The sequence below is a fragment of the Puia sp. genome (assembly GCF_035546395.1).
Taxonomy (GTDB): Bacteria; Bacteroidota; Bacteroidia; order Chitinophagales; family Chitinophagaceae; genus Puia.
Genome location: NZ_DASZXR010000006.1, coordinates 228507 through 343849, shown reverse-complemented (window position 1 = coordinate 343849; position 115343 = coordinate 228507). Strand labels below are relative to the sequence as shown.

Genomic DNA, 115343 nt, shown 5'->3' with positions numbered 1-115343 from the left:
GATGACCATGCGGGGGTAGGTTCTTCTAAGCAGGCCGATATGTTTTTCGGACAGTTTTTCGCCGCCGGCCAGGACGGTCCCGAGGCCCTGGAGTATCGTGATATCGAGGTTGATCCATTGATTGAGCAAGCTGGACGTGATCCACATCATGGAGATATTGCGGGATCTGATGGTCTGCTTGAGCAGGTTGGTATCGAGGAGGGTCTGTTCCGAGGGGAGGACGAGGATACCTCCGTTGAGGAGTGTGCCCCAGTATTCGAAGGTGGTGGCGTCGAAGGAGGGTGAGCCTGTGGAGAGGATGACTTCGGTGCCGTCGAAGGTGACGTAATCGGAGCCTCTCACCAGGCTGGTGATATTCCTGTGAATGATCATTGCTCCTTTGGGCCGGCCGGTGGATCCGGAAGTATAGATCACATATGCCAGGGAAGACGGGTTGGTGCCCGGGTTTGGGGACTGGGTGGGGTTGCCCTGGCAGCGGTTCAGGAGGTCTTCGTAGAGGAGGAGTTCGCAGCCGGTGCCTTCGGGGAGTTTTGCAGCGGAGGTGCGGTCGGCGAGGAGGAATTCCGCATTGATATCTTCCAGCATGAAGCGGATGCGTTCAAGGGGGTATTCCGGGTCGATCGGCACGTAGGCGCCGCCGGCTTTAAGAATGGCGAGGATGGAGACGATGAGTCCCGGGGAGCGCCGGATGCAGAGTGGTACCATGGTTTCCGGTCCGACGCCCCTGGTGCGCAGAAAATGAGCCAGGCGGGAGGAGAGGTCGTCCAGTTGCCGATAGGTGTATTGCTGGTCCTCGAAGATGAGGGCGGTGGACGAGGGTGTTTTCCGGGCCTGGGCGGCAAAGAGGTCGGTTACGGTGCTTTCTTTATCATAGTCGGTCTCCGGTCCGGCGAGCAGGACGGTCGGTTGTGGAAGGATGGGGAAGTCCATGATCCGGCAGGCTGGGTTTTCCACGAGGGTTTTCAGCACTGTCGTATAGGCCTCCATGAGGGCGGCGATGGTTTCCGGTTTGAAGAGTTGGGTGTTGTAAGACCATTCCAGAACGAAGGACGATTCCGAGCCGCTGGCGTTTAGGAATATTTCAAAATTTTCGAAGGCCCTGGGGTTGTAAATGAGTTGGTGTTGCAATCCTTCGAAGCGGACGCCGTTGTCCATTCCCATGTCGATATTGAAGGCGACCGGGACGAAGGGGATGCGTGAGGGGTCGCGCGGGATGTTTAGTTTTTTCAGGAGGCTTCCGAAGGTGACCAGTTGGTGATCGAGATCGTCGAGGACGGCTGGTTTTCTGGTCCGGAGGTAGTTTGTGAATGTTTGGTCTCCGGTTGGGCGGCTTCTGAGAGGCAGCAGGTTGACACAATGGCCGATGAGGGAATGGTTTCCGGTGGCGGATTGGCCGGCGGCGGGCAGGCCGAGGACGATATCTTCCTGGCCGGTGAACCGGTGGATGACGATCTCGAAGGCGGCCAGCAGGGTGATAACGAGGCTGCAGCCGGCCGAGGCGCCGGTTTTTTTAACGGCGGCGATGAGGGCGGTGTCAAGGGGGTAGTCGTCGCGCCGGCTTTTATAGGTTCTGTTGGCGGGTCTTGGGAAGTCGGTGGGCAGGTCGAGAATGGGGACCTGTTGGTTGTATTGGCGGAGCCAGTAATCTTCTATTTCGCGATATTCTTCGGTTTGTGAGAATTCCCATTGTTGAACGGCGAACTGGCTCAGTTGTACCGGGGCCGGCAGGTTGGGGCTGGCACCGGTGGCAAAGGCCGAGTAAAGTTTGCCGAGGTCCTGCATGAGGATGCCGAGGGACCAGCCGTCGCAGACGAGGTGATGGCCGGTGAGGGTGAGGTAGTGTTCGTTGGCGGCGATCTTGAAGAGGGCGGTGCGGAACAAGGGGCCGTTGAGGATATCGAAGGCCGTGTTGGCGTCCTGGCGGGCGAAGTCCCTGATGAAGGTTTCCCGGTCGGTGGCTGTTTTACCGGAGATATCTTCGAAGTAGAATTGTGGTTTCCAGTCTTTGAAGACACAGATCCTGGCGCCGTCGGCGCTGAAAACCGAGCGGAGGCCTTCGTGCCGGGTGATGAGGGCTGTCAGGGCTTTTTGGAAGGCATCGGGCAGGAATGTACCGGACAGGCGGAGCGAGACCGATTCATTATAGGCGCGGTTGGCATCTTCGCCGCCGAGGGCGCAAGCGACCCAGAGTTCGAGTTGCGGCTCGATTGCCGGGGCCAGCCTGACTATTTCGGGACCCTGAAACGGGTCAAAGTCAACGGCGATCGTATCGGGGGTCTTGTTCATGGTCGTTAAACAGTTATCGGTTAGGAGTAGGTGGGATTGTCAGTTTAGTTGAAGATATTTTCCGGGGCGGTCCGGGTCGGCAATGAACCATGCGGGGTTGCCTTGGGGGTCTCTGCCTATGCGGGCTCCTTTTCGGGGTGGTATTTCTTCGATGGTTTTGCCGACGATGCCTTTTGACCGGGTGGCCGAGGGGAGGAATCCTGCCGCTACCAGTTCGGTTACGCTTTCCGTGAATTTTTCGACTATTGTATCAATTTCCTGATCGGTGTGTGCTTCGGTGATGAAGCAGGGGAATCCGTCCCAGATATGAATGCCTTTTTCACGCATCAAGGTAAAGATAAGTTCCGAATATGGGATCTCTTCTTTCCATTTCAGTTTCCAAAGTGAGCCGAATTGGGCGGCGTAGCAGGCCAGGCCCAGGTGTTGGCAGACCGCGTTGATGCCGTCGGCGAGGCGGGCCGCTTTTTGGGTAAGGTTTTCCTGGAGGGCGGGGCCTTTTGCCTTCATGTATTCGAGGGAGGCTTTTGAGGCGGCGAGGGCGAGGGGGTGTCGGACGAAGGTGCCGGCGAAGTAGGTCACGCCGGCTTCAGGGGTGGAATTGTCTCCGTAGTTCCAGGCGCCGCCGTCGAGTGCATCCATGAAGGTGCGTTTGCCGGCGATGACGCCGATGGGCATGCCTCCGGCGACCACTTTTCCGTATGTCCCGAGATCGGCCTGGATGCCGAAGAGGGCTTGAGCGCCGCCGGGGTGCATGCGGAAGCCGGTGATCACTTCGTCGAAGATCAGGGCGGCGCCGGAGGCGGCGGTGATCTCGCGTACTTTCTTAAGGAATTCTATCGGTTGGTATTCGGGTCTGCGGCTTTGGACGGGTTCGACGAGTACGGCTGCCAGTTCGTGGGCCCTTTCGGTGATGATGCGAAGGCTTTCATCGGTGCCATAATCGAGGATAAGCATATTTTGTACCGCTTCGGGCATGATGCCGGGTGCGGCGGGGAAGGATTTCAATTTCTTGGTGCCGCGGACGATGACTTCGTCGACGATTCCGTGGTAGGAGCCGGAGAAGGCGACGATCGTGGAGCGGCCGGTGACGGTGCGGGCGATGCGCATTGCGCCGAGGACGGCTTCCGATCCGGTGTTGCAGAGGGCTGCCCGGTCGAAGTTGGTGAATTCGCAGATGAGTTGGCAGACCGGTCCTGCGAGTTCGTGTTGGGGCCCCAGTTCATAACCGTTCTCCATTTGTTCCCAGACCGCCTTTTTAATGATATCGGGTTGGTATCCAAGCATATTGGAGCCGAAGCCATTGAGTGCATCGATGTATTCATTGCCGTCGATATCCCAGAGGCGGGAGCCTTTTGACCGGTTGACGACGAGGGAGTAGACGATCTCTTTGGTAAGGGGGCGGAAGCCAGACACGACGCGTGGGTCGGCCATGTGGGGTCGATGTTCGGCGGTGTAGGCTTTGCTGCCGGCGGTCTTTTTGTTGTACCGGGCAATGAGGTCGCTGAGGAAGGTTTGTTGGGTGGTTGACAGCGTGGTTGCGTGTTTTTCGATGCGGGCGGAGGCGCCGAAGGGTTTCTTGAGTTCGACGATCTCTTCTTTTGTGAGGCCGTTGTCCTGTGCAGGCGTCGCTGCGGGGCGGGGTGCTGGGGCTGCGGCGGCATGTACTGCGGTTGTCTGTGCCGGTATGGCCGGAGGGGGCATGGCGCCGGGATCGCCCTGGAGGAGGGAAAGCTGCTGACCGAGCAGTTGGATCTGGCGGGCGATGAGGCCCAGCAGGTTGTCATTGCCGGAGGGAGGGGCCGTATAGAGGGGGTAGTTGACGGCGAGCGCCGGTTGGGCCGGGTAATGTGGTTGTGGGCCGGCCGTTTGGGGGGCCAGGGGTGTGGTTTGGGCCGCTTGTGGTGCCGGAGCGTATTTGTCCGCGGGCAGATTGGCGTCGAGGAAGGCGGCCAGTTGTTCGAGAGTGCCATATTCCTCATTTAGCTGGCGGAAGGTGATCGGCAGGCCGAATTCTTTTTTCAGGTGGAGGGATACCTGTGTCAGGAGCAGGGAGTCCATACCCATTTCGATGAAGCTCATGCCTGGGGTGGCTGTCGTCAGGTCGATCCCGGAGGCATCTTCGAGTATGTTGCGAATTTTGTCGGCGAGAAGTTGTTTACGCATAGGTGTTGTAAGGGTTTGAGTAACTGTCAATTGGTTTTCCGGCGATGCGGAGGCTGCCGGTGTTTGTATGGGGTTTGTCGCCACTGGGGCCGAAATCGGGTCGACCCAGTAGCGGGTTGGTTCGAAAGCGTAGGTTGGGATGGCCATTTTCCGGCGTTCTTCGTTGGCGAAAAAGGCTTTCCAGTCCGGTTGGAAGCCGTTGAGCCAGAGTTGGCCGAGGGCGTTGAGCATGGAGCGGTAGTCGGAGCCATATTCCTGTGGGTGCAGGCTTGCGATCGAGAGGACCGGTGGGGCTGCGAGTTGGCGCCGGGCGAAGCTGGTCGTTACTGCTCTTGGGCCGACTTCCAGCATGAGGCGATAACCGTTATCGATGAGGAATCGGAGGCCGTCGGAGAATTTTACCGTGGCGCGGATATGGTTGATCCAGTACGCGGGGTCGGTTGCCTGGGTGTCGGACAGCCAGCCGGAGCCGACGGTAGAGGCGATCGGGATGCGTGGGATGTTCAGTTTTATCGAGTGGACGATGGTCCCGAAGGGTTCTATGATGGGGTCCATCATGGGGGAGTGGAAGGCGTGGCTTGTGTAGAGCGGGCGTACGGATATCTCGCGGTTTTCGAGCAGTCTTGTGAGTTCCAGGATGTGTGGTGCCGGTCCCGATACGACGCAGGAACCGGGGCTGTTGACTGCGGCGATGGCGACATCGGGCGGGAGGAGCGGGATGATGGTTTCGTGGGTTGCCTGAACGGCGATCATGTCGCCGGTGGGAAGGTCTGCCATGAGGCGTCCCCGGCTGGCGACCAGGAGAAGGGCGTCGCGGAGGTCGAAGACCCCTGCCAGGTGTGCGGCGACGAATTCGCCGATGCTGTGGCCGATGAAGGCCGACGGTGTGATTCCCCAGCTGATCCAAAGTTTGGCCAGCGCCAGTTCCACGGCGAAGAGGGCGGGCTGGGTATAGAAGGTATTGTTAATGATGGCGTCGGAGCCTGTGGAGGGGTTGGCCGGGTAGAGGATGGTGCGAATATCCGCCTCCAGCATAGGTTCGAGCAGTTCAGCGCATTCGTCTATGGTTTCCCGGAATACCGGCTCGTGTTGATAGAGTTCGGCGCCCATCGCGGTGTATTGGGAGCCCTGGCCGGGAAACATGAAGACCAGGTCGGTCGGTGTTTCCAGCAGGTGATGGGGGGAATATCCGGTGGATCGTAGTTTTTCTTTTAGTTCCGCGGTATCGGCTGCTATGATGAATCCCCGGTGTTTTGCGGCTGCCCTTGTGGTGTCGAGGGTATAGGCGAGGTCGGCGAGGTCGATGGATGGGTTGGCATCCAGCCAATGGGACAGGTCGTGTCCGTACGCGTCGAGCGATTTGGCGGTTTGGGCTGACCAGGCGATGAGTTGCGCGGGCCGGCTTTTGGAGCCGGGATTCGGTTGTTGGTCCCATTCTTCGAGGATGAGATGGACGTTTGTTCCGCCGACGCCGAAGGAGCTGACCCCTGCTATCCGTTGGCCGGCGGGGGTCCAATCCCGGAGGTGGCTATTTACGAAGAAGGGACTGTTGTTAAAGTCGATATTGGGGTTTGGGTGTTCGAAGTTGATGGAGGGGGGGATCTGTTTATGGCGGAGAGAAAGGATGGTCTTTATCATTCCGGCAATTCCGGCTGCGGCGGTGAGGTGACCGAAGTTGCTTTTGACCGAGCCGATGGCGCAGTATTGATTTATCGGGGTCGGGCCGAAGGCCATGGTAAGGCCTTCGATCTCGATAGGATCGCCGAGGGGGGTTGCGGTGCCGTGGGCTTCGATGTAGGATATGTCGGTGGGGGCGATGGCGGCGTCATCGATCGCTTTGCGGATCGCGTCGGCCTGGCCTTCTGCGCTGGGGGCGGTGAAGCTTCCTTTGGTCCCGCCGTCATTATTTACCCCGATGCCTTTGATGATCGCATAGATGGTATCGCCGTCCCTGATGGCAGCCTCTTTTGTTTTAAGGAGGACCGCCCCTGCTCCGTCGGAGAAGACGGTACCCTGGGCTTGCGAATCGAAGGGACGGCAGTGGCCGTCTTTGCTGAGCATGGCGCCTTCGTGGTAGATGTGGCCGCTTTTGATAGGTGCGGTAACTGCGACGCCGCCGGCCAGCGCCATGTCGCATTGTCCGTCCCGGAGGCTTTGTACGGCCTGGGCTACGGCGAGGAGCGAGGTGGAGCATCCGGAGTGAACGCTAACGGCCGGGCCGGTGAGGTTCAGGACAAAGGAGGTACGGGAGGCGACGTAATCTTTTTCGTTATAGGTCATCACGTGGAACGAGCCGGCTTTATCCACGAGGTCTTTTCGTTGGAGGACGTTGTTGAGGTAATAGCTGTTATTGCCGCTGCCTGCGAAGACGCCGATGGAGCCGTTGTAGGTTCCCGGGCCATACCCGCCGTTCTCGAGGGCGGCCACGGCGGTCTCCAGGAAAATGCGTTGTTGGGGGTCCATCAGTTCGGCCAGGCGCGGGGATATTCCGAAGTATGCTGCGTCGAAGGCGGCGGCGTCGTCGAGGATGCCGCGGGCGCAGACATAGGAGGGGTCGTTTTTTTCTTCGGGGGGTATGGAGGGGTGCAGTTCGTCGGGGCTGAAGAAAGCGGTTGTTTCCCTGCCTTCTTTCAGTACGGTCCAGAGTTCGGTGATGTCGGCGGCGCCCGGGAAGCGGCCTGCGAGGCCGATGACGGCTATGTCGTTGTCGGTGTTTGAGGTTTTGCGTGGTTTGGTTGTGGTGTTTTGCCCGTGTGTCGATCTTCCTCCTTCCAGCCATTGGCAAATGCCGGCGATGGTCGGGAATTGATAGATCCGGGTAATTGGCAGGTTCCAGGAGAAGCGGGTTTGGACGTTTGCCACGGTTTTGAGGGCGAGCAGCGAGTTGCCGCCGAGTTCAAAGAAGTTGTCGTTACGGCCAACGCGGTCGATCTGCAGTAGGGAGGCCCAGAGTCCCGCCAGTTGTTGTTCGGCGGGGGATGTGGGCTTAGCGTATGGGATCGCCAGGTCGGGTCTTTTGTTTTCCGGTTTTGGCAGGGCTTTCTTATCGACTTTTCCGCTGGTGGTCTTCGGGAAGGAGCCCATCCATACGAATGCGGAGGGCATCATATAGTCGGGCAGGTGGTCGCTGACGGCTTTACGGATCGACCGGAGGTCTTTATTTCCGTCGGCGGACACCAGATAGGCCACCAGTTTTTTCTGACCGGGGACGTCTTCGCGGGCGACGACCACGGCCTGGAGGATCCCTGGTTGTTCGTTGAGGAGGACTTCGATCTCGCCGAGTTCGATGCGGTAGCCGCGGATCTTGACCTGGTCGTCCCTGCGGCCGAGGTAGTCGATGTTTCCGTCAGGGAGGAAGCGGGCGAGGTCGCCGGTCTTATAGATTCGGATGGGTCCGTTTGTGGGATGGGCCCAGGTGGCGAATTTCTCCGCGGTGAGTTCGGGGCGGCGGAGGTATCCTTCGGCGAGGCAGCTACCGGTTATGCATAGTTCCCCTGTTTCTCCGCCGGGCAGGAGCTTACCCTGTTCGTCGATGATGAGGATCGAGGTGTTGTCGATAGGTATTCCGATGGAGGGGAGGGCGGGCCAGGCGGCTGGGTCGCCTTCCAGTCGGAGTTCGGTTACGACGTGGCATTCCGTTGGTCCGTACTGGTTGAGCAGGACGCAACCGGGCAGTGCGCTGAAAAAGCGTCTGACCTGTGGGGTTACCTTCAGTTGTTCTCCGGCGGTCATCACTTCGGTGAGGCTGGAGGGGAAGAAGTTTTCGGCATCGGCGGATTCTGTGAGGAATTGCAGTGCCACGAAGGGCAGGAAGATGCGGTTGACCCGGTTGTCCTGGATAAAGTGAAGGAGGCGTTTCGGGTCGAGTCTCAGTTCATCCTGTATCAGTATGAGGGTGCCGCCGGTGGCGAGTGTCGCGAATATTTCCTGGAAGGAAACGTCGAAGCTCAGGGGGGCGAACTGGAGGGTGCGGGTGCCTGCGGTTGCCGTGGAGTTCTTTTGCTGCCACAGGAGGAGGTTGACGAGCGGACCGTGGCCCATGCAAACGCCTTTCGGGGTGCCGGTTGAGCCCGATGTATAGAGAACATAGGCGAGGGAGGGCGGGGTGGGCGGTTGAATCCCGGAGGGGGTGGGATAGTTTTCCGCGGTATCGAGCGTTTTGAGGCCAAATTGGGTGAAGAGCGGGAATTCTTCGCGGCTGCAGAGGGCGAGGGTGATCTGCGAATCGGTGCAGATCTGCTGTAGCCTTTCCTGGGGGTAAGCCGGGTCGAGTGGGAGGTAGGCTTTTCCGGAGCGAAGGATGGCGAGCACTCCTATGACCATTCCGATGTTGCGGGTGGTGCTGATGGCGACTATGGGGTCGTTGGGGGCCTGAGCGAGGATCGCCTCCGCCAGGGCGCGGGATAAGTTATCCAGTTGGGTGTAGGTAATACTGCCATCGCCGAATTGGACGGCCGTTGCTTCCGGAACTTTGCGACAGCCTTGTTCGAAAAGCGAATGTACGGTTGGAATCGAAATGTTGTTTGGAGTCAATCGATCGTAGCTGCTCATATTCATGGGATTCCGGTTAGGGGAATGGCGACAAAATACAATTTTATCCCTTATTGATCTATGATTTAGATCAACTGGGATGGAAAAATACCAAATTGCCCTTCTTGGGTGAAAATTTTTATATAATATTGATAATCAAGCATTTTTTAACTTTGGTCGGGAATTTATCCTGCACAACTGACCTGCCATCCATGCGTAACTGTACTGGCCGATCGCTTTCAGTTTGCCTTCGCGCATCTTGAATTGCCAGACGTCTTTCAGGAAGGCGCTGAAGTTCTTGGCGTTCAGTTGGTCGAATGCGACGGAGATGGTGGGTTCGAGCGAATAGGCGGAGTGCCAGGTTCCGGCGGGGATGAAAAGTGTCTCTCCGGCTTCCACGGTGAAGTGGATAGGTGTCGCTTTGCGATAGAGGGGGAATTTCTCGTAGTCCGGTTCGAATATATTCAGGGCCGAGCGCCAGGGGTCATCGGGGCGGGGGTAGAGGTATTCGTCCTGTCCCTTGGGGAAGACGGTGAATTGTTTGCGGCCATAGAGTTGGTTGATCCAGGCGTTAAGGTGGTAGAAGTCGATGTGGAGGTACGGGAATTTGCCGCCGGGTCCGCCGATGAAGACTTCGAGGGCGCTGCCCCAGTACCCCTGGGAGAACCATTTGCTCTGTAGCCAGTTCGGTTTGGCATAACCGAGGTCGGTGGGTTGGATATAGGGTATGAGTTCGTGGAGGTTGGTCGGGATGTCGAAGATGAACGGGTATGGGGCCGGGTTAGCTTCGGTGCTTGTTTCGACGAGGTCGAGAACTTCGCGCATGGTATAGGTGCGGCCGTTCTTTTCGATGGTCTTTTCGCCGAGGTTCTTGCGGAACCAATCGGGGGTGAACACGGTGCTTGCCTGCCAGGCCTTTGTTGCTTCTTTGAATACGACGGGTATGCCAGGCTTATAGAAGTTCTCCATGAAGTCCCGGTAACTGATCTTGTCTACTTTTTGAATATCCATATGCGTTGGTTTTTTGGGGTTTTATGAGTGTTGTTATGAACGGCCCGCAGGTCGGATCAGGGCTTTGACATAGGTATGATAGAGTTCCGGATATATCCTGGCTCCATATATGAAGGAATGGAGGAAATTGACCTGGAATTGGCTTTTGAGGATGGATTGCATGACGATAAAGAAGATGATATCCGAAACCAGGATGGCGTAAGCTGCGCCCATGATGCTGTATTGTCGTACGAATATGTAGGTGAGGGTAAGGCTTGTGAGCATGAAGAGGGTAGTGATGGTGAAATTGATCCTGGGTTTTCCCACCGAGTCGAGGATTATCCCGAACATGCGGTTGAAGGGGTTGAGAAGGCAGGTGATGATGGTCACCTGGATAAGGGGGACGGTGTCTTCGTAGGTGCGGCCGGCGATGATGTCGACGACGAAGTAGGCGCTGATGTAGAGTGCCAGGAGGGAAGGTACAAGCATTGCGAGGATAACGCCGACGGACTTTTCGTAAAGGTATTTTGCGGCTTCGCCTCCTTGTTGTTCGAAGCGGCGGGCGCTTTGCGGAAAGACGATGGTGCTGATCGCATTAGCGGGGATGTCGGCGAGATTAGTGATCCGGAGGGCTACGTTGAAGGAGCCTGCGGCATCGGGGGAGAGGAATGTGCCGACGAGTATCTGGTTAAGGGTGCCGGTGAGCATGGAGCTGAAGTTGGTGCCGAAGGCGTATTTGCCGTAGCCGAAGAGGCGTTTGCACCAGTCCCAGTGGATGCGGCGGGCGAATGTGAGTTGGTGGTTGACGAAGAAGTATTGAACGATGGCGGCCAGCAGCGCGCTGACGCCCTGGGCGTAGATCAGGGAAACGAGCGTGGTATGGATGTGGAGCAGGAAGCAGGCTAGGACGTAGATGAAGAAGCCTGCCTGGCGGATAGAGGTGGTTATGAGGACGCCTTTGAAGCCGAGGTAAGCCTGTTCGATCCATTGGAATTGTAGCATGAGGCCGGCCAGCAGATAGACGATGCTGTAGATGTAGAACATGGAGGTCAGACCTTCGTAGTGCCAGAGGTGGGCAAGGAAGCCGGCGAGGCAGATGTTCAGCGCCAGGCAGATGACCAGCAGGGCGGCGCTGATCAGAAAGGAGGAGGAGAGGATATCGGGGTGTTCTTCGGCCGGTGAGGCGGCCAGGAATTTTATGAGTGCGTTTTGGATGAGGCCGCTGCGGGCGGTTTCGAGGACCGTTGTTGTTGCGACGAACAGGCTCCAGATGCCGAATTCGTGTTTGGTGAGCATGCGTACGAGCAGATAGAATCCGCCGAATCCGAATACCAGGTTCTGGATATTTAGGACGAGGTTGAAGGAGCCTGCTTTAAGCCAGTAGTGTTTGTTCTGAACGTTCATAGTTTTGTTTTGTCTTTGCTCCGCGGGGGTGCAATCCTGTCTGCGGAGTAGGTGGTATCGATATTCAGGCTGTATAGCGTATAGGTGTCGTTGCTGTGAAGTTTTCTGGCGGGGACCCTGAGTGGGGCGTCGCCGGTCAGGTTGTTCGGGACGAGGGCGTAGTGTACCTTGTACTGTTGAAAGGTTGCGCGTGCCGAGGCCGGTTCGCCGGTGCAGAGGTAATGGACCATATTTAGGCGGTCGGATTCCCTGCGGATGAAGTCTACATACGGGTTTGAGAACGTGAATGCCGTGGAGACCATTTTTCTGCCTGTGGCCATTACCGGGAAGAGTGAGGATGAGTCTGCGGGGCAGAGGATGACACCTTCGGCGGGGACGTGGCTGACGATGTAGTTGTAGGCGTCGACCTTATCTTTTTGCTGTTCTTTGTACAGGGCGGCTTTGCGGAGGGCGGTGAAGTCATCGCGGTCGCGGTAGAAGGGGTAGTAGGCGATGCAGCACGCGATGACGATTGAGCCCAGGGTGATGGCCGATGTTGCCGGGGAGGCGGAGGGTGCCAGGCGGCGCATGGCGAGGCGGAACAGGTAGATGAACCCGAATCCGAAGAAGACGGATTGGGCTGCTTTCAGATAGAAGAAGTAGTGGAAGGAGGGGACTGTTCCGGGCAGGTGAATATGGTATTTCCAGTCGAGTTGGGCGACGAGGGTGGAATAGCAGTAAAGGAAGAGTGCCAGTCCTATCCAGCCGAGAAGGATCTTTCGGAGAAGGGTATCGACGGTGTTTTTCCAGAACCAGGCGAATCCGATGATTGAGATGAGGAGGGCGACGGAGAGGTTGGCCCTGATCATGGCGGGGAGGTTCTTTGGGATAAAGATGCCTTCGGTGTATTCGAAGGTTTCGCGATTAATGGAATGGAGATGGTATTTTCCCACCACGTACCAGGTGAGGGGGAGGCTGGTGATAAGGAAAGTTGCGGCGGTGATCAGGCTGTGGGTGATGTGGCGGGTGGCGAGGCGGCCTTCTTTTTTCCGAAGGGCGTCGAGGATATTGCCGGCCTGGAGGATGGCGATGAGCAGGACCAGGATGACGGTGGGGGCGGCGTGTCCGAGGAACAGGGTTCCGGTGATGGCGCCCAGTGCGGCGAACCAGGAAAGTTTCCCGGTTGAAAATGCTTTGTAGCAAAGGAGGATACCGATGTAGAACATCCATTGCGCGAAGCAGACGGGGTAGAGCCAGGGAGAATAGGTTGCGGCGCCCCAGCCGGGGATGTTGCCGGATGACAGGAAGAGGAAGGCCAGCGTGGATGCGAGCGCGATCTCGAAGCCGAGGAGCAGGGCGGCCATGGTGAAGAAGGCTGCCGGTCCCAGGAGGTTGAGGTAGGCTCCGGCGCGGGTTACGACGTCGTTTATGGGCAGGCCGGTGGCCTTTACGAGAAGGGTTTCCACGGAGAAGAGCAGTGGGTTGTACCAGAGGTATTCGCCGGCATAGCTTGGATCGTCTCCGAAGTGGCCGTCGAGGGTTCCCTGTACGTAGGAGATATCGCGGTCAAAGTCGGCATCAGCGGCCCAGTGAAGGTCACGTGTGGTCGTGACTCCCCGGGAGAAGGCCAGCAGGAGCATCAAAAGGAAGACCAGGACGAAGCCTGTCCGGGAATATGATTGCCGAGGTTTGATTCTATCCATTTTACCAATTTGGATGCAATGGGGCGGCTGATCACCGGAGATTGGTTATTGTGGGTCTTACACAAAATGGTGTTGGTTTCCGGTAGAATTGTTCAGGCGGGCTGAAAAGAGTCAATTACTGTTGCGCATACCGGCGCTGGAATCCAAAGGATTTGACTGGATTCTAAGATGGCTCTAAGGTAGGCAAAAAACGGCAAAGCCGGAAATTTTCGAGCGTTGTTTTTCCCTTGTCAGTCAGATTTTTGAGTTTCAGGAGATTGTCCATGAGCTCTTGCCGGGATTGGGGAAAATCGGTATCTTGGTGGAATGAATGATGCAAAATCCTCGTTGCACGAGCGATTGGCTATTGCCGTCGCGGGAGTTATCTGTTTATATTTTTTTCTAAAAATCCTTTTCTTTTAGCAAGATATGTGGTTGCGGAAGGTATTTCAGCAAAGGGCGATGTGGGGTTTCTTCGTCCTTTTTGCGCTTTGGTTCGGCTATGTTACGGCCCATTATCTCGTGGTCGGGCTTGGGATCGTCGGTGCGGTGATCTCGTTGCTGCTGGCTTTTCTCTGTTTTGCGAAGGTAGAGACCGGGGTCTATATCCTTACTGCCTATGCGCTGTTTAACAGTGGTTTGGCGGTATTGCTTACGGGGGGGCATTTTCAGGCCGGTATCCCGTTGGATATCGTGTTGCTGATCACTTTTGCCGGGTTGTTGGTTCAGAAGACGAGGGTTCAGGAGGCGGGCCGGGAGTTCTTTGGTACGCCGATCGTGGTGATGTGGATGGTCCTGTTCGGGTATTTGATACTGCAGGGGGCCAATCCGCTGCCGATCTCCCGGGCCGGCTGGTTGCAGCAACTGCGGAAATCATTGGAAGAGATCGGGTTGTTGTTCATCTGTTATTGTGCGTTCGATACGCCGCAACGGATAAGGCAATTCCTTAAAGTCCTGTTTGTGTTATGCGTGCTGGTTGGCTTCTATGGTTGCATCCAGCAATGGCATGGGCTGTTTCCCTTCGAGTTGAACTGGGTCAATGCCGATAAGACCCGATTCGGGCTGTTGTTCGTCATGGGCGATTTCCGGAAGTTCTCGACGCTGGCCGATCCGACCACGTTTGGGATCGTGATGGCGGCGATGGTGGCTTTGTATATCATTGTGGCCATGCACCAGCGGGCGAAGTGGAAGAGGTGGCTGTTGATCGTGGGGTGTGTGGTCATGATGCTGGGGATGTTCTATTCGGGCACCCGGACGGCGAATGTCATTTTGCTTGTGGGGCTGTTCATGTATATGTTATTGAATGCGGATAAGCGGGTGACCTGGATTTTTGGGCTGACGATGGCGGGTTTGTTGTTGGTGGCGTTGAATCTGCCGATCTATTCCAGTTCGACCCTGAACCGGTTCCGTACGTCTTTCCAGGGCGCCAAGGATGCTTCGTACAATGTGCGGGAATTGAGCAGGCATTTTATTCAGCCGTATATCCACAGTCATCCGTTCGGCGGGGGGATCGGGACGACGAATGACTATGGGAAATTGACGAATCCCGGCCATTATCTGGCGGGATTTCAAACGGACGACGGGTATTTGAAATTCGCGTTGGAGATCGGTTGGATCGGGTTGTTGATGATCTGCGTGTGGAATTTCATCATTTTGCGGACGGGTATTCATGGTTTTTTCCGGGCGCGGAGTCAGGAGGCGCGGTGGTTGTACATTGCGACATTGGCGGGGCTGGTGCCGTTCATGGTTGCATTGCTGGCACAGGATGTGATCGGTCAGATGTCGAACGATGCCATTATCTTTCCATTGATGGCGTTGATGATGCGGCTCCCGGTGTTCGACCGGCAGGAGGCGTCATAGATTTCCTTTTTTAAGTTCGGAGACGGCGTAGTTGCAGGCTCTTGCCGTCAGGGCCATATAGGTCAGGGATGGGTTCTGGCTGCCGGAGGAGGTCATGCAGCTACCGTCTGTGACGAAGACGTTGTGGGCGTCGTGAAGTTGGTTCCAGGAGTTCAGGACGGAGGTTTTGGGGTCGCGTCCCATTCGGGCGGTGCCCATTTCGTGGACGGCTGCGCCGGGAGGGCGGAGGCCTTCGTAGGTGCGGATATTGGAGAAACCGGCAGTTTGCAGCATTTCCTGGGTCGTGACCAGGACGTCCTTTGCCATTTGCTTTTCGTTATCGTGATAGTTGAAGCTGATGCGGACGATGGGTTGTCCCCAGGCATCGACCTTGTGTTTGTCAAGGGTGATCTTGTTCTCGTAGTAGGGCAGGGTTTCTGCCCAGGCGCCGAGCCAGATCGACCAGGGGCCGGGCTGGAGCAGTTTTTCTTTGAATCCGGTGCCTGACCCTGGGGTGGTCATCATCAGGTCGGTCCAGCGGATGCGCATGCCCATTCCCTGCAGGCCGTATCCGCGGAGGAAGTCTTTGCGGGGTTTGGCCGGATCGAGGTTTCGGAATCTTGGGATGTAGATGCCGGCCGGCCGTCTGCCGGAGAAGTATTGGTCTTTCATTCCTTCGTAGTCGCCCTGGGCGCTTGGGCCGATGAAGTGGTCCATGAGGTTGTGGCCGAGCTGCCCGCTGGAGTTTCCGAGTCCGTCGGGAAAGTCTGCGGGTTTTGAGTTAAGGAGGATGGCTGCGGTGGCGACCGTCGAGGCGTTGAGGAAGATGATGCGGGCGAAATATTCCGTCATCTTTCCGGTGATGCGGTTAACGACGCGGACACCGGTAGCTCTGCGTTTTGCCGGGTCGTAGAGGACTTCGGTTACGATGGAGTCGGGGAGAAGGGTCATGTTGCCGGTGAGTGCCGCCGCCGGGAGGGTTGCGGCGTTGCTGCTGAAGTATCCGCTGAACGGACAGCCGCGGCTGCACAGATTGCGGTATTGGCAGGGGCCTCTTCCTTTCCAGCCTTGTGAGAGGTTGGCCACGCGTGCGATGGTGACTACGCGGCCGGGGTAGTGTTGGTGGACGTTTTGAGCGAAGAAGTTCTCGATGCAATTCATTTCCATTGGGGGGAGGAATTGGCCATCGGGGAGTTGGGGGAGTCCTTCGGCGCGTCCGCTGACGCCGATAAAGTCTTCGACGTAGTCATACCAGGGGGCTATGTCGGCATAGCGGATGGGCCAGTCGACGGCGATGCCTTCTTTTGCGTTGGCTTCGAAATCCAGGTCGCTGAGCCGATAGCATTGTCTTCCCCAGGTAAGGGAGCGGCCGCCGACCTGGTAGCCGCGAATCCAGAGAAATGGATTGTCCTGGATATAGGGGTGCTCCTTGTCGGAGACGAAGAATTGTTTGTTGCCTTCATCGTAGCTGGTGCCCTGGACCGGGTCGTCCTCCAATTGTTTTCGGGTGGGTTGCAGGTGGTTGGGAAAGTCCCAGGGCCGCATGAAGGCGGTTGTATAGTCTTTTATGTGTTCTACCTGCCGGCCTCTTTCCAGGACGAGGGTCCTGAGTCCTTTTTCACAGAGTTCCTTTGCGGCCCAGCCGCCGCTTATACCGGTGCCTACCACGATCGCATCGAAGGTGTTTGAGTTTGCCTGCTTGTTATTATCTTCTTGTTTGGGATCGCCCATGGTTGATCTTAAAAAGTTGCCCAGGCCTTCTGGCCGGGTGAAAAGGGTATACAGCCGTGGTAGGAGCCGGGGACCAGGACATAGGCCAGGCCTTTTGTTGCTCCTGTTTCGGAGGTGCAATAGGCGATTGCCGTGCATCTCTTTATGGATAGGAAGAAGGGGTCGCCGAGCAATTTTCGCTGGATCTTGCCGCCGATGCCTTTCAGGAGCCGGTCTTTTTCTTCGAAATGGGCCAGGGCGGCGGATTTCTCATTGTCACGGCAATGTTGGAATGGGTTATTGTACTTTTGGATGCACCAGTCGTCGATATCCTTCAGGCCTCTGATGAAGTTATTGGCTGTCGGTCTTGTCATGCATTCCCTGACCATTTTCAGGATAAAGGGGGTGACTCCCGCTTCCAGGGCTCCGGGGGAGTCGGCGGTATGGGGGATGATGGCGTCGGCCAGGGCTGTGATCAGGTCGTCGTGCCGGTCGGCGAAAGCATAGTCCGGCGGGCCTTCGTAGCGGTACCATTCATAACCTGAGAAGGCAAGGCCACCGCCGAGGGTAGCAAGGATGATGCGGCCGATCGCTCTTCTTCTGTTCATTTGCACTAGATTGAAGGTTGGTGTTTGCCCGTGACTGCCGGTCAGTGGGGAACGGATTCCAGTTTTACACCGATGAGCCTTTCCAGATCGAGTTTGGTTATTTCGGCCTGGAGCTGGAGGGAGAGGATCTTTGCTTTTTCTTCGTTGTAACTGTGGGATGCGGAGCTGAAGGCTTCGATGGTGATAATACCGTCCCTGAATTTCTTTTCTATTTGGGTAAAGCCTGCGGAGAGGTCGTCCATTATCTGGTTCTCGATAACGGCGAGTTCCCTGTAATTCTTATAGGTGGCGTATTTGCTGAGAACGTCGGCCCGTATCTGGCGGGCGAGGAGAGCCTGGTTGTCCTGGGCTATCCTCACGTCTTCCCTTGCGGACTTTATTTCGGAGCCTTTTGAGATGATGGTGCCGATCGGGATGACGAGTCCGAAGAAATACTTCGGATAGATATAGGTATTCTGGGAGTTGACGACGTTGTTGTTCTTTGAAAATTCCAGGTCGTTGTAGTTGAGGGAGAGGGTGAGGAGATTGAACCAGGATTGTTTTGCCGCTCTCACTTTATATTCGGCGATGCGCACCTGGTGGGACGAGGCGTCGTACTGAGGGCCGCCGATGGCCAGTTGGACGAGCCGTTCCTGGAAAGCTGAATCGTTGAGTGGTGGTGAGGGACGAACGGCGGCGGAGCGTGGTTGGTTTTGCGCCCCGGCTGCGAGAGAGAACATCATCAGAAAGAGGTAGGGAAGGCCGCGTTTCACGAAAAGATCCATATGTCTGGTCATTTGAACTGGAGTTTAATATAAGCAAAAGCGATTTAACAATGCTGATGGCGGCTGGTCAGGTGAGTGAAACCATTTTTACGTCAACTTTATTCAGGACTGCGCCGCAGAATTTCCCATTGAGGTCCCGGAAGTATTGCAGGGATTCCTTGTCGATTTGGTTCAGGACGTGATCGGCGGAGAAAACGGCGATCACGCCGTCGACATACTGGGTCAATTCGCGCGTATCGGAGAAGTCATTGAGGGGCGGGCCTTCCAGGAAGATGTAATCGTATTCTCCTGTCAGGGTATGGAGGTAGTGGAGCAGGTTTTTCCGGGGCAGGATCTCGGAGGGAGTATAGTCGCCGCCCTGGGAACCAATGATGAATATGCTGGTATTGCCGACCTCTTTGGAGAGGCTGCGTACCTGTTCGGCGAGCGATTCGGTGTTACGGTCGCTGGGAATGATCTTTTCGAGGATGGGGGCGGCGTCCAGTTTGAGCGTAAGGTCGTTATTGCAGAAGTTGGTATCGATGATGAGGATGCGTTTTTTGCTCAGGCTCATGCTGTAGGACAGGGCCTGGATGAGGGTGGATTTTCCTTCTCCTTTAGTGGTGCTGGTGAAGAGGAATATTTTTTTCCCCGTGATCTCTATTTCGTACCGCAGTTTGCGGAGTGATTCCCGGAAGACGTTATGGAACCGTTGTTTGTCCTCGGGATCGTAGGTTTGGTCAACGGCCATGACCAGGTCGTTGAGGTTCTTTTGTTTGAGATCCATGAGGTTGACGATGCTGATCAGTTTCAGGTCTACGTTCCGCGAGAAGATGTACGGGGTACGGATAGAAGAGTCGAGGAATGCGAGCAGGACGATGATTACGATGCCGATGACGAATACGCCGACGGTGGCAGCTCCGACGATGAGCAGTTTTTTGGAGGCTTCGGGTTCGATGGCGGGCTGGCCGATGAGTACCTGGCGGAAATTGCTTGGCGCCGAGGTGGTGAGGTCGAGGGCGTCGGTGTAGCGTTGTTTGGCGGCCAGGTATTCTTTGTTGGCCTGGTCGGCTTCTTTCATCAACGTGCCCATGGCCGCGTCTTTTGAGGCTTCCGCGACGGCATTTCCTCTCAGTTGGTCGAGGCGTTGTTGGAGGTCGGCGATATTGGCTTCCGTGGCCTGGATATCGAGGTTCAGGTCATTGCGTTTTTCGATGAGCGTCTGCTTGCGCAATTGGGGATTATCGGAGCCTTTATCGTCGGGGGAGGCGTTTTGGGGGGCTATGGAGAGCAGTTTGGTCTGGTATTGCTGTTTGAGGCTATTGTATCTGTTCAACAGGGCCTGGTCGGTGGATCCGCCGTTGACGTATTTCGCGTAGGCCTCGTTCATAGACGTCCTGAGTGCGAGTAGTTCGCTGTTGGCGTTGGAATTATCCGTTACGACGGCTTTTTCCTGGGTGCCGACGCCCATGTCGGCAAGCCGTTGGTTGATCTTGCGCAGGTCGTAGTTAAGGTTGGTTTGTCTTGTCTTTTGGTCGACGATGGTTTTTTCCAGATTGGCGATCTGGTCGTATTTATGCGCGTCGAGTGTCGGGCTCGCGGGTTGTTCGCCCCGGAGAAGGGCGTTCTTGGCTTCGAATTCCTGTCTTTTTCTTTCCATCAGGCTGCGCAGGGTGTCTATGGATTCCCGCGAGGTTGCCGATCGTGTCGTATTGTAGTACCGGAGGAATTGCTGGTAAACGTTGTTGACTACGAATGCGGAGAGTTCGGGATTGGACGAGGCGTATTCGATTTGAATATAGTCGGTGCGCTGCAGCCGGAACGCGGTGAGCATTTTGGAGATGGACTTATAGTCGTATCTATAGAGCGCGATAAATTCCAGAAGTTGTTTTTCATTGGGGTTAAAGGAGTTTAGCAGGGTCATGCTTTGGAGATTCTCCTTGAACTGCATCAGAGCCTTCGGTATATCGACCGCGGTATACGTCTTCGATCGCTTTTGTTCGGGTTTGAGGGTGCGAAAGGGATGGGAGGTTTCCAGGTCGTGGATGATGAGTTGATAGGAAACGAGGTCAACGACGCTTGGGGAGGTCATAGTGACCAGTACGTTGCTGAATTTGGTGTCGACGGCGACGAAGTCCTGGTTTTGGTCCAGGCCTATCCGAATCCCGTCGGTGATGGTGTAACCTGTGGAAATCTGGGTGAAGGAGCGGTACGTCTTTTCTTCGTGGCGGGTAAAATACCAGGCAACAAAGCCTGCCAGGATGGCCGACCCAATAATGACCCACTTTCGGTTCAATAAGAGTCGGTATAGGTACTTGAAATCCATTAACGATAGCTTAAATGATACTTTCAATAATTACTGAGAACATACGATCGGCCGACCATAGGAGTGGATTGGGCGCGTGCAAGGGGCAATTTATTTAGGTGCGTAAATATAACACCATATTTCAATTAATGCAAGTTATCGGGTCACTGGGGCGGGAGGCTGCCGGTGGCCCTGCGTGCCTTTTCCCAGGTAGCGGACTGGCGGCCGCCCAGATACCTGATGAATCCTTTGATCACCGAAACGTTCATAAACAGAAAATAATATGAGAATCTGGCGAGTTTATTTTTTTTCCGGATGGCGGGAGAGGCTGCTGCGGACAGACCGGGGAGGTAGAATGCGATCTGGCAGGCGAAAAGCACTTTGAACAGCAGGATATCCGTACCGAAGCAGAGGGCGGCGTTGGACAGGGCAGCCAGGATAAGGCAGAAGGGGCTGAGGGCCCAGCGAAGCACGCGATGGGAGATAAAGAGGAAGGACAGGCGCGGATGTTTCCAGAAGGCGAGCAGGGGGGTGAGGAGGGAGATAGCCTGGAAGCCTCCGGCTGCGATGCGGACCTTTCGTTTTCCCTCGTCTTTCAGGGAGAAGGAAGGCAGTTCCATGGCATAAGCATCGGGCTCATAGCGGATCGGATATCCTTTGCCGGCAACTTTCAGGGACAGTACGAAGTCGTCGAGGATGATATCCTGTGGCAGGGCTTCGTACAGGTTTCGGCGGACGGAGAAAAGTTCTCCGGCGGCGCCTACCACGGAATAGAAGTCGGAATCCAGTTTCTTGAGGAAGGATTCGTATTTCCAGTACAGGCCTTCCCCTGCTCCCACTTCATCGGGGCTGCCGTGGGCGGTCAGTACTTTCTTTTCGCCGGCGACCCCGCCAGTGGACGGCAGGAGGTAATGCCGGGCGATATTGAGGACTGCGTCGGGGTTGAGAGCTGTGTTCGCGTCGCTGAATATAAGGATATCGTTGGTTGCGTGGGTTACGGCCCTGTTGAGGGCTGCGGATTTTCCCCGCCGTGGGGCTTCATGGAGGCCGATTATCCGGGGATGGCTGGAAACGATGGCTGCGGAGCTGTCGGTGGATCCGTCAGTGATGAAAATAAACTCTATTCGACCGGGTGGGTAATTTTGTTGTAAAGAGTTGGCTATCTTTTCTTTAAGGCAATCTTCCTCATTGTAGGCTGCGACGATGAAGGAGACGGTGGGGAGTTCATCGGGCCGGGCGGGAGTGGTCGGGGGCGTCTTTTTCAGGCTGTTCAGCAGGAATACGATGGCGGCGTACCCGACGTAATTATAGAAAACGATAAAGGCACTGAGCAGGAATATCCACGATAAAACTGACGTATAATTATTTGGAAACATGTATAAATATGAATCTGCTAACGCTGTAACGAAAGTCTGCACAAAATAAGGCGAATACGTATCTTCGGCAAATTAATAAATCGTGCTATGTCTGTCACCGGTATACTTTTTATCCTTGTTTTTGTGATTGCCGGTTTATCCGTGCTTTATTTATTTCTTCTTTCTTTTTTTGGGCGTTTCTTTTACCGCGAGAGGTGGGGGGCCGTTGAGGGGGGGATGAGGAGGATTGCGGTGTTGGTGCCGGCGTATAAGGAGGATGGGATCATTGTTTCGACGGCGAGGGGTTTGTTGGCACTGGATTATCCGGAAGATCTGTATGATGTTTATATAGTGGCTGATTCGTTCCAGCGGTCCACGGTGGAGGAGTTGCGGCGGCACCGGGTGAAGGTGGTGGAGGTGAGTTTTGTGAAGAGTACGAAGGCGAACTCCCTGAATGAGGCGTTCTCCCGGATCGGGGAGCGGTATGACATTGCTTTGATCTGTGATGCGGACAATGTGTTGGCGGTTGATTTCCTGCGGCGGGTGAATGCGGCTTTTGGCGGTGGGGCGCGGGTGGTGCAGGGCAGGCGGGTTGCGAAGAACCTGGACAGTGCTTTCGCTGTGCTTGATGCTTGTAGTGAATCTATTGGTAATCATATATTTAGAAAAGGTTCGAATGCGTTGGGATTATCGGCGTCCCTGATCGGGTCCGGGATGGCGTTTGAATACGGGTTGCTTCGGGATATCTTGAAGGGGATCGATTCGGTGGTGGAGGATAAGGTGATCCAGTTGAGGATTGCGGAGCGGGGTGTGATGATCCATTATTTGGAGAGTGCTGTGGTCTTCGATGAGAAGGTCAGTTCTTCCAAGGCTTTCCAGAATCAGCGGAGGCGGTGGGTGTCCGGTCAGTATGCGTTTTTGTGGGATTCGTTCCCGTCTGCCTGCCGGCAGTTATTAAAGGGGGATCTCAATTATTTCAATTTAGGGTTTTTGCACAGTGCGGTTCCGCCGCGATCTTTTTTGTTGGTCTTGTTGCCGTTGTTGGTTGTGGCCGGATTCTTCATGGGGACGGTTTGGGGCTGGGTCTGTGCGGGGCTGTTGGTTTTGTTCTTTTTCTCATTGAGGATGGGTATTCCCAATTCTATGATAAACAAGGATTTCTGGCGGGCGGTAGCCAAGCTGCCGGGCGCGGTGATGATCATGTTTGGAACTTTGTTTCATTTGCGTCGCGGGCATAAATCGTTTATCCATACGGTTCATACGAAGACCGATGTGAGCAATGAATTTTTTCGGGACACGGGCAAGTAGGATTTACAATGTGGTTGTAACCAGCTGTCGTTTTGGGGTGGCGATCTCTTTTTCGAGGAGGTTGACCAATTCGCTGTCGTAGTCGAGATCGAGTTTCCTTGCGAAGAATTTGCCGGAGGAGATGATTTTCTGGAAGTCGGCTTTGTCGAGGATGCGGGGGTGTCCGTCGGATCGGCCTGTCCAGTCGACATAGGTGAGATTGTCTTCGATGCGTTGGCGGAATGGGGAGTTGTAGAGGATGGTTGAGAATATCAGTTCGTCTGCGCCCCAGCAATATTTGAAATATCGTACGACGGACGGGTTATTTTCGACGAAGTCCAGTATATATTTTACGGCATCTGCAGAGATGGTGAACCAGTTAGATCTTCCGACGAGGCTGTAGTTGAGGGGGAATCTCCGTTTTGGGAGGATGCGGTTGATCAATTTTTCCAGTTTGAATTTACCCGGGATCCTCCAGTTGATGAGGTGATAGGACATGACCCGGGGGGCTGCGGCTTTCCATTTGTCCTCTATGGATTCGCAGGTGATGAATTCGGCGGAGTTCTTTTTTCTAAGGAAGGTGAGGAATTGTTCCTGGCTTTGGATGGGGAAGTCCTGACCGGAGATGACGTTTACGTAGTCGTAGCGATCTTTTTTTAGGATCTCGACAAAGCCGTTGAGGGTGGCCTGGACGGTGCCATAGCCGGCCCAGTAGACGGGGATGCGGCGTTTGATGAAGACGATATTGGGTTTTTGGGCAAGGTGGAGGAAGCCATCGATGGGTGTTTTCCTGTCCAGATGGATGAAGATGTCGCATGAGGGGTGCCTGAGGGCGTCGATCAGGCGTTCGAGCTGTGCCGGGTCTTTCTTATGAGTTAAGATCAGGTGGGCGATTCTCATACTAAGAAGCTTTTTTTTGTGAGATAAGGCCAAGCACGTTAGTAAAGATAGTTTTGTATTGAACTATCATATATGTTCCTATTGTAGATAATTTCATGCCAATCTCCCTGTTCATCACTTTGTACCACACAAAAGCCCCTAAAATGAAGGTGGCGAGGGTACCCAGGGCTGCTCCGTAGAACCCAATATATGAAAAAAAAATGTAATTGAGAAGTAAATTGACCAGTAGTGAGCCGGTATTGAGGTAAAAGCAAAGGCCGGATTTGCCGATGGAGTTCAGGAGGTTGGCCGCCTGGTGTTGCATTGGGCGGAGGATCCCGGTGACCATATAAAGCCGGAGGATAGGGGCTGCTGCGGCGTATTTGGATCCGGCGATGATCTGGATCACCAGGTTTGGGAAGAGAATGATCAGGAGTGCGGTTGGGGCTGTGAAGCAGAGGAGGACGGCTACCATGCGTTCGAAGAGGTATCTTACTTTTTCGGGGCCTTCGGCTGTGGAGGCCATTGATACTTTTGGGAAGATGACTTCTGCTGCGGCGAAGGAAGGGATGTCGATCAATTGGTTGATCCTCGATGCGGCGTTATAATAGGCGACCGAACTGGCGTCGGGCATGAACCGGGCGGTCATTACCTGATCGAGGTTGGTGACGAGGTTGGAGATGATACCGGAGCTGAAGATATAGCCGCCGTAGTTGAAGATTTGTTTTGTCCAGCGTTTGCTGGGGTTGAAGCGGTGGAGGATATAGGGGCGGCTGTACAGGTAGATGATGATGGTGCCGATGATGATTGCGATGGACTGATAGAGCGCCAGCAGGCGGACTGAATAGGGTTTGTGGAGCACCATGTGGCCGGCGATCATGAGAAAGAAGAGCACTTGGCGGACGAATCCGCCGGCGAATACTCCCTTAAAATCCAGGTGGGATTGTTGAATCGCTTCCAGGTGGGAGTAGAATACCATGGCGATGAGTCCGGGGATGAACCATTTCAGCATGGTGGCCAGTTCCTGGCCGGTGTGCAGCCAGACGCTTACGTGATCGGAGAAGACGAGGATGAGAGTGATGAAGATGGCGGAAATGGAGGCGTTGATGAGCAGCGATGAGGAGGCGATGGCGGCCTTATCTTCTTTGTCGGTGCTGCTGCTTACGTAGCGGATATGCGCATTTTTCAGCAGGCCGCTTTTTGTTATTTCGAAGATGGAAGTGACGACGAGGAAGAGCGCCCAGGAGCCCATTTGGGCCTTGCTCAGGCTTCGGATGAGGACGATGAAGTTGATGAGGCCGAACAGGGTAATGGAGAAACGCTGCAGGACTGTATAAAATGCCGAGCGGATCCAGTAGGACGAGAGGTACTTCTTCACCATGTCTGATTGGGATTAATCCTTTGGCTCTGTCGAAGGATATGCGGGAAAGGCCCGCAAATATATATATAAAAAATTCAAAAATTCATATTTATCTCCACTTAGCGACGGGAATTGTTCCCGGGGCGGGATTTCTTTGAGGAATTTATCATCCTTTTTAGCGTTTGAGCATAGATGGCGGAAGATCAGGGGATTGTCCGGATGTTAAAAAAAATAGGTAATTTATTCATGGATCGTTCGCCAATTTGGTATGAAAGTTGTTTTCTGAGTAACGTTTTTCGCAAGTGTTTGAAAATTTCCACGGCCTTGTCCGCACCAGTATCTAAGAATATTATTAAAAGCAAAGGCTCTTACGGGCTTTATCTTTAACTGCTAAAATCCAATAGGACTATGAAAGCCAGAAGTTTACTCCTGCTAGTAACAGTTGTATCGTTTTTTGTGTGCCCGGTTGTAGGACAAACACCGAAGTACCAAGTGGGTCCTGGAGAGTACAACTGTCTTATCTTGAACACGGCGACGCATCAAGCGTATTCCACCACCTCGGGCGTACCCACGTTAGTGCCGGGGATTCCTTCCAACATTCAGTCTGTTGTTTGTGGTGCTCACCATTGGATGGTTATCGATGGTGGGGGTAATGTTTGGAGTTGGGGAACGAATCCCAACGGGGAATGTGGTGTAGGAACTATTTCTGCGACTGTGGACAATCCCACGCAGATCAAGGTTGACAGCAAAGGGAATGTCTTCAACAACGTCATTCAGTTGTGTGGCGGGGGGCCTGCCGCTACTTCCGGTTGGGCGACCGCGGCGTTGAAATCGGATGGAACGGTTTGGGTGTGGGGGAACACCACCACGGGCATGCGTGGGGACGGGACGTATGGGGGTAATGATGCGAGCCCGGTGCAGGTGCCTTTTCCGGCCGGTGTGGTGATCAAGAAGATCCAGTTCGATTATATCGGGATTGCCCTTGACCAGAGTGGGAATGTGTGGACCTGGGGTGGTTCGGGTATTTATCAGAGTCCGTACAATCTGGGTCAGGGCACGTCTAACCCGGATTATAATACTCCTCATAAGATTGCGTTACCGGCCGCGGCGAAGGATATCGCCGGCGGTTATTTGTGGCATTATGCCCTGTTGACGACCGGTCAGTTGTACGGATGGGGTTTTTTCAATCCGTATCTGGGGATCGGCACGGGTGGTATCGCGGGTAACAGCAACCAGTCTTATTCCCCTCAGTTGCTTGACGGTCAGTTGAATCTGCCTCACCAGGTGAGCAAGATCTATACGAATAACAGTGCGACCTATGCGATCCTCACGGACAGTACGCTTTGGGCCTGGGGGGATAATGCGACCGGTGCGATCGGCAATGGGCAGGAGATCAACTATGCGACATACAACCCTGCATATGCCTGGGATTGGGGGATGGGAGAGTTGATGGTCCAGAAGCCGGTACAGATCGCAGCAGGGCTGCATAGTTTTACGGATGTTTGGGTGAGCAGTGCACTTTGTTTCTATGCCTATGCCGAGGATGCCAAAGGGCAGTTGTATGCCTGGGGCCGGAACAAGGGTGGGGTTATTGCGAATGGGGTTGTGGAGGCGGATGGGATTGCGGGGATCCTTGGAGGTAATTATCCGAACAGTTGGGATGTACCTTATATTACGGCCATCAATCCTTTTTCAAATAAAGCGATACCTTCTCCTTCGCCGTTTTGTCTTGGGAATCCCGGTGTTGCGGGTTGTAGCCTGGTCAAGATGTTAGTTGGGGCTGTGCCGAATGTATCGGCGGGGCCTGACCAGAATATCAACACTTCTACGACGACATTGCAAGGTACGGCTTCCGGCAATGCGGGGGCGGTGCCTGTGTATACGATCTGGAGCCAGGTTTCGGGGCCCAGCAATGCCCTGATCACGATCCCTTCGGGATTGTCTGCGCAGTTATCGGGATTGGTCGCAGGGACGTATGTTTTCAAGCTTACTGTTACTGACAATTATTGGAAAGTGAATTCGTCCACGGTGACGATCACGGTAGGCGGTGTGTCTACGGCGCCGACGGTGAATGCGGGATCGGCGCAGACGATTACGTTGCCGGTCAGTTCAGTGAACCTTACGGGAACGGTGACGGCGAGCAGCGGCAATTCGGTTGCGTCGACGAAATGGACGCAGGTGAGCGGGCCGAATACGGCTACGATCGCTGCGGCCGGCAGCCTTACTACTGCGGCCAGTGGCTTGGTGGCGGGTACGTATGTATTCCAGTTGACGGCCACGGATAACAAGGGGCTTACGGGGTCGGCTACGGTTACGATAACGGTGAATGCCGCTGCTGTTCCGCCGACGGCGAGTGCGGGTGGGGCGCAGACGATCACGTTGCCGACCAATTCGGCGACGCTGACGGGTTCGGCCACGGCCAATGGGGGTGCGACGATTGCATCGACCACGTGGACGCAGACCAGCGGGCCCGGTACGGCCACGATCTCGTCTCCTTCGAGTCTGAGTACGGCGGTTGGATCGCTGGTAGCGGGCACTTATGTGTTCCAGTTGACGGTGAAGGATAATAATGGTTTGACGTCGACGGCCTCGGTCAGCGTGACGGTGAAAGCCGCGGTGGCGCCGCCGACGGTTGATGCCGGGAGTGCGCAGACGATCACATTGCCGGTAAGTACGGCGACGCTGACTGGGACTGCGACCGGAAATGGGGGTGCGACGATCGCTTCCACTACGTGGACCCAAACGGGGGGCCCGGGGACGGCTACGATTGCCTCGCCTGCGGCTCTGAGTACGACCGTTTCGTCACTTGTGGCGGGGGTATATACTTTTAAATTGACTGCGAAGGATAACAATGGTCAGACGGCCAGTGCGAATGTGACGGTGACGGTGAAGGCTGCGTCCGTTGCTCCGACGGTGAGTGCGGGCAGTGCTCAGACGATCACTTTGCCGACGAGTTCGGTGATTCTGACCGGTACGGCGTCGGCTGGCAGCGGGTGGAGTATTGCCACTACGGCCTGGACGCAGGTTAGCGGTCCGAATACGGCTACCATTCAGTCCGCGGTCAATCTGAAGACGGTGGTTTCGGGGCTGGTCCAGGGTAGTTATGTCTTCCAGCTTTCGGCCACCGACAATAATAATATGACGGGGACGGCGACGGTCACGGTGACTGTCAACGCCGGGGCTGTCACCAATGTTCCGCCGACGGCAAGCGCGGGTAATGATGTGACGATCCAGTTGCCGACGAGTTCGGTGGCGTTGAGCGGTTCGGCTATCGGCAATGGGGGCGCTACGATCAGTTCGACGGTGTGGACGCAGGTGAGCGGGCCCGGCACTGCGGTGATCACCGGTGGTACGGGGCTTGCTCCCACTGTTTCGGGTTTGGTGGCCGGGGCCTACGTGTTCCAACTTACGGCCAAGGATAACAATGGACTTGCTGCCAGCGACAATGTGAATGTGGTTGTGAATGCGGCCAATATTGCGCCGACCGCGAATGCGGGTTCGGGCCAGAATATCCAGTTGCCGGTCAGTTCGGTTGATCTGAGCGGTACTGCGACGGGAAATGGCGGTGGGACGATTGTGTCCACTGTTTGGACGCAGGTAAGCGGGCCTGTTCAGGCGACTATTTCCGGGGCGCAGGGGCTCAATCCCCAGGCGTCGGGGTTGACGGTAGCGGGGTCGTATGTGTTCAAGCTGACTGTCAAGGACAATCACGGGTTGACGGCTACGGCCACGGTAACCGTGGTGGTGAGTGCCGCGGATGTTGCTCCGACGGTGAGTGCAGGCACGGCGCAGAGTATTACGTTGCCTGTCAATTCGGTAACGCTGAGTGGCAGTGCCGCTGGGAATGGCGGTGCGACGATTGCTTCTTCTATCTGGACGCAGGTTAGCGGGCCGAATGCGGCTGTGTTTGCAGCGGCAGGTCATCTTTCAACGCTGGTGAGCGGGCTTACAGCGGGCACTTATGTGTTCCAGCTTGGCGCTTCGGATAATCATGGTCTGGCTTCCTACAGTACGGTGACGGTGACGGTTCATCCTGCCGCTGTTGTTCCGCCGACTGTGAGTGCGGGTAGCGATGTGTCGGTGCAATTGCCGACCAGTTCGGTGAAGTTGACTGGGACCGCGCAGGCGAACGGGGGTGCGACGATCGTGTCCACTGTCTGGAAGCAGGTGGGTGGGCCGGCGGTGGCGACACTTACCGGGGCGAATACGCTCCAGCTTTCGGTCTCGAATCTTACTGTGGCGGGGACCTATACTTTCCAATTGATAGCTACCGATAACAATGGGAGCGCCAATTCGGCAACGGTGAAGGTGACTGTTCTTCCTTTGCCGCCGAACCAGCCGCCGGTAGCCAATGCGGGTTCGGACCAAACGATCACGCAGCCTACAGCAACGGCTAAGCTGGATGGAACCAAGTCATATGATGCTGATGGAAATATTGCCGCTTACAACTGGTACCAGGGATCCGGCAAGGGTGGCGTTACGATCGCCAATTCGAATACGGCGACTCCGACGGTAAGCGGCCTTGTGCCCGGCCAATACAGCTTCGTGCTGGTGGTAACGGATAACAGCGGGGCGACTGCCCAGGATGAGATGTCGATAACGGTGAATGCCTCCGGTTCGGTCACACCTACGACGCTGGTGGCCGATGCGGGTAAGGATACGACGTTGGTGCTGCCTGCGAGCTCGACGGTATTGGACGGCAGTGCTTCTTCGGCTTCGGGGTCAAGCATAACCGCTTACAATTGGACGCTGGTGAGCGGGCCGGTTGGGTCAGACATTGCCAATCCGGACCAGGTCGCCACTTCTGTGACCGGGCTGCAGGGTGGGTTGTATATGTTCCGCCTGACGGTTCAGGATGATAAGGGGGATACGGCGAGTGCCACTGTCAAAGTGCGGGTTATGAGCGTTACGCGGCATGGCGGGGACCAGGGTATCTTCATATTCCCGAACCCGGCGCATGATGTTACGAATGTGCAGATCAACACCAGTGTCGAAGGGGTTGCGACGATGACCATCTTCAGTCTTGGCGGGGGATTGGCGGACAGGCAGACGATGTCTTTGCAGGAGGGTACAACGACGATCCCGGTGAATGTTTCGAAGCTGAGTGGCGGGGTCTACTTCATACACGTGATCCTGAAGGATGGATCGGTGATCAGGACCAAGCTGGTAAAGCAGTAAATAGTAGTTTTGTTGTCGATCATAGCAAGGCCGTCTGCAGAGCAGGCGGCCTTTTTTATCTTTTTCCGAGAAAGATGCGTTTTGCTTTTTTCCCGAGGGCTTTCCAGAGTCCTCCGTCGATCTGGTTGCGGCGATCGGTCGTCCAGACGAGGGCCCGGATGTTCGTTACGTAGTGCAGTTTGCCGAATCCTTTGTTGCGGAGTTTGAGGGCGAGCCAGCCGTCCTCGCTGGCCTGAGGCGGGTGGTCGAAGCCGTCGACCTCGAGGCCCTGGTCGCGGCGGAAAGAGGAGTTGAATCCGTAGACGTTGACCGCTTCTTCCCGGAAGAATTTATTGAAATAGCGAAGCATGTCGGCGGCGTATTCATAAAAGAAGTATACGAAACGGTTGGTATTGCCGACGGGGATGAAGGAGAATCGGCCATAGCAAACGGCGGTGGCGGATCTTTCCAGTGGCCGTACCATTTCGTCGATCCAGGCGGGTGGGTAGATGGTATCGGCGTCGGCGTTGATGATGAGTTTGCCGCGGGCGGCACGCAATCCTGTGTTCCTGGCGGCTGCGATGCCCTGGCGGGGTTCGTGGATGCAGGTTATCCCGACGGCTTTTACGAGCGAGGCGGTTGCGTCCCGGGAGTTATTATCGACGACAATGAATTCGAGGGACCGTTGGGAGGTTGTGCAGCTTAGGGACGAAAGGGTCCGCAGGATGTTCTCCTCTTCGTTGTATGCGGGTATGACCACGCTGATTTCCGGGGTTCCCTGTTGCAGGCGCTTGAAGCGTTCCCGGATGTTTTGGACGTTGCCGAGTAGAACGCTGTTGGATTGCAGGTGTTGCCGGATGGAGGCTGGAATGGAGATCGGGCGCATATTCGATTACGGGCAGTTTTGGGGTCAAATCTAGGTAAAATAATGTTCATGCTTTTTCCCATTCCCCTGTTTGCGGATTAAAGCGGCGAAGCGGTCTTGCGGGATTGCCGCCGACCACGGTGAAAGGGGGGACGTCTTTTGTCACTACGCTTCCTCCTGCCACTACGGCGTGCTTGCCGATGGTGACGCCGGCGGTGATCACGACGTTTGCGCCGATCCAGCAGTCGTCTTCCACGATGATGGGAGCCGTATCGCATTTCTGGAGGTGAACGGGTAGGTTGATATCTGCATACCCGTGGTTAAGACCGGACAGGACGACATGTTGCGCGAGGATGACATCGTTGCCGATGGAAACGGGGCCGATGAGGGTATTGCTCAGTCCGATCGTGCAGTTGTTGCCGATGGTGACATCGCCCATGCCGTTGTTGATGCAGGAAAAGTCTTCGACGATGGTCAGGTTGCCTACCGAGAATTTGCGGAAGGGAAGGATATCGAGGCGGACCGAGCGCCGGATCACGGAATTCCTGCCGCGGTGGTGAAGGAAGGGGTTAAGGAAGTTCCGGACCCACCATCTCGGTCTCGCCTGACCGCGTGGTATGAGCAAGCGGAGTGCAAGCGCTTTGCGGCGGGGGTTGGACTGGATTTTCTGAATTATACTCATATGGGTCGTTTATTTTCGATGGCTGCATAAATGTTCCTTACGCTGGCTTCCCATGTGTGAGTGTTGGCGAGCCGGATGCGTTGTGAGCGGCGATCGGGTGCGTTGCCGGAGAGGGCTGTTTCAATAAGGGGTGGATAGTCTTCGGCTGTATCGGCAAGGTAGACGGTGTCGCCGAAGGTCGACATTGTTTCGGTCCGGGTGGCCACCACGGGTTTGCCCATAGCGAGATATTCATCCACTTTCAGGGGATAGTTACCGATGGTAACCTCGTTGATCCGTTGGGGGTTGATGCATACGTCGAAATGGCTGATATAAGCCGGCAGGGCCGGGATATCTTTTTTTCCGAGGAAGCGGACGTTGGGCAGATGATGGAGCGGGCCTTCGGCGAATGTAGTGTCTTCGGGGCCGACCATGATGATATTCCAGTCGGGTCTTGTCCTTGCGATGTGTCCGATGATGTTCCCGTCGATCCGGAGGTCGACGATGGCTCCTACATAGCCGATGATCGGGCCGCTGATGTCCTTGATATCGTCGGGCCGGGGATAGTTTTTGTCCGGATCGAAGAGTTTCAGATTGCAGCCCTGCCCGATGTAATGGCTGTTGGGGTTGTATTTGCGGAGCATATTGGCAAGGTAGACGGAGTTTGCGACGCCGATGTCGGCCTTTGCGATATGAAGGGGTTCGAGTGTGGAACCGTGTTTTTTCCAATAGGGTACTCCGAGCAGGTTGTCCCGGCTATAGTAGATATAGAGTTTTGGATGGAGCAGGTCCTTTAGATAGAAGGAGCGGAAGATATCGTTATCGTTAAAGAGTATATAGTCTTTGAATCCGAGGGTGTGGGTGGCAGCTCGGATATCTGCTGCGAAACGGTGACCATTGATGAGGCAGGCGAGTTTGAACAGTTTTGTGCTTGGCAACCAATTGGCCGATTCGAGGATATGTTTGGGGTAATAGTTCCAGAGGTTGGGAGCGATCGGGATGATGCGTTCGCGGCGGTTGCGGATCAGGTCGAGGTGGTGGAGGATCTTGGGATCCGGGGATCTGCCGGCCGCTGTCTTTCTGTCGATCGGCATATTGATGTAGAGAACCCGGTGTTCTTTCGCGAATTCGAGAGCGATGCTTTTGCAATTGCTGCCGATTTCTACGTACCAGGGTTGAAGGCCGACTATGACGATGTCCATAGATGAAATGCGGGTTGGTTGAGCTTAATCTTTCGTTTAATGGAAAGGTTTATAGAAACGGACGGTGCCCATGCTGAGGAGGGGCAGGTCGGCACGAGAGTCGCCATAGGCGTAGATCTCATTTGCGCCGGAAAGGTCGTATTGCCGACGGATGCGTCTTGGTTTTTCTTTGCCATGGCAGTTTGCGCCGGATATCTTCCCGGTGAGGCGGATGATACCTTTATTGTCAACCGTTGTTTCCAACTGCGTGCCGATGCAATCTGCGCCGGTTTCCGTGGCCCAGGGTATGATCCAATTCTCCGGAGAAGCGGAAACGATGACCACTTTAAAGCCAGCGTTTTGGAGGCGAAGCAATTCGTTTGCGGCTTTTGGGCGGACCAGGCCGGGAAGAACATCGCGATTGAATTCCCTGCATTGGCTGTCGAAAGATTCCAACGATCGTTTTGCATAGAAAAAGGTGAGGATGCGCTGTTTGGCCTGATGATTGGAGACGAGGTGCAATCGCATGGCCAGCAGCCAGGGTGCGTTGAGTATAAAACCCAGTGCGAGCCTGAAGGGGCCGTGGGTGAACCGGATGAAGGACAGCAATGTGTCTTTGCTGGTGATCGTCCCGTCAAAATCGAAAAAAGCGATCCGTGTCACAAATTTAGCTTTTTAAATATGTTTTCGGGAATACATTTGATTACCAGCATGATCCATCGCCAGACCCATCTCACATAGATGACGTTCTTTTTTTTGTTGACAGCTTTGACGATGGCATTGGCGACCTCTTCGGGGGTGGCCGTTACCGGTGCGGGCAGGCGCATTCCTTCGGTCATGCGGGTGTAGACGAAGCCAGGTTTGACGGTGAGTACGTGGACCCGGAGATGGGAGAGGCGGTTGCGGAGACCCGATAAGTAGGCGGTAAAGCCCGCCTTGGCGCTGCCGTAAAAATAGTTCCCGGCTCTTCCCCGTTCGCCCGCGACGGAACTGATGCCAGTTATGCAGCCGTATTGGCCGTTGGCGTAATGCGCCGCGGCCAAATTCAAGATGGAAACGGCGGCAACATAGTTGGTGATCAGTATCTTTTCGCATTCTTCCCAGTTCTCCTCGGCTATTTTTTGGTCGCCCAGGTAGCCAAAGATGCAGCAGGTAATGTCCGGTTTGGGGTCCAGGGAGGTCCAGAATGCCTGGTGGGTGTCGGTCCGGGTTGCGTCGAAGGGGTGGAGGGATGCCCTGGCGCCGTAGCGGATCTGCAAGTCGGAGGCCAGTCGCCGGAGGTTATCGGGGTTGCGGGCGGCCAGTTGCAGACCATAACCCAACGATGCATATTTGCGTGCCAGGGCGGTGGCGATATCGGAGCCGGCACCCAGGAGAAGGACGGTTGTTAACTTTGTCATTTACTTGAAGAATGGGGCGTCTTTGAAATAGAGGATGCTTGCGAAACTGACGATCCACAGCAACAAGGTTATCTGGAGGAAGCGGTCTTTGTAGAGGATATTGGTGGGGGATCCCGCATCTGCGGTGACATAGATAATCTGCAGGTAGCGCATGAGCCCGGCGATGACAAAGATAGTCGTATAGTAGAGCCTGTATGTTTGCAACCGGGTTATTACCTCGGGGGAGAGGGTGTACATGAGATAGGCGACGATGATGACGGCGGCGACAATCGCCAGCATCGTGTTCAGAAATTCGAGATTGTAAGATTTGACGGATTTACGCATATCGGACCCGGATCTGATCTTGAGAATGAGGTCATCCCTACGTTTACCGATCGCCATGAAGATCGAAAGCAGGAGGACCATGATAATGATCCATTCGGAAAGGGGCACCTGGGAAATGATCGATCCTGACTTGATGCGGAGGACGAAACCAAGAGCGAGGATGAATATATCGAGAATCGAGATGTTCTTAAGGCCGAAAGAATATCCGAGATTCAGAAGGAAATAGGCTGCCAGGACGATGGCAAAGTCGCGGTTCAGCGCCCAGGCGATGGAGCTTCCTGCCAGCAGCAGCATGGTGCAGATCGTCAGTGCTTTTTTGGGAGATACTTCGCCGGACGCCAACGGGCGTTTGCATTTCACGGGGTGTTTCTTATCCTCTTCGCGATCGCGGTAGTCGTTGATGATATAGATGCTGCTGGCTACGAATGAGAAGGCAAAAAATCCCAGCGACAGGAGGGTCAGTTTGACCGCATCGAGGAGATCACCAGCGAAAAAGAGAGGAATGAATAAGAAAAGGTTTTTTGCCCAATCTTTCGGTCTCAACAAAGTCAGATAAGCCAAAACGATATATTGTCGTGTAAAATACAAACAAAACGACAAAAGTTATAACTTATTTTTGTGTAAATCTTTAGTTTCATTTCAACTTTGGCATCCATACTTTCCAACCCGATAGAATACCTGAAAGGAGTAGGGCCGTTGCGGGCCGAGCTGCTGCAAAAGGAACTGGGTATTTTTAGCTTTCGGGATCTGTTGGAGCACTTTCCCTACCGGCATGTGGACCGGACGAAGATCAACCTTATCCGCGAGATAGAACCGGCTACAGAATATATACAGGTGGCGGGCAAGATCATCAGTATCGGGGTGATGGGCGACAGGCGAAGCCGGAGGCTGGTGGCCGAGTTACGGGATGCATCCGGGAAGCTCGAGCTGGTATGGTTCCAAGGTATCCATGGTGTCCAGAAGTTGGTGCAGGTTGGTGGAGAGTTCCTTGTGTATGGCCGGGTAAGTTTTTTCCAGGGGAGTCCGCAGCTGACGCACCCGGAGATCGAGGTGTTACAGGGTCAGGGTGCGGGCAGGCCCGACTGGTTGGAGCCGGTGTACCCGACGACGGAGAAATTAAAGGTTCGGGGGCTTGGGGGCCGGCAATTGGGCAAACTGACCCAAACCCTTCTTAACATGTTGAAAGAGAGTGATTTGCCAGAAAATTTACCAGATTGGGCGATGGAATATCCGGACGAGGAGACCGGGGAGCGGCGGAAGTGGCTATCGAGGTACGAAGCCTACCGGCAGGCCCATTTCCCGACCCAGCCGGCGCTGTTCCGACGGGCTGTTGAGCGCCTCAAGTTCGAGGAGTTGTTTTTGGCACAGGTGCGGCTGGGGTTGATCAAGTCCAGAAGACACCGGTTTTCGAAAGGGGTTGTTTTCTCGCAGGTGGGGGAGATGTTCAACCGGTTCTATACCCAATACCTGCCTTTCGAGCTCACGGGGGCGCAGAAGAGGGTGTTGAAGGAGATCCGGCGGGATACGGGGACGGGGCGGCAGATGAATCGTTTGTTACAAGGGGATGTCGGCAGCGGTAAGACGATGGTGGCGTTGCTGGCGATGCTGCTGGCGATCGATAATGGGTTTCAGGCCTGTCTGATGGCGCCGACGGAGATCCTGGCGCGTCAGCATTTTGCCGGCATCTCGGAGTTGTTGAAGGAGCTGCCGCTGGAGGTGCGGTTGTTGACCGGGTCGAGCAAATCGAAAAGCCGGAAGGAGGTGTTGGGCATGGCGGCGGAGGGCAGGCTGCATATCCTAATCGGGACGCATGCGGTGCTGGAGGAGGCGGTGAAGTTCCAAAGGCTGGGACTGGCGATAGTGGATGAACAACACCGGTTTGGGGTGGCGCAGCGGGCCCGGCTCTGGAATAAGGCGGAGGTCCCGCCGCATGTGCTGGTCATGACCGCCACGCCTATTCCGCGTACGCTGGCGATGACCGCATACGGCGATCTGGATTATAGCGTAATGGACGAATTGCCTCCCGGAAGGCAACCAATTCAGACTGTTCATCGTTTCGAAGACAGGAGGCCGCAGGTGATGGATTTCATCCGTCATGAAGTGGCGAAGGGCAGGCAGGCCTATGTGATCTTTCCGTTGATCGAGGAGTCGGAGAAGCTGGACTATGAGAACCTGGAAAAGGGGTATGAGAATATAAAAGCCTGGTTCCCCGAACCGAAATATTGGATCAGCCGGGTCGATGGGAGACAGAAGCAGGAGATACGGGATACGAATATGCAGCGTTTCCTCAGCGGCGATACGCAGATCATGGTGGCCACGACGGTAATCGAGGTGGGCGTGAATGTGCCGAATGCGACCGTCATGGTCATCGAAAGTGCGGAGAAGTTCGGGTTATCGCAGCTGCACCAATTGCGGGGCAGGGTCGGCCGGGGGTCGGAGAAGAGCTTTTGTATCCTGATGACGAGTCCCCGATTGGGAAAGGAGGCCAGGGAGCGGATGAGTATCCTTACCGAGACCAACAATGGCTTCAAAATTGCGGAAAAGGACCTCGAGATCCGGGGACCAGGCGATATCGAGGGGACCAGGCAGAGTGGGTTACTGAACTTTAAGCTGGCAAATATTGTTCAGGATAGGTATTGGCTCGAGCTGGCCCGAGAACGGGCGACAGAGCTGCTGGACAAGGACCCCGATCTGGCTACGGAAGAGAGTAGAGCGCTGAAGGCTTTCCTGCAATCGCAGCACGGCAAAACGGCCTGGAGCAAGATATCGTAACTATGCTAAGAATAAGCCTTTTTTTTACGCTGCTCTTCCTGTCGGTTCTGGAGCTTACTGCGCAATCCGGGGGCTATTCCAATCTTGAGTTTATCGAGAACAAGGGGCAATGGGACCCCACGATACGATTCAATGCCGGGATCAGCACGGGTAATGTATTCATGCAGCAAAAGGGATTTACCGTTCTGCTGCATGATACCAATGATATGAAGCGGATCGGGTTATTGCTGCATGGGGACTATGCGGAGGCGGGGGTTGTTCCTTCGGGAATGGCGGGGGGTGGGAGCAAAAAAACGGCCACCTCCACGCCAGGGATGAATTATCCCTCCAAGCCGGGCGCCGGTGGTGCCGGATCGGCGGGCGATCCTTTTGTGCTGCACAGTCATTCCTACCGGGTGAGCTTCGAGAATGCCAACGACAAAGTGGAGATCGCGGGCGATAAGGCGGTGGATTCCTACAACAATTATTTCATCGGTGATCAAAAGAACTGGGCAACGCAATGCCGGCTTTACCAGGGCATCTGGTACCGGAATATGTATGACGGCATCGATATCCATTACTATACGAACCTGGGAACGATCAAATACGATATTGTGGTCCATCCCGGAGCCGATCCCGGTAAGATCGTCCTGAAATACGAGGGTCAGGATAAGCTGACTATTCGAAAGAACCGGGTCTATGTGCAGACATCGGTGGGGACTGTAACGGAGCTCGAGCCGCGAAGCTACCAGCTGACCGACAGCGGAAGGACGGATCTGCCGTGCAGCTATTCCCTGCTGCCGGGGAACCGCATCCAGTTCAAGATAAAGAATCATACGCCGGGGGCAATGGTTGTGATCGATCCAACGGAGGTGTTCTGCTCGTTCACGGGCAGCAAGTCGGACAACTGGGGATATACGGCAACGTATGATGGCGGCGGGAATTTTTATATGGGGGGGATCGTGCTCGACGAGACAGACCAGGGGCGGGGAAATCTGAATGGTTCGGGTTACCTGGCGAGCCCGGGTGCGTTCCAGACGACCTTCCAGGGTGGGGATGGCAGCGAGGGAGATGGATACAATTATGATGTCGCCATCATGAAGTTGAACCCGAGCGGCACCAAGCGGGTCTATGCCACGTACCTGGGCGGCGCCGGTGACGAGCAGCCGCATAGTATGATCGTCGATAACAGCGGCAACCTGATAGTGACGGGGAGGACCAGTTCCGGCAATTTCCCACCCAATCTGCCTTCTACGGTGTATGGGCAAAATGCAGCCTCGTTCGATCTTTTCGTGGTGAAGTTCAATTCCACCGGAACCGGGTTGTTGGGCAGTAAGCGGATCGGGGGCTCGGCCTGGGATGGGGTGAACTTTGCGCCGAAATATCTTATTCAACCGCCGACGTATCCTGAAGGTGCGTCGGGCTTGCGGCTGAACTATGGAGACGATGGCAGAAGCGAGGTCGTCCTCGATCCTGGGGGAAACGTCTATATCGCGGCGTGTACGCAGTCCACCGATTTTCCCACTACTGCGAATGCCTTTCAAAAAACTTCGGGTGGCGGGCAGGATGGCGTGGTGCTGAAGCTGAGCCCCGATCTTAGTAATGTGCTGTTCAGCAGTTATCTTGGCGGAAAGGGAACCGACGCCGCTTTTGTTCTGGCGCTGAACCCGACGGACAACACGATCTGGGTCGGCGGGGGAACGAGCAGCGCGGACTTCAATGGCACCGGCAATGCGACGGTGCTGCACTCCGGTGCGATTGGCGGTATCGATGGATTTATAGCGGTGGTCAGCAATGACGGGAGTACGCTCATCAAATCCTCTTATTTCGGTACTACGGCCAATGATATGATCTATGGGATGGATTTCGACAAGTACGGTTTCCCTTACATCGTGGGGACGACCGACGGGGTTGTTCCGGTGATCAATTCGCCCTTTAACCAAAGTAATCCCAATCAGTCCAATGGGAAGCAGTTCATTACCAAACTGCAGCCGGATCTCAATGGAATCGTATACAGCGCCAATTTCGGTCCCGGGAATACGGGCCACCCCAGCATTTCGCCGACAGCCTTTCTTGTCGACCGTTGTCAAAACGTATATGTATCCGGGTGGGGTGGTGGGCCGGACAGCACGGAACACTACGCCAACAGCGGTACGTGGAATCTTCCTGTGACCGCAGGCGCCCTCAAGAGCAATACCGATGGGAAGGATTTTTATTTCTTCGTACTACAGAAGAATGCCGCCAGCCAGCTTTACGGCAGCTATTTCGGGCAGCAGTTCGGAAATTATGGGGACCATGTGGATGGGGGAACGAGCCGGTTCGACCAGCAGGGAGTGATCTACGAGGCGGTTTGCGCCAACTGTTATCTTGGTGCTACCTTTCCCACAACGCCGGGTGCGTGGGCGTCCACTAATGGAGCCGGTTCGCTTGGCTGTAACGAAGCGGCTGTGAAGATCGCCTTTAATTTCGCGGGGGTGGCTGCGGGGTTGAAGGTGGTGACGCATGGCCGGGGCGACAGTGTCGGGTGTGTGCCGCTGACGGCGACCTTTTCGGATACGATCCGGAATGCCAAATCGTATATCTGGGATTTCGGCGACGGGACCGTGATCAATAACACGACGCAATACAGTTTTGATCATCTTTATTCCAATGTCGGCGTGTACAAGGTGACGATGATCGCCATTGACAGCAACAGCTGTAATGTTGCCGACACGGCGGTTCGTTACGTTGTTGTGAAGAACTTTCCGGCGGCTGTGGATTTTCGATATGACAAGGTGGGCCCCTGTGAGTCCTTCCAATACGTCTTTACGAATCTTTCGACCTTCACGGCGGGTTCGCCGGTGGGATTCAGCGACACTGCCTTTACCTGGTCGTTCGGGGTTGGGGCGCCGCTGACGGGGCAGAATCTGGCGAGCAAGCCGACCGTTACTTATCCTGCGCCGGGTCCTTATAAGGTGACGTTGTCGCTGGTGGACACGTCCTTCTGTAATTCGCCGATGGATACGACCAAGCTGTTGTATGTTACGATGAACGATACGGCGCGGTTCACGACGCCTCAGTTCGGCTGTGCGCCGTACAATGCCCTGTTTACCAACACCTCTATTGGCGGACAGAAATTCTATTGGGATTTCGGGGACGGTAGCGGGATCGACAGCGTGGATTATTCGCCTACGCATCTGTATCCGAATATCGGGACCTATACGGTCAAGCTGACGGCGATAGATTCCGCCACCTGTAATATCATCAGCATGTATTCCTTTACGATAACGGTGCAGGGGAAGCCGAAGGTGGACTTTTCGTATACACCGGAGCCACCGCAGCCGGCGAATACCCCGACAGTGTTTACGGATGCGTCGTCAGCTGGGGTCAAATATGAGTGGTTCTTCGGTGACGGCACTTCGGAGACGAAGACCACGCCGGATACGGTGGTGCACGTTTATATCCGCACGGATACCTTCCAGGTGTGTGAGGTGGTGACCAATGAGTCGGGCTGTACGGATACGGCTTGTCACCCGGTGCCGGCCGTGATCAATCCGTTGCTGGACGTTCCCAATGCGTTCACGCCGGGCCGGTTTGGGGTCAATGCGGTGGTCAAGGTGGTCGGGTTCGGCATTACGCATATGACGTGGCGGATCTATAACCGATGGGGGCAGCTGGTGTTTGAGAGCGTGAATCCTTATGTTGGCTGGGACGGGACGTATCATGGAACGCCGCAGCCTATGGATGTGTATGCCTATACGCTGGAAGCGGAGTTTTCCGATGGGTCACATGCGACGAAGAAAGGGGATATTACGTTGATTCGGTAAACCGGACAATTTTTGTAATTTGTAAAAATGCGCTATTTGCAAAGGCGAGTATTATATATTGTTATCCTACTGATTGGGACCGCTTTAAAGGGATATTCCCAACCGGGCTCGTCCAACATAGAGTTCGTAGAGAACAAGGGGCAATGGGATCCGCGGGTGCGATTCAAGGGCGAGCTGTCGAATGGCGCACTTTTCCTCGAGAAGACGGGTTTTTCGGCGTTGTTGTACAATTCCGACGACCTGATCCGGATCAACCACGAGCATCATGGTATGGTGTCCGGTGACGGAGCGTTCCATGGGGCGGGGCCCAAGGTGATGAGTGCGGGGGCCGCCGGGGCTGTGGGCGCTGGTGCGGAAGCCGGTCACAGCAATTCCATGATGAATGTGCGCGCACATGCTTACCGGGTGAGCTTTGTGGAAGCCAGCGATGCCGTTACGATCGTTCCGGATAAGATACTGCCGGGCTACAACAACTATTTTATCGGAAATGATCCTTCGAAGTGGGCGGGAGACTGCCGGGTCTTCCAGGGTGTGACCTACAAGAACCTCTATCCGAATATCGATGTCCGGTATTATACCAATGAGGGGCAGCTAAAATATGACATTATCGTTCATCCGGGCGGTGATTACCGGCGGATACGCATGAAATACGAAGGGGCAGACCGGCTGAGCATCAAGAAGAGCCAGCTGGTGGTGGGTACGTCGGTCGGGGCTGTGACCCAGCTTGCCCCTTATTCTTATCTCTACAATGAGGCGGGGCGAACGGATATCCGTTGCCGGTATGTCATCCGGGATGGCAATACGGTGAGCTTCGATCTGCCGGATCACGATCCGAATGCGACGCTGATCATCGACCCGACAGTGGTCTTTTGTTCGTTCTCGGGCAGCAAGGTGAGCAATTGGGGTTTTACAGCGACACCGGGGCAGGACGGCAGCTTCTTCCTTGGGGGGATCGTTTTCGGTTCGGCTTTTCCTTTTACGACGGGGGCGCTGCAGCCGGGGTGGGGCGGCGGGAGTTTTGACGTGGGTATCCTGAAGCTCAATACGAGCGGCACCAGCAAGGTCTATGCAACTTACCTTGGCGGCGGGGCGAATGAAACGCCGCATAGTCTTTTTTGTGATGGGCAGGGTAATCTTGTCGTGTTGGGGAGAACTTATTCCGTGGATTTTCCCTTTAAGTCGGCGGCGGGTCCCGGGGGAGGGGCGGATATGTTCGTCACGAGGATCAACCCGAGGGGGAATGGGCTTACCGGGAGTATTCGGATCGGTGGCACCAAGAGTGATTGTGTGAATATGGAGGACCAGGCGGCGCAATCGCCGCCCAATGAGCGGGCTGATTCGTTGATCCGCAACTATGGGGATGATTCCCGGAGCGAGGTTATCGTGGACGGGCAGGGCAACATCCTTGTCGCCGGGTCGTCGCAGAGTCCCGACTTCCCGATCGTGGGATCTGTTTTTCAGCCGACCTTCAGCGGCGCGCAGGATGGTGTCGTGATCAAGCTCGATCCAACCTGTAACCGGATCATCTGGTCGAGCTTTTTGGGGGGATCGCGGCGCGATGCGGCGTTCGTGCTCAAAGCCAACCCCTTAACAGGTGACATCTTTGTGGCCGGAGCTACGACGAGCCAGGATCTTCCGGGCGTGGGTGGCGGGGTGATCCAACCCGCATATGCCGGCGGCAGTTCGGACGGATTCATCTCGCAGATAACGGCGGATGGATCCCGGCTGATCAGGAGCACCTATCTTGGAACGACCTATGGGGATGCCATTTACGGGTTGCAATTCGACAAGAAGGGGTTCCCGTATGTTATGGGAACTACAAACGGCACCTGGACTGTGGTGAACGTTCTGTATTCTGTCGGCGGTGGGCGGCAATTTGTTTCGAAGCTGAAGCCCGATCTTTCCGGTTATGTCTATTCCACCACGTTTGGCACTCCTTCGGGGGCTGCCCGGGGATTGCCGAATATCTCACCGGTGGCGTTTTTGATCGACCGGTGCGAAAATATTTATGTCAGCGGCTGGGGCGGGTGGATCCTTGGCTCCGGGACCGATCCCTATGGGTTGGCCGGTACGGCGGGATTGCCGACTACCCCGGATGCGTATAAGCGACTTAGCGATAACCGGGATTTTTATTTCATTGTCCTGAAGAAGAATGCCGACAGTCTTTTGTACGGAACCTTTTTTGGCGAGAACGACAACTCCACCAGTATCAGTGAGCATGTGGATGGGGGAACGAGCCGGTATGACCAGAACGGGGTGATCTACCAGGGTATCTGTGCGAACTGCAGCGGTCCGGGTGCAACCGGGCGTTATCCGACGACGCCAGGCGTCTGGTCGCCGGTGAACGGAGCGAGTGTCGGTTGTAATATGGCAGCCATAAAGATCGCGTTCAACTTTGCGGGGGTGGCGGCGGGGCTGCAGGTGTCGGTCAATGGGCGGAGGAACGATACGGCGGGTTGTATCCCGATGGATACCTATCTGCAGGATACGATCCGCAATGCGAAGCAGTACATCTTCAATTTTGGGGATGGGAGTCCGGATACGGCGACCATCAGCTATGCGGTGGAGCATACCTATACCATTCCGGGAATCTACCGGGTGATGATGGTCGCGATCGATTCCAACAGTTGTAACGTCGCCGATACCGTGTACCGGCATGTCATTGCGCGGACCGACAGGGCAGCTGTGGATTTCGATATTGCGAAAGCGTTGGGAGTAGATTGTAACCTTTTGGAATATACTTTCACCAATCAAAGCCAGGCGCCTGCGAATAAGCCTTTCGGGCTGCAATCCTTTGTTTGGGATTTTGGGGACGGGTCGCCGCCGCTGACTACGGGATTCGGCACTGTGAACTACAGCTATAAGAGTCCCGGGACGTATTTCGTGAGTCTGATCCTGGGTGATACGAATTATTGTAACTACCCGGATACGTTGACGAAAATGCTGCGTGTTTCACCCGTCGCCAAGGCCCAGTTCGTGACCCCATCGACGGGTTGTGCGCCGTATACGGCTTCGTTCGACAATACCTCTCTGGGGGGAACCTTGTTTACGTGGACTTTCGGTGATCCGGCAAGTGGGGCGGCGAATACCTCGAGCGAGGTTAATCCGACGCACCTGTACCAGAGCCCGGGGACCTATCTCATCACGCTTCATGAGGAGGACCCCAACACCTGTAACCGGGTGTCGGATACGAGCTTTACGATCAATGTGTATTCGAAGCCGAAATCGGCCTTTACGTTCGCCCCTGTGCCGCCGGTGGCGAATGTGCCGATCGTCTTTACGAACGCCTCGCAGGGTGGCGTAAGTTTCCTCTGGAATTTCGGGGATGGGGACACGGTGGTCAAGAATACGCCGGATACGGTCCAGCATTTGTATATTGCTACCGATAGTTTCCCGGTTTGCCTGGTCACCACCAACGAGTATGGGTGTACAGATACGGTTTGCCATACGGTGGCGTCGTTGATCAACCCGTTGCTGGATGTCCCGAATGCTTTTACGCCGGGCCGGTTCGGGCAGAATGCGATCCTGAAGGTGATGGGTTTTGGGATATTACATATGGATTTTAGAATATATAACCGATGGGGGAAAATGGTCTTCGAATCCGACAACCCGAATGTGGGGTGGGACGGGACCTACCTGGGCGTCTTACAACCGATGGATGTGTACGCCTATACCCTTGAGGCTCAATTCTCAGACGGAAAGCATGTAAGTAAGAAAGGAGACATAACTTTGGTTCGATGACAACCAAAATCGCGTAACCTACGTTAATAGAAAAAATGAGGGGATCGAAAATAATACTGGCGCTATGCTGCGGTATGATTCTGGGAGTGCTGAGTGCTGCCGGCCAGGATTTGCATTTCTCCCAATGGTTCAATGCTCCCCTGATCACCAATCCTGCCAATACCGGGTTCATTCCCGATGCCGACTACCGGCTGGGGGCCAATTACCGGGATCAATGGTCGGCGATCATGTCGGCGCCATACCGGACGATGAGTATCTGGGGGGATGCGCAAGTGTTCCGGAACAGGATCGAGAACGGCTGGATGGGGCTTGGCGGGGTTGTCCTGCGGGATGACGCCGGGGCGAGCACGCTGACCTCCACTTCGGTGTATGGGTCGGTGGCCTACCACCAGATGCTGGGTTTTGCCAGTCTGCTTACGTTTGGGGCCAATGCAGGGTGGGTGAACAAACGGATCAACACTTCCAATTTGAAATTCCCCGATCAGTTTGACGGAAAATTCTTCGACAATACCTTACCGACCAGTGTCATCATCGATCACCCGGCGGACAATTATTTGGATCTGCAGCTGGGGATGAATTATGCGTATTTTCCCACGAACAAGATGTATCTGAACGGGGGTTTCTCGGTGCAGCATATCAACCGGCCGAGGGAGTCTTTTTTCAATACGGACCCTGCGGGTTTTGACAGCAAGATCAAGCCGCGGTACACGGGTTTTGTCAACGCCAGCGTAAAGGTGAATGACCAGGTGATCGTGAACCCGATGGGATATTATACGCAGATGGCGGGTGCGATGGAGATGGTTGTCGGGTTGAATGCGCAGTTCAATCTGCAGGATGAGGGGGATCAGCAGTTGATCGGCGGGGTGTATATGCGGCCGGGGGATGCGATCATCCCGATGATCGGTTTTGTGTACAAGAATATCAGGCTAATGTTCACATATGATGTGACCACATCGTCCCTAAGCCACTATGATGGCGGGCATGGCGCGTTTGAGTTTGCGCTGCTAAATCAGGGCTTTTACAGTCAATATAACGGAGATAAGCGGCAGTCTCTTTGTCCGACATTCAAACCCTAAGTACTATATTTACACAATGACAAGAAAGGTTGTATTCGCATTTTCATTTTTGCTGGTATGCCTGGCTGGAATGGCGCAGGATCATATGCCCAACCGTACGTATACGTATTCCGATGAAGCCCCTGCGTCCGGATTTTCGAAGGAGACGCTTTTTCTTGGGGGGAGCCTTGGGCTCGGCTTTGGTTCTTATAATTTCGATATCGGGGTTAACCCGGAGGTCGGGTTCTCGTTAAACCGCTGGCTGGATGTGGGTGCGGTTGTGAACTTCAACTATAGTTCGATCCGGGCCGATCCGAATTTTATCTACAACCCGGATGTCAGCAGCAAGCAATTTACCTATGGCGGCGGAGTATTCGGCCGGGCTTATGTTCTGCCTTTTCTTTTCCTGACCGCGCAACCGGAGTTCAACTGGACCACCATCCGGGAAAAGGATGAGACCAGTGGAGCAACGGCCAACTTCAATGCGAATGCGCCGAGCTTGTTGCTTGGGGTTGGCTATGGCCGGCGGGTGGTTGGTGAGAGCGGGTTCTATATTGCGCTGATGTTCGATGCCATCTCGAATAAGAATTCTCCTTATAATGATATCTACGGTCATCCGCTGCCCGTGATCCGGGCTGGTTTTGACGTCTTCGTGCACCGGAGGTAGAAATTTTGTTACATTTGGCGAATGTCGTCCTTTTTGCTTTTTGCCTTTGTCATCGGGTACTTCCTGTTGTTGTTGGTGGTGGCCTGGCGCACTTCGCGTCATTCCAACAATGAATCGTTCTTTATCGGCAACCGCAATTCCAACTGGATGCTGGTGGCTTTTGGGATGATCGGGACCAGCCTTTCGGGAGTAACGTTTGTCAGTGTCCCGGGTACGGTGGGGGACTGGTCGGGGGATGTGCACAAGGCATTCGGCTATTTCCAGGTGATCATCGGGTATTGGTTTGGGTACCTGGTGATTGCGTTTGTTTTGTTGCCGCTGTATTACCGGCTGCATTTGACCTCCATTTACAATTATCTGCATACCCGGTTTGGTTCTATTGCGTACCGGACGGGGGCCTTATTCTTCATTATTTCCCGTACGGTGGGAGCCACAGCGAGGCTTTACCTTGTCATCAACGTCCTGCATATCTTTATCCTGAAGGATCTTGGCGTGCCGTTTGGGCTGACCAGTCTGGTCATCCTGCTGATGATCCTGCTTTATACTTTCGAGGGCGGGGTAAAGACCATCGTCTATACGGATACTCTACAGACCACTTTTATGCTGCTCGGGCTTTGTGTCTGTACGGTGTATATCCTCCAGCATCTTCATCTTTCGCTGGGCGGGGCCATGCAGGAGCTGGGGGCTCAGGGGTTCACGCATGTCTTTAACGGCGATGTCAACAGCAGGGGGTTCTGGGGCAAGCAGGTGCTTGGCGGGATGTTCATTGCGATCGCGATGACGGGGCTGGACCAGGAGATGATGCAGAAGAACATCAGCGTCAAGAATGTCCGGGATTCGAAGAAGAATGTCATGACCTTCAGCTTCATCATGGTGCTGGTGAGCTTCCTTTTCCTGTTGCTGGGCGGACTGCTGTACCTGTACTCGTTGAAGCAGGGGGCTGTTTACCGGGGGCATGCCTTCCTCTTGGACGGGCGGAATGTCATCGGGGATGATCTGTTTCCCACGCTGGCGCTGCACTATCTTCCTTCCGCCGTGTCGATCATATTTATCATCGGGCTTATCTCGGCGTTGTTCCCCAGTGCGGATGGTGCGCTTACGGCGCTGACCTCGTCCTTTTGCATCGATCTGCTGGGGTTGAAAGATCGGGCCGATATGAGCGAGGAGCGGAAAAAGCGGGTCCGGATGACCGTGCATATCAGCTTTGCCTTGCTTTTCCTGCTTTGTATCCTTGTATTCAAATGGGTGGATAATAAATCCATCGTCAACACCGTCCTCGAGCTGGCGGGGTACACGTATGGACCGCTGCTGGGACTTTTTGCCTTTGGCATCTTTACGAAGCGTGTCCTGCCGAATACGGGGATAGTTACGGCATTGTGCCTGCTGGCGCCGGTGTGCTGCTATTTCATCAGCCAGTATTCCGGAAAGTGGTTCGGGGGATTCCAGATTGGCCTGGAATTACTGGTCATCAACGGTATTATCACTTTTTTAGGGTTGTGGGCATTGTCGGATAAGGGGTAGAATCCGAGAAGCCGGAAGCCGTATCTTTGTCACTATGGAACTTGTCAACCAATTGGCGCAGACCTATGCGGAGCGTTATTCTTCGCGGCTTGATCCTTTGCTGGAGGAGATCGCGGCATATACGGCGGTAAATCACCCTGAGGCGCATATGCTCAGCGGACCCCTGCAGGGCAAGCTGCTGGAGATGATCAGCCGGATGCTTTGTCCGCGGCGGGTATTGGAGGTAGGTACCTTTATGGGTTATAGTGCCCTTTGCCTTGCCGCGGGGCTTTCCGGGGACGGGCGGCTACATACGATCGAGCTTCGGGATGCCGATGCGGACCGGGCGGCGGGCTATTTCCGGCGATCGGAGGGGGGCGACCGGATAATATTGCACCGTGGAAATGCGTTAGCCATCATCCCAACCCTTCAAGAGGATTGGGATCTCGTTTTTATAGATGCCGATAAGCCGGGGTATATCGATTATTATGAAATGATCCTGCCTCGGGTGAAAAGCGGGGGGATGATCATCGCCGATAACGTGCTTTTTCATGGACAGGTGCTGGAGGAGTCGGTCACGGGGAAGAGCGCGATCGCCATCCAGGCTTTTAATGACCGGGTGGCGGCCGATGACCGGGTGGAAAAGGTGATGCTTACGGTGAGGGATGGGTTGTTTTTAATCCGGAAGAAATAGTTTTTGATGCCAATAAAGAGAATTGTAACGGTGGGATTTTTGTTGATCGCGGTAAAGTGGGCGCCGGCCCAGATGAGTGTCGCCGGGGTTGTCTATGTCAACACCTATAAGTCGCTGGCAATTGCCGAGGAGCAGCGGTCGGGAATCCCGGCTTCGATCACCCTGGCGCAGGGGCTGCATGAGACTATGGCCGGGACGAGCGACCTGGTTAAGGCGTCGAACAATCATTTCGGAATCAAGTGCAAGGACGATTGGAAGGGCCAGGTGGTGTATCATGATGATGACGCCCGGCAGGAATGTTTTCGGAGCTATGCGACGGCGGCTGATTCTTACCGGGACCATTCCGATTTTCTGCGCCGAAGCACGCGGTACGCTTTTCTTTTTCAGCTGCCGCCGACCGATTATGAGGGGTGGGCGTACGGATTGAGGAAGGCGGGCTATGCGACGAATATCAAGTACTCGCAGATATTGATCAAGCTGATCAAAGATTATAACCTGCAGCAATATACGCTGATCGCGATGGGTAAGATGAGGCCTTCGGATGAAGTCGTGCTGACGATGCCGGGGGGAACCGAGGTCACGAAGGTTCCGAACGAGGACGGGCGAGGGACGACGCCCGGCCGAAGTTCTGTGGTGACGCCGGTGACGTCGGATGTGGCTGGGAGTGGGGCGGCTAACGGTGTGGGGGTTGGTTCCGACTCCGGGGCGGGCCTGACCAAACGTGATCCGGCGGCAGGCGCCGGTGGGGTGAGCGGTGCGCCGGATGTGGCTTACCCCGAGGGGGAATTCTCGATCAACCGGACAAGGGTCATCTATGCGCAGGCGGGCACGTCCCTGCTGGCGATCGCCAATCAATACGATATTTCGTTGCCGAAGCTGATGGAGTTCAATGAACTGAAGGAGCAGGACGTATTGGTGAAGGGTCAGCTGATCTTTTTGCAGCGGAAGCGGAAGACCGGGTCGCTCGAGTTCCATGTGGTGCGTGAGGGCGAAACCGTGTATGATATCAGCCAGGCGGAGGGGATCCGGATGGAGGAGTTGATGGAGTTCAACCAGTTGGGGCCCGATTCGAAACTGTCGCCCGGGCAACGGGTTCTTTTGAGCAAACGATAAAATTATTTTCACCTATATGTCCATTATACGGGTTCATGACAAGGAGTTTGGTCCTTACTTGGAAAAGGAGTTGATCGATGAGAAGATCCAGGCGATTGCCGATGGGATGAACAGGGATTATGCGGATAAGCGGCCGTTGTTCATCGCCATACTGAATGGGGCGTTCATGTTTGCTTCCGATCTGTTCAAGAAGATCACGATCGAGGCGGAGATCAGCTTTATCAAGCTGGCGTCGTACAAGGGGACCAAGTCGTCAGGGCAGGTGATCACGGCGATCGGTCTCGACACGGATTTGCATGGTCGGCATGTGGTGATCCTGGAGGACATTGTAGATACGGGGAAGACCCTCAGCGAGTTCCTGCCGCAGCTGGAACACCAGCAGCCGGCGTCCCTGAAGATCGCGGCGCTGTTGCACAAGCCGGAAGCCACTGTATACCCCATCACCGTGGATTATCTCGGCTTTTCGGTGCCGAATAAGTTCCTGCTTGGCTATGGTCTTGATTATGATGGTCTCGGACGCAATATTCCGTCGATTTATCAGTTGGTAGAGTAGGAGGAATGCATTTTTTTGAATATCCCATTGAAACCGGCCATCCTAGCGCTTTTGAGTTCTCTTTTGCTTGGTTCCGTGAATGCCCAGTACTACTTGCGGGGCGAGGTAAAGGATGAGAACAACGGCCCCTTGCCAGATGTCAATATCCGACTGCACTCTAGCGGATATCTTTATCATTCTGGGAGTACGGGGGCGTTTGGGATACCTATCCCGGGGGTAGTCGATACACTGACCCTGACGGCGGAGGGATTTCAGACACTTGTGGTGGCTGTCGATGCCACCAAATATCAAAATCTACATTTGCGGCAGGCTGGGAGGGCGTTGCCATCGGCAGCCCCGAAGAAGAGCCTGCTGTCGTTGACCAAGGATCTGAGGTCCTGGGACCGGAAGAGTTGGACCGTTGCTGCAGAGACCTATAGTAGTTTGATAGAGAACGACTTCATCCCGGCCCGGAAATACCCTGAGACAGGTTTTGCCGTGACAATCGACAAGGCCTCGTACAGCAATGTGCGGCGGTTCCTCAACATGAACAGCACGATCCCGCCGGATGCGGTCCGGATCGAGGAGATGCTCAATTACTTCAATTTCGGGTACACCGATCCGCCGAAGGATAGTTGTTTTGCTTTCCGGTCGAGACTTTCGGATTGTCCCTGGAATCCGGCGAACCGGCTTCTTTTCCTGCAGGTAAGCGCCAGGAAGATCGATCCCACCCGCATTCCCCCGGCCAATCTTGTGTTGCTGATCGATATTTCGGGGTCGATGGACCTGCCGAACAAACTCCCGCTTTTAAAGTCTGCTTTTCGTTTGTTAGTCAATAATTTACGAGACATCGACACCCTGTCGATCGTGACCTATGGCGGGTCGGTGGCCGTTTCGATGGGCCCTACTTCAGGAGCTGAAAAAAAGAAGATCCTGGAGGCTATCGAGGACCTGGCGCCGGGTGGCGCGACCCCCGGCGAGGCGGGTATCCGAGCGGCTTACCGGGTGGCAAAGAGCCAGCTGATCAAGGGGGGAAATAACCGGGTGATCCTGGCTACGGACGGAGATTTCAATGAGGGGGAGACGTCGGAGGAGGAGCTGGAGAAGCTCGTCTCGCAGTATCGGGATTGGGGCGTTTACCTTACCTGTCTGGGGGTTGGGATGGGGAATTACAAGGATTCCAAGCTCGAGGCGCTGGCAAAGAAGGGGAATGGGAATTTTGCTTACCTGGACGACGAACGGGAGGCGGAGAAGGTGTTGGTGCGGGAGTTTACACAGACCGTTTATGCGGTGGCAGACGATGCTCATTTGAACATCGAGTTCAATCCTACGCTGGTGCGGGACTACCGGCTTATCGGGTTCGACAATAAGGAAAAGGTGTTATCGGATACCCTCAGCGAGCTACAAGGTGGAGAGGTGGGGAGCGGACATTCCCTGTTGGCGCTGTTCGAGCTTATCCCTGCCAATCCGGACAGTGCTGTTGTGAGAGACGCCGGCTTCCTGGCTCAGGTGCAGCTGAATTACCGGCTGCCGAGGGACCCGTTGCCGCGGGCCAGCACGTTCGTTTGTGCAAATCAGTCTGTTCCGTTCAAGGATCTGCAGCCCTGCTACCGGTTTGCCTCTTCGATCGCCTTGTTTGGCGGGTTGCTCAAGCGGTCCCGTTTCATCCGCCAGGCCGACTGGAAGGATGCTATCGAGATGGCCGAGCAGTCGAGCGATCCGGGGGACGGCATGCAGCAGGAGTTCATCACCTTAATGGAAAAAGCCCGTAAGATATACGGGCATTATAAGCATCACAAGAAAGATGAAGATTGATCTTCGTGGCGATCTTTTTCGGCGGCTGTCGGGCTAGCTGAACATTTCTCTCACTTTATCGAAGAAGCTTCGTTCGTTCTTATCCGGTTTCGGCTGGAAATTCGGACTATCGCCGAGCTTTTCGAGGATGGCCTTTTCTTCCGGCGTCAGGTGTTGGGGGGTCCAGACGTTGACGTGGATGAGCTGGTCTCCTCGTTCATATGAGTTGACGCCCGGAAATCCTTTGCCTTTGAGGCGGAATATTTTACCGCTTTGGGTGCCGGGTGGGATCTTGATCTTTGCTTTTCCGTCGATGGTTGGGACTTCCGCCTGGATGCCAAATGTGGCATCGGGGAAGGAGAGGTGCAGCTCGTAGGCCACGTTAAGGCCATCGCGGTGCAGTTCCGGGTGTTGTTCTTCTTCGATGAGGATGATCAGGTCGCCGGGGGGGCCGCCTCTTTCGCCGGCATTGCCCCTGCCGCTGACGCTGAGCTGCATGCCTTCCTGTACGCCTGCGGGGATATCGATGCTGACCGTCTCTTCACCGTAAACGCGGCCTTCGCCTTTACAGGCGGGGCATTTTGCGGTGACGATGGAGCCTTCGCCGTTGCAGGTGGGACAGGTGGTGACGGTTTGCATCTGGCCGAGGAAGGTGTTGCTGACCCTGCGTACCTGGCCGCTGCCTCCGCAGGTGGAGCAGGTCTGGACGCTGTTCTTGTCTTTGGCGCCGGAACCGCTGCAGGTTGTGCAGCCGACGTATTTCTTCACCTTTATATTCTTGGAGACGCCTTTGGCAATCTCTTCGTAGTTGAGCTTGATCTTTACGCGCAGGTTGCTGCCTCTTACGCCGCGGGCGCGGCCGCCGCCCCCGCCTCTGCGACCACCGCCGAAGAAGCTGCCGAAGAGGTCATCCCCGAAGATATCCCCGAACTGGCTGAAGATATCATCCATGTTCATGCTGCCTCCGCCGCCAAATCCGCGGCCGTTGCCGGAAAGGCCGGCGTGGCCGTAACGATCGTACTGGCCTCGCTTGTCGGCGTCGCTCAATACTTCGTAGGCTTCGGCGGCTTCCTTGAATTTCTCCTCGGCGGCCTTATCACCAGGGTTGCGATCGGGATGGTACTGCATGGCCACCTTACGGTAGGCTTTTTTGATCTCGTCGGCAGATGCTCCTTTCGCTACCCCCAATACTTCATAGTAATCTCTTTTTGACATATTCTTTGCAGGGATGTTGGGGTTTTATTTACCTACGACGACTTTGGCGAAGCGGATGATCTTGTCGTTGAGGTAGTATCCTTTTTGTACTTCGTCGATGACCTTCCCCCTGAGAGCGGGGTTTTGTACCGGGATCTCGGTGATGGCCTCATGTTTTTCCACGTCGAAGTCCGTATTGATACTTTGCATGGGTTTGAGTCCTTTGCTTTGCAGGACGGAACGCAGTTTGGAAAAGACGAGCTGTACGCCTTCCTTGAGGGGAAGGTCTTCAGTGGACTGCAATTGTTTTTCGGCGCGGTCGCAGTCATCGAGCACATCGAGGAGGGAGATGATGACCTCCTTGCCGGCGGTTTGCCGCAATTCGATATTTTCACGGGCGCTGCGTTTGCGGAAGTTGTCGAACTCCGCAAAGAGACGAAGATACTTGTCCTTTTGTTCCTGTACTTCTTCTTTGAGCCGGTCAATCTCTTCTTCCCGGGCGCCCAGCTCTCCGAGATGGGTCGACCCAGCAATGTTCTCATCGGTATTCAGGTCTTCCAGGTCTTCGCGGCCCTGGTCATCGATATTGATATCCTTCATAGTCATAATTATGCAAATGTACGGTTGTCAATATTCCTGCCAAGCCTGATTTCTAGACAAAATGTCACTAATTCTTTTTGCGTACCTTCGCGCGCATGACAAAGGTATTCCTGAAGAAAAAGATCAGCAGGCGGGTGGAGAATGGTCATCCATGGATATTTGGAAATGAGGTTGCTACGCTGGAGGGGGACAGTGCGGGCGGGACTACGGTAGACGTTTTTACGCATGATAAAAAGTTCATTGGCAGGGGATATATCAATCTCCAGTCCCAGATCGCGGTCCGGCTGCTGACCCGGGACAAGGCAGAGACCATCGACGATGGCTTTTTTTATTCCCGGCTGCAGGAGGCCTGGGAATACCGGCAGCGGCTGGGGTATACGGACAATTGCCGGCTTGTATTTGGGGAGGCCGACTATTTGCCGGCGCTGATCATCGACAAATTTAATGATTATTTTGTCCTTCAGACGCTTGCGTTGGGTATGGACCGGTGGAAGCCGGCGATAGTCGATGGCCTGCAGCGCATCTTCCGGCCAAAGGGTATCTACGAACGGAATGATGTGCCAGTCCGGGAGTTGGAAGGGCTGGCCCAGCAGAAGGGTTTTCTGTCTGCACCGTTCGATACGCAGATCATCATCCAGGAGAATGGGCTGCGACTGCATGTCGATATCGAGAACGGGCAGAAAACGGGCTATTTTCTCGATCAGCATGATAATCGCCGGGAAATCCGGCACATTGTGAAGGGTGCCGATGTTTTTGGGGCTTTTTGCTATACGGGCAGCTTCGAAACGCATGCCGGCTTTTACGGGGCGAAGTCGGTGCTGGGGCTGGACATTTCCGAGAACGCCGTGGCGCAGGCCCGGCGGAACGCCGAGCTGAACGGGCTTGGGGAGGTTTGCCGTTACGAGGCGGTGAATGCCTTTGATGCTTTGAAGCAATGGAGCAAGGAAGGGCGGCAGTACGATGTCGTGATGCTGGACCCGCCTGCCTTTACCAAGAGCAGGGAGACGATCCAGAAAGCGATAACCGGGTACAAGGAGATCAACCTTCGCGGAATAAAGATGGTGAAGAAGGGCGGGTTCCTCGTGACTTCTTCGTGTACCAATCTCGTGCAGCCCGAGCTTTTCCTGGAGACGATCCAACTTGCGGCAAAGGACGCCAGACGGAGGTTGCGGCAAGTGACCTTCCGGGCGCAAGCCGGCGATCACCCCATCATCCACGGATGGGAGAACACGAACTATCTGAAATTTCTGATCGTGCAGGTGTTATGATATCACTGCCTTTAGCGGCCGGTGATGGTTGAATAGAATCGGGTGAAACGGCGGTTCAGGAATGCTGCGATCATGAATGCGATCAGCAACACCGCGGCCAGCGACACCATCAAAAAGAGGAACAGGAACAGGCCGTTGTGCAGATAGTTCCGTGCGCCGAGGCTCAACAGCGGTCGTTGGACGATGGAAAAAAGGAATACGTTGATCGCAAAGAGGAAGAATGAATACCCTTTATATTTGTTAAGGTAGCGGAAGAAATAACTATTCTGATTGGAGTCGAAGATGTTGTAGAGAGTGACGATATAGAGGGTGTAAACGAAAATCTTGATCGGCAGTACGAAGAGTCCGTCGTCTTTGAAAGCGGAAGATTTGAGGCCGACCAGGAGCAGTATGGGAATCAGCAACCAGGTTGCGGTCTTGCTGATGGAGATCTTCGGGAAGGTCATTTCGTGGTAGCCAAAGTATGCGCCGACCAGGTAATATGGCAGAAATCGGGCGGAGAAATAAAGTGAAGTCCAGTCGAACATATAACAGCAGACGACCAAAGCGACGAAGCCGATATAGATGTATTTGTTCTTGAGAAGGTAGTATATGATGATGCTGAGGGGTGCTATGAGCATGAGATTTTGGAGGTACCAGAAATTTTTCAGGGGGGGGTGAATGACGCAGTCGAGAATATTCCGGAAAGAGATTGTTTCTTCGGCGGCATACCAAAAGGTCTGGTTGAAGATGCGCGAGTATAGCTCTTTGATCAGAATGTAGACAAGGAAGAATGAAAAGGCCCAGAAAAGATAGGGGACGACGAGACTAAAGAATCGGGATTTAAGCTTTTGGCCATAGCGAAGGGAGTCGCGTGTCCTGTAAAAGAACAGGTACCCCGATATCATGGCCAGGATGGGTGAAGTAAGATCGATGAAGATGTCAGAGATCCTGTGGTCGTAGGAGACATTGAGGAGAAACAGGTTAAGGCTCCAGTGGTTGATAAGTATGAGATGGATGATGAGGAAGCGAAGTTCATCAATGTGTTGCAAGTTGCGTTTCATTTTCTACGATTTGGGGTGGGTTTAGCAATTTAGCGGCTAACCAAAGGGATTGGATTCCGGCTGGTCAGGAGATGGATTCAAAAAAGGCTATTTTATAACCTGGAAAATGCCTGAGTCGGTAATACGGCCTCCTTCATCTTTCAGTTGAAACGTGTAGATGCCACGGTTAAGGTCAGAAAGATTAACGGTGGTTTTGTCCTGGATATCGGCAACATTTTTCACCATGCGTCCCAGGAAACTATAGATTTGCAGCGTGCAAGGCTTTTCGGCCTTGACCAGTTCGAAGGTGATATAGGAGATTGCGGGATTTGGATAGAATTTTATGACTTTATGGTCAGGCTCGGACAATGGGCCGCGGGCCTGGCTTTTAGCCTGGGTGGAGATCAGTAGAATAATGGATAACATGATGTAAAAAATCCTCATACACAGGTATATTTTACATATGGTGCCAAAATAGTCATATCTTCTCAAAGATACAAATTAGCCCCTGAAAATAATGCAAGAAAATAATCGGCCGAATCAGACCGGTATCGTTCGTAATTCATTGAATTGCAATCAATTGAGATTTTTCAATATCGTCTGGATCGCGGTAAAATCCGGCAGATCCGAGGCGGTTTCGAGCACTTCGGCATAGCGGACGATTCCTTTGGCGTCGATAATGAATGCCGATCTTTTGGAGACTCCTTTCATATCGAGTACGAAAGTATCGTAGAGGGTGCCATACCCGGCGGAGACCTCCTTATTGAAATCGCTGAGGAGCGGGAAATTGAGCTGCTGATCTTCCTTGTACCTGGCGAGGGTGAAAACGGAATCCACGCTTATGCCGAACACCTGGGCGTTGGCCCGATCATAGAGCGCGATGTTGTCGCGCGTGCTGCAGAGTTCTTTGGTGCAGGTGCCGGTGAAGGCCTGCGGGAAGAAGAGAAGCAGGACGGTCTTTCCACGGTAATTGCTGAGGGTCACTTTTTGCTTTTCGGTGTTATAGAGGGTAAAATCGGGCGCTTCCTGGCCCAGTTGGATGGAGGGAAAATTCATGATCGATCTTTTAGGGGGTAAATGTACTGAAAATGCCCTTTCGGCTAAAATCGCGGATCGTGAAATCCGGCAGGAGTCTTTTCGCGGTTGCGATCCAGTAGGCCGATATACGAGAGCGATAGTTCGAACCCACCGCGGCTATTGCTGACAGTGTTGAGCCGGGATACGTTAACGTCGTAGCTGAGGCCGAGATTAAAGGAGTACATCTCGAGTTTGATCACGGGGATGAGGGCGTCATTCCACCTAAGCAGCGTACCGAGGGTAAAGGTATAGGGATAGTTGTCGGGGTCGGGGCCAAGCTTGTACGAATAGAGAACGCCGCCGATGGTCTCCGTCGAGGGGCCCTGACGGGAATAGTCGGCATAGAGCGTAAAATAGGAATAGTCGTTGACACCGATCTTTACGCCGCCGGAGAGCACGATCTTGGGATCCAGTTCGACGGTGGGATTCTTATAGAAAGAGTTCTTTGGCCGGTTGAGATGATGATAGGCAAACCCCACGTACATCGAATTGGCGTTCTCGGCGCCGAAGGCCGTATTGAAGCTGATGCCCAGGCTGCCGTCGAGATAGTGGACGTTCGGGGTAAGTATCGTTTCACCATTTGGCAGGGCCGGGTCATAGGCCGTACCGTTGAACTGGCTGTTGGTGGTCACTTTGGAGAGGTCGAGGGTTTTCTCGACCAGGCCACCCATAAAGCCCAGGGAGAGGAACATGGGTTTGTTGTCGCTTAGGGATTTATGGTAATTGAAGGCCGGCAGGAGTTCCGTCGTGGTCAGGGCGGCGGTGCCGGCTTTATCATAGAGTACCTGGAGGGCAGTGGTGAAGTAATCGTTCCCGTTGCCGACCGGCCATTTCAATTCCGCGTTAAGTGAACCGGTACGGTAGGCATCGGTGAAGCTGTTCCATTGATCGCGAAAGACCGTCTGGACGCGGTAGTCGCCGGTGAAGAGGCCGGCAAGAGCGGGATTGCGGAGAAGCGGCGTTTCATAGAACTGTGAAAAATGGATATCCTGGGCCCGGGCGGCTGTGCCCAGGATCAGGAGGAATATGATGATTATTCTTTGTTGTCTCACGAATTAGTTTTTGTAGTCTGCTATCGCACCAGGGTGACGGAGCCGTGTATCGCCACGACCTGTGCGTTCTCACATATAACTTCCACCATATAGACATAGGCGTCTGCCGGTGCGGGATGACCGTTGAAATTGCCGTCCCAGCCCATGTTCTGGGCGTTAGCCGGGAAATCGCGCCGTTGGAAGACCATCTGTCCCCAGCGATTGAAGATGGTCAGAGATTGAACGTTGTACAGGCTTTTACCGCGGGGATAAAAAACGTCGTTGACTCCGTCTCCGTTCGGTGAGAAGGTGTTCGGCATGAAGATATTGTCGGTGGTGCAGACCGTCTTGATAAAGACACTGTCCATTGCCCGGCAATTGTTGGTATCTGTCACCATGACGATATACTGTGTGCTCAGGATCACGGTTGCCACGGGGTTGGGACAATCAGCGCAGTCGAGATTTGTCGCCGGTGACCAGGTATAGTTGGTCACGTCGCTGCTGTAGGTGAAGGGGATGGTTACCGGGAAGCCCAGGGGTGTGGTGATCTGTTTGGGACCCTTGATCACGGGGACCGGGTTGATCGTGATCTGTTTGCTGGTGGTGTCCGCGCAACCGAAGCTGGTGGAGGCGATGAGGATGACGGCATAATTGCCCGCGTCCATGTGGATGGCCGGATCCTCGGCTTTGGCGGTCTGGCCATTGCCAAAGTTCCAGGTCCAGTTGATGGTGTCCACCTGGGGGGCATCGATGGAGCCGTCGAATTGGACGATCCCTGCGCAGGCCAGGCTACCGAGGGCAATCGAGGGATGGGGCGTCTGGTAGACGTGGATCGTGTCGAGATAGGTTTCCGAGCAGCCGCTGTCCGTCGTCACTTTCAAGGCAACCTGCCAGGGACCGGGCTTATTGAAGTATTTGGAGACGTTGAAGGCGCCGGTGCCGGGTGACTGTGAGGTATCCGGCGAGCCGTCGGCGAAGGAATAGGTTTCGGTGGCCAAGCCGTTATTGGAGATAGTATAGTCGGCGAAGGCGACGATGCTGCTATCGCAGAATTTATGTTTGCTGGCGGTGAAGAAGGGGGTGGAGCCCAGTACGATGATGCTTTTCTGGCCTGGATAGGTAACGATGCAGCCTGTGGCGTCCGTCATCTGGAGTGCGGGCCGGTAGTCATTGGGGTTTCGATAGATATGGAAAGAGGTACTGTCGCCCGATTGGTCACTCGCGCCGTCCCCAAAGGCCAGGAAGAAGCTGGTATAGCCGGGGACTACGATGCTGAAGTTGACGAGCACGGAGTCGCAGCGTTGGAGTGGGCCATAGATCAGCTTTGTGATCGTGGCCGGATTGAGCACGAGTACGCGGCGATTGGCGGAGTCATAGCAGCCGCCGGGGCCAACGGCGTAGAGCGTAGCGGTGAAGGTGTCGATGGTGTTATAAAAATGGGAGGTGACAGGCAGGGTGGAGGTGCTGCCGTCGCCGAAGTTCCAGTACAGCGAATCGTAGAATTGAGAATGGGAGGTGAACTGCACCTGCAGTGGGGTGCAGATGGCCGTTGTGTCGGCGATGTCAAAGGCCGCGACGGGATTTTGGATATTGACGGTTTTGGTGACCTGGTTGTTACAGTTGTTCGTATCGGCGATCTGGAGGGTGACGTTGTAAATGCGTCCGGGAGTGGCATAGCTGTGGGAGCCGAGGTTATCCGAGGGGCTGCCGTCGCCATAGGTCCAGGTCGGTTTCAGGCCAAAGCCGAGGGAGGAATCGATGAAATTTAGGGGTACGCCGGGGCAGTAGAAGCTGTCGGGCACGCCGAAGTTGGCGACCGGGGACGTGATGTGGACGGAGTCGGGGGATGTCCAGTAACCATAGCAGGTGCCGTCGAAATCTTTTAGGGTGACGTGGTAGAAGCCGGTGTCCGTGTATGTGTGGCTGACGGTGGGGGTGCTGACTATTTGGGGGCTGGTGCCATCACCGAAGGTCCAGGTCCAGGAGGTAACTGGCCTGGTTTTGGGGTCGGCGGTCGAGGCATCGGTAAAGACGGTCGCGCCGTTCTTACAGCCGCCGCCGGATGGTGGTGCGTTGAAGCGGGGGGTGGGGCCGACGATGGTTACCGGTGTAGCGGCGCTGGTGACTTTGCAGCCGTAGATGTCGACGGTGGTCAGCGTGGTTGGATAGACTCCATTTGTGTCGATGCCGGTATGATCGCCGGGGTATGAGGTAGTGTCCGTATGGCGGGTGCCGAAGGTCCAGATGTAGGATTTGATGTATTGGTCGGGGGTGACTGCTGCCGGGGTGAGGGTGGTGGTGGATTTGAGATCGAAGGAGACATTCTTGCAGGTGGGGGTGGGATATGGGGCGAGAGAAGGGAACACCTTGGCTAATAAGAGGGTTTTGGTGTAGGTCTGCGTGCAAGCTCCGTCGACGATGGTTAGCTTGATGTCGTAGGGTTGGAGGATTGGGAATGTATATGACGGATTCTGCTGGGAAGACGTGGTGAGGCCGCCAAGGTCCCATGAGAAAGAAGTAGGGTGGTTTACGATGGATGAATCGGTCGAGTTAAAATCGACTGGAGCGACATTGGGATCGCAGGTGACCTTCCAGCCGAAGTTGGGGAAGGGTGGCTTGACAGTGAGGGTATGGTTGGCGCTTAGGGGACAGCCGTGATTGCTCAGGTTGAGGGTGATGCTTGCCAGGTTTTGTGGCCGGCTGTAGGAATGTGTTATCGTGTTGGTCGTTTGGGGGTTGGAAGTGGTGCCATCGCCGAAGTTCCAGGTATAGGTGTATGGACCGACCGGGCTGGCGGTGAGAAGTATTTGATCACGGCCGCACACTGATCCGCCAGTGGTGATATCTGCCAGTGTGGAAGCGTTCTGGATCGTAAACGACGGGGTAGCCGGGCTGGTAACGGGAAGGCCGACGGCGACTGTGCTGGTCGCTGAGGCCGTACAGCCGTCGGCGGTGGTGACGGCGACAATGATGTTATAGTCGCCAATCGCGCTATAGGAAAATGTTGGAGTGGCGGAGTTGGAGCTGGACGGGCTCGCGCCGGGAGCAGTCCACGAGTAGCTGCTGATCGGGGTCACACTCGAAATATGGAGTGTTGGAGTGATATTTTCGGAACTGCCGCCCGATCCGGCCACACAGGTGCCAAGGCTGTTGGCTCCGTTGATGCTGACGGTTGGTGCGGTGATGTTGATATAGCCAGCTTTTGTGAGTACTCCCGAGCAGCTGCCGGAACCGCCGCTGGTCGTCAGTGTCACATTGAAGGCTCCGCTTGTCGCATAGGTGTGAGACGGGTTTTGGCGGGTGTCGGTTTGGCCATCGCCGAAGTCCCATAACCACTGAGTTGGGTTGCCCGGGCTTTTGTCGGTAAACTGTACGGTAAAATTGGGTTGGCAGGCAACCGTGTCGCTGGCCGAAAAGTCCGGAACGGGAGCATTGATCACCGTGATCGGGACGATAGTAGAGTCAATGCATCCGGCGTATCGATTGATAAGCTTTACGTTATAGGTGCCGAGCGTCGAATAAATTTTTGTGGCGGGAGTGGCGCTTCCGGTGGTCCCATCGCCGAAGTCCCAGATGCTGCCCGAGGAGACGGGGGTGGAGGTGTTGGTGAACGTGGCCAGGCTGCCGAGACAGGTGCTGGCCGGGGCCGTGAAGCTTGCGGTGTACTGGGTGAAGCTGATCGTCTTTTGAAGGGTCTGGCTGCAGCCAAGGCTGCTAACCACCTGGAGATTCACGGTATAGTCGCCGGTGTTGGGAAAGATGATGTTCGAGGGGTTGGCAGCGGCAGAGGCGTTCGGATTGGAACCGGCGCCGAAATTCCAGGCATAAGTTAGATTTCCCGGGCCGGCGGTCTGGTTGATGAAATTAACATTGAACGGCGGTGTACAGGCCGGGGACAACTGGTCGTAGGTGAAATTCGGCTGGATACCGTCTACGATACGAATGTAGCGGGAAACGGTGACTGTATTGGAGCAGCCGCCGCTGTTGGCAACGGTTAGGGCGACATTATAGTAGCCTGTTTGGGTGTAGCTGTGGCTGGGATTTTGTGCGGTCGAGGTAGTACCGTCGCCAAAGCTCCAGTTCCAGGAGACGAGATTTCCCTGCCTGGGGGCCGACTGGTCCATGAACTGGATCGTTGTAGGTGCACAAGCTATCTGCAGGTTGGAACCAAATGCGACAGATGGGAAGGGATAGACGGTAATGTAATTATCTTTTCGGACGGCATTGGATCCATCCTTGTTACGGACGATTAGCGTGATCGTATAGTTTCCGGGGCTCGAATAGACAACCACGGGGTTTTGTTGGCTGGAGGTTTGGCCATTGCCGAAATCCCAGCTCCAAAAAATAGGACCGCCGGAAGACTGGTCGGTAAATTGGACGCGGAGGGGACCACAGCCGGCCGTTGGGGTAGCCGAAAAATCGGGGCTGGGACCCTGAGCATAAATTTTCCCTAATCCCAACAGAAAGAAGCAGCCAAGAGCAGCCAAAAGTTTTCGGTTCAACGAAACGCGTTTAGGTAATCGAATAGTGGTCTTTCCAGTCGGATCGCCGACCGCTTTTGTTAGGAATTCAGGATTGCAATCGAAGGGAGGCGGACTACTGTTTTTTCAGCTGCAGGATGTTGGTTGTATGGTTAACGGTGTCGGTGCATTTGGCGGAGACGCTATCGGTATAGCTGTCTTTGATCGTCCAGGTCTCGTTCAGGTACACCAGCGGCGCCACTGCACCAGGGAAACTCGCGGTTATGGTCCGGGCGACAATATTATCCGACCATTGGCCGGAGGTCGAGACACTCCCTTTTGTTCCCGTTACCGTGTTATTAGCGTCAAATTTAAAGAGATAACCCGAGAATGCAGCGGTGATATCGCTATCATTTTGATTATAGCCGCTGACGTACCAATATCCATCTGTCATGATGGATACTGCTTCCTTCTGCGCTTGTTTTTCGACGTATTTTTTGCATGAATAGAAGGACAGGCTAAGGCCGGAAATGATGGTAAACAGCAACGAACGCGTCATAGGCTATTGAATTTATATTCAAAATTTATAAATATTATCGTATTTATCAAGTAAATACCCCAAAAAAAAGCTGATATCGAGGGTTTTTCCGGTCGATCTGAGGCATAATTCCTCGCTGGTATAGCGCCGGCCCCAGCGATGGATGTTCTCACGAAGCCAATGGAGCAAGGGCCTGGTGTCGCCCTGGCCGATGGATGCCTCCAATCCGGCGACCTGGTTCTTTGCAGCTGCGAAGAATTGGGCCGCATAGAAGCTGCCGAGGCTATACGTTGGGAAATAGCCGAAGCTCCCGTGACTCCAGTGGACGTCCTGGAGGCAACCTCGTTTGTCATCCGGTACGGTAACCCCGAGCCAGGCGGCATAATGTTCATTCCACCAGGCGGGAATATCGGTGACGGAGAGGTTTCCTTCGATCAGCTTTTTTTCCAGTTCATAACGGATCATGACATGGAAATGATAGGAGACCTCATCGGCTTCGGTCCGGATGAGGGAGGGTTGCACCTTGTTGATGGCTTTATAGAATGATTCCAGTGAAACGGCCCCCAACTGTTTCGGGAAGACCGACTGCAGCCGGGGATAGACCGTCTGCCACCATTCGTAGCTTCTGCCTATGTTGTTCTCCCAAAGCCTTGACTGGGATTCGTGGATGCCGAGGCTGGCGTACTCCCCCAGGGGCAGGCCGTAATATTCGGCGGGCAGCCCCTGTTCATAGAGGGCGTGGCCCGTCTCATGGATGCAGCTCCATGTCATGTTGCTGAAGTCGTGCTCATCCACGCGAGTCGTAATCCGGACGTCGTGGCTGTTGAAGTTGGTGGTGAATGGATGTTCGGACAGGTCCTGGCGTCCCGCTTCGAAGTCGAATCCCAACTGCCGGATCAGCTCCATACCGAAGTCCCATTGTTGTTGTTTGGGATAATTGCCGCGCAGGAACTGATCGTCGACAGGCCGGCCGCCGGAAATGCGGTCCAGCAGTTGCCTCAGCGGTTGACGAACCTCCGAAAAGACCTTATCCAGCAAGGAGACCGTTGCACCTTTCTCGTATTGATCCAAGAGCGCATTGTAGGGATGTTGCTCATAGCCGGCGAGTTCGGCCTCTTCCTTTTTCAACCGGATCATGTTTTGCAGCTCGGGGCTGAACACCGCAAAGGAATTGGTCGTGCGGGCCTGGAGCCAGGTGTGAAAACAACGGGAACTGGCTTCGCTGAGGCGGCGAACGAAGGCGGGTGTGAACTTTTTCTGTTTATTGTAATCTTCCAGGCTCAAGATAACGTTCCGTCGCTGGTCATCGGTAAGATCATGCCGACCATACAATTCTTCCAGCAGCTGGCCCGATTCGGCTGCGGTGAACCATTCATGTGCGATCTCCGAAAGGGTGGCCAGCTGGCGCGCGCGGAATTCGGCGCCTTTTGGCGGAAGATAGGTCTCCTGATCCCATTGTAATACTGCTGCCGAATACTTTACATCGGCGATCTTTTGCATTCGAGCCGTATATTCGCCGTAGAGCTCCTGAGAGGACTTTGTTAAAACCATTTTAACAATTTAATTTCCGAAATTAATCGCTTGAACCGGGCGGAGCCCGGTTAGTGCACGAGGTCAGAGACCGAAATGCACCGAAATTATGGGTATTGCGGCATAAAATTATATTTTGGCAATTTTTTGTCGCAATTCAAATTGAACGATATGAAAAAAAATTGTTGCCTGTTACTTGCTTTGCCTCTGTTGATCCCCGTGCTGCTGCGAGCGCAGAAGATAGATTCCATGATGAGCATTTATGCCGACCGGTTTCCGCAGGAAAAGGCCTATGTTCATTTTGACAAGAATCTTTATCGCGCAGGAGAGACTATCTGGTTCAAGGCTTATATTTTTTCGGGGGCGGATCCTTCTCTTTACAGCAAGAACTTTTATGCGGAGCTATCCGATGCTTCGGGCGTGATCATCCAGCGGAAGGTGTACCCGATCTCCGAGTCGAGCACGGCAGGTAATTTCGACCTGCCCAAGGACGTCAAGTCCCGGCACCTGCATTTCCGGGGATATACCACCTGGATGACCAATTTCGACACCGCTTTTTATTTTGAGAAAGATATCCGTATCTATGATCCGCGGGACAGTGTTATCACGGTGACCGTGGTTCCCCGGGAGACCCGGTTGCAGTTTTTTCCGGAAGGTGGAGATATTGTGGCGGGAGTGGAGTGTATGGTTGCTTTCAAGGCCGATGACCAGTTCGGTCTGCCCGCGAACGTCAAGGGTTCAATACTGGACAAGACCGGGAAGGAGGTGCTCACGTTCGTATCCGAACATGACGGGATGGGCCGATTTCCGATAACGCCTGATAGGGGCGATTCTCTGACGGCAGTTTGGCGGGATGATAAGGGCATTGAGCATCGTACGGGTTTACCGCGGGTCAGGCCAGCCGGTGTCGTTCTTCGGGCCATCTCCGCCAATCAGAAAGTGTTGTTCTCCGTTGCCCGGAGCGCGGAAGGGGCGCCGGAGCAAAAGCATCTTACGATCATCGCCCATATGCATCAGCACCTGGTCTATAAGGCCCGGATCACGCTGGAAGAGAATTTCATGAGCGGGGGCACAATACCGACCGGCCAGTTGCCCAGCGGCGTGCTGGAGCTGACCATCTTTAATTCGAATATGGTGCCCGTCGCCGAGCGCGTGGTGTTTGTCAATAATCACGAATATCTTGTCCAGCCCAACGTGGGGATGCAGATGAAGAGCGTCGCCCGGCGGGGAAAAAACAGCCTGATGGTCGATGTGGACGATACCCTTCGGGGTAATTTCTCTCTTTCGGTGACGGATGCCACAGCCGATGGCTTGTTCCCGAATGAGGACAATATCGTGTCCCGGTTGCTGCTAACGGGCGAGCTGAAGGGGAAGGTGCATGATCCATATTATTATTTCAACGGTACGTCGGATAGTCTTATGGCGCAGCTGGACCTGGTGATGATGACGCATGGCTGGCGCAGGTTCAAATGGGATGCCCTGGTGCGGGGACAGCTGCCGGTGATCAAGCATCCAGAGCAGGATTACCTTTCGATGCGGGTGGATGTGCTGGGGGTGGATCCTTATAAGATCGCCAAGGATGAATCGCTGAACGTCATTATGAGCAAGAAGGATTCGAGCACGCAGATGTATGCGGTACCGCATATTGCGGGGACCAAATTCGGTCTCACGGGACTTGTCTTTTATGATACGGTAAAGGCCTATTATATGTTCAATGTCAACCATGCGCTTTCCAATCAGGCGGCTGTGACCTTTAATACGGGGCTCGTACCCAGCGTGAGATCGGCAAAACCGTTGTTCACCGCATTCGAGGGCTGGACCGCCGAGGATTCCGCCTATTTGCGGCGCAACAGGTATATCGCGCAGGAGGCGGCCCGGGTGCAGCCGATCGACAATCAGAAAGTGAAGACCCTGGAAACGGTCACCAAGACTGCGAGGGTGAAGACCGAAAAGGAAAAGATGGACGAACGATATGCCTCCGGGTTGTTTTCCGGCGGGGATGCGTACTCCTTCGATCTTGTGAACGACAATCTGGCCACGGCTTATCCGGATATCTTTACCTACCTTCAGGGGAAGGTTGCGGGGCTGCAGATCACGACCGGCCAGGGGCCGGGAGGAACGGCTTCGCTATCCTGGCGGGGAGGCAGACCATCGTTGTACCTGAATGAAATGCAGACCGATGCGCAGCAACTGCAATCAATCCCCGTGACGGATATCGCTTATGTAAAGGTTTTCCGGCCCGGGTCGGGCGTTGGATTTGGAGGTGGCTCCGGCGGGACGATCGCCATCTATACCAAGAAGGGGGGAGACGAGAAGCGGAACGATCCCAATATCAAAGGACTTGACCGCGCAATCCTCATCGGTTATTCGCTGCCGAAGGAGTTCTATTCTCCGAACTATCTCGAGAACAACCCGCGTAACGAAGAGGAGGACCTGCGGACGACCCTGTACTGGAAGCCGTATGTGTTGATGGACAAGGATAACAAGCATGTGAGCGTGGACTTCTTCAATAATGACATCACGAAGAAGTTCCGGGTTGTGCTGGAGGGATTCAACGAGGAGGGAAAATTAGCCCATATCGAACAGATCGTGCAATGAGCACATCCATCGCGGATATCGTTCATTTCCTGGAAGCCCTGGCTCCGCCGGCTTACCAGGAGTCCTATGACAATGCCGGTCTGTTGACAGGCAGCGGGAACTGGGATTGTACGGGGGTGTTGACGACGCTGGATGCTACCGAAGAGGTGGTGATGGAAGCCGTTTCCTGCCGGTGTAACCTGATCGTGGCGCATCACCCGATCATTTTTGGCGGGTTAAAAAAGATCACGGGACGTAATTACGTAGAGCGGACGGTTATCGCGGCGATCAAGCGGGATATCGCGATCTATGCCATTCATACGAACCTGGACAACGTGGTAGCGGGCGGAGTCAATGGCCGGATCGCCCAAAGGTTGGGCATTGTGGGCGGCAAGCCGCTGCTACCAAGGGAGGGGACCTTGCAGAAGCTGTATTGTTTTGTGCCGTCGGACCACCTGGAATCCGTGAGAGCGGCCGTTTTTGCAGCAGGCGCGGGGCATATCGGCGGTTATTCGGAATGCAGCTATTCGGTCGAAGGGACGGGTACATTTACCGCAGGAGTGGGAACCAATCCCTATGTGGGTGAGCCGGGCCGACGACACTATGAAAAGGAAGGGCGGCTTGAGGTGATCGTGCCTACGCATCTTAGCCGGGAGGTGGTCCAGGCGATGATTGCGGCCCATCCCTATGAGGAGGTAGCCTATGACCTTGTACCGCTGGCGAATTCCCACCCCGGGGTAGGATCGGGGCTGATCGGCGAGCTTCCTGCCGAAATGGGAGAAACCGAGTTCCTGGACCGGGTCCGGCGCGAGTTCGAGGTTCCGGTGATCCGGCATACCCGGCTTACAGGCCGCCCGGTGAAAAAGGTAGCTGTTTGTGGGGGTGCGGGAAGTTTCCTGATTTCCAGGGCTTTAGCAGCCGGAGCCAACTTTTACGTCACATCGGATGTTAAATATCATGAGTTTTTTGATGCCAACGATCATTTGGTCGTCGCCGATATAGGGCACTTTGAAAGCGAGCAATTCACTGTGGACCTGCTTTTTGAGGTTTTGCAGGAAAAATTTCGTAATTTTGCGGTCCTTAAATCGGTGGTCAAAACGAACCCGATAAAATACTATTACTGAGCCGCCACGGGCGGCTCGGCTGAAGACCCGACATTAGTGGGTTTAAGCCGGGCCGGGATTTTGGGGCGAAGCCAACCGGGCCGGCTTAAACTAAACATTATGTCAAGCGTAAAAGAATTCTCTGTTGAGGAAAAGCTCACCTCCCTGGTGACCCTCCAAAAAGTTGAATCGAAGTTGGACGAGTACAAGATCCTGAAAGGCGAGCTTCCGATGGAAGTAAGCGACCTGGAAGACGAGATCACGGGTCTTCATGCCCGTCAGACGCGCGTAGAGGAAGAGATCAACGGTATCCAGGAATTCATCAATCAAAAGAAAGAGGCTATCAAAGAAGCTGATACGCTGATCAAGAAGTACGATAAACAAAGCCAGAACGTAAAGAACAGCCGCGAATTCGAGGCGATCAACAAAGAGATCGAGATGCAGCAGCTGGAAGTCAAGCTGGCCGAGAAGCATATCAAGGATGCCAACGAGGAGATCGCCGAGAAGGTGTTGCTGCTCGAAAAGGCGAAGAAGAACATCGGCAGCAAGGAGTCCGTGTTGAAGAACAAGAAGGACGAGCTGGATAAGATCATCGCAACCACAGAGAAGGAAGAAAAGCATTTCACCAAACTTTCGCAGGAAGCGCGCGAAAAGGTGGAACCCCGGCTGCTTCACTCCTATGACCGTATCCGGAGCAACTACCGGAACGGACTGGCCGTTGTCCCGGTGTTGCGGGATGCCTGCGGCGGCTGCTTCAATGCCATCCCGCCCCAGCGTCAGAGCGAGATCCGCCAGCGCAAAAAGATCATCGTTTGCGAAAACTGCGGCCGGATCCTGGTAGACAATGAGCTGAACGATGCCGTTGAGGTTAAATAAACTTGCGCTTGTCGCCTGCTTATTCTTCCCCATTTTAAGCATAGGACAAAAGCATTACGATTTCAATAGTACTTGCCGCCAGGCCTACCGGTCCATAATTGCGATGCGATTGGATGAGGGAAGCCGCCTGTTGGAAATTGAAAAGAAAAGGGATCCGAATAATCTGATCCCTTTTTTTCTTGATAACTATATCGATTTCTTTCAACTTTTTTTTAATGAAGATGCCGGGCAATATGCTGCCTGGAAGGACCGGCTCGACCAGCGCCTCGAGTTGATGAGCCTTGGCCCTGAGTCTTCCCCTTTCCATCTTTTCACCCGGAGCGTGCTCCATTTCCAATGGGCCGCGATCCAGATCAAGTTCGGCAATAACTGGGATGCAGGTTGGGATTTTCGCCGCAGCTTCCTGCAGAGCCGGGATTGTGCCAGGCGGTTCCAGGAGTTCAGCGCTGCTGGGATGCTTAGCGGCGCCATGCAGGTCGTGGCCGGGACGATCCCCGACGGCTATAAATGGCTGAGCGGCCTCTTGGGGATCCGTGGGAGCATTGGGAACGGGATGCAGCAGCTGGAGCGGTTTCTGGCGATGAATGATGAATGGGCGGAACTATACCGGGATGAGGCCACGTTCTATTATCTCTATTTAAAATTCTACATTCAGAACAAGCCGGAGGAGGTATTCACTTATATCCATCTACGTCAGCTTGATATCCGCAGCAACCACCTGTATACCTATCTCTACGCCAACCTTTGCATCAATGATCATAAGAGTGCCCAGGCCTTGCAGGCGATGCGACAGATGAACAATGGGCCCGGCTACCTGGATATGCCAGTCTGGGACCTGGAGATGGGTTATGCCAGCCTTAATCATCTCGAACCCGGGGCAGCCTTGTACCTCGAGCGATTCCTTCGACGTTTTAAAGGGAGGTTCTATGTGCGGGACGCCTTGCTGAAGCTTTCCTGGTACTACTATCTGAAAGACGAACAACCCCATGCCGACAGCTGCCGCCTGCAGATACTTCGAAGGGGTGGCGCAGACGCGGATGCCGACCGACAGGCCTTGAAGGAGGCGAAGAGCGGGAAGTGGCCCAACAAGCTGTTGTTGCAGGCCCGACTGCTTAGCGACGGTGGATATTTTGACGAGGCTTTGCAGTTGTTGCAGGGAACGAGCAGCTCCGGTTTTTCGACGGCAGAAGAAAAATGCGAATATGCCTACCGGCTTGGGCGGATCTATGACGGGCTTGGCCGGAACGATGAAGCAATAGAGGCCTATCTTACCACTGTCAAAACGGGGCAGCGGCTTCGGGAGTATTATGCAGCAAGGGCGGCGCTGCAGATCGGATATATTTATGAACAGCGTGGGGATAAAATGCGGGCGGTGTCGTTTTTTGAAAAGTGCCTTTCCCTTAAGGATCATGATTATAAGAATTCTCTCGACCAGCGGGCGAAGGCGGGGCTTGCGAGGTGTAAAGGTGAATAGCACGAAATTTCCTTAATTTGCCCTTCGTATGCTACAGAGGATACAAATACAGAACTATGCCATCATCGATGCGCTTAGTATCGACTTTTCCCAACGACTGAATATCATCACCGGGGAAACGGGCGCGGGTAAATCCATTCTGATGGGGGCGCTTTCGCTGATCCTTGGGGACCGGGCCGATTCGGCCGTGCTATTGCAACGTGACAAGAAGTGTGTTGTGGAAGGTGTTTTTGCGTTAGCGGGTAAGAAGGAGGCTGCGGCTTTCTTTGCCGCTCACGACCTGGATGGAGAGGATGAGGTTGTTATCCGGCGGGAGATCGCGCCTTCGGGCAAGTCAAGGGCCTTTGTAAACGATACCCCGGTGAATCTGGAACAATTGCGAGGGTTGAGTTCGTTGTTGGTCGACCTACACCGGCAGTTTGACACGCTTGAGCTGGGCGAGTCGGATTTTCAAAGGGAGGTATTGGATGCCCTGGCGGGGCAGGGGAATCTGCTGGAAGAGTATCGAGGCATCTACCGGGAATACCAGGCCGCATCCCGGGAGCTGGCCACGTTAAAGGAGCAGCAGGCGCAGTTCAATAAAGAGCTTGACTATAACAAGTTCCTTTTTGACGAGTTGAGCGATGCGAACCTTCGCGAGAACGAACTGGAGGAACTGGACCAGGAACTGAAAATCCTGAATAATTCGGAAGGCATTAAGACCGCGCTATCCAAGGTATATTATGAATTGAAGGAGGGTGAGCAGCCCCTGCTGCAGCAGCTGAAGACCTTGCAGCATTCATTGGCGGGTTTTGCGACCTACCATCCGGAGTTGTCGGGTCTTGCGGGTCGGATGTCTTCGGCACAGATAGAGTTGCAGGACATCGCGGGGGAAGTGGACCGGATCAACGAAGAGGTAGGATATGATCCGAAGCGGATCGAGGAGATCAATGAGCGGCTTTCGGCAGGATATAAGCTGTTGAAGAAGCACGGGGTTCAGACGACGGGCGCCTTGCTGGAAATATATCGTCAGCTGGAACATAAACTAAAGGATTCCTTCCAGGTGGATGCGGGTATCGCCGCCGGGGAGAAAGAGGTAGCCCGGCTTTTGCAGGAGGTGAAGAAAAGGGCAGCGGTGCTGTCGAAGAACCGACAAGCTCAGACCGGGCCGCTGGAAGATAAGGTCAATAAATTGCTCAAGCAGGTTGGAATGCCCAATGCTCGACTGAAGGTGCAGATATCGCCGGCGGGTTTGGATGCATTCGGAGGCGATGCGATCGAGTTTCTTTTCGATGCGAACAAGAGCGACCGGTTTGAGCCGATCCGTAAAGTCGCGTCGGGCGGTGAGTTGAGCCGGCTGATGCTTTGTATCAAGTCGCTTGTGGCGGAGTCGATCGATCTGCCGACGCTGATATTCGATGAGATCGATACGGGGATCTCGGGAGAGGCGGCAAGACAGGTGGGGATCATCCTGAAGGGGCTTGCCAAAAAGCGGCAGGTGATTTGTATCACGCACCAGCCGCAGATCGCCGGGAAGGCCGATGCGCACTATTTTGTTTACAAGGCTGTCAAAGGCGAGGCTATCCAAACCAATATCCGTCTGCTGAACCAGGATGAGCGGATCACTGCTATCGCGCAGATGCTGAGCGGGGAGAAGCCTACGGCGGCGGCGCTGGAGAATGCCCGGGAGATGGTTTTGGGATAACGATGATGAGATTGCGATCACTATTGATATTACTGGTTATCGGGCTGGCTCTCGTACCGGCGTTCTATCTCAACCGATGGCTGCAGCGGATGATGCGCCCCCGCGAGGCGGCGGCGCGCTTCTTTCTTTATATAATGGCGAATTTTTTGCTGATCGTTGTGTATACTATCCTGGTGGTGGGCCTGATCGTGCGGTTGTTTGGGCGATAAAATCTATATTTGGGCCTCAAAATTCAATCTATGGCATATAACCTGCTTAATGGGAAAAAAGGGATCATATTCGGGGCGCTGGATGAGAACTCCATTGCCTGGCGGACGGCGTTAAAGTGTTATGAAGAGGGTGCGCAGCTCGTGCTGACGAATGCGCCGGTGGCCCTGCGGATGGGGGAGATCAATAAGCTGGCCGAGGCGGTAAAGGCTCCGGTGATCGGCGCGGATGTGACGAATATGGACGATCTGAAGAAATTATTCGAAGAGTCGATGAAGCATTTTGGCGGGGGCATCGATTTTGTCCTACATTCCATTGGAATGAGCCTGAATATGCGGAAGGGTAAGAGTTATACGGAGATCGACTATGAATGGAATAAGAAGACGCTGGATATTTCGGCGATGTCTTTGCATCGCGTGTTGAGGACGGCCTGGGATCTGGATGCCCTGAACGAAGGCGCAAGCGTCGTTGCGCTGACCTATATCGCGGCGCAGCGGGTGTTCCCGGACTATAATGAAATGGCGGATGCCAAGGCATTGTTGGAGAGTGTGACCCGGAGTTTTGGATATAATTATGGAATAAAGAAGAAGGTTCGCGTGAATACCGTTTCACAGTCGCCGACCCGAACGACGGCGGGTAGCGGCGTCAAGGGATTTGACGGCTTTATTTCCTATGCGGAAAAGATGAGTCCGTTAGGGAATGCTACGGGCGATCAGTGTGCCGACTATTGTGTGACGCTGTTCAGCGATCTGACGAAGATGGTGACGATGCAGAATCTATTTCACGATGGCGGATTCTCTTCGACCGGGGTTACGGCAGAGGTGATCGAGCAGATGGAGAAATAGTTAACGAAAAAGCGCCCCGCCGGGGCGCTTTTTTATGGATTTTAGTATTCATCCTCGTTGAAAAAGAAATCTTCCTGGCTGGGATAGTCAGGCCAGATGTCGTCGATGCCTTCGTAGATCTCGCCTTCGTCCTCGAGCTCCTGCAGATTCTCTACGACTTCGATAGGGGCACCGGAACGAATTGCGTAGTCGATCAATTCATCCTTGGTAGCCGGCCAGGGGGCGTCTTCGAGATAGCTTGCCAGTTCAAGTGTCCAAAACATCGCTCTTAATTTTCCGCAAAAGTAATTTTTAAAATGATTTCACCAAATTTCTACTTTGCTAATTTAAGATGCCGGAGGCATCTTGTCCGAAGGACCGACATTAGCGGTTTGCGGGCAATGCGCTATTTTGCGCCGGGAAGCGTATTGCCCGCACATATTTTGGGTAGTAGGTTTGTGAACGCTGCAACCAAATTAATAGTATGTTAACAGCCAAGGGAATAGAAAAATATTACGGGAATCTGTGGGTTTTGAAGGGGGTGACGGTGGACATTGCGAAGGGGGAGATCGTGAGCATCGTCGGGCCTTCGGGGTCAGGTAAGAGCACTTTACTGCATATCCTTGGCACGCTGGATGTGCCGGCGAAGGGGGAAATTGTGCTGCGGAACAGGAAGATACACGATCTAAAAGGGAAACCTCTGGCGGCGTTTCGCAACAAACACATCGGTTTTGTCTTTCAATTCCATCACCTGCTGCCGGAGTTCAGCGCGCTGGAGAATGTTTGTATTCCCGGCTGGATCGCGGGACGGAAGAAGCGGGACGTGGAGGAGCGGGCGATGGAGCTGCTGAGGGTGCTTGGCGTGGACCACCGGAGCGATAACAAGCCAGGAGCCTTGTCAGGCGGCGAGCAGCAACGGGTGGCAGTGGCGAGGGCGCTGATAAACCAACCGGATATCGTCTTTGCGGATGAGCCGACGGGTAACCTCGATACTGCGAATGCGAAGGAGCTGCATCAGCTTTTCTTCGATCTCCGGGACCGGTTCCAGCAGACCTTTCTGATCGTTACGCATAATGAAGAGCTCGCTACGATGAGTGATCGCGTGTTGCATATGAAAGATGGGATGATGGTGGGCTGAGCTGGCGGTTGCTGCGTGGGCGATAGGTGGGTTAAATCCTTGGCTTCCAGGGTATTTCGGGGATGGACAGGCGGTGGCCGATAAAGCGGGCCAGCTGAAACAAATAATCACTTAAACGATTTAGGTATTGGAGGACGAGGGGTTCGACGGGCTCTTCGTCCCGGAGGCGGACGACGCAGCGTTCGGCGCGGCGGCAGACGCAACGGCAGACGTGTGCGGTGGAGACGGCGGGGTGGCCGCCGGGGAGGACGAAGGATTTCATGGGCGGGAGTTCGGCGTCCATGGCGTCGATGGCTTTTTCGAGGCCCTGGATGTCGGTTTCGCGGAGGTCGGGGATGGCGAATTTGGGTTCTTTTTCGGGGTCGCAGGCGAGGGAGGCGCCGATGGTGAAGAGGCGATCCTGTATCTCCCTTATCATGGTGGGAAAGGCGGGTGGAAGATGGTCGCCGAGGAGGCCGATGAAGGAATTGAGTTCGTCGATGGTGCCGTAGGCTTCGATACGGAGATGGCTTTTTGGCACTTTTGTGCCGCCGATGAGGGAGGTGGTGCCTTTGTCCCCTGTTTTTGTATAGATCCGGTTGGCCATGGCTATGTGGTGGCTGTCGCGGCGGCGCGGCGGCGATCGCTTTCTATTACCCCGTCGCGCAACCGCACGATGCGGTGGGCGTAGTTGGCGATGTCCTCTTCGTGGGTGACGAGGACGACGGTGTTGCCGGCGGCCTGGATCGCGGAGAAGATATCCATTATTTCGATGGAGGTCTTTGTATCGAGGTTACCGGTGGGTTCGTCGGCGAGGATGAGGGAGGGGTTGTTGATCAGGGCGCGGGCGATGGCGACGCGCTGGCTTTGTCCGCCGGAGAGCTCGTTGGGTTTGTGATGGCTGCGATCGCTTAAATTGACCTTCTCCAATACTGCCAACGCGCGTTCGATGCGCTGTTTTGGCGGTACCCCGGCATAGACGAGGGGCAGGGCGACGTTTTCAGCGGCGGTAAGACGGGGCAGCAGATTGAACTGCTGGAAGACGAAACCGATCTCGACGTTGCGCACGTCGGCGAGGTTATCGTCGGACATTTTGCTGACGTCCTGGCCGTTGAGCACGTATTTTCCCGAGGTGGGAGTGTCGAGACAGCCGAGGATATTCATGAGGGTGCTCTTCCCCGAACCCGAGGGACCCATCAGGGCGACGTATTCGTTCTTCATGATATCCAGGGAGACGCCTTTGAGAACCGGCAGGGCCTGCTTACCCATGAAGTAGCTTTTGTGGATATTGTCAAGGTGGATGATGGGTGTCATTATAGGTTGGTGGGGGGGTATTATTTTCGGATGACTTTGGGAACTTCGAAGTAAGTTCCGTCGGTGGAGGGTGCGACAGAGAGGGCCGCCTCGCGGGGGATGGAGCCCTGCAGGACGTCTTCCCGGAGCACATTGACCTCGGGGCTCATGTGCAGCAGGGGTTCGACGCCGGTAGTGTCCAGTTCGCCGAGCTTTTCCACGAAATGGATCATCTTCCGGAGGTCGTTCCTGATCGCCTCCTTTTCGGCGGTGTTGAATTCCAGGCGGGCGAGATTGGATAAATTGTCTATGAGGGCGTCGTTGACTTCCATGCCAATGCTTTGGGACAAAAATAGCTATCTTCGCGGTCCAATGGAAAAAAAGACTGATATTGTTATGAGCGGTATCCGGCCGACGGGGTTCCTGCACCTGGGGAACTATTTTGGCGCGGTTAGGAACTATGTGCGGATGCAGGATGCGTATACGTGTTATTTCATGGTGGCTGATCTTCATGCTCTTACCACGCTGAACGAGACCCGGGAGCTAAGGACGCATGTCCGGCGGGTGATGGCGGAGAATATCGCCTGCGGGTTGGACCCGGATAAGGTGGCTTTTTACTGTCAGAGCCATGTGCCGGAGACAGCTGAGCTCTACCTGTTTTTCAATATGATCGCTTATAAGGGAGAATTGGAAAAAACCCCCACTTTTAAGGATAAGGTGCGGTTGCAACCGAATAACGTGAATATGGGTCTGCTGACCTACCCGGTGCTGCAGGCGGCGGATATCCTGCTGCACCGGGCTACGCTGGTGCCTGTGGGTAAGGACCAGGAGCAGCACCTGGAAATTGCGCGTGACTATGCCCAGCGATTCAACCAGCGATACGGTCGTGACGTCTTTCCCGAGCCTTATGCCTTCAATTTCGGCGAGGCGCTGGCGAAGGTGCCGAGCCTGGATGGGGCGGGGAAGATGAGCAAGAGCGAGAACCAGATGGCGACGCTGTACCTGGCCGATAGCGATGATGCGATCCGCAAGAAGATCTCCAAGGCCAAGACCGATAGCGGCGGAGAACCGGGAGCGCCGATGCCGGATTCGGTGGCCAATCTTTTCCAGTTGTTGCGGCTGGTGGCGCCGGAGGATATGATCGCGAAGTTTGCGGCGGACTATGAAGCGGGGACGATCCGCTATGGGGATATGAAAAAAGAGCTGGCGGAAGGGATGGTCCGGTTCATCGCGCCTATTCGCGAGCGGGCGACGGACATCCAGAACGATGACGTATACCTGCGGCGGGTGATGGAGCAGGGGGCGGCAAAGGCGCGGGCCAGCGCGAAGGTGACGATTGAATTGGCCAAGGATGCCATAGGATTGAATTATATTTGACCAACGACTATGAATAAAAGCAAAAAGCCCAAACACATTGCCGTTGCGGGGAACATCGGCGCCGGCAAAACGACGCTGACGGAGATGCTGAGCAAGCACTATAAGTGGATCCCGCAGTTCGAGGATGTGGACCATAATCCGTATCTGAATGATTTTTATGAGGACATGCCGCGCTGGTCGTTCAATCTGCAGATCTTCTTCCTGAACAGCCGGTTGAATCAGCTGCTGGAGATACATACGGGGACGGAAACGGTGATCCAGGACCGGACCATCTACGAGGATGCGCATATCTTTGCGCCGAACCTGCATGAGATGGGGCTGATGAGCAAGCGGGACTACAATAACTATTTCCAGTTCTTCCAAACGTTGAAGCGGATGGTGCAGCCGCCGGACCTGCTGATCTATTTACAGGGGTCGGTGCCGACGCTGGTGGCGCAAATACAGAAGCGGGGACGGGAGTATGAGGAGAATATCCGGCTGGACTATCTGAAGCGGCTGAACGATTTTTATAATAAGTGGATCGAGGGATACAAGGAGGGGCCGCTGCTGATCGTGGATATTGATAAGAATAAGTTTCCGGAGAATGAGGAGCATTTGGGGGAGATCATTACGCGTATTGACTCGCAGTTGTACGGGCTGTTCTAGAGCGGCGGCCTGCGGCTGCCGCGGGCAATAAAAAAACCCCATCGTGGGATGGAGTTAGTTTTGGCAAACAATCGAAGACTGTGTAAAAAAGTGCTGCCAAGCTCAGTTTTTTTCCGGACAAAACAAAATTTTTAGCCTTATTTTTTTGGCGTAGGTGCGGCGGACAGGATCTCGGCATCGACGCCGTCCGCGTATTTTCCGAAGTTTTTGAGGAACCAGCCCGCGACTTCGTCGGCCATCCGGTCATAGGCCCCGGGGTCGGGCCAGGTATTGCGGGGGTTGAGGAGCCCGGCGGGGACGCCGGGACAGCTGAGGGGCATGGCCATGCCGAAAACGGGATGGGGCGTGTATTCCACCGCGTCGAGGGCGCCTTCGAGGGCGGCCGTGATCATGGCGCGGGTGTAGGCCAGGGAGATACGGCTACCCTTGCCGAAGACGCCCCCCGACCAGCCCGTGTTGATCATCCAGACTTTTACGTTGTGCTGTTTCATCTTTGCGCCCAGCAGCTGGGCGTATTGTCCGGGGTGCAGGGGCAGGAAGGGGGCGCCGAAGCAGGCACTGAATGTTGGTTTTGGTTCGGTGATGCCGGTTTCCGTCCCTGCGACCTTGGCGGTGTACCCGGAAATGAACTGATACATGGCCTGGCCCGGAGTGAGGCGGGAGATGGGCGGCAACACTCCGTAGGCATCGCAGGTGAGGAAGAAAATGTTCTTTGGCGTCGGGCCAAGCGAAGGCTCGAGCGCGTTGCTGATATAACTCAACGGGTAGCTTACGCGGGTGTTCTCGGTGATGGAGCCATCTTCGAAATTGATCTTATCGGTTTCGGGATAGAACCGGACGTTCTCGACCAGCGCGCCGGGACGGATGGACCGATAGATCTCGGGCTCCTTGTCCTCTTTGAGATTGATGCATTTTGCATAGCAACCGCCTTCGAAATTAAAAATACTGTCGGCGGTCCACCCATGTTCGTCGTCGCCGATGAGCTGGCGGCGCGGGTCGGCGCTGAGCGTTGTCTTACCTGTTCCACTGAGCCCGAAGAAGATCGCGGTGTCTCCCCTGGGACCTCGGTTGGCGCTGCAGTGCATGCTGAGCACTTTCTTTTCGCGGGGCAGGAGATAGTTCAGGATCGTAAATATCGACTTCTTGGTCTCGCCGGTGTAGCCCGTGCCGGCGATGAGGATCAGCTTAAGACGGAAGGAGATAACGACCGCATTGGAGCTGCGGGTGCCGCACAGGGCGGCGTCGAGCTGCAGGCCCGGCGCAGAGAGGATCTGCCAGTCGGGGCGAAAAGTCTCGAGCTCCTCCTCGGTGGGGCGGAGGAACATATTGTATGCAAAGAGGTTTGTACTGGCGAGCTCGTTGATGACGCGGAGATTCAGACGATACTGGGGATGAGCGCAGACACAACAGTCACGGACGAAGAGCTCGGGGAGGGCGTTGAGGTATTGGGTGATGGACTTGAAGATCTTGTCGAAGTGGGGGGCGTCGAGGGGTTGGTTAAAATCGTTCCAATGAATAGTGCCGGCCGTGATCTCATCTTTGACGATATACCTGTCTTTTGGGCTTCGCCCGGTGAAAGCGCCGGTTTTGATGACGAGTGCGCCGGTGTCGTTGAGGACGCCTTCTTTGCGGCGGAGGGCGTGACGGACGAGTTCATGGGGTTGGAGCTGGTAGTGTAGAGAGTCGGTAATCTTCAGGCCCAGGCGGACGAGATGGTCCGTGGGGATGACAAAAACAGGCACTGACATATGTTGAGCTATCGTTTGTTTATACAAAGCTAAAATTAAAATATTTTATAGCAAGGGCCTGGCGGGCTGCTTGATTAGAGATTATCAAATTACGGGGGTCATTGGTTAAAATATTGCTAAACTAACAATTGTTAGTTTTGGCCCGGTTTATGAAAATCCCGGTTTTGGTGATCAATCCATAAATTTGTCGGACTATGAGGTATTTTCCCAATAATCCGGGGTTGTTTGCGGAGAACCGGCGGCGGTTTGTGGCGGGGATGGGTGTCGGCGGCGGCGTTGGCAGCGGCGGCGGTATTGCGATCTTTGCGAGTAACGACGAGATGCCGGCGAATGGCGATGCGCATTATCCGTTCCGGCAGAGCAGTGACTTGTTCTGGCTTACGGGCGTTTGGCAGGAGGACACGATGTTGGTGCTGTTCCCGGGGCACCCGGAACCGAAGTACCGGGAGGTGCTGGTGCTGGTGCGGCCGAATGCGTTGAAGGAGAAGTGGGACGGGAAACGGCTAAGTGCCGAGGAGGGGAAGGCTATTTCGGGCATTTCGACGGTGCTGTGGGCGGACATGCTGGACACGCTGCTGCCGCAGTGGATACATATGGCCGATAGTATCTATCTCAACTCGAACGAGAACGACCGGCGGAGGGGGCCGCTTATTTCGCGGGAATATCGACTGATCGACGAACTGCGTTCGCGGTTCCCATTGCATACGCTGCGGAGGGCGGCGCCTATTTTACGGGAGCTGCGCGCCATCAAATCGCCTGCCGAGGTAGAACTGATGCAGAGGGCGGCGGACATTACGGGTGAGACGTTCCGGCATCTCTTGCATTTTATCCGGCCGGGGGTGATGGAATACGAGATCGAGGCGGAGATCTGGCGGGGGTTCGTCTCGCGACGGAGCCTGGGTCCGGCTTACGAAAGCATCGTGGCGAGCGGCGACTCGGCGCGGGTCCTCCACTACATTGCGAACAACGGCGAGTGCCGCGACGGCGAACTGGTGCTGCTGGATTTCGGGGCTTTGTATGGGGGATATGCCGCGGATTTGACGCGAACGGTGCCGGTGAATGGGCGGTTTACGAAACGGCAGGCGGAGGTATACAATGCCTGCCTGGCGGTGCACAATTTTGCGAAAGGCTTGCTGCGGCCGGGCCTGCTGCCCGCCGACTATACGCGGCAGGTGGGTGAGGAAATGAGCCGGCAACTGGTCAGGATCGGCCTGCTGACGACCGCGGATATTGCAAATGCGGGGGTGGACGGCCCGGCGCCGCACTCCAAATATTTCTATCACGGGGTTTCGCATCACCTGGGGATCGATGTGCATGACCTGGGGCCAAGGCATGAGCCGTTTCGGGAGGGGATGGTGCTGACGGTGGAACCGGGTATCTATATCGAGGAGGAAAAGATGGGGATGCGGATAGAGAATGATGTATGGATCGGCGTGAACGGGAATCTGGACTTGATGGCGGGTGTACCTATTACGGTCGAAGAGATCGAGAGTGTTATGGCGCACGGGCGGCATGTTGTTTAGGATCGAATAATTTACTGTAATTTTCGGGCATGAAGTATATACCCAACCTTTTCACCCTGTTGAACTTGTTCTTTGGCTGTATTGCGGTGATCCTGGTCCTTCAGAACGGCATTGCCGTGATGAGCTTCGGCGATGGCACCCAATACATCAATATGCCGGAGCGGGTGTGTTGGGCCTCGTTGTTCATGGGGCTGGCGGGGCTGGTGGATTTCTTCGACGGATTTGTCGCGCGACTCTTCAAGGCGACCTCGCCGATGGGTAAACAGCTGGATTCACTGGCGGACCTGGTGAGCTTTGGCGTGGCACCGGGGATGATCCTGTATCAACTGCTGCGGCTGAGCTTTGCGGAGCAACCGGATGGACTGGATGTTTCGGTGGGCTGGTTGCTGCCGGCGCTGATCTTTCCTTGCTGTGCCGCCTACCGGTTGGCGCGGTTCAATATCGATGAGACCCAGGTCTATGGATTCAAGGGCATGCCGGCGCCGGCCGCGGGTTTGCTGATCGCGTCGCTGCCGTTGATCGGTTGGTATGCGACCAGCGAGAAAGTGAGGGCATTGGTGACGAACCGATGGGTGCTGTATGGACTGATCGTGGTGGTGGGCTGGTTGATGGTGAGTAAGTTGCCGTTGATGGCGCTGAAGTTCAAGGATTATGGACTTCGAAATAACTGGCCGAAGGTGCTGTTGCTGGTGCTGGCGGTGCTGGCGGCTGTGTTTTTGAAGTGGCTGGCGGTGCCGGTGGTGTTCATCTTTTATATTATTGTATCTTTGGTCGCTAAAGAGAAGACAGTATGATTTATACGGTTCAGGTAAAAGTTATGCCTTTAAAGGAATTGTTGGACCCGCAAGGGAAGGCGGTGATGGGTGGTTTGCAGAATCTGGGTATTCGAAGTGTGAGCGATGTGCGCATTGGGAAGAATATCCATCTGCAGATCGAAGCGGCTTCGGCGGATGAAGCGAAAAAGATAGCGGAGGAGGCCGGGAAGAAATTGCTTGCGAATCCCGTTATGGAATACTTTGAGATATCTGTCAATTAACAATTGTTTTGCTTTATATCGTTCCATCTCCCATTGGGAATTTGCAGGATATCACGCTCAGGGCGCTGGAAGTGCTGAAGAGTGTGGACCTGATCCTGGCAGAGGATACGCGGAACTCTTCGAGGTTGCTGAACCATTATCAAATCGTCAAGCCGCTTTCGCCCTACCATCAACACAATGAGCACCGGGTGTTGGCGCATCTGGCCGATCAGTTGTTGTTGGGCAAGAAGATGGCTATGCTGACGGATGCGGGGACACCGGGTGTATCAGACCCGGCTTTTTTATTGGTGCGGGAGTGTATCCGGATCGGGGTCAAAGTGGAGTGCCTGCCGGGGGCGACGGCCTTTGTGCCGGCGCTGGTGAACAGCGGCCTGCCGATGAACCGGTTCTGCTTTGAAGGGTTCCTGCCGCCGAAGAAGGGACGGCAGACGTTGCTGAAGCAGCTGGCGTTGGAGGAGCGGACGATCGTGTTGTATGAATCACCGTTGCGGTTGGTGAAGACGTTGGAGGAGCTGGCGGGATACTTTGGGGCGGATCGGCATTGCTGTGTGAGCAGGGAGTTGACGAAGGTCTTCGAGGAGAATCGCCGGGGAGGGTTGAAGGAGGTGTCCGAACATTTTAAAGAAAAGGGTGTAAAGGGAGAAATTGTCATTGTTATCGAGGGGGTGAGTGGGAAGCGGCGGGCAGCGGTGGAGGCGCTGGAGCGGGGGGATGTGTCGGAGGGATCGGAGCGGGCGGAGGATGTTGATGAGGTGGATGAGGCCGAGCTGGGGGGCGAGGGATGAGGAAATAAACCTAAAATATACTTTTATGAAGAAGATCGTATTTCTGTCGCTTTTCTGCGGGGCATTGTTTACGGCTCACGCGCAGTTTCGTAGCGTTCCGGCCGTGGTGACGGATTCGTTCAAGGCGAAGTATCCGCATGCGTCGGCAGTGAGCTGGTCGGATAAGTTGCTGGCCGGGAGCTTCCAGGCGAGCTTCACGGAGGGAAAGGATAAATTCGTGGCCCGGTTTGGCAACAACGGCGAATGGCAATGGTCGACGAAGAAGATCACGAAGGACGAGTTGCCGGCGGCGGTGAAGGATGGACTGGCGAAGAGCAAGTATGCCGGGGCCGAGTGGGAGGTGAAGACGGTGACGATAAAATTCATGCCGGGCAATACTGTACAGTATTTGCTATTCGTGGAGAAGAGCGACCTTAATAAGAAGAACCTGACGTTTAGCTCCGAGGGACAACTGTTAAAAGATTCGAGTACACTATGATAAAAACGATAATGATTGCCGGGATGCTGATCCTGGGATTTTGCGCCGGGGCTTCGGCACAGCCGGACCGGTGGCAGCAACGGGTGAAGTATACCATGACGGTGGATGTGGATGTGAACACGAACCGGTTCACAGGGAGCCAGACGCTTGTCTACACGAACAATTCACCGGACACGTTGAAGAAGGTGTTCTACCATCTTTACTGGAACGCGTTCCAACCGGGGTCGATGATGGATACCCGTAGCCGGGAGTTGGGGAAGATCGTTTATTCTTCCGGGCGCCGGGGTGGAGGCGAGCAACGGGACTGGGACAGCCGGGTGAAGGATCGCATCCTGAATCTGAAGCCGGATGAAATTGGTTACCAGCATGTGCTGGCATTGACGATGAACGGGGCGCCGGTGAAATATAAAGAAGAAGAGACGATTTTGGAGGCGGAGCTGCCCAGGCCGATCCTGCCGCACGCGACGGTAAGCTTCCAGATGAAGTTCGAGGCGCAGGTGCCGTTACAGATCCGGCGGAGCGGGAGGGACAATCCGCAGACCGGCGTCAGGTACAGCATGAGCCAGTGGTACCCGAAGATGTGCGAATATGATTATGAGGGCTGGCATCCGACGCCGTATGTGGCGCGGGAGTTCTATGGGGTATGGGGTGATTATGATGTGACGATCAAGATCGACAAACGATATATCCTTGGCGGGACGGGGTATTTGGAGAATGCGGCGGCGATTGGCTATGGATATGAGTCGGCGGGGACGAAGGTGGTGCGGCCGGCGGGCGATAGGCTGACCTGGCATTTTTGGGCGCCGGAGGTGCATGATTTCATGTGGGCGGCCGATCCGGATTATAAGCATTTGGTGCGACACGTTCCGGGCGGACCGACGATCAATGTGCTTTATAAGAACGCGAGCGGGGATGCGCGGCAGGATACGCTTTGGACGAACCTGGCGGATGCGGCGGTGATGGTGCTCCCTTTTATCGAGAAGCATTTCGGGAAGTATCCTTACAAACAGTATTCTTTTGTTCATGGGGGTGATGGCGGGATGGAATACCCGATGAGCACGCTGCTGGTGGGACCTTCGCTGGGCGGTGCGTTCCACGAATGGATGCATAGCTGGTACCAGGGCATGCTGGGGACGAATGAGTCGATGTATCCCTGGATGGACGAAGGGTTTACGACGTATGCGGAGGGGGAAGTGAGCGCCTACTACCATGAGGAGATGCTGAAGAGGAACCCGGACAATAGGTATTGGCAGGATCAGGTGGCGAAGGACCGGCAGCTGCCGCTGCATCAAAGCGGGTCGTACAGCTCGTATTTCGCGTTGCAACGGAGCGGGTTGCAGGAGCCGTTGACGACGCACGCCGACCATTTCAATACGAATTTCGCGTATAGTATTGCGTCGTATTCGATGGGGGCGATGTTTATCGACCAGCTGGGATATATTGTCGGCGACCCGGTGCGGGATGCGATTCTGCTGGAGTATTACCGGGAGTGGAGGTTCAAGCATCCGAATGCGAGCGATTTTCTGCGGATTGCGGAGAAGGTGAGCGGGATGAAGCTGGATTGGTACCGGGAGTATTGGATCAATACGACCAAGACGATCGATTTTGGGATCGACAGTCTTTGGGAGGAGAATGGGAAGTCGAATATCCGGCTGAAGATGGTGGGGCAGATGCCGATGCCGTTGGATGTGCTGATAACGTATAAGGATGGGTCTAAGGAGATGGCCTATATTCCGCAATACCTGATGTTTGGGGCGAAGGAGGCGGAGGATGCGTCGGTGCCGCGGACGGTATTTGAGCCGTGGAAGTGGACGAGTCCGACGTATACGTTTACGGTGAACCGTAAGTTGTTGGATATGAAGATTGTGGAGATTGATCCAAGCCAGCGGATGGCGGATGTGGATCGAAAGAATAATAAACTCGAACTCAATTGGTAAAGCGAAGGCCGGTCTTGCGACCGGCCTTTTGCTGAAATAAGGTGTAATGACTAACGGATTTGATTATTAGCAACCCCCGGCAAAGGTATGTGCCCCTGGAGGGTAAAACAATACCACTTTGTGGTACTATCTGCCGTAAAACTTGTTGATGGCCTCGACACGGTTGTTCACATGTAGTTTTTCGTATATATGATAGACATGTTTGCGGACTGTTTCCTGGCTGATATAGAGACGGGCGGCTATTTCTTTGTAGAGCATTCCCTGGGCGAGGAGTTCGAGGATCTCGTTCTCGCGGTTGGAGAGGATGCTGATGGTCTTTGCGGAGGCGCTGGCGGCGCCGGCTCCGGGGTCGGAGGGGCCTTTGACCTGGAAGGCGTTGACGACTTTGCGGGCTATTTGGGAGCTCATAGGCGCGCCGCCTTCGTGCAGCTCGCGAAGGGAGTCGAGGAGCTTGCCGGGGGCCGTCTTTTTGAGGATATAGCCGTTGGCGCCTGCCTTTAGGGCTTCGAATATTTTTTCGTCCTCTTCATAGATGGTACACATCATGAAAAGTATTTCCGGGTATTGCGGTTTCAGCTGACGGACGCAATCGATGCCACTCTCTCCATCTCCCAGATTAATGTCCATGAGGACTACGTTGGGTCTTGCCTCGGGAATCTTCTGCAGGGCTTCTTCTGCGTCGGCGTAGGAGCCGGCCAGGGTGTAGCCATCTGCCATCAGGATGATCTGTTCGAGGGCAGAGCGGATGTCTTTGTTGTCATCTACAATGCAAACAGATATTGTCATGGGGCAAAGGTCCGGTCCTTTGGCGAGATGGCAATACCACATTGTGGTAATTTTCAATAGGGGACGTTGAGGAGGTATTTTTCGCGGAATTCACTGAGAGGGAAGAGCTCATAGACTTCCATGATGCGGGGGCGGGTGTTGCTTTCCGATATTTCGGCGGCGAGGTCGCCGCCTTTGAGGCAGATGAGGCCCGAGGGGTTGCCGGGGCGGGGTTTGCGGAGGAGGGGGCGGGACCAGGCGTGGAGATGTTTCAGGGGGGCGACGGCGCGGGAGACGGCGAGGTCGAATTTGCGATCCTTTATGTCTTCGGCGCGGGTATGCCGTGTCGTTACATTGGTGAGGCCGGTGGCCTCGCGGACGGCGTCGACGACCTTGAGCTTTTTGCCGATGCTGTCGACGAGGTGGAATTTTGTTTGGGGGAAGAAGATGGCCAGCGGGATGCCGGGGAAGCCGCCGCCGGTGCCGATGTCGATGACCTCCATGCCGGGGGCGAAGGTGAAGGCCGCGGCGATGGCCAGGGAATGGAGGACATGCTTCTCATAGAGGCTGTCGATGTCTTTGCGCGAGATGACGTTGATCTTTGCGTTCCACTCTTTGTAGAGGGGACCGAGCGCTTCGAGCTGTTGCAGCTGCGCCGGGGTGAAGTCCGAGAAGTACTGCAGGACTATTTCCAGGCCTTTGGGCGTTTCCATAACGAGGTCGAGAAGATGAGATAATAGGCGAACATCCAGATATCGAGGAGCCACCACCAGGGAAAGAGGTCTTCTTCGCCGAGCTTGCGCATGGCTTTGTGGAAGATGAATCCCTGGGTGATCGATCGAACGCCGAACAGGATAAGGGCGATGCGCCAGTCGAAGAAGAGGCTGGCGATGAGCAGCGGATAGAAGAGGACGTGGGTGGCGGAATAGAGTCCGAGCAGGAATTTATGAATGGGTTTGTAGTACCTGGCGGTAGTGTAGTGGCGGGTCTTCTGGCGATACCATTCGGGGAAGGTCTTTTTGGGTTCGGAGAGGGTGAAGGTATCGGGGTCCACGACGATGGCGGTGTTGTCCTTTGTGGCCACCTTGTTGATGAAGAGATCGTCGTCGCCGCCGGGGACGTGGTTGAGTGCGGAGAAGCCTTTGTTGCGGAAGAACAGGTCTTTTTTATACGAGAGGTTGCGGCCGACGCCCATATAGGGATAGCCGGCGAGGGCGTAGGAGAAATATTGCAGGGCGGTGTGGAAGGTGTCGAAGCGGATGATCTTGTTGAGGAAGCCGGGGCTTTTTTTATAGGGGCTATAGCCGAGGACGACTTCGACCCCGTCGATGTATGCGTCCTGCATCTTCTGGATCCAGAACTCGGTGGCGGGGATACAGTCGGCATCGGTGAGCAGGACGATCTCGTGCTGGGCTTCCTTGATGCCCATGCTGAGCGGGTATTTCTTACCGGGGATGCCGAGGGCTTCGTGTTCGAGGTTTACGATATGGAGGCCCTTAAAGGTCTTTTTAAATTCGTCCAGCAGGTAGCGTGTTTCGTCCTGGCTGTTGTGGTTGACGACCATGATCTCGTGGGTGCTGGGATATCGTTGGGCGAGGGCTCCCGGGAGATGGGTGACGAGGCGGGCGGCTTCGTCGCGGGCGCAGATGATGACGCTGACGGGGTGTTGTTGGGAATGTTCTTTTGGTGGGGGGGAATAGAACGCCAGCCTTCTGAAGAACCAACCGTAGTAGAATAATTGTACCAGGGTGATCAAGCAAAAAAGGGTGAAAAACAGTTCGAGCCAGGGGAAACTCCGGAATATTGTCATAGTGGTTTACGTGGCGAAAATACAAATTTGGGTGTAATTTGCGCCCTTTGAAATATGGGAGCGTTAACATTTGCATTGGAAGGGGGGGCGCCGGGGTCGGTGGCCCGGGCGGGGCGGATCACCACCGATCACGGGGAGATCGCGACGCCGATCTTTATGCCCGTCGGGACGGTGGGGAGTGTAAAGGCCGTGTCGCAGCAGCAGCTGAAGGAGGAAGTGCAGGCGCAGATCATATTGGGAAACACTTACCACCTGTACTTGCGGCCGGGGCTGGAGGTGCTGGAGAAGGCGGGGGGGCTGCACCGGTTCAATGGCTGGGACCGGCCGATTCTGACGGATAGCGGGGGGTATCAGGTGTTCTCGCTTTCGGGTACGAGGAAGATACAGGAAGAGGGAGTTGTCTTTCAATCCCATATCGACGGCAGCCGGCATTTGTTCAGCCCCGAGAAGGTGATGGACATCCAGCGGACGATCGGGGGGGATATCGCGATGGCCTTCGACGAGTGTCCGCCTTATCCCTGTGAACGTAATTATGCGGAGAGATCGATGCACCTGACGCATCGCTGGCTGGACCGGTGCTGGACGCATTTTCACCAGACCCCTGACAAATACGGGTATACGCAGAACCTTTTTCCGATCGTGCAGGGCAGCGTGTTTCCCGAGCTGCGGAAGGCGTCCTGCGAATACGTGGCCAGCAAGGGTGCGGTGGGGAATGCGATCGGGGGGCTTTCGGTGGGCGAACCGGAGGAGGAGATGTATTCGATTTGCGCGGCCTGCTGTGATGCGTTGCCGGCGGACCGGCCGCGGTACCTGATGGGTGTGGGGACGCCCTGGAATATCCTGGAGTGTATCGACCGGGGAGTGGATATGTTCGACTGTGTGCTGCCGACGCGGAACGGGCGGAATGCGATGCTTTTTACTTCCAGGGGGGTGATCAATATCGATAATAAGAAATGGGAACTGGACTTCTCGCCGATTGACGACGGCATTGGGTGCGCTTTCAGCGCTTATTATTCGAAGGCCTATTTGCGGCACCTGGTAAAGGCGAAGGAGATACTGGGGTTGACGATCGCGAGCGTGCATAACCTGGCATTTTACCTGTGGTTGGTGGGTGAGGCGCGGAAACATATCCTGGCGGGGGATTTTGCGGGTTGGAAACGGGAGCAGGTGGAAGTGTTAAAACAGCGGCTGTAGGGTTGTTTGATGCGGGAAAATGGGGGATATGAAGTAAATTGCGGCGGCCGCACAACATATGATCAAGCTGCTCGATCGATACATATTAAAAAAATTCCTGGGTACCTTCATTTTTACGATGCTGGTGATCACCGTGATTGCGGTGGTGATAGATACGAGCGAGAAGGCGGATGACTTTGTGCGAAGCGGGTTGAATGCGAAGCAGCTGATCATGCTGTATTATATCGGGTTCATTCCGTTCATCATGTCGATGATCTATCCGCTGATGGTCTTTATCGCGGTGATCTATTTTACGAGCAAGCTGGCGGGAAGGAGCGAGATCATTGCGATTCTCGCGGGTGGGGTGAAGTTCAACCGGATGCTGCGGCCATATATTATCGGATCGGTGTTCCTGTCGCTGATCTTCTGGCTGGCGAGCCAGTATTTCATTCCCAAGGCCAACGAGATCCGCACGGATTTCCAGGCCGTTTATGTGGACCGGAACAGCAGTTACAACGGAGATCCTTACAAGAACAGCAATTTTTACCTGCGGGTGGACCCGGTGACCTTTGTCGGGTTCCGCTATTACGATACGCTGAACAAGGTGGCGACGAATTTCTTTCTTCAGAAGCTTAAGGGGAATAAGGTGACCTATAATATCCGGGCGGAGTCGGTGCGCTGGGATCCGGCCAAAAAGGATTGGAAGCTGACGTCGGTGGTGGAGCGGACGATCGATGGGGTGCATGAGACGCTGAAGCGGCAGGATACATTGCATGTCAATCTGAACGTACAACCCAAAGAACTGCGACGGGACGATTACCTGAAAGACAAGCTGACGACACCTGAGCTCCATCAATTCATCCACATGGAGGAATTGCGGGGTTCGGAAGGATTGAATACGTACAAGGTGGAGTTGTATCACCGGGATGCGACGCCTTTTTCGGTGATCATCATGGCGATCATCGGGGCGATCATTGCGTGCCGGAAGATCCGTGGCGGCAGCGGGCTTCACCTGGCGGTGGGGATCGTGCTGGCGGCGATCTTTGTAGTGATGGATAAATTTTCGGTTACCTTTTCCACGAAGGGGAATATGCCACCGATCCTGGCGGCGTGGTTGCCGAATATTATTTTTAGCGGAGTCGCGTGTGGATTGTATATAAAAACGCCAAAATAAACGTTTTGTAGTGTACATTTACGAACAATAACAGGATCGCTATGGCAACAATAAAAGAAAGGTTCAAGGCGAAGGCCGATGGGCTGTCGGCCGAGATAAAGGATATCATCAAGGAGCATGGGAATAAGAAGATCGGAGAGGTGACTTTGGCGCAGATATACCAGGGGATGCGGGGAATTACGGGGCTTGTGACCGAGACGTCTTTGCTGGATGCGCAGGAAGGCATCCGTTTCAGGGGATATTCGATACCGGAGTTGCAGCAGCGGCTGCCGAAGGCGGCCGGTGGGACCGAGCCGCTGCCGGAGGGTCTTTTTCATTTGATGCTGCTGGGGGAATTGCCGGCCGAGAGCGATGTGCACGATATTACGGCCAACTGGCAACGGCGAAGTCATGTGCCGAACCATGTTTTTGCGGCGATCGAAGCTTTGCCGAAGGATTCGCACCCGATGACGCAATTCACGGTTGCTATTATGGCGTTGCAAACGGAGAGTAAGTTTGCCGAGCGATATGCAAAGGGGATGGCGAAGAAAGATTATTGGGAGGCTGTTTTTGACGATTCGATGGACCTGATCGCGCGCCTGCCCCGGGTTGCCGCGTATATTTACCGGAGAAAATATAAGAACGAAGATCATATACATCCTGACGGACTACTGGACTGGGCGGGAAATTTTGCGCATATGCTGGGTTATGAGGATGAGACGTTCCGCGAGCTGATGCGTCTTTATATGACGATCCATGCCGATCATGAGGGTGGTAACGTAAGCGCGCATACGACGCACCTGGTCGGTTCGGCGTTGAGCGATCCTTACCTGAGCCTGGCGGCGGGGATGAATGGGTTGGCGGGTCCCTTGCATGGGCTGGCGAACCAGGAGGTGATCAAATGGATCCTCGAGATGCGGGAGGAGCTGGGGGTGGAGCGGCCTTCGCCGGACCAGATCGCCGAGTATGTACAGAAGACGTTGAGTGAGGGGAAGGTGGTGCCGGGATATGGGCATGCGGTGCTGCGGAAGACCGATCCGCGGTTTTCGGCGCAGATGGAATTTGGGAAGAAGCATATCCCCAATGATCCGTTGGTGCAGACCGTGTGGACTATCTATGAAACCGTGCCACCGATATTGCAGTCGCTTGGGAAGATCAAGAATCCCTGGCCGAATGTGGATGCGCACAGCGGGGCGTTGCTGGTGCATTATGGACTGGTCGAATACGAATTTTATACGGTGCTGTTTGGGGTGAGCCGGGCGCTTGGGGTGCTGGCGAGCCTTTGCTGGGACCGGGCGTTGGGATTCCCGCTGGAGCGGCCGAAGTCGGTGACGACGGAGAGTGTAAAGGGTTGGTTGAAGGGGGAGGGGGATATTTGGGGTGAGTAAAAGATAAAATTGAGCCCGGCGCTGCCGGGCTTTTGAATTAGAGAGCCTGGACGACATCCGAAAGGATGTCGTCTTTGTGTTCGAGGCCGACGGAGATGCGGATGAGGCCGGGGGTGATGCCGACGGCGGCGCGCTCTTCATCGGTAAGTTTTGCGTGGGTGGTGCTGGCGGGGTGGGAGGCGATGCTTCGGGTGTCGCCGAGGTTGGCGGTGAGGGAGAGCATCTGCAGGCCGTCGAGGAACTTGCGGCCGGCTTCGAGGCCGCCTTTGAGTTCGAAGCAAAAGATGCCGCCGCCATTCTTCATCTGTTTTTTGGCGATCGTGTGTTGCGGGTGGCTGGGGAGAAAGGGATATTTCAACGAGGCGATGGCGGGGTGGTTCTCGAGGGATTGTGCGAGGTAGAGGGCGTTGGACGAGTGGCGTTCCATCCGGACGTCGAGGGTTTCGAGGCTTCGGCTGAGGACCCAGGCATTGAAGGGGGAAAGCGAGGGGCCGGTGCTGCGGCAGAAGAGGTAGACGTCCTTTATCAGTTCTTTTCTTCCCAGGACGGCGCCGCCGAGGACGCGGCCCTGGCCATCGATCCATTTTGTGGCAGAGTGGACGACGAGATCGGCGCCAAAATCGATGGGCGTCTGACCAATGGGGGTAGCGAAACAGTTGTCGACATTGAACAGCAGGTTGTGCTTCTTTGCGATGGCGCCTGCGGCGGAGAGGTCAACGATGTCGAGACCCGGGTTGGTGGGGGTCTCGAGGAAGATCATTTTGGTATTGGGTTTTATTTGTGCTTCCCATGTCGAGGTATCGGTGTTGACGTAGGTGTACTCGATGCCGTATTTGGGGAGGTACTTGGTGATGACCGTGTGGGTGCTGCCGAAGATGGCGTTGCAGGTGAGCAGGTGGTCGCCTTTTTTGAGGAAGGTGAGGAAGGTGGCGACGATGGAGCTCATGCCGGATGCGGTGGCGAAGCCGGTTTCGGCGCCTTCGAGGGCGGCGAGGCGGTCGGTGAATTCCTGTACCGAGGGGTTGCTGAAGCGGCTGTAGATGTTGCCTTCTTTCTCGTCGGCAAAGACGGCGCGCATCTCTTCGGCGTCCTCATAGCAGAAGCTGCTGGTGAGGAACAGGGGGGTGGAGTGTTCTTTTTCGGGGGTCTGGTCGGCGCGGATGCGGATGGCTTGCGTTATGCGATGGGACATGGGGGGTGTTTTGGGAGATTTTTTTAAAATGATTGATTTGTCCTATTGGCAGCGGTAGACTGACTGGTTGTTGACGACGACCTCCCAGGTGATGAGGCAGCGGGCTTCGCGGAGGGTGGCGGCGACGGAGCAATATTTGTCCATGGACAGCTGGCAGGCTTTTTTTGCCTTGTCGGGGTCGATCTCTCCTTTGAGGTCGAACTGGATATGGACGGTTTCCCAGAGGGTGGGTTCCTTGCCTTTTTCGCGTTCGCCGTCGATGGTCATGTGGAAGCCGGTGACCGTCTGGCGTTGTTTGTTGAGGATGGAGACGATATCGATGCCGCTACAGCCGCCGAGGCCCATGAGCAGCATTTGCATGGGGCGTACCCCGAAGTTGGCCCCACCGGATTCAGGGCTGCTATCGAGGTGTACGGTGTGACCATAAGCGTCTTTTGCTTCGAAACCAAAGTCCCCGTTAACCCTGTCCAACTCGATTCGGATCATAAATGGAAGATTTTTGCAAATTTACGAGGTGTAAGCACTTATTTTGTGTCCAAAATTGGGCGGAGCCCAATTTGTTTCACGAGGCAATGGGCCGAGTGAACAGATATTAGCGGATTTTCGGCAAAAAATTATATTTTTCTCATTTTTTGCCGGCATCATTTTTATCACATTGATGAATTATCTACGACTGGATCAGCCTTTTGTGCTGGAAGCGGGTGGGTCACTGCCCGGGATCACGATCGCCTATCATACGTACGGGAGGCTGAATGCGGACCGGAGCAATGTGGTTTGGGTTTGTCATGCCCTTACTGCGAATTCGGATGTGGCGCGGTGGTGGCCGGGTGTCGTGGGGGAGCATGGGGTTGTGCGGCCGGAGGATTATTTCATTGTTTGTGCCAATATTCTTGGTTCCTGTTATGGGACTACGGGGCCGGTGGGAGCGGGACCAGGGGTTGGGGAGCATGGGGTTGGGGTTGCCGGAGCGGCTGCTGGGGAGCGGATCGGGGGGGATGCGGCGGGCTCTGGCGGAGCGGCTGCTGAGGAGCGGATCGAGGGGGATGCGGCGGGCTCTGGCGGAGCGGCTGTCGACCCGTGTTCTGGGGGCGAGCGGCCGTTGTATGCCGATTTTCCAATGATCACGATCCGGGATATGGTTCGGGCGCATATCTTATTGCGTCAGCATTTGGGGATCGATCGGATCTATCTGCTGATGGGGGGAAGTATGGGTGGTTACCAGGCGTTGGAGTGGGTGGTGATGGAGCCGGAGGTGATCGGGCGGTTATTTCTTATTGCGACGTCGCCGACGGAGAGTGCGTGGGGGATTGCGGTGCATACGGCGCAGCGGCTGGCGATCGAGGCGGATAGCAGCTGGCGGGAGGCCAGGCCGACTGCGGGGCAGAAGGGGTTGAAGGCGGCGCGGGCCATTGGGATCCTGACCTACCGGAATTATGGGATCATGGTGCAGAAGCAGACGGACCCGGATGCGGAGAAGCTGGACGGGTATCGGGCCTCTTCCTATATAGAATACCAGGGGAAGAAGTTGGTGGAGCGGTTTAGCGCCCATTCTTATTGGTTGCTGACGAAGGCGATGGACAGTCACCATATTGCGCGGGGCCGGGGAGTTGGGGCGGGGCGCGTGGGCGGCGAGGGAACTGGTGCGAGCCGGGGGCATTTTGACGACAAGGGGCATGCAGCAAATGCGGCGGCTGTTGGAAGTGAGGGGCGCGTGGATGGCGGGGACCATGCGGCGGTTGGCGGGAATGTGGGCAGCGGTGGACATGCGGCGGTTGGCGGGAATGTGGGCAGCGGGGGACATGTGGCGATTGTTGGAAGTGAGGGGCGCGTGGATGGCGGGGCGCATGTGGTGGTGGCCGGGAGTGTGGGTAGCGGGGGACATGTGGCGGGAGAGGGATCGCGCAGAGGTTGGAACGAGGATGTGGAGGCGGTGTTGCGGGGGATCCGACAGAAGACCTTAGTGATCGGTATTACGAGCGATATCCTTTGTCCCTTCGAGGAGCAGCGGCATCTGGCGGCGCATTTGCCGGATGCGCGGTTGATCGAGATCGATTCGGCCTATGGGCATGACGGGTTTATGGTGGAAGGCGAGAAGATAGCCATTCACTTACGGGAATGGCTATCGGAGTAGTTTATGGGATCGCGAGGCGGCCCTGGTAGTAATCCAGCACTTTTGTACGGAAAATGTAGGCATAGCGCGAGTAGGCGGCGTTGACCGTCGCGGCGTCGCTGCGTGCCTTTGCCTGGATGTAGACGTCGCCTGTTACGACGCCTTCGGTGAACCGGATGTTCGTGATGCGGAAGGATTCGGCGTAGGCAGCGGCCTGATCGTTATAGAATTTGTATGACTTGTAGGCGGCGATCATGTTCTGGAAGGCCAGCTCGACCTGTTGCTGTAGGAAGTAGCGGGCATTATTAGCATTGTTCTTTGCGGCCTGCAGGTTGATTTTCTGGTTGCGGACGTTGTTGCGGACCCTGAATCCATTGAGGATATTCCAGTTGAGACTAAGGCCGATGAATTCGGCGCGGTTGTCTTTGAACTGAGTGCCCCAGGGGATCTTGGCATTGTTGGCGTCTTCAGCGGAGCCATTGTAATAGGAGGTGACGCTGGCGCCGAAACCAATGGATGGCCAATAAGCGCCCCGTGCTGCGGCGACCACTCTCTCGGCGGCGAGCACTTTCAGGCGGGAGGATTCGATGGTGGGGACGACCTGCAGCGCGGTGTTGAACAGGGTATCGGGTGAGACCTGGTAGTCGGCGATATTGGAGGTGTTGACGCTGTTCTCGTATTCCACATCCCGTTTGTAGGGAACGTTCATGAGAGCGAACAGTGCGACCTTATTACTTTCCAAAGCATTAACGGAGCTGGCGATATTGATCTCATCCTGTGCTACCTGGCCCTGGACATCGGTCAGGTTGGAGAGGACGAGTACGGCGCCTTCCTTTGCCTGGGCTTCGAGCCGATGGAGCTGGGCCGTATCCTGGGCTTCCTGCTGACGGACGGCTACCAGCTGGTCGCGGGCGCTGAGGACCTGGAGGTAGGCGAGCAGGACGCTGAGGGTGATATTGTCCTTTTGCCATTTGAGATCGTAGCGGCTGGCCTCGAAATTATACCGGGCCGCTTTTACACCGTTCTGCAGCTGCAGACCCTGGAAGATGGGAATGTTGGAGCTGAGGCTATAGTTGCCACTACCGGTTTGCTGGGTGACGTATTGGTAGGTGGTCGGGTTGAGGCTTCGGCCGAAGTTGATCCCCTGTTGGGCCTGGAGATTGAGCGTCGGCAGCATGTATTGCCAGGACTGGTCGAAGGCGACCTTGTAGGATTGCGACTGCAGGTCCTGGGTGTTTACCACGAGGTTGTTACGGATCGCGATGTCGACGGCCTGGCGAAGCGTAAGGACGGTGCCGATGGAGTCGGCGGCGTTGGATTGCGCCTCGAGCGAACTGCTGCATAGGGCGAGGGACAGAAACAAAAATGAGAAAGATAGAGTGCGCATATTGTTGATATAGTTATGGCTTATGATGGGCTTTCGGCCGGCGAACCTGTGGTTCGCCCTGATGCTCGCGGTTAGTTGAAATTGTCGATGCGACCGTCGAGCAGGTTGATGATCCTTGTGCCGTAAGCTGCGTTCTTTTCCGAGTGGGTTACCTGGATGATGGTGACGCCTTCGTTATTGAGCTGTTTGAACAATTCCATGATCTCTTCGCCCTGGCGGGAGTTGAGGTTGCCGGTGGGTTCGTCGGCGAGCAGGAGCTTGGGTTTGCCAATGAGGGCACGGGCGATGCCGACGAGCTGTTGCTGGCCGCCGGAGAGCTGGGTGGGGAAGAGGTCCTTCTTGCCGACGATCTGGAAACGGTCGAGGATGTCGGCGACCATGGCCTGTCTTTCGGAACCCTTTATATTCTGGTAGATGAGCGGGGTCTCGATGTTCTCATAGACGGTCAACTCGTCGATGAGGTGATAGGCCTGGAAGACAAAACCGATGTATTGTTTGTACAGCTGGGAACGTTGCTTTTCTTTGAGGGAGTGGACGCCCTGGCCGAGGAAGTAATATTCTCCTTCGGAAGAGTCGTCGAGCATGCCGATGATATTGAGTAAGCTCGATTTGCCGGAACCGGAAGGTCCCATGATGGAGACGAATTCCCCTTCTTTTATTTCCAGGTTGATGTCCTTCAAAATAAAATTGGGTTTGCCGCCTACATTCACCCATTTCGAGATACGCTTGAGATCGATCATAATTTGTAATTAGAGATTTATTACTTGGGTTTACTATACTTGCAACCTTGTGCCGGTTTGCAAGACATTGAAAATTAATGTGTTACATTGGTGTTCGGCAGTTTTTAGTCCGATTTTGATACAAGAACTGTCCGGTTTTGATACACTTTATTCGGTGCGTAAGGCTGTTATGGGATTCGCCATGGCGGTGCGAATGGTCCTGATACTCATTGTTAAAAGGGCTATTGCCATCATCCCGATGCCGGCAAGGGGGAATATCCACCAACTGAGCGGCGCCCGGTATGCGTAACTATCGAGCCATTTGTTCATCGCTCCCCAGGCGACCGGGGTAACGATCACAAAAGAAATGATCAGCAATTTTACAAAATCTTTTGACAGCAGGGTGGCGATGGCGGTTACAGAGGCGCCGAGCATTTTTCGGATGCCTATTTCTTTTACCCGGCTGTTGGTCGTGAAGATGACGAGGCCGGCCAGTCCGAGGCAACTGATCAAAATGGTGAGACCGGCGGCCCAGGTCAGGAGATGGGAGATATTCTGTTCGTCCGCATAGAATTTGGCGATGGTCTCGTCGAAGAACTCGTAGGTATAGTCGGTATCGGGATAGAGTTGTTTGAATTCTTTGCCAATGGCGGCGAGGGTTGCGGCCCAGGTGGGGTTGCCCGGGATCTGGGGGCGCAGGCCGATGAGGAAGTCGAACTCAAAAACTTTCGACGACCCGAGTGCGAGGGCATGGATGGCGGTCCGCGTCGAGGCCTGGTGGAAATCCGCCATGACCCCACAGATGGGATAACCGGGGTCATTGCCGAGGACCTTGCCGATGGCTTCGGCCGGGGTCTTGAATCCAAGCAACTTGCGGGTGGTCTCGTTGATGACGAATTCCCGCGCGGTGTCTGCGGGCCTGGGGGCGCGGCCTGCGAGGAGGTGTAAGCGATAGAGCTTTATATAGTCACTGTCGCCATATTTTATCTCGAGGCTGACGGGTATCTCTTTCTTTCCGTCCCGGTAAACAAGGTTCTGGCTCATGCCGCCGTCCCAGGCGGGTGAGAAGCTGCCCGTGCAGGCGAGCTCGATGCCTGGGAGGTGGCGGAGCCTTTCGAGCAGCAGGGGCCGGCGGGTATCCTGTTGGCCGAAGGTCCAGGGCGTATGCACGGTGACGATAGCGTCTTTTTTATAACCCAGGTCGGTGTTGATGGAGTACTGCACCTGGCGGCCGACGATGAGGGTCGCTATGATGAGGAACTGCGCGATGGTGAACTGGAAGACGGTGAGTGTTTTCCGGACCAAGAGGCTGCGGGTGGTGGGGCTATCTGTGAATGCCTGGTTCTTTAGAACGAGGACGGGTTTATAGCGGGAGAGGACGAGGGCCGGGTAGAAGCCGGCCAGTACGGTAACGGCGGCAAGCAGTATCCCGAGAAAGGCAATGATGCCGGGTTGCCTGATGGAATTGAAATGGATGTTCCGGGGGATATACTTGCTGAAGGCTGTGAGGATCCAGGGTGTCAAAGCAAGGGAAAGGGCGAGGCTGAGAAGTGTCAGGAAGAAGGTTTCACCCAGGAACTGGCGGATCAATTGGGGTACGGAACTGCCCAGGGTCTTGCGGATGCCGATCTCCTTTGCCCGATGGGAGGCCTGGGCGGTGGTGAGATTGATAAAGTTGATGCAGCCGAGAAGCAGGAGGAAGGCGGCGATGATCAGGAGGCCGTAGAGGGTGGGTTTGTGTGCCTGCGGCTGGTCGAGTCCGTCGTATCGGTGGTCGAAGTGAATATCGGTGAGGGGCTGGAGGTGATGGGTCGTTTTTGTGAGGCTGGCGGGGTCCGGTTTTGCATATTTCTTTTGAAGTTGGGCCAGTTGGGTTTCGATTGGGGTCTTATTCGTTCCGGGCATCAGTTTGATGAAGCACTGGTCGTTGCCGTTGACGCTGTTCCAGTCACCGGCTCCATCCCTGTTCGGCGTGTCGATAGTGGCCAGCGAGATGAACTCGTGGAAGCCGAGACTGGTGTTTTCTTTTATATCGGCGACGATTCCCGTGACGGTAGCGGTCATCGTGTCGTTGTAGACGATATGGCGGCCGATGATCCTATCGGGGGTAATGCCGGGGAAATAGAGGGCTGCGCGGCTTTGCGTGAGAACGGTGGAGCGGGGATTGACGAGGGCTGTTTTTGGCGAGCCGGCGAGCCAGTGGTAGTTATTGAAGAGGGCGAAATAATTACCGTCGGCGAAGATGGTGCTTTGCTGGCCCCTGAAACTAAGGTTTTTGGAGATGGTGACGTTTGGATAGGTGGTGGTGAAGGCCGCGCATTGGCGGATGCCGGTAACCTCGCGGCGGATGGCGCCGGGTACGGGCAGGGGGACGCCGGCGTTATTGATCTCGCTGTTGACAGTCCTGATATCGGAGACGACCCGGTAGATGTCGTGTTTGTCCGGCTGGAATTGGTCGAAGCTGAACTCGTAGTGAACGATGAGATAGATGACGAGGGCGGCGCTGATGCCGATGGAGAGTCCGAGGACGTTGATGAGCGAAAAGACGCTATTGCGCCGTAGATCGCGGAGGGCGGTGCGAAAATACAATTTGAGCATGGTCAGGGATTTAGGTTCATTCCGTGCGAAGATTGGTGACGGGTGAGGCGCTTAAAGCACGGAGTGTGAGTCCGCCGATGACGAGAAAGGCGATAGAAAGGATGAGGACTTCGGTCAGGACAAAGAGGCCTGTGCTGACGGTGACGCGATAGGCGAAGTTGTCGAGCCAGCGATGGATGAGCCACCAGCTCAGCGGGAGTGCGATGACGGAGGCGATCAGCGCGAGCCTGATGAACTGCCCGGATACGAGATGGAGGATATGTAATTTTCCGGCGCCGAGGACTTTGCGGATGCCGATCTCTTTTGTGCGACGTTCGATGGTAAAGAGGGTGAGCCCGATGAGTCCCAGGGTGGCCAGGAGGATGGCGAGGATGGTGAAGAAGGTGATGGCCTGGCCGAGGAGCTTTTCCTTTGCGGCGAGGCGGCCGAAGTTATCGTCCATAAAGTTGATGGTCAACTGTTGATCGGGGATGATGGTTTCACTTTGTTGTTTTAGCCAGTCGAGGAAGGCTGCGGGGTGTGCGGTGGAGACGTGGATCGCGAGGGTGCTGCCGCCATTAGGGCTGAAGCGGATGACGGCGGGGGCTATCTTTTCGTGGAGGGAGGCGTAATTGAAATCTTTTACGACGCCGATGACTTTTTCGCTGCCGTTGAGCAGGGTGCCGACGGGGTGGAACAGTCCCATGGCGGCGACGGCCGATTCGTTGAGGATAAGGGAATTGGTATCGCTGAGCAGGCCCTTTGTGAAGTTGCGGCCATCGGTGAGATGGAGGCCCAGCGTTGCCATGTATTTTTCATCTGCCTGGAAGGTTTGCAGCAGCACTTCTTTTTTTGTCGCGGGGCTGAGATAGCTACCCATGCTCATGGAGTGGCCGGCCGGAGCGCTGTGGCAGAAGCTGGAGCTGGTGACCTGGGTTTGCTGGTCGATGGTCGTTTTGAGGGTTTGAAATTTCCGCATGGCTACCGGGTCGTTATTGATGCCGAAATCTTCTACGAGGACGACGCCGTCGGTACGGAAGCCTTTATCCTTATTCTTCATGTATCGTAACTGGCTGTATACGACGAGCGAGACGAACAGCAGACCGATGGCGATGATGAATTGGAGGGTAACGAGGCTATTGCGAAGCAGGGGAAGGTTCTTACCGGCGCCGGCTGTGGAGCGGACTGTGAGGCCCGGACGAATACCGGTGAGATATACGGCGGGATAGATGCCCGCGACGAGGCCGACGCCGATAGAGAAAGCGATCAGCCAGAGATAGTTTGCGGACAGGAAGGGGATGGGTCCTGTGAGGGTTGCACCGGTCGAATATTGATAAAGAAAAAGGATGACCTGGATGAGACCGCAGGCGATGAGCATGGCGAGACCGCTGAAGAGCAGGGATTCTTTTAGCAGCTGGGCGATGAGGTCCCAGCGGGGGGCGCCGAATGTCTTTTTGAGGCCGATCTCTTTCATGCGGATGGAGGACCGGGCGGTGACGAGGTTGACGTAGTTGATGACGGCGAGCAGGATGAGGAGGATGCTGATGGCGCTCAGGAGCTGGACCTGGGTGAGGCTGCCGCCTTCGAAGTCGTCGAACTTGCAATCCGAATGGAAGTAAATGTCTGTAAGGTGTTTTGTATAAAAGCGTACGGAGGTACCTTTTGATTTCCAGACTTTGTAGGAGTCGGTCGAGCCGCTGGCGGGGTAGACGACCTTTTCCCGGAGGCGTTCGAGCCAGGCGTCGAGGCCGGCGAGGGTGCCCTGGGGTTTTAGCTTGACGTAGTTATAGATCTTGACGGACATCCAGTTGGCCGATGCTGCGGCTGTGGATGGGGGTATGGGGAGGAGGATCTGGGGATCGACAGTGGATTTGGCGAAAGATTCCTTGAGGACGGCGATGATCGTGTAGGGGGTGAGTTCTTTGCCGACGAAGATGGTTTGACCGACGGCTTGTTTGTTACCAAAGAATTTTTTTGCCTGGGTTGCCGAGAGGATGGCCTGGTTGGGGGCGAGCCCTTTTTGAGGGATGGCGCCTGCGGCGGACTCGAAGGAGAAGACGTGGAAGAAGGAGGAGTCGATGAGATAGCTTTGGATGCCGGTGAAGGCGCGGTCATCGCGGCTGGTGCGGATGGGATCCTGGTTGATGTCGAAGCCGGTGGCGTCCTCGACGTCCTTGCAGGAGGCGATGGCCAGGTCGCGGAGCATGGGTTGGCTGAAGGCGAAGGGGCCGAGCTGGAAGAAGTCGGTGCTGATGCGGGCGATGCGGTCTGCGTCGCGGAAGTGGCGGTCGGTGCTGAGTTCGCGCTGGGTGTAGACGAGGAGGATAAAGGATGCGGCGATGCCGATGGCCAGGCCGCCCATATTGATGAGGGAGAATACGGGGTATTTCCGGAGTTGGCGGAGGGCTGGTTTGAGGATGGTTATCATTGTTTAAAGCTAAGGTTTTTTAGTCTGTTCTCAGCGACTTTGCCGGGTTGGCTGTGGCGGCTTTTAGCGATTGGCTGCTGACGGTAAGAATGGCGATGAGGAGGGCCAGGGCGCCGGCGGTGAGGAAGAATCCTGCGCTCAGGGGGATATGATAGGCGAAGTCCTCCAACCATTTGTGCATGGCATAGGCGGCGATGGGGGTGGCGATGAGAATCGAGAGGAGAACGAGGCGGACGAAGTCGCGGGAGAGGAGGGCGATGATATTGGGGACGGTGGCGCCCAGTACTTTCCGGATACCGATCTCTTTTATGCGTTGTTGTGCGGTGAAGGCGGCGAGGGCGAAGAGGCCGAGGCAGGAGATGAGGATCGCGATGGCCGAGAAGAGAAGGATCAGGGTGGAGATCTTTTTGTCGGCTTTATAGAGGTTATCGAACTGTTCGTCGAGGAAGTAGTAATTGAAGGGTTTTGTGGGAGCGTAGCGGGAAGCGAGGGTCCGGGCGGCGGCCAGGGCCTGGGGCGTCCGGCCCGGCAGGGTGCGGACAAAATAGAGGGTGCGTCCGTAGTCGCGGTTGCGGATGATCAACGGTTGGATCTTTTCGTGGAGGCTGGCAAAATGAAAATCCTTTACCACGCCGATGATGGTCCCCGTATCCTGCTGGAAGCGCATTTGCTGGCCGAGCACGGGTTTGCGGAGATTGAAGAGAGCGACGGCCGTCTCGTTGAGAACGAAATTATGGGTATCCTGCGGAGTTCCGGCGTCGAACCACCGGCCCTGGGCCATTTGGAGCTGCATGACCTTTTTATAATCGGGGTCGGCGGAGAGCATGTAGACGTTGGGGCGGAAGGAAGTATCATGACCCTCCCAGTCGGCAGAGCCGGTGTTGAAATTGGTGATGTTGACGATCGAGTTATTGGCGACGGTGACTCCTGCCACGCTGGTCTGTTCGAGCAGTTGTTGTTTGATGGCGCCGACGGCGGTATCGGGGATGCTGACGGCGAAGATCTGGCTGCGATCGTAGCCCGGGTCGGCGTGCTGGATATAGCCCAGCTGCCGTTGGATAACGATGGTCCCGATGATGAGGATGATCGAGAAGGTGAATTGTACGACGACGAGTCCTTTGCGGAGGAAGACGTCCTTGAATTTCAGAATGGCGACGCCTCTTAGAACGTTCAGGGGTTTGAATCCGGAAAGGAGCAGGGCGGGGTAGATGCCGTTCAGGGCAGTCGATGCCAACAGGGTGATGCCGATGATCTGCCAGGTCAGCGGGAGGGTAAAGGGGGCGGAAAAGGATTTATCGGTAAGGTTGCGAAAGGCAGGAAGGGAGAGGCTGACGAGGGCGATGGTGATCCCCAGGGCGAGGATGCTGACAACGAAGGATTCGGTGAGGAATTGGAGGAAGAGGCTTTGTTTGCCGGCGCCGACGATCTTGCGGATGCCGACCTCTTTGGCGCGCAGACTGGCGCGGGCTGTGGTGAGATTGACGTAGTTGATGCAGGCGATGACCAGCAGGAAGATGCCGAGGATGCTGAAGATGTCGACCGTGCTGCGTTTGGCGTGGATGATCACGCTGCTCGAGCTGGAAAGGCCGGTCTCGAAGTGAATGTCTTTCAGGCCGATCAGCGAATACTGTGCGCCATATTTATTGTCGGTGTTACGGCTTTGTATCGCGGTAATAGCCGCGGCGGTGTTGTCGAGCCGGGCATCGGGGCGAAGCTTCAGGTAGATCTGACAGTTGTAGTTCCAGGAGAGTTCGTACTGGCGGCGCGCCGGATCGGAGAGCAGGGCATCGAGCGGGATGAGAACATCGAACTGAAAGCTGCTGTTGGCGGGATTCTCCTTTATGACGCCGGCCACCCTGTAGTCGAACGTGTCGATGCGGAGGGTTTGGCCGATGGGGTCTTTGTCGCCGAAATATTTTTTTGCCGTTCCGGTGGTCAGGATCAGGCTATGGGGAGTGTTGAAGAAGTTGCGGGGGTTGCCTTTTATGAAATCGTAGTGGAAGACGGTGAACCAGGCGCTATCCACATAGGCGGACTTTTTTTCGATGAAGAACTCGCCGGCCAGTTGGAAGGTGGGGCTGGCGGGTTTGAGGCAGGTGACGGATTCGACGGCGGGAAGGGTGCTGCGGATGGCGCCGAGGAGCGGCAGGGGGGCGGATTCCAGGGTCCATCTGAGCTTTGGGACATTTGTCGTGGTGCGATAGATGCGGTCTGCGCCGGGGTGGTAATTATCGTAAGTGAGTTCGTTGCCGACCCAGAGGAAGATGAGGATGGCGGCGGTCATCCCGGCGGCGAGGCCAGTGATATTGATGGCATTTGTGGAACGTTGCTTCCAAACGTTGCGGAGGGCGGTGTGAAGGTGGCGGAGCATGACGGGTTGGTTTTTTGTGCTTATTCCGTTCGGAGGGATTTTACGGGGTTGGCGTTGGCGGCCTTAAGGGTTTGGGTGGTGATCGTCAGCAGGGCGACGAGCAGGATGAGGATGGCGGGGCCGATGAAGAGGCCGGCTGTGAGGGAGATGCGGAAGGCGTAGTTCTCCAGCCATTTTTCCAGCGCGAGCCAGGTGAGTGGTGTGGCGATGAGGAAGCTGATGAGGATGGGGCGCATAAAATCCTTTGTGAGGAGGGTGAGTATGTTGCCGACGCCGGCGCCGGAAATCTTTCGGATGCCGATCTCTTTGGTACGCTGAGTCGTCACGAAGGAGGCGAGGCCCAGGAGGCCGAGGCAGGAGACGAAGATAGCGAGGCCTGCGAAAAGGCTGAATGTCTGGCCGAACTGCTGATCGGACTTGTATTGTGCGGCGTAGTGGTCTTCGAGATAGAAGTATTCGAAGGGGTTGCCGGGGAAGAAGCTTTTGAAGCGGGTTTTGACGCCTTCGATGATCGCTGCGTTGTTGGCCTGGTCGCCGGTGAGCTTTAAGGAGTAGTAAGTGTTGGCGTCGGGGATGAGGCGGAAGATATGGGCGTCATAGGCTTCGCGGAGGGATTCCTGGTGATGGTTGGAGACGATGCCGACGATGGTGTATTGTTTTCCCCAGAAGTCGATGCGTTTGTTCAGGACTTCCTGTGGCGTGCGGAAGCCCATGTTCTTTATTGCGGCTTCGTTGAAGATGACGGCGCCGGTGTCGGAGCGGAAGTCGCGGGAGAAGTTGCGGCCGGCGAGTATTTTCATGCCGAAGGCTGGGACGAAGTCGTAGTCGATGCCGATGACGCGGTATTGGCGCTGCTTTGTCGCGTCGGCGCCGACCTCTTTGATCCCGCCGGCATTCCAATCCACTTTACGGCCGGGGACCTCGGTGGATGAGGTGATATAGTGGACGCCGGGGATGCGGAGCACCTCATCGCGGAAGCCGGTGAGCTTGTTGTCATAGGTGGAATCAAGGACGCGGGGTCCTTTGAGTACGAGGGTGCGATCGATGTTCATGCCAAGGTTTTGTTTCTGCATGAAATTCAGCTGGCGATAGACTGTGAAGGTGCCGACCATGAGCAGGACGGAGGCGGCGAACTGGCCGACGACCAGGGCCTGGCGGAGGAAGGAGCCGTGGCTGGTGGCAGTGAGTTTCCCTTTTAATACGGTGATAGGTTTGAAGGAGGAGAGGACGAAGGCGGGATAGAGGCCCGCGAGGAGGGTCCCGCTGACGAAGATGATGGCCAGGGTAGACCAGAAGCTGCTGGTAGCGAGCAGGGAATAGTTTAGGCTTTTGCCGGCGACGGCATTAAAAACGGGCAGGCCGGCGGCGATGAGGCCGATGGCAAGTATTGCAGCGATGGTATTGATGAGGAAGGATTCGAAGAGGAACTGGCCGATGAGCTGTCGGCGGAGGGAGCCGAGGGTTTTGCGGATACCGACCTCTTTTGCCCGTTGGATGGAACGGGCGGTCGCGAGATTGACGTAGTTGATCCACGCTATGACGACGATGAATAGGGCGATGATGAGCAGGAAGCGAACGGCGGTCCCATCGCCGTTGACCTCGGCGTCCATCATGTAGTTGGGAGAGAGGTGGATGGAGGCGAGGGGTTGAAGGTGGAAGACCATGTCCTGTTTGTTCTCTTTCATCTCCTTACCCCAGCGGCTTTCGCTGAGGGCGTTGATCTTTTTTTCGAGGGCGATGGGATTGGTACCCGGACGAACCTGGATATAGGCGAACCAGCCGTCCCAGCCCCATTGCGTCGTGGCGGGGTCGTTTATGAATTTCTGCCAGGTGGAGAAGGAAAGGAGCATGCTGAACTTCAGGTGGGTATTGGCCGGCGGATCGGGGATGACGGCGGTGACTTTGAAGGGTTCCTTCTTGTTCATCAAAATGGTCTTCCCGATGGGCTCATCGTTGCCGAAATATTTGCGGGCGGAGGATGCGGTGAGGACGACCTGATCGACATCTTTGAGGGCGTCTTTTGCGGAGCCTTTCAGGATGGGGTAACCGAACATGGGGAGGAAGCCCTCATTGGCCCAGAACATTTTCTCTTCCCGGAATTCCTTGTCCTGGTAGGACATAATGGCTTGCCAGGCGTGAAGGCGGGTAAGGTTGGTGACTTCGGGGAGGCCGTCCTTTACGACGGGGCCGATGCCGGCCGTGCCGGCTGCCCATTGGGTGGAGAGTTTTCCATCGTTATAACGGTCGAGCTGGATGCGATAGATGTTGGGGCCGTTGGCTTCGAATTTATCGTAGCTGAGCTCGAAGCGGACGTATTGGAGGATGAGGAGGCCGGCGGCCATTCCGATGGCGAGGCCGATAATGTTGATGAAGGAGAATATCTTGTGTTTGAAGATGTTGCGGAAGGCGACCGTGAAGAAGTTGGTGAGCATTGGCGGAGGATTGTGTGATATAGTCGTTGGCTTCCGGGGTTTTGTTGCATCATTCTGACCTTAATGATCTTACCGGGTTGGCGGTGGCGGCTCTCAATGAGCGGTAACCGACGGCGACGGCGGCGATGAGGATCGTGACAGCCAGGCCAATGAGGAATAGTTGGGGGCCGACGGTGATCTTGTATTTGAAGTCTTTGAGGTAGTTGTGTGCAGCCATCCAGGCGATGGGGGCGGCGATGGCGAAGGCGATAAGAATGAGGCGGAGGAACTCCTGGCCGAAGAGCCAGCCGATCTGGGCGATGCTGGCGCCGAGGACCTTGCGGACGCCGATCTCTTTTGTGCGGCGGACGGCCATGAAGGAGACGAGACCGTAGAGGCCGAGGCAGCTGATGAAGATGGCGATGCCGGAGAAGACTTCGACCAGCTTCAGCAGGATGGTGTCGATGAAGTAGAAGTCGGCGATACGCTCGTCGAGGAAGGTATAGGAATAGAGATAATCGGGGTAGGTGTTGTTCCAGATGGGTTCGATGGATGCCAGGACCTGCGGGAGCTGGCGGGGGTTGATCTTCAGGCTGCAGCCCTGATAATTGGCCGAGGCGGAGGTGATGGCAACGGGGGCGATGTCGTTCTTCAGTGAATAGGCGTGGAAATCCTTTATGACTCCGACGATGGGCGCTTTGTTGTCATTGATGTTGATCATTTTTCCGAGGGCCTCGAGGGGGGAATTCAGGCCGAGCTTCCATACGGTAGTTTCGTTTACCAGGTATTCGCGGACCGTATCGGAGGGAAAGAGGTTACGGCCGGCTACGAGTTGCAGGCCGAAGGTGGGAACGTATTGGTCATCGGCGGGCTTTATGTTGATGTCCCACCGTTCGGTCTTTGGACGGTTGTCGAACTGGATATCGGTATTTTGGTTGCGGCGGGAGGCGGGGGGTTGCATACAGAAGGAAAGACTTTCCACTCCGGGGATGAGGGCCAGGCGGGTGCGCAGCGTATGCATTTTGATGTTGTCGCGGGTGGGGATCGGGATGGTCACGATGGCGTCCTTGTTGAAGCCCATATCGAGGTTCATGGAATAATGCATTTGCCAGGCGATGATGATCATGGTGATGATGAGCATCTGGGAGATGCTGAACTGGACGACGACCAGGAGACGACGGAGGGACAGACCGCCGATGTGCGCCTGGGAGAGCTTGCTCTTAAGGGCGAGGACCGGCTCGAACCGGGCGAGGACGAGACCGGGGTAGGAGCCTGCGGCAAAGACCAGGAGGATGATGATCCCGAAAAAGAAGGCCATCATGCGCCAGGTAGAGAAGAGTTGGAGGCTCATTTTTGAGAAGGTAAGCTGGTTGAGGGAGGGTAGAGCGAGGATGGCAACGCCCCAGGCGAGGATGCCGGCGGCGAGGGTGATGAGGGCCGTCTCGGCGATGAATTGCCAGAAGAGCTGGTTGCGGAGGCTGCCCATCACTTTGCGGATGCCCACTTCCTTGCCCCGGTTGAGCGCCTGGGCGGTGGCCATATTGATAAAGTTCATGCAGGCGGTGGCCAGGAGGAATGTGGCGATGATCAGGAGGGTCCAGCTGTATTTTTTATCGAAGGTCCCGTCGATTTTGGTGTTTGTGTGGATGTCCTGCAGGGGTTGGAGGTGGTAGCTGGTGGCGGCGGCGCCTTCGGCGTCGAGATATTTTTTTGCCATGCCGACGAGGGCTTTATCGACGGTGGCGGGATTGACGCCGGGGCGGAGCAGGACGAAGCAGTTGCTGCCGGAGTAGAGTGCTCCCCAGCTGCTATCGCTGGCATAGGAGCGGTTCCAGTCCTTGAGGTTGTCATAGGACAGGTAGATCTCCTGTTTGCGGTCGGTGTTGGGGGGCAGGGGTTGCAGGATGCCGGTGATTGTAAAGTCGATATCGTTATTGACGCGAATCGTTTTGCCGATGGCGTTGGGGGCGTCGCTGCCGAAATATTTCTTTGCGATGGATGTTGTGATGAGGGCGGAGTGGGGGTTTTGGAGGGCCGTTTTCCGATCGCCCTGGGCGAGGGGGAAGTTGAAGATGTCGAAAAAAGCCGGTTCGGTGAAGGCGACTCCTTCGTCCTCTTCGAACTTCTTTATTTCTTTTTCGTTGGGCAGGGAGACGAGGGTGTTGCGGTAATATACGATCCGGGCTGTTTTCTCTGCGTAGTTGTAATCGTTGCGGAAGGCTTTGCCGAGGGGTTGCGGTGCACAGGCGAGATGGGCGAGTGTTTCGCTGTTGAGATCGGTGCCGATGCGGTAGATGCGTTGTCTGCCGGGATGGAAATCGTCGAAGCTCAGCTGGTAGGAGACGAGGGTGAAGATGAGGAGGGCGGCGGAGATGCCGAGGGTGAGGCCGATGATGTTGATCGCGGTGTAGGTTTTTTGGCGGAGGAGGGTGCGCCAGGCTATTTTGAGATAGTTCTTGATCATATTATTCTGTTCTGAGGCTTTTTATGGGGTTTGCGATAGCGGCTCGGAAGGCCTGGAAGCCGACGGTGAGCAGGGCGATGGCCAGGGCGAGGATGCCGCCGAGGGCGAAGACCCACCATTGGATCGAGATGCGATAGGCATAGTCCTGCAGCCAGCTGTGCATTGCATACCAGCTAAGGGGGATGGCGATGGTGAGCGAGATGAGGACGAGCCAGAGGAATTCCTTCGAGAGGAGGACGACGAGGCTTTGTTCGGTGGCGCCGAGGACCTTGCGGATGCCGATCTCGCGGGTGCGTTGCAGGACGTTATAGGCGGAGAGGCCGAGGAGTCCGAAGCAGGCGATGATGATGGCGAGGGTGGCAAAGAGGCCGAAGGTGGCGCCGAAGCGGGTGTCGGCTTTGTATTGCTGGTCGAAGGATTCGTCGAGGAAGTAATAGTTGAAGGGGTCGCGGGGGAAGTAGCGGTCCCAGGTCTTTTTTATTCCGGCGAGCGTCTCGTGGGGCGTGCTGCTGGTGAATTTTATCGAATAGTAGTTGCGGTTCTCGGGTTGGCGGAAGACACAGGTCGGTTGGATCGCATTTCTGAGTCCCTGTTGGTGGAAGTCTGTGAGGACTCCGACGATGTGAAAGGTGTCGCCGATGTTCAGTTTTGCCTGCAGGGCTTGTGCCGGGTTTGAAAATCCGAGGAGCTTGCAGGCTGTCTCGTTGATGAGGACGGCATGATCGTCGGTGGAGTATTGACTCGAGAAGTTACGGCCGGTGGTGAGCTTAAGCTGATAGGAGGGCAGGAAGTCGTAGTCGACGGCGAGGAAGTAGAGTGTTACGGCGGCTTTTTTGCTGGCGCCTACGAGGCTGACCCCACTGGTCCAATAGATCTCCTGACCCATGACGTTGGAGGAGGCGGTGACGCTTTGGATGCCGCTTTGCTGGAGCAGGGTGGTTTTGAAGGGCTGGAAGACCGTTTTATAGACGGAGTCCTGAGAGAAGGAACCGGGTCCCTCGACTACGACGGTTTGGTTGATGTTGGCGCCGAGCTGTTGGCGGCGCATATATTGGACCTGTTGGTAGACGAGGATGGTGCCGGTGATGAGAATGACCGAAACGGCGAACTGGCCGATGATGAGTCCTTTTCGCAGGGCCTGTCCGCGGGTGGAATTCTTGAAAAGGCCTTTCAGTACGGTGATGGGATGGTAGCCGGAGAGGATGAAGGCGGGGTAGAGGCCGGAGAGGAAGGAACCGAAGAAGAAGAGGGTGACGAAGAGGAGGATGAATTTAGCGGGCAGATGGAAGGCGCCGGCGTCGGTGCCGACGAGGTTGTCGAAGGATGGGGCCAGGAGCCAGGCGGCAAGGATGGCGAGTCCGAGGGCCAGGGTGTTCAGCAGGAAGCTTTCCGCGAGAAATTGGACGATGAGGTCGAGGCGGACGGCGCCGAGGACCTTTCTCAGCCCGACTTCTTTTGCGCGTTCGAGGGAGCGGGCGGTAGCCAGGTTGGTATAATTGATCCAGGCGATGGCGATGATGAGGAAGGCGATGAGGAAGAGGAAGCCTACGGCTTTACCGTTCCCGTTGACTTCGGCCTCCTGGTTGGCGTTCGAATAGAGATGGATATCGGAGAACGGAATGAGGTAGAGCTCGCTTACGACGTTGTTCTTCTTTCGCCATTCGTTGTTGTTGATATGGCGGTCGCAGAATGCGGGGAGCTTGGCTTCGAGCGCCTTGTAATCGGCGCCGGGTTTTAGCTGGATGTAGTTGTAAAAGTCGTACCATCCCCAGGCGGTCTCGGTGGCGTTGGAGGAGTCGCCCTGGGCGCGGATCTCTTTGCCCAGGGTGGGATAGGAGACGAGGTGATGGAGGATGAGATGGGAGTTGGTGGGGTATTCTTTGAAGACGCCTGTGACTACGAGGTTTTCGGTATAACCGTTGTTTTGGCCCCGGAGGCGTTTGCCGACGGGGTTTTCGTCACCGAAGTATTTTTTTGCCATCGATTCCGAGAGGAGGATCTTATCGGGGGCGTCGAGGGCGGTGGCGCGATCGCCTTTCAGGAGGTCGACGTCGAGGATATCGAGCATGTTGGCGTCGGCGTAATAGCCTTTGAGTTCGTTGAACTTTACATTCTTTTCCGGGTTGGTGATGAGGAGGTTGGCGTCGATGAGGCGGCCGGCCTTTTCGACTTCCGGAAATTCCTTTTTCATGGCGGGGGCGATGGCGGGGTAGGAGGTGGCGGATTGCCAGGCCAGTTTGCCCTGTTGCCAGGTGTCGAGGCGGACGCGGACGATGTTCTTCGCGTTGGCCTGGAAGGTGTCATAGCTGCGTTCGAAGGCGACGTAGTGGAAGATGAGCAGGCAGCAGGTGATGGCGATGGAGAGGCCGAAGATATTGAGGGCGGAGTAGCCTTTCCTTTTCAGGAGGCCGCGCCAGGCGATGCGGAAGTGGTTGCGGAACATAGATTTTTATGTTTGAAAGCGGCCTGTCGGCCGCTTTTATTCGCTTCTGCGCCGATCATGTAGCGCTCATTCTGAGCGCAAGGCTTTCACGGGGTTGGCGATAGCTGCTTTTATCGCCTGGAAGCCGATGGTGAACAGGGCGACGGCGGCGGCCAGGACGCCGGCGGCGATGAAGACCCACCATTGGATGGAGATGCGGTAAGCGAAGTCTGCCAGCCAGCTGTGCATCGTGTACCAGCCGATGGGAAAGGCGATGACGGCGGCGACGGCGATGAGTTTGAGAAAATCGGTGGACAGCAGGGTAACGATGCTGCCGGTGCTGGCCCCGAGGACCTTGCGGACGCCGATCTCTTTTATGCGTTGGCTGATCGCGAAAGCGCTGAGGCCGAGCAGGCCGAGGCAGGCGATGAAGATGGCGATGCCGGCGAAGGTGGTGAACAGGGAGCCTTGTTGTTGTTCGGATTTATAGAGTTTGTCAAATCTTTCGTCGAGGAAGGTCGATTCGAAGGGTACTTCGGGGAGATATTGTTTCCAGACCTTTTCTACATGCGCCATCGTGGCGCGGATATCGTTACCGGCGAGTTTGATGGAGATACGGCCAAACTGGTCCGAGTTGGCGGGCGGGATAACGAAGATGATGGGCAGGATGGACTGGTGCATATCTTCGAAGTTGAAGTCGCCCATGATACCGACGACCTTGCCTTTTACGCCGCCGTAGGCGAAGTTGCGGCCGACCATTTCCTCCGGGGTTTTCATGCCGAGGACCTTGGTGGCGGCGACGTTGAGGAGGTAGCCGGTGCTGTCGGTGGCATAGTTGCGGGAGAAGTCGCGGCCGGCTTTGATGGGAATGCCGTATGTTTTTACGAAATCATGATCGACGGCTACGTATTTGATATCGGCGTTGACGGGCCGGAGCGAATCGCCGGCTTCGGTTTGGGCGCCTTGTTCGTCCAGGAGGCGGCCGCTGGGGATACGGGAGGAGCGGGTGGCGGCGAGGACATGGGGGTCCTGCCGGAGGGCGTTGCGGAAGGATTCGAATGTTTTGTCGAGGCCGTTATTGTAGGCAAGTGTGACGATATGTTCCTTGTCGAAGCCGAGTTTGGCGTGTTGCATATAATCCAGCTGCTGGAAGACGATCGTCGTGCTGATGAGCAGGACGATGGAAATGGAGAATTGCAGGACGACGAGCACTTTACGGAAGCTAACCGTTTTGCCGCCGGCTTTGAAGAGCCCTTTCAGCACTTTTACGGGTTGGAAGGAGGACATGAAGAGGGCGGGGTAGATGCCCGAGAGAATGCCGACGACGAAGGGGGTGAGGACGATGGGTATGAGGACGGCGGGTTTGAGGAGGAGCTGGGCGGACAGGTGGAGGCCGGTGAGGCCGTTGAGCCAGGGCAGCAGCAGGATGGTGAGGGCGGCGGCCAGGATGATGGCGAACCAGGAGATGAGGACCGATTCGCTGAGGAACTGGGTAATGATCTCGTGGCGTTGGGCGCCGGACACTTTGCGGATGCCGATCTCTTTGGCGCGGAGGGTGGACCTCGCCGTGGAGAGGTTCATATAGTTGATACAAGCGATGAGCAGGATGAAGAGGGCGATGGCGCCGAAGATGGTGACGCGGCTGCTGTCGCCATTGGTCTCGATCTCCTCATCGGTGTGGCCGTGGAGGTGGATATCGGTGAGCTTTTGGACGAAGAGCTTTGTGTATTTGGAGGGTTGGGAGGCCGGGTCTTTTTTGTTGTAGGGCATGTGCCGGTCGATAAAGGCCGGGAAGCGGGCTTCGAGGCTTTTGGCCGGGTAGTTCTCCGGTAGGAGGAGGTAGGTGAAGAAGGCGTTGTTACCCCAGTTGGTGGCGAGGTTCTTTTCGCCATAGATGGCGGAGTCCTTGAGGGTGTTGAAGGAGAGCAGGATCGAGGGGTGGAAATGGGAATTTTCGGGGAGGGGGGCGATGATGCCGGAGACCCTAAGGTTGTAGCGGTTATCCATTCGGACGACCTTGTTGATGGGGTCGGCGTCGCCGAAATATTTGTGGGCGACCTCTTCGGTGATCACGATGGAGAAGGGGTCGGTGAGGGCGTTGGTGCGATCGCCTTTGAGGATGTTGACGTCGAAGACGCTGAACAGATCGTTATCGGCGAAGAAGATGTTGTCTTCGTTGAAGAGTTTGTCTTCGTAGCGGACGGGGGTGACTCCGGTGGGCAGGAGGCGGGTGACCTTCTGGATATCGGGGAAATCGTTTTGCAAGAGGGGGCCGAAGGGGGGAGCCACGGCCCCGAGGTGCAGGGAGACGATGCCGTCTTTGTTATTGAAGCTTCGGGTGACGCGCCAGATACGGGACGCTTTGCTGTTGTACCTGTCATAGCTTTCTTCATGCAGGATATAGGTAAGGATGAGCAGGCAGCAGGAGAGTCCGACGGTGAGGCCGAAGAGATTGATAAAAGAGATGACCTTGTATCGGGCCATGTTGCGGAAAGCGATCTTAAAATAATTTTTGAGCATAACGGTACTGTTTGGCCCTTGCGGGCCATTGCAAAAATTTTCGAAATAGCTTCCGTTGGTTGACGTTAAGAGCTATCCTTAGATCAGGATATTCTCTGTAACGGCCTGGCCGTCCAGCATGCGGATGATGCGATGGCTGTACTTCGAGTCGTGTTCGGAGTGTGTAACCATGATGATCGTGGTACCCTGTTCGTTGAGATCGGTGAGAAGGGTCATTACTTCATTCCCGTTCGAGGAGTCCAGGTTACCGGTCGGTTCATCGGCGAGGATCAGCTTGGGGTTGTTGACGACGGCGCGGGCGACGGCGACACGCTGTTGCTGACCGCCGGAAAGCTGCTGGGGGTAGTGGTTGCGACGGTGCATGATCTGCATTTTGTCGAGGACCACTTCCACGCGTTGTTTTCTTTCCGGGCCTTTTACGCCGAGGTATATAAGGGGGAGTTCCACGTTTTCGAATACGGTGAGCTCATCGATCAGGTTGAAACTTTGGAACACGAAACCGATGTTGCGCTTGCGGAGGTCGGCGCGTTTCCTCTCGTTGAAGTGAGCTACTTCGATGCCGTTGAAGAGGAAGCTGCCGCCATCGGGATCATCGAGCAGGCCGAGGATGTTCAGTAACGTGGACTTACCGCAGCCAGAGGGTCCCATGACGGAAACAAATTCGCCTTCTTTTACTTCGAAGGTGAGC

General features: G+C 55.3%; 81 protein-coding genes (2 of these 81 cut by a window edge). 34 read left to right on the top strand and 47 right to left on the bottom strand.

Going from position 1 to position 115343, the window contains the following annotated elements:
• From VHE34_RS07725 to VHE34_RS07705, 5 genes are all read right to left on the bottom strand, one after another.
• On the bottom strand, positions 1-2286 hold the 5' portion of the coding sequence (locus tag VHE34_RS07725) for an amino acid adenylation domain-containing protein (RefSeq protein WP_325586391.1). Its footprint begins 1779 nt before the window's first position; 2286 of the gene's 4065 nt are visible here — the first part of the coding sequence; it begins with the start codon at positions 2284-2286; its stop codon lies beyond the left edge, outside the window.
• 39 nt (positions 2287-2325) lie between these two features.
• On the bottom strand, positions 2326-9006 hold the full coding sequence (locus VHE34_RS07720) for a polyketide synthase (protein ID WP_325586389.1): 6681 nt from the start codon (positions 9004-9006) through the stop codon (positions 2326-2328).
• 129 nt (positions 9007-9135) lie between these two features.
• Positions 9136-9990: a cupin-like domain-containing protein gene (locus tag VHE34_RS07715; RefSeq protein WP_325586385.1), complete on the bottom strand. Its 855-nt coding sequence runs from the start codon at positions 9988-9990 to the stop codon at positions 9136-9138.
• A 33-nt stretch (positions 9991-10023) separates the two neighbouring features.
• The gene (locus tag VHE34_RS07710) at positions 10024-11373 is read right to left on the bottom strand and encodes a flippase (protein ID WP_325586383.1); all 1350 of its coding nucleotides are present in this window, start codon (positions 11371-11373) and stop codon (positions 10024-10026) included.
• A complete protein-coding gene (locus VHE34_RS07705) occupies positions 11370-13055 on the bottom strand; it encodes a hypothetical protein (RefSeq protein ID WP_325586381.1) in 1686 nt (561 codons plus the stop codon). Before VHE34_RS07705 ends, VHE34_RS07710 begins: the two co-directional genes overlap by 4 nt.
• 408 nt (positions 13056-13463) lie before the next feature.
• Between VHE34_RS07705 and VHE34_RS07700 the strand changes: the two genes are divergently transcribed.
• A complete protein-coding gene (locus VHE34_RS07700) occupies positions 13464-14894 on the top strand; it encodes an O-antigen ligase family protein (RefSeq protein WP_325586379.1) in 1431 nt (476 codons plus the stop codon).
• Here the strand turns inward: VHE34_RS07700 and VHE34_RS07695 are convergent.
• From VHE34_RS07695 to VHE34_RS07675, 5 genes are all read right to left on the bottom strand, one after another.
• On the bottom strand, positions 14889-16604 hold the full coding sequence (locus VHE34_RS07695) for a GMC family oxidoreductase (protein WP_325586377.1): 1716 nt from the start codon (positions 16602-16604) through the stop codon (positions 14889-14891). The genes VHE34_RS07700 and VHE34_RS07695 overlap by 6 nt on opposite strands.
• 8 nt (positions 16605-16612) lie before the next feature.
• Complete coding sequence (locus VHE34_RS07690; protein WP_325586375.1) at positions 16613-17191, bottom strand: gluconate 2-dehydrogenase subunit 3 family protein; 579 nt, start codon at positions 17189-17191, stop codon at positions 16613-16615.
• 41 nt (positions 17192-17232) lie between these two features.
• Positions 17233-17967, bottom strand: coding sequence for a TolC family protein (locus VHE34_RS07685; protein WP_325586373.1), 735 nt, complete (start codon positions 17965-17967; stop codon positions 17233-17235).
• 55 nt (positions 17968-18022) lie between these two features.
• The gene (locus tag VHE34_RS07680; protein ID WP_325586371.1) at positions 18023-20230 is read right to left on the bottom strand and encodes a hypothetical protein; all 2208 of its coding nucleotides are present in this window, start codon (positions 20228-20230) and stop codon (positions 18023-18025) included.
• A gap of 173 nt (positions 20231-20403) precedes the next feature.
• Positions 20404-21615, bottom strand: coding sequence for a glycosyltransferase family 2 protein (locus tag VHE34_RS07675; RefSeq protein WP_325586369.1), 1212 nt, complete (start codon positions 21613-21615; stop codon positions 20404-20406).
• 87 nt (positions 21616-21702) lie between these two features.
• Here VHE34_RS07675 and VHE34_RS07670 point away from each other — a divergent pair, with 87 nt between their 5' ends.
• Positions 21703-22902, top strand: coding sequence for a glycosyltransferase (locus tag VHE34_RS07670; protein ID WP_325586367.1), 1200 nt, complete (start codon positions 21703-21705; stop codon positions 22900-22902).
• A 3-nt stretch (positions 22903-22905) separates the two neighbouring features.
• On the opposite strand, the gene VHE34_RS07665 is transcribed toward VHE34_RS07670, so the two are convergent.
• Together VHE34_RS07665 and VHE34_RS07660 are read right to left on the bottom strand one after the other, a co-directional pair.
• Complete coding sequence (locus VHE34_RS07665; RefSeq protein ID WP_325586364.1) at positions 22906-23781, bottom strand: beta-1,6-N-acetylglucosaminyltransferase; 876 nt, start codon at positions 23779-23781, stop codon at positions 22906-22908.
• 1 nt (position 23782) lies between these two features.
• Complete coding sequence (locus VHE34_RS07660) at positions 23783-25141, bottom strand: flippase (RefSeq protein ID WP_325586362.1); 1359 nt, start codon at positions 25139-25141, stop codon at positions 23783-23785.
• A gap of 693 nt (positions 25142-25834) precedes the next feature.
• Between VHE34_RS07660 and VHE34_RS07655 the strand changes: the two genes are divergently transcribed.
• A complete protein-coding gene (locus tag VHE34_RS07655) occupies positions 25835-30298 on the top strand; it encodes a PKD domain-containing protein (protein ID WP_325586360.1) in 4464 nt (1487 codons plus the stop codon).
• Between the two features lie 55 nt (positions 30299-30353).
• Here VHE34_RS07655 and VHE34_RS07650 read toward each other — a convergent pair whose 3' ends face one another.
• From VHE34_RS07650 to VHE34_RS07625, 6 genes are read right to left on the bottom strand one after another with little or no spacing between them, the layout of a single operon-like run.
• Positions 30354-31163, bottom strand: a complete 810-nt coding sequence (locus tag VHE34_RS07650; RefSeq protein WP_325586358.1) for a glycosyltransferase family 2 protein — start codon at positions 31161-31163, stop codon at positions 30354-30356.
• Between the two features lie 46 nt (positions 31164-31209).
• On the bottom strand, positions 31210-31824 hold the full coding sequence (locus VHE34_RS07645; RefSeq protein WP_325586356.1) for an acyltransferase: 615 nt from the start codon (positions 31822-31824) through the stop codon (positions 31210-31212).
• Positions 31821-33005 carry a glycosyltransferase gene (locus VHE34_RS07640; RefSeq protein WP_325586354.1) on the bottom strand — a complete coding sequence of 395 codons (1185 nt, stop codon included), beginning with the start codon at positions 33003-33005 and terminating at the stop codon, positions 31821-31823. Before VHE34_RS07640 ends, VHE34_RS07645 begins: the two co-directional genes overlap by 4 nt.
• 36 nt (positions 33006-33041) lie before the next feature.
• The gene (locus VHE34_RS07635) at positions 33042-33647 is read right to left on the bottom strand and encodes an HAD-IB family hydrolase (RefSeq protein WP_325586352.1); all 606 of its coding nucleotides are present in this window, start codon (positions 33645-33647) and stop codon (positions 33042-33044) included.
• Positions 33644-34384, bottom strand: a complete 741-nt coding sequence (locus VHE34_RS07630; RefSeq protein WP_325586350.1) for an SDR family oxidoreductase — start codon at positions 34382-34384, stop codon at positions 33644-33646. Before VHE34_RS07630 ends, VHE34_RS07635 begins: the two co-directional genes overlap by 4 nt.
• The gene (locus tag VHE34_RS07625; RefSeq protein WP_325586348.1) at positions 34385-35269 is read right to left on the bottom strand and encodes a decaprenyl-phosphate phosphoribosyltransferase; all 885 of its coding nucleotides are present in this window, start codon (positions 35267-35269) and stop codon (positions 34385-34387) included.
• Between the two features lie 84 nt (positions 35270-35353).
• Here VHE34_RS07625 and recG point away from each other — a divergent pair, with 84 nt between their 5' ends.
• Genes recG through VHE34_RS07575 form a run of 10 tightly spaced genes read left to right on the top strand, consistent with a single transcriptional unit; the run spans position 35354 to position 52382 of the window.
• A complete protein-coding gene (recG, locus tag VHE34_RS07620; RefSeq protein ID WP_325586346.1) occupies positions 35354-37480 on the top strand; it encodes an ATP-dependent DNA helicase RecG in 2127 nt (708 codons plus the stop codon).
• A gap of 2 nt (positions 37481-37482) precedes the next feature.
• The gene (locus VHE34_RS07615) at positions 37483-41265 is read left to right on the top strand and encodes a PKD domain-containing protein (RefSeq protein WP_325586344.1); all 3783 of its coding nucleotides are present in this window, start codon (positions 37483-37485) and stop codon (positions 41263-41265) included.
• 36 nt (positions 41266-41301) lie between these two features.
• Positions 41302-45006: a PKD domain-containing protein gene (locus VHE34_RS07610; RefSeq protein ID WP_325586342.1), complete on the top strand. Its 3705-nt coding sequence runs from the start codon at positions 41302-41304 to the stop codon at positions 45004-45006.
• A 35-nt stretch (positions 45007-45041) separates the two neighbouring features.
• On the top strand, positions 45042-46082 hold the full coding sequence (locus VHE34_RS07605; protein WP_325586340.1) for a PorP/SprF family type IX secretion system membrane protein: 1041 nt from the start codon (positions 45042-45044) through the stop codon (positions 46080-46082).
• A 16-nt stretch (positions 46083-46098) separates the two neighbouring features.
• Positions 46099-46728, top strand: a complete 630-nt coding sequence (locus VHE34_RS07600; protein ID WP_325586338.1) for a hypothetical protein — start codon at positions 46099-46101, stop codon at positions 46726-46728.
• Between the two features lie 21 nt (positions 46729-46749).
• Positions 46750-48249 carry a sodium:solute symporter gene (locus tag VHE34_RS07595; protein WP_325586336.1) on the top strand — a complete coding sequence of 500 codons (1500 nt, stop codon included), beginning with the start codon at positions 46750-46752 and terminating at the stop codon, positions 48247-48249.
• Positions 48250-48283: 34 nt separating this feature from the next.
• Positions 48284-48922, top strand: a complete 639-nt coding sequence (locus VHE34_RS07590) for an O-methyltransferase (RefSeq protein ID WP_325586334.1) — start codon at positions 48284-48286, stop codon at positions 48920-48922.
• Positions 48923-48928: 6 nt separating this feature from the next.
• Positions 48929-50035, top strand: coding sequence for a glucosaminidase domain-containing protein (locus VHE34_RS07585; RefSeq protein ID WP_325586332.1), 1107 nt, complete (start codon positions 48929-48931; stop codon positions 50033-50035).
• 16 nt (positions 50036-50051) lie between these two features.
• The gene (gene hpt, locus VHE34_RS07580) at positions 50052-50588 is read left to right on the top strand and encodes a hypoxanthine phosphoribosyltransferase (RefSeq protein ID WP_325586330.1); all 537 of its coding nucleotides are present in this window, start codon (positions 50052-50054) and stop codon (positions 50586-50588) included.
• 51 nt (positions 50589-50639) lie between these two features.
• On the top strand, positions 50640-52382 hold the full coding sequence (locus VHE34_RS07575; protein ID WP_325586328.1) for a YfbK domain-containing protein: 1743 nt from the start codon (positions 50640-50642) through the stop codon (positions 52380-52382).
• Positions 52383-52415: 33 nt separating this feature from the next.
• On the opposite strand, the gene dnaJ is transcribed toward VHE34_RS07575, so the two are convergent.
• Entirely contained in the window at positions 52416-53576 is a 1161-nt protein-coding gene (dnaJ, locus tag VHE34_RS07570; RefSeq protein WP_325586326.1) for a molecular chaperone DnaJ, read from the bottom strand.
• 24 nt (positions 53577-53600) lie between these two features.
• Positions 53601-54155 carry a nucleotide exchange factor GrpE gene (locus VHE34_RS07565; RefSeq protein ID WP_325586324.1) on the bottom strand — a complete coding sequence of 185 codons (555 nt, stop codon included), beginning with the start codon at positions 54153-54155 and terminating at the stop codon, positions 53601-53603.
• Positions 54156-54250: 95 nt separating this feature from the next.
• On the opposite strand from VHE34_RS07565, the gene VHE34_RS07560 reads away from it, so the two are divergent.
• Positions 54251-55423: a class I SAM-dependent rRNA methyltransferase gene (locus VHE34_RS07560; protein ID WP_325586322.1), complete on the top strand. Its 1173-nt coding sequence runs from the start codon at positions 54251-54253 to the stop codon at positions 55421-55423.
• 11 nt (positions 55424-55434) lie between these two features.
• On the opposite strand, the gene VHE34_RS07555 is transcribed toward VHE34_RS07560, so the two are convergent.
• From VHE34_RS07555 to VHE34_RS07525, 7 genes are all read right to left on the bottom strand, one after another.
• On the bottom strand, positions 55435-56466 hold the full coding sequence (locus VHE34_RS07555) for an acyltransferase family protein (RefSeq protein WP_325586320.1): 1032 nt from the start codon (positions 56464-56466) through the stop codon (positions 55435-55437).
• Positions 56467-56553: 87 nt separating this feature from the next.
• The gene (locus VHE34_RS07550) at positions 56554-56889 is read right to left on the bottom strand and encodes a T9SS type A sorting domain-containing protein (RefSeq protein WP_325586318.1); all 336 of its coding nucleotides are present in this window, start codon (positions 56887-56889) and stop codon (positions 56554-56556) included.
• A 132-nt stretch (positions 56890-57021) separates the two neighbouring features.
• The gene (locus tag VHE34_RS07545; protein WP_325586316.1) at positions 57022-57501 is read right to left on the bottom strand and encodes a redoxin domain-containing protein; all 480 of its coding nucleotides are present in this window, start codon (positions 57499-57501) and stop codon (positions 57022-57024) included.
• Positions 57502-57545: 44 nt separating this feature from the next.
• Positions 57546-58574 carry a PorP/SprF family type IX secretion system membrane protein gene (locus tag VHE34_RS07540; protein ID WP_325586314.1) on the bottom strand — a complete coding sequence of 343 codons (1029 nt, stop codon included), beginning with the start codon at positions 58572-58574 and terminating at the stop codon, positions 57546-57548.
• Positions 58575-58594: 20 nt separating this feature from the next.
• A complete protein-coding gene (locus VHE34_RS07535; RefSeq protein WP_325586312.1) occupies positions 58595-63055 on the bottom strand; it encodes a PKD domain-containing protein in 4461 nt (1486 codons plus the stop codon).
• Between the two features lie 94 nt (positions 63056-63149).
• Positions 63150-63572, bottom strand: a complete 423-nt coding sequence (locus VHE34_RS07530; RefSeq protein WP_325586310.1) for a hypothetical protein — start codon at positions 63570-63572, stop codon at positions 63150-63152.
• 18 nt (positions 63573-63590) lie between these two features.
• Entirely contained in the window at positions 63591-65102 is a 1512-nt protein-coding gene (locus tag VHE34_RS07525; protein ID WP_325586308.1) for a carboxypeptidase M32, read from the bottom strand.
• Positions 65103-65252: 150 nt separating this feature from the next.
• On the opposite strand from VHE34_RS07525, the gene VHE34_RS07520 reads away from it, so the two are divergent.
• From VHE34_RS07520 to VHE34_RS07490, 7 genes are all read left to right on the top strand, one after another.
• The gene (locus tag VHE34_RS07520; RefSeq protein ID WP_325586306.1) at positions 65253-67679 is read left to right on the top strand and encodes a TonB-dependent receptor plug domain-containing protein; all 2427 of its coding nucleotides are present in this window, start codon (positions 65253-65255) and stop codon (positions 67677-67679) included.
• On the top strand, positions 67676-68782 hold the full coding sequence (locus VHE34_RS07515) for a Nif3-like dinuclear metal center hexameric protein (protein ID WP_325586304.1): 1107 nt from the start codon (positions 67676-67678) through the stop codon (positions 68780-68782). The genes VHE34_RS07520 and VHE34_RS07515 overlap by 4 nt, the downstream gene beginning before the upstream one ends.
• A gap of 99 nt (positions 68783-68881) precedes the next feature.
• Complete coding sequence (locus VHE34_RS07510) at positions 68882-69637, top strand: zinc ribbon domain-containing protein (RefSeq protein ID WP_325586299.1); 756 nt, start codon at positions 68882-68884, stop codon at positions 69635-69637.
• A 109-nt stretch (positions 69638-69746) separates the two neighbouring features.
• Positions 69747-71111, top strand: a complete 1365-nt coding sequence (locus VHE34_RS07505) for a hypothetical protein (RefSeq protein ID WP_325586296.1) — start codon at positions 69747-69749, stop codon at positions 71109-71111.
• A 28-nt stretch (positions 71112-71139) separates the two neighbouring features.
• Entirely contained in the window at positions 71140-72795 is a 1656-nt protein-coding gene (gene recN / locus VHE34_RS07500; RefSeq protein WP_325586294.1) for a DNA repair protein RecN, read from the top strand.
• Positions 72796-72797: 2 nt separating this feature from the next.
• On the top strand, positions 72798-73004 hold the full coding sequence (locus VHE34_RS07495) for a hypothetical protein (protein ID WP_325586292.1): 207 nt from the start codon (positions 72798-72800) through the stop codon (positions 73002-73004).
• A gap of 30 nt (positions 73005-73034) precedes the next feature.
• On the top strand, positions 73035-73847 hold the full coding sequence (locus VHE34_RS07490) for an enoyl-ACP reductase FabI (protein WP_325586290.1): 813 nt from the start codon (positions 73035-73037) through the stop codon (positions 73845-73847).
• 41 nt (positions 73848-73888) lie between these two features.
• On the opposite strand, the gene VHE34_RS07485 is transcribed toward VHE34_RS07490, so the two are convergent.
• The gene (locus VHE34_RS07485; protein ID WP_039131553.1) at positions 73889-74110 is read right to left on the bottom strand and encodes a DUF2795 domain-containing protein; all 222 of its coding nucleotides are present in this window, start codon (positions 74108-74110) and stop codon (positions 73889-73891) included.
• Positions 74111-74310: 200 nt separating this feature from the next.
• Here VHE34_RS07485 and VHE34_RS07480 point away from each other — a divergent pair, with 200 nt between their 5' ends.
• Positions 74311-74964, top strand: a complete 654-nt coding sequence (locus VHE34_RS07480; protein ID WP_325586283.1) for an ABC transporter ATP-binding protein — start codon at positions 74311-74313, stop codon at positions 74962-74964.
• Between the two features lie 31 nt (positions 74965-74995).
• Here VHE34_RS07480 and VHE34_RS07475 read toward each other — a convergent pair whose 3' ends face one another.
• The 3 genes from VHE34_RS07475 to gatC are packed head-to-tail and all read right to left on the bottom strand — an operon-like array spanning position 74996 to position 76568.
• On the bottom strand, positions 74996-75550 hold the full coding sequence (locus VHE34_RS07475) for a cob(I)yrinic acid a,c-diamide adenosyltransferase (RefSeq protein WP_325586281.1): 555 nt from the start codon (positions 75548-75550) through the stop codon (positions 74996-74998).
• Between the two features lie 2 nt (positions 75551-75552).
• Complete coding sequence (locus VHE34_RS07470) at positions 75553-76257, bottom strand: ABC transporter ATP-binding protein (protein ID WP_325586279.1); 705 nt, start codon at positions 76255-76257, stop codon at positions 75553-75555.
• A gap of 20 nt (positions 76258-76277) precedes the next feature.
• A complete protein-coding gene (gene gatC, locus VHE34_RS07465) occupies positions 76278-76568 on the bottom strand; it encodes an Asp-tRNA(Asn)/Glu-tRNA(Gln) amidotransferase subunit GatC (protein ID WP_325586277.1) in 291 nt (96 codons plus the stop codon).
• A 40-nt stretch (positions 76569-76608) separates the two neighbouring features.
• Between gatC and trpS the strand changes: the two genes are divergently transcribed.
• Both trpS and VHE34_RS07455 read left to right on the top strand, forming a co-directional pair.
• Positions 76609-77613: a tryptophan--tRNA ligase gene (gene trpS / locus VHE34_RS07460; RefSeq protein ID WP_325586275.1), complete on the top strand. Its 1005-nt coding sequence runs from the start codon at positions 76609-76611 to the stop codon at positions 77611-77613.
• 9 nt (positions 77614-77622) lie between these two features.
• Entirely contained in the window at positions 77623-78258 is a 636-nt protein-coding gene (locus VHE34_RS07455; protein WP_325586273.1) for a deoxynucleoside kinase, read from the top strand.
• A 137-nt stretch (positions 78259-78395) separates the two neighbouring features.
• Here the strand turns inward: VHE34_RS07455 and pckA are convergent, their stop codons facing one another.
• Positions 78396-80006: a phosphoenolpyruvate carboxykinase (ATP) gene (gene pckA, locus VHE34_RS07450; RefSeq protein WP_325586271.1), complete on the bottom strand. Its 1611-nt coding sequence runs from the start codon at positions 80004-80006 to the stop codon at positions 78396-78398.
• Positions 80007-80200: 194 nt separating this feature from the next.
• Between pckA and VHE34_RS07445 the strand changes: the two genes are divergently transcribed.
• Genes VHE34_RS07445 through VHE34_RS07420 form a run of 6 tightly spaced genes read left to right on the top strand, consistent with a single transcriptional unit; the run spans position 80201 to position 85765 of the window.
• The gene (locus tag VHE34_RS07445; protein WP_325586269.1) at positions 80201-81529 is read left to right on the top strand and encodes an aminopeptidase P N-terminal domain-containing protein; all 1329 of its coding nucleotides are present in this window, start codon (positions 80201-80203) and stop codon (positions 81527-81529) included.
• A gap of 29 nt (positions 81530-81558) precedes the next feature.
• Positions 81559-82323 carry a CDP-alcohol phosphatidyltransferase family protein gene (locus tag VHE34_RS07440; protein WP_325586267.1) on the top strand — a complete coding sequence of 255 codons (765 nt, stop codon included), beginning with the start codon at positions 81559-81561 and terminating at the stop codon, positions 82321-82323.
• Complete coding sequence (gene purS / locus VHE34_RS07435; protein WP_325586265.1) at positions 82320-82565, top strand: phosphoribosylformylglycinamidine synthase subunit PurS; 246 nt, start codon at positions 82320-82322, stop codon at positions 82563-82565. The genes VHE34_RS07440 and purS overlap by 4 nt, the downstream gene beginning before the upstream one ends.
• Before the next feature lie 8 nt (positions 82566-82573).
• Positions 82574-83350, top strand: a complete 777-nt coding sequence (gene rsmI, locus VHE34_RS07430; protein WP_325586263.1) for a 16S rRNA (cytidine(1402)-2'-O)-methyltransferase — start codon at positions 82574-82576, stop codon at positions 83348-83350.
• A 25-nt stretch (positions 83351-83375) separates the two neighbouring features.
• Positions 83376-83828, top strand: coding sequence for a PepSY-like domain-containing protein (locus VHE34_RS07425; RefSeq protein ID WP_325586261.1), 453 nt, complete (start codon positions 83376-83378; stop codon positions 83826-83828).
• On the top strand, positions 83825-85765 hold the full coding sequence (locus tag VHE34_RS07420) for a M1 family metallopeptidase (RefSeq protein WP_325586259.1): 1941 nt from the start codon (positions 83825-83827) through the stop codon (positions 85763-85765). Before VHE34_RS07425 ends, VHE34_RS07420 begins: the two co-directional genes overlap by 4 nt.
• Before the next feature lie 126 nt (positions 85766-85891).
• Here the strand turns inward: VHE34_RS07420 and VHE34_RS07415 are convergent, their stop codons facing one another.
• The 3 genes from VHE34_RS07415 to VHE34_RS07405 are packed head-to-tail and all read right to left on the bottom strand — an operon-like array spanning position 85892 to position 88340.
• Complete coding sequence (locus VHE34_RS07415) at positions 85892-86551, bottom strand: response regulator transcription factor (RefSeq protein WP_325586257.1); 660 nt, start codon at positions 86549-86551, stop codon at positions 85892-85894.
• Between the two features lie 53 nt (positions 86552-86604).
• The gene (gene rsmG, locus VHE34_RS07410; RefSeq protein WP_325586255.1) at positions 86605-87243 is read right to left on the bottom strand and encodes a 16S rRNA (guanine(527)-N(7))-methyltransferase RsmG; all 639 of its coding nucleotides are present in this window, start codon (positions 87241-87243) and stop codon (positions 86605-86607) included.
• The gene (locus VHE34_RS07405) at positions 87216-88340 is read right to left on the bottom strand and encodes a glycosyltransferase (RefSeq protein WP_325586253.1); all 1125 of its coding nucleotides are present in this window, start codon (positions 88338-88340) and stop codon (positions 87216-87218) included. The genes rsmG and VHE34_RS07405 overlap by 28 nt, the downstream gene beginning before the upstream one ends.
• A gap of 54 nt (positions 88341-88394) precedes the next feature.
• Here VHE34_RS07405 and tgt point away from each other — a divergent pair, with 54 nt between their 5' ends.
• The 3 genes from tgt to VHE34_RS07390 are packed head-to-tail and all read left to right on the top strand — an operon-like array spanning position 88395 to position 92054.
• Positions 88395-89534 carry a tRNA guanosine(34) transglycosylase Tgt gene (gene tgt, locus VHE34_RS07400; protein ID WP_325586251.1) on the top strand — a complete coding sequence of 380 codons (1140 nt, stop codon included), beginning with the start codon at positions 88395-88397 and terminating at the stop codon, positions 89532-89534.
• Between the two features lie 58 nt (positions 89535-89592).
• Positions 89593-90687, top strand: coding sequence for an LptF/LptG family permease (locus VHE34_RS07395; protein WP_325586249.1), 1095 nt, complete (start codon positions 89593-89595; stop codon positions 90685-90687).
• 41 nt (positions 90688-90728) lie between these two features.
• Complete coding sequence (locus tag VHE34_RS07390; protein WP_325586247.1) at positions 90729-92054, top strand: citrate (Si)-synthase, eukaryotic; 1326 nt, start codon at positions 90729-90731, stop codon at positions 92052-92054.
• Positions 92055-92091: 37 nt separating this feature from the next.
• On the opposite strand, the gene VHE34_RS07385 is transcribed toward VHE34_RS07390, so the two are convergent.
• Positions 92092-93246, bottom strand: coding sequence for a trans-sulfuration enzyme family protein (locus VHE34_RS07385; protein ID WP_325586245.1), 1155 nt, complete (start codon positions 93244-93246; stop codon positions 92092-92094).
• A gap of 42 nt (positions 93247-93288) precedes the next feature.
• A complete protein-coding gene (locus VHE34_RS07380) occupies positions 93289-93732 on the bottom strand; it encodes an OsmC family protein (RefSeq protein WP_325586243.1) in 444 nt (147 codons plus the stop codon).
• 172 nt (positions 93733-93904) lie between these two features.
• Between VHE34_RS07380 and VHE34_RS07375 the strand changes: the two genes are divergently transcribed.
• On the top strand, positions 93905-95377 hold the full coding sequence (locus VHE34_RS07375) for a homoserine O-acetyltransferase family protein (RefSeq protein ID WP_325586241.1): 1473 nt from the start codon (positions 93905-93907) through the stop codon (positions 95375-95377).
• A 1-nt stretch (position 95378) separates the two neighbouring features.
• On the opposite strand, the gene VHE34_RS07370 is transcribed toward VHE34_RS07375, so the two are convergent.
• The 10 genes from VHE34_RS07370 to VHE34_RS07325 all read right to left on the bottom strand — a co-directional run.
• On the bottom strand, positions 95379-96743 hold the full coding sequence (locus VHE34_RS07370) for a TolC family protein (protein ID WP_325586239.1): 1365 nt from the start codon (positions 96741-96743) through the stop codon (positions 95379-95381).
• Positions 96744-96814: 71 nt separating this feature from the next.
• Positions 96815-97483 (bottom strand): ABC transporter ATP-binding protein, encoded by a 669-nt coding sequence (locus VHE34_RS07365; RefSeq protein ID WP_325586237.1) that lies wholly within the window; start codon positions 97481-97483, stop codon positions 96815-96817.
• 147 nt (positions 97484-97630) lie between these two features.
• On the bottom strand, positions 97631-100060 hold the full coding sequence (locus VHE34_RS07360; protein ID WP_325586235.1) for an ABC transporter permease: 2430 nt from the start codon (positions 100058-100060) through the stop codon (positions 97631-97633).
• 16 nt (positions 100061-100076) lie between these two features.
• Positions 100077-102467 carry an FtsX-like permease family protein gene (locus tag VHE34_RS07355; RefSeq protein WP_325586233.1) on the bottom strand — a complete coding sequence of 797 codons (2391 nt, stop codon included), beginning with the start codon at positions 102465-102467 and terminating at the stop codon, positions 100077-100079.
• A 19-nt stretch (positions 102468-102486) separates the two neighbouring features.
• Positions 102487-104838 (bottom strand): ABC transporter permease, encoded by a 2352-nt coding sequence (locus VHE34_RS07350; protein WP_325586230.1) that lies wholly within the window; start codon positions 104836-104838, stop codon positions 102487-102489.
• Between the two features lie 20 nt (positions 104839-104858).
• Positions 104859-107270 carry an ABC transporter permease gene (locus VHE34_RS07345; RefSeq protein ID WP_325586228.1) on the bottom strand — a complete coding sequence of 804 codons (2412 nt, stop codon included), beginning with the start codon at positions 107268-107270 and terminating at the stop codon, positions 104859-104861.
• Positions 107271-107319: 49 nt separating this feature from the next.
• Positions 107320-109713 carry an ABC transporter permease gene (locus VHE34_RS07340; protein ID WP_325586226.1) on the bottom strand — a complete coding sequence of 798 codons (2394 nt, stop codon included), beginning with the start codon at positions 109711-109713 and terminating at the stop codon, positions 107320-107322.
• A gap of 1 nt (position 109714) precedes the next feature.
• A complete protein-coding gene (locus VHE34_RS07335; protein WP_325586224.1) occupies positions 109715-112156 on the bottom strand; it encodes an ABC transporter permease in 2442 nt (813 codons plus the stop codon).
• Between the two features lie 66 nt (positions 112157-112222).
• On the bottom strand, positions 112223-114655 hold the full coding sequence (locus VHE34_RS07330; RefSeq protein WP_325586222.1) for an ABC transporter permease: 2433 nt from the start codon (positions 114653-114655) through the stop codon (positions 112223-112225).
• Between the two features lie 78 nt (positions 114656-114733).
• Positions 114734-115343 carry the 3' portion of an ABC transporter ATP-binding protein gene (locus VHE34_RS07325; RefSeq protein ID WP_325586220.1) on the bottom strand. Its footprint extends 68 nt past the window's final position, so only the last 610 of its 678 coding nucleotides appear in the window; the start codon falls outside the window, past its right edge; the stop codon is at positions 114734-114736.

Excerpts from the sequence above, each read along its gene's own strand:
- VHE34_RS07415 (WP_325586257.1), bottom strand. The coding sequence starts at position 86,551 with ATGACAATATCTGTTTGCATTGTAGATGACAACAAAGACATCCGCTCT.
- VHE34_RS07555 (WP_325586320.1), bottom strand. The coding sequence starts at position 56,466 with ATGAAACGCAACTTGCAACACATTGATGAACTTCGCTTCCTCATCATC.
- VHE34_RS07545 (WP_325586316.1), bottom strand. The coding sequence starts at position 57,501 with ATGAATTTTCCCTCCATCCAACTGGGCCAGGAAGCGCCCGATTTTACC.
- VHE34_RS07595 (WP_325586336.1), top strand. The coding sequence starts at position 46,750 with ATGTCGTCCTTTTTGCTTTTTGCCTTTGTCATCGGGTACTTCCTGTTG.
- VHE34_RS07335 (WP_325586224.1), bottom strand. The coding sequence starts at position 112,156 with ATGTTCCGCAACCACTTCCGCATCGCCTGGCGCGGCCTCCTGAAAAGG.
- VHE34_RS07670 (WP_325586367.1), top strand. The coding sequence starts at position 21,703 with ATGTCTGTCACCGGTATACTTTTTATCCTTGTTTTTGTGATTGCCGGT.
- VHE34_RS07660 (WP_325586362.1), bottom strand. The coding sequence starts at position 25,141 with ATGGTGAAGAAGTACCTCTCGTCCTACTGGATCCGCTCGGCATTTTAT.
- VHE34_RS07720 (WP_325586389.1), bottom strand. The coding sequence starts at position 9,006 with ATGAATATGAGCAGCTACGATCGATTGACTCCAAACAACATTTCGATT.
- VHE34_RS07330 (WP_325586222.1), bottom strand. The coding sequence starts at position 114,655 with ATGCTCAAAAATTATTTTAAGATCGCTTTCCGCAACATGGCCCGATAC.
- VHE34_RS07525 (WP_325586308.1), bottom strand. The coding sequence starts at position 65,102 with ATGGTTTTAACAAAGTCCTCTCAGGAGCTCTACGGCGAATATACGGCT.
- VHE34_RS07615 (WP_325586344.1), top strand. The coding sequence starts at position 37,483 with ATGCTAAGAATAAGCCTTTTTTTTACGCTGCTCTTCCTGTCGGTTCTG.
- VHE34_RS07650 (WP_325586358.1), bottom strand. The coding sequence starts at position 31,163 with ATGCGCCCGATCTCCATTCCAGCCTCCATCCGGCAACACCTGCAATCC.
- VHE34_RS07515 (WP_325586304.1), top strand. The coding sequence starts at position 67,676 with ATGAGCACATCCATCGCGGATATCGTTCATTTCCTGGAAGCCCTGGCT.
- purS (WP_325586265.1), top strand. The coding sequence starts at position 82,320 with ATGATTTATACGGTTCAGGTAAAAGTTATGCCTTTAAAGGAATTGTTG.
- VHE34_RS07385 (WP_325586245.1), bottom strand. The coding sequence starts at position 93,246 with ATGTCCCATCGCATAACGCAAGCCATCCGCATCCGCGCCGACCAGACC.
- recN (WP_325586294.1), top strand. The coding sequence starts at position 71,140 with ATGCTACAGAGGATACAAATACAGAACTATGCCATCATCGATGCGCTT.
- VHE34_RS07395 (WP_325586249.1), top strand. The coding sequence starts at position 89,593 with ATGATCAAGCTGCTCGATCGATACATATTAAAAAAATTCCTGGGTACC.
- VHE34_RS07565 (WP_325586324.1), bottom strand. The coding sequence starts at position 54,155 with ATGAAGGATATCAATATCGATGACCAGGGCCGCGAAGACCTGGAAGAC.
- VHE34_RS07470 (WP_325586279.1), bottom strand. The coding sequence starts at position 76,257 with ATGACACCCATCATCCACCTTGACAATATCCACAAAAGCTACTTCATG.
- VHE34_RS07425 (WP_325586261.1), top strand. The coding sequence starts at position 83,376 with ATGAAGAAGATCGTATTTCTGTCGCTTTTCTGCGGGGCATTGTTTACG.
- VHE34_RS07585 (WP_325586332.1), top strand. The coding sequence starts at position 48,929 with ATGCCAATAAAGAGAATTGTAACGGTGGGATTTTTGTTGATCGCGGTA.
- VHE34_RS07445 (WP_325586269.1), top strand. The coding sequence starts at position 80,201 with ATGAGGTATTTTCCCAATAATCCGGGGTTGTTTGCGGAGAACCGGCGG.
- VHE34_RS07530 (WP_325586310.1), bottom strand. The coding sequence starts at position 63,572 with ATGACGCGTTCGTTGCTGTTTACCATCATTTCCGGCCTTAGCCTGTCC.
- VHE34_RS07560 (WP_325586322.1), top strand. The coding sequence starts at position 54,251 with ATGACAAAGGTATTCCTGAAGAAAAAGATCAGCAGGCGGGTGGAGAAT.
- VHE34_RS07375 (WP_325586241.1), top strand. The coding sequence starts at position 93,905 with ATGAATTATCTACGACTGGATCAGCCTTTTGTGCTGGAAGCGGGTGGG.
- VHE34_RS07480 (WP_325586283.1), top strand. The coding sequence starts at position 74,311 with ATGTTAACAGCCAAGGGAATAGAAAAATATTACGGGAATCTGTGGGTT.
- VHE34_RS07715 (WP_325586385.1), bottom strand. The coding sequence starts at position 9,990 with ATGGATATTCAAAAAGTAGACAAGATCAGTTACCGGGACTTCATGGAG.
- tgt (WP_325586251.1), top strand. The coding sequence starts at position 88,395 with ATGGGAGCGTTAACATTTGCATTGGAAGGGGGGGCGCCGGGGTCGGTG.
- VHE34_RS07700 (WP_325586379.1), top strand. The coding sequence starts at position 13,464 with ATGTGGTTGCGGAAGGTATTTCAGCAAAGGGCGATGTGGGGTTTCTTC.
- dnaJ (WP_325586326.1), bottom strand. The coding sequence starts at position 53,576 with ATGTCAAAAAGAGATTACTATGAAGTATTGGGGGTAGCGAAAGGAGCA.
- VHE34_RS07690 (WP_325586375.1), bottom strand. The coding sequence starts at position 17,191 with ATGAACAGAAGAAGAGCGATCGGCCGCATCATCCTTGCTACCCTCGGC.
- VHE34_RS07665 (WP_325586364.1), bottom strand. The coding sequence starts at position 23,781 with ATGAGAATCGCCCACCTGATCTTAACTCATAAGAAAGACCCGGCACAG.
- VHE34_RS07355 (WP_325586233.1), bottom strand. The coding sequence starts at position 102,467 with ATGATAACCATCCTCAAACCAGCCCTCCGCCAACTCCGGAAATACCCC.
- VHE34_RS07345 (WP_325586228.1), bottom strand. The coding sequence starts at position 107,270 with ATGCTCACCAACTTCTTCACGGTCGCCTTCCGCAACATCTTCAAACAC.
- VHE34_RS07695 (WP_325586377.1), bottom strand. The coding sequence starts at position 16,604 with ATGGGCGATCCCAAACAAGAAGATAATAACAAGCAGGCAAACTCAAAC.
- gatC (WP_325586277.1), bottom strand. The coding sequence starts at position 76,568 with ATGGAAGTCAACGACGCCCTCATAGACAATTTATCCAATCTCGCCCGC.
- VHE34_RS07510 (WP_325586299.1), top strand. The coding sequence starts at position 68,882 with ATGTCAAGCGTAAAAGAATTCTCTGTTGAGGAAAAGCTCACCTCCCTG.
- VHE34_RS07675 (WP_325586369.1), bottom strand. The coding sequence starts at position 21,615 with ATGTTTCCAAATAATTATACGTCAGTTTTATCGTGGATATTCCTGCTC.
- VHE34_RS07550 (WP_325586318.1), bottom strand. The coding sequence starts at position 56,889 with ATGAGGATTTTTTACATCATGTTATCCATTATTCTACTGATCTCCACC.
- VHE34_RS07600 (WP_325586338.1), top strand. The coding sequence starts at position 46,099 with ATGACAAGAAAGGTTGTATTCGCATTTTCATTTTTGCTGGTATGCCTG.
- VHE34_RS07485 (WP_039131553.1), bottom strand. The coding sequence starts at position 74,110 with ATGTTTTGGACACTTGAACTGGCAAGCTATCTCGAAGACGCCCCCTGG.
- VHE34_RS07350 (WP_325586230.1), bottom strand. The coding sequence starts at position 104,838 with ATGCTCCGCCACCTTCACACCGCCCTCCGCAACGTTTGGAAGCAACGT.
- VHE34_RS07710 (WP_325586383.1), bottom strand. The coding sequence starts at position 11,373 with ATGAACGTTCAGAACAAACACTACTGGCTTAAAGCAGGCTCCTTCAAC.
- VHE34_RS07370 (WP_325586239.1), bottom strand. The coding sequence starts at position 96,743 with ATGCGCACTCTATCTTTCTCATTTTTGTTTCTGTCCCTCGCCCTATGC.
- VHE34_RS07405 (WP_325586253.1), bottom strand. The coding sequence starts at position 88,340 with ATGACAATATTCCGGAGTTTCCCCTGGCTCGAACTGTTTTTCACCCTT.
- VHE34_RS07640 (WP_325586354.1), bottom strand. The coding sequence starts at position 33,005 with ATGGACATCGTCATAGTCGGCCTTCAACCCTGGTACGTAGAAATCGGC.
- VHE34_RS07520 (WP_325586306.1), top strand. The coding sequence starts at position 65,253 with ATGAAAAAAAATTGTTGCCTGTTACTTGCTTTGCCTCTGTTGATCCCC.
- VHE34_RS07340 (WP_325586226.1), bottom strand. The coding sequence starts at position 109,713 with ATGATCAAGAACTATCTCAAAATAGCCTGGCGCACCCTCCTCCGCCAA.
- hpt (WP_325586330.1), top strand. The coding sequence starts at position 50,052 with ATGTCCATTATACGGGTTCATGACAAGGAGTTTGGTCCTTACTTGGAA.
- VHE34_RS07630 (WP_325586350.1), bottom strand. The coding sequence starts at position 34,384 with ATGACAAAGTTAACAACCGTCCTTCTCCTGGGTGCCGGCTCCGATATC.
- VHE34_RS07605 (WP_325586340.1), top strand. The coding sequence starts at position 45,042 with ATGAGGGGATCGAAAATAATACTGGCGCTATGCTGCGGTATGATTCTG.
- trpS (WP_325586275.1), top strand. The coding sequence starts at position 76,609 with ATGGAAAAAAAGACTGATATTGTTATGAGCGGTATCCGGCCGACGGGG.
- VHE34_RS07420 (WP_325586259.1), top strand. The coding sequence starts at position 83,825 with ATGATAAAAACGATAATGATTGCCGGGATGCTGATCCTGGGATTTTGC.
- rsmG (WP_325586255.1), bottom strand. The coding sequence starts at position 87,243 with ATGGAAACGCCCAAAGGCCTGGAAATAGTCCTGCAGTACTTCTCGGAC.
- VHE34_RS07365 (WP_325586237.1), bottom strand. The coding sequence starts at position 97,483 with ATGATCGATCTCAAGCGTATCTCGAAATGGGTGAATGTAGGCGGCAAA.
- VHE34_RS07390 (WP_325586247.1), top strand. The coding sequence starts at position 90,729 with ATGGCAACAATAAAAGAAAGGTTCAAGGCGAAGGCCGATGGGCTGTCG.
- VHE34_RS07685 (WP_325586373.1), bottom strand. The coding sequence starts at position 17,967 with ATGACCAGACATATGGATCTTTTCGTGAAACGCGGCCTTCCCTACCTC.
- VHE34_RS07490 (WP_325586290.1), top strand. The coding sequence starts at position 73,035 with ATGGCATATAACCTGCTTAATGGGAAAAAAGGGATCATATTCGGGGCG.
- VHE34_RS07645 (WP_325586356.1), bottom strand. The coding sequence starts at position 31,824 with ATGAGTATAATTCAGAAAATCCAGTCCAACCCCCGCCGCAAAGCGCTT.
- VHE34_RS07590 (WP_325586334.1), top strand. The coding sequence starts at position 48,284 with ATGGAACTTGTCAACCAATTGGCGCAGACCTATGCGGAGCGTTATTCT.
- VHE34_RS07360 (WP_325586235.1), bottom strand. The coding sequence starts at position 100,060 with ATGCTCAAATTGTATTTTCGCACCGCCCTCCGCGATCTACGGCGCAAT.
- VHE34_RS07440 (WP_325586267.1), top strand. The coding sequence starts at position 81,559 with ATGAAGTATATACCCAACCTTTTCACCCTGTTGAACTTGTTCTTTGGC.
- VHE34_RS07495 (WP_325586292.1), top strand. The coding sequence starts at position 72,798 with ATGATGAGATTGCGATCACTATTGATATTACTGGTTATCGGGCTGGCT.
- VHE34_RS07455 (WP_325586273.1), top strand. The coding sequence starts at position 77,623 with ATGAATAAAAGCAAAAAGCCCAAACACATTGCCGTTGCGGGGAACATC.
- VHE34_RS07475 (WP_325586281.1), bottom strand. The coding sequence starts at position 75,550 with ATGGCCAACCGGATCTATACAAAAACAGGGGACAAAGGCACCACCTCC.
- VHE34_RS07705 (WP_325586381.1), bottom strand. The coding sequence starts at position 13,055 with ATGGATAGAATCAAACCTCGGCAATCATATTCCCGGACAGGCTTCGTC.
- pckA (WP_325586271.1), bottom strand. The coding sequence starts at position 80,006 with ATGTCAGTGCCTGTTTTTGTCATCCCCACGGACCATCTCGTCCGCCTG.
- VHE34_RS07380 (WP_325586243.1), bottom strand. The coding sequence starts at position 93,732 with ATGATCCGAATCGAGTTGGACAGGGTTAACGGGGACTTTGGTTTCGAA.